This window comes from Ensifer sp. Root954, from assembly GCF_001429005.1.
In the GTDB taxonomy this organism is placed as follows: Bacteria; Pseudomonadota; Alphaproteobacteria; order Rhizobiales; family Rhizobiaceae; genus Ensifer; species Ensifer adhaerens.
The window spans coordinates 56,464-171,404 of the sequence record NZ_LMJM01000050.1 but is presented as its reverse complement, the minus strand read 5'-3'; the positions used below and the strand labels follow the sequence as shown (position 1 = coordinate 171,404).

At 61.8% G+C, this 114,941-nt stretch carries 104 protein-coding genes and 1 pseudogene (2 of these 105 only partly in view); 42 read left to right on the top strand and 63 right to left on the bottom strand.

The window, feature by feature from the left end; all coding sequences use genetic code 11:
- Window positions 1-279: the 3' end of a magnesium and cobalt transport protein CorA gene (locus ASE71_RS29315; protein ID WP_029742789.1), read on the top strand. It extends 687 nt beyond the left edge of the window; only the last 279 of its 966 coding nucleotides appear in the window; the start codon falls outside the window, past its left edge; it ends in the stop codon at window positions 277-279.
- Window positions 280-526: 247 nt separating this feature from the next.
- Window positions 527-607: pseudogene (locus ASE71_RS35365) on the top strand (transcriptional regulator); the annotation flags it as partial.
- 28 nt (window positions 608-635) lie between these two features.
- On the opposite strand, the gene ASE71_RS29310 reads toward ASE71_RS35365, so the two are convergent.
- The 8 genes from ASE71_RS29310 to ASE71_RS29275 form a co-directional block, all read right to left on the bottom strand.
- Window positions 636-1,256 (bottom strand): pentapeptide repeat-containing protein, encoded by a 621-nt coding sequence (locus tag ASE71_RS29310; RefSeq protein WP_034796525.1) that lies wholly within the window; start codon window positions 1,254-1,256, stop codon window positions 636-638.
- Between the two features lie 151 nt (window positions 1,257-1,407).
- Entirely contained in the window at window positions 1,408-2,685 is a 1,278-nt protein-coding gene (locus ASE71_RS29305) for a pilus assembly protein TadG-related protein (protein ID WP_060517891.1), read from the bottom strand.
- An 858-nt stretch (window positions 2,686-3,543) separates the two neighbouring features.
- A complete protein-coding gene (locus tag ASE71_RS29300; RefSeq protein ID WP_060518086.1) occupies window positions 3,544-4,176 on the bottom strand; it encodes a dual specificity protein phosphatase family protein in 633 nt (210 codons plus the stop codon).
- A 17-nt stretch (window positions 4,177-4,193) separates the two neighbouring features.
- A complete protein-coding gene (locus tag ASE71_RS29295; RefSeq protein WP_371813690.1) occupies window positions 4,194-5,036 on the bottom strand; it encodes an inositol monophosphatase family protein in 843 nt (280 codons plus the stop codon).
- Window positions 5,037-5,155: 119 nt separating this feature from the next.
- Window positions 5,156-6,259, bottom strand: a complete 1,104-nt coding sequence (locus ASE71_RS29290) for an ABC transporter substrate-binding protein (protein ID WP_060517892.1) — start codon at window positions 6,257-6,259, stop codon at window positions 5,156-5,158.
- Between the two features lie 65 nt (window positions 6,260-6,324).
- The gene (locus ASE71_RS29285; protein ID WP_029742783.1) at window positions 6,325-7,461 is read right to left on the bottom strand and encodes an ABC transporter substrate-binding protein; all 1,137 of its coding nucleotides are present in this window, start codon (window positions 7,459-7,461) and stop codon (window positions 6,325-6,327) included.
- Window positions 7,462-7,515: 54 nt separating this feature from the next.
- Window positions 7,516-8,649: an ABC transporter ATP-binding protein gene (locus ASE71_RS29280; RefSeq protein ID WP_060517895.1), complete on the bottom strand. Its 1,134-nt coding sequence runs from the start codon at window positions 8,647-8,649 to the stop codon at window positions 7,516-7,518.
- Window positions 8,649-10,499, bottom strand: coding sequence for an ABC transporter permease (locus tag ASE71_RS29275; protein ID WP_029742781.1), 1,851 nt, complete (start codon window positions 10,497-10,499; stop codon window positions 8,649-8,651). Before ASE71_RS29275 ends, ASE71_RS29280 begins: the two co-directional genes overlap by 1 nt.
- A gap of 585 nt (window positions 10,500-11,084) precedes the next feature.
- On the opposite strand from ASE71_RS29275, the gene ASE71_RS29270 reads away from it, so the two are divergent.
- On the top strand, window positions 11,085-12,074 hold the full coding sequence (locus ASE71_RS29270; protein WP_060517897.1) for a LacI family DNA-binding transcriptional regulator: 990 nt from the start codon (window positions 11,085-11,087) through the stop codon (window positions 12,072-12,074).
- Window positions 12,075-12,084: 10 nt separating this feature from the next.
- Here ASE71_RS29270 and ASE71_RS29265 read toward each other — a convergent pair whose 3' ends face one another.
- The 5 genes from ASE71_RS29265 to ASE71_RS29245 are packed head-to-tail and all read right to left on the bottom strand — an operon-like array spanning window position 12,085 to window position 17,254.
- Window positions 12,085-13,731: a Na/Pi cotransporter family protein gene (locus ASE71_RS29265; RefSeq protein WP_060517900.1), complete on the bottom strand. Its 1,647-nt coding sequence runs from the start codon at window positions 13,729-13,731 to the stop codon at window positions 12,085-12,087.
- 20 nt (window positions 13,732-13,751) lie between these two features.
- A complete protein-coding gene (locus tag ASE71_RS29260) occupies window positions 13,752-14,042 on the bottom strand; it encodes a MurR/RpiR family transcriptional regulator (protein WP_049810991.1) in 291 nt (96 codons plus the stop codon).
- A gap of 2 nt (window positions 14,043-14,044) precedes the next feature.
- Window positions 14,045-15,745: a metallophosphoesterase family protein gene (locus tag ASE71_RS29255; protein WP_060517902.1), complete on the bottom strand. Its 1,701-nt coding sequence runs from the start codon at window positions 15,743-15,745 to the stop codon at window positions 14,045-14,047.
- Window positions 15,738-16,358, bottom strand: a complete 621-nt coding sequence (locus tag ASE71_RS29250; RefSeq protein WP_029742776.1) for a dual specificity protein phosphatase family protein — start codon at window positions 16,356-16,358, stop codon at window positions 15,738-15,740. The genes ASE71_RS29255 and ASE71_RS29250 overlap by 8 nt, the downstream gene beginning before the upstream one ends.
- 56 nt (window positions 16,359-16,414) lie before the next feature.
- Window positions 16,415-17,254, bottom strand: coding sequence for an inositol monophosphatase family protein (locus tag ASE71_RS29245; RefSeq protein ID WP_060517904.1), 840 nt, complete (start codon window positions 17,252-17,254; stop codon window positions 16,415-16,417).
- Between the two features lie 202 nt (window positions 17,255-17,456).
- Here ASE71_RS29245 and ASE71_RS29240 point away from each other — a divergent pair, with 202 nt between their 5' ends.
- The 3 genes from ASE71_RS29240 (at window position 17,457) to ASE71_RS29230 (ending at window position 21,575) form a co-directional block, all read left to right on the top strand.
- Window positions 17,457-18,770 carry an MFS transporter gene (locus ASE71_RS29240; RefSeq protein WP_060517906.1) on the top strand — a complete coding sequence of 438 codons (1,314 nt, stop codon included), beginning with the start codon at window positions 17,457-17,459 and terminating at the stop codon, window positions 18,768-18,770.
- Window positions 18,771-19,436: 666 nt separating this feature from the next.
- Window positions 19,437-20,975 (top strand): Na+/H+ antiporter, encoded by a 1,539-nt coding sequence (locus ASE71_RS29235; RefSeq protein ID WP_060517908.1) that lies wholly within the window; start codon window positions 19,437-19,439, stop codon window positions 20,973-20,975.
- 93 nt (window positions 20,976-21,068) lie between these two features.
- Window positions 21,069-21,575 carry an NUDIX hydrolase gene (locus ASE71_RS29230; RefSeq protein ID WP_060517910.1) on the top strand — a complete coding sequence of 169 codons (507 nt, stop codon included), beginning with the start codon at window positions 21,069-21,071 and terminating at the stop codon, window positions 21,573-21,575.
- Window positions 21,576-21,594: 19 nt separating this feature from the next.
- Here ASE71_RS29230 and ASE71_RS29225 read toward each other — a convergent pair whose 3' ends face one another.
- The 15 genes from ASE71_RS29225 to ASE71_RS29155 all read right to left on the bottom strand — a co-directional run bounded on the left by ASE71_RS29225 (window position 21,595) and on the right by ASE71_RS29155 (window position 35,322).
- Window positions 21,595-21,843 carry a WGR domain-containing protein gene (locus ASE71_RS29225; RefSeq protein ID WP_034796529.1) on the bottom strand — a complete coding sequence of 83 codons (249 nt, stop codon included), beginning with the start codon at window positions 21,841-21,843 and terminating at the stop codon, window positions 21,595-21,597.
- Between the two features lie 165 nt (window positions 21,844-22,008).
- Window positions 22,009-23,322 carry a TRAP transporter large permease gene (locus ASE71_RS29220; RefSeq protein WP_060517912.1) on the bottom strand — a complete coding sequence of 438 codons (1,314 nt, stop codon included), beginning with the start codon at window positions 23,320-23,322 and terminating at the stop codon, window positions 22,009-22,011.
- Entirely contained in the window at window positions 23,319-23,831 is a 513-nt protein-coding gene (locus ASE71_RS29215) for a TRAP transporter small permease (RefSeq protein ID WP_060518088.1), read from the bottom strand. The genes ASE71_RS29220 and ASE71_RS29215 overlap by 4 nt, the downstream gene beginning before the upstream one ends.
- Window positions 23,832-23,968: 137 nt before the next feature.
- Window positions 23,969-24,946, bottom strand: a complete 978-nt coding sequence (locus ASE71_RS29210) for a C4-dicarboxylate TRAP transporter substrate-binding protein (RefSeq protein WP_060517914.1) — start codon at window positions 24,944-24,946, stop codon at window positions 23,969-23,971.
- Window positions 24,947-25,141: 195 nt separating this feature from the next.
- On the bottom strand, window positions 25,142-26,419 hold the full coding sequence (locus ASE71_RS29205; RefSeq protein ID WP_060517916.1) for an L-fuconate dehydratase: 1,278 nt from the start codon (window positions 26,417-26,419) through the stop codon (window positions 25,142-25,144).
- Window positions 26,420-26,438: 19 nt separating this feature from the next.
- Window positions 26,439-27,284, bottom strand: coding sequence for a fumarylacetoacetate hydrolase family protein (locus ASE71_RS29200; RefSeq protein WP_034796416.1), 846 nt, complete (start codon window positions 27,282-27,284; stop codon window positions 26,439-26,441).
- 25 nt (window positions 27,285-27,309) lie between these two features.
- Window positions 27,310-28,044, bottom strand: a complete 735-nt coding sequence (locus ASE71_RS29195; protein ID WP_060517918.1) for an SDR family oxidoreductase — start codon at window positions 28,042-28,044, stop codon at window positions 27,310-27,312.
- A gap of 10 nt (window positions 28,045-28,054) precedes the next feature.
- Window positions 28,055-28,501, bottom strand: coding sequence for a MaoC/PaaZ C-terminal domain-containing protein (locus ASE71_RS29190; RefSeq protein ID WP_060517920.1), 447 nt, complete (start codon window positions 28,499-28,501; stop codon window positions 28,055-28,057).
- Window position 28,502: 1 nt separating this feature from the next.
- Window positions 28,503-29,582 carry a Gfo/Idh/MocA family protein gene (locus ASE71_RS29185; RefSeq protein ID WP_060517922.1) on the bottom strand — a complete coding sequence of 360 codons (1,080 nt, stop codon included), beginning with the start codon at window positions 29,580-29,582 and terminating at the stop codon, window positions 28,503-28,505.
- A complete protein-coding gene (locus tag ASE71_RS29180; protein WP_060517924.1) occupies window positions 29,575-29,925 on the bottom strand; it encodes an L-rhamnose mutarotase in 351 nt (116 codons plus the stop codon). The genes ASE71_RS29185 and ASE71_RS29180 overlap by 8 nt, the downstream gene beginning before the upstream one ends.
- 15 nt (window positions 29,926-29,940) lie before the next feature.
- The gene (locus ASE71_RS29175; RefSeq protein ID WP_060517926.1) at window positions 29,941-31,053 is read right to left on the bottom strand and encodes a mandelate racemase/muconate lactonizing enzyme family protein; all 1,113 of its coding nucleotides are present in this window, start codon (window positions 31,051-31,053) and stop codon (window positions 29,941-29,943) included.
- A gap of 1 nt (window position 31,054) precedes the next feature.
- Complete coding sequence (locus ASE71_RS29170; protein WP_060517928.1) at window positions 31,055-32,152, bottom strand: ABC transporter ATP-binding protein; 1,098 nt, start codon at window positions 32,150-32,152, stop codon at window positions 31,055-31,057.
- 6 nt (window positions 32,153-32,158) lie between these two features.
- A complete protein-coding gene (locus tag ASE71_RS29165) occupies window positions 32,159-33,025 on the bottom strand; it encodes a carbohydrate ABC transporter permease (RefSeq protein WP_034796430.1) in 867 nt (288 codons plus the stop codon).
- Window positions 33,025-33,921, bottom strand: coding sequence for a carbohydrate ABC transporter permease (locus tag ASE71_RS29160; protein WP_034796432.1), 897 nt, complete (start codon window positions 33,919-33,921; stop codon window positions 33,025-33,027). The genes ASE71_RS29165 and ASE71_RS29160 overlap by 1 nt, the downstream gene beginning before the upstream one ends.
- An 81-nt stretch (window positions 33,922-34,002) precedes the next feature.
- Window positions 34,003-35,322, bottom strand: coding sequence for an extracellular solute-binding protein (locus tag ASE71_RS29155; RefSeq protein WP_034796434.1), 1,320 nt, complete (start codon window positions 35,320-35,322; stop codon window positions 34,003-34,005).
- Between the two features lie 164 nt (window positions 35,323-35,486).
- On the opposite strand from ASE71_RS29155, the gene ASE71_RS29150 reads away from it, so the two are divergent.
- Window positions 35,487-36,275 (top strand): IclR family transcriptional regulator, encoded by a 789-nt coding sequence (locus tag ASE71_RS29150; RefSeq protein WP_034796531.1) that lies wholly within the window; start codon window positions 35,487-35,489, stop codon window positions 36,273-36,275.
- A 76-nt stretch (window positions 36,276-36,351) separates the two neighbouring features.
- Window positions 36,352-37,188 carry an amidohydrolase family protein gene (locus tag ASE71_RS29145; RefSeq protein WP_060517930.1) on the top strand — a complete coding sequence of 279 codons (837 nt, stop codon included), beginning with the start codon at window positions 36,352-36,354 and terminating at the stop codon, window positions 37,186-37,188.
- Window positions 37,189-37,242: 54 nt separating this feature from the next.
- Here the strand turns inward: ASE71_RS29145 and ASE71_RS29140 are convergent, their stop codons facing one another.
- Genes ASE71_RS29140 through ASE71_RS29130 form a run of 3 tightly spaced genes read right to left on the bottom strand, consistent with a single transcriptional unit; the run spans window position 37,243 to window position 40,095 of the window.
- A complete protein-coding gene (locus tag ASE71_RS29140) occupies window positions 37,243-38,379 on the bottom strand; it encodes an extracellular solute-binding protein (RefSeq protein ID WP_113080539.1) in 1,137 nt (378 codons plus the stop codon).
- Entirely contained in the window at window positions 38,376-39,536 is a 1,161-nt protein-coding gene (locus ASE71_RS29135; RefSeq protein WP_060517933.1) for a CaiB/BaiF CoA transferase family protein, read from the bottom strand. Before ASE71_RS29135 ends, ASE71_RS29140 begins: the two co-directional genes overlap by 4 nt.
- A gap of 7 nt (window positions 39,537-39,543) precedes the next feature.
- Window positions 39,544-40,095: a MaoC family dehydratase gene (locus tag ASE71_RS29130; protein ID WP_060517935.1), complete on the bottom strand. Its 552-nt coding sequence runs from the start codon at window positions 40,093-40,095 to the stop codon at window positions 39,544-39,546.
- A gap of 298 nt (window positions 40,096-40,393) precedes the next feature.
- Here ASE71_RS29130 and ASE71_RS29125 point away from each other — a divergent pair, with 298 nt between their 5' ends.
- The 3 genes from ASE71_RS29125 to ASE71_RS29115 all read left to right on the top strand — a co-directional run bounded on the left by ASE71_RS29125 (window position 40,394) and on the right by ASE71_RS29115 (window position 43,781).
- Window positions 40,394-41,374, top strand: a complete 981-nt coding sequence (locus tag ASE71_RS29125; RefSeq protein WP_034796445.1) for a sugar-binding transcriptional regulator — start codon at window positions 40,394-40,396, stop codon at window positions 41,372-41,374.
- Window positions 41,375-41,431: 57 nt separating this feature from the next.
- Window positions 41,432-43,486 carry a bifunctional aldolase/short-chain dehydrogenase gene (locus tag ASE71_RS29120; protein ID WP_060517937.1) on the top strand — a complete coding sequence of 685 codons (2,055 nt, stop codon included), beginning with the start codon at window positions 41,432-41,434 and terminating at the stop codon, window positions 43,484-43,486.
- A gap of 70 nt (window positions 43,487-43,556) precedes the next feature.
- Window positions 43,557-43,781: a hypothetical protein gene (locus ASE71_RS29115; protein WP_034796449.1), complete on the top strand. Its 225-nt coding sequence runs from the start codon at window positions 43,557-43,559 to the stop codon at window positions 43,779-43,781.
- Window positions 43,782-43,838: 57 nt separating this feature from the next.
- Here ASE71_RS29115 and ASE71_RS29110 read toward each other — a convergent pair whose 3' ends face one another.
- Genes ASE71_RS29110 through ASE71_RS29100 form a run of 3 tightly spaced genes read right to left on the bottom strand, consistent with a single transcriptional unit; the run spans window position 43,839 to window position 47,497 of the window.
- The gene (locus tag ASE71_RS29110; RefSeq protein ID WP_060517939.1) at window positions 43,839-44,882 is read right to left on the bottom strand and encodes a substrate-binding domain-containing protein; all 1,044 of its coding nucleotides are present in this window, start codon (window positions 44,880-44,882) and stop codon (window positions 43,839-43,841) included.
- A gap of 51 nt (window positions 44,883-44,933) precedes the next feature.
- Window positions 44,934-45,983, bottom strand: a complete 1,050-nt coding sequence (locus ASE71_RS29105; protein WP_060517941.1) for an ABC transporter permease — start codon at window positions 45,981-45,983, stop codon at window positions 44,934-44,936.
- On the bottom strand, window positions 45,980-47,497 hold the full coding sequence (locus ASE71_RS29100; protein WP_060517943.1) for a sugar ABC transporter ATP-binding protein: 1,518 nt from the start codon (window positions 47,495-47,497) through the stop codon (window positions 45,980-45,982). Before ASE71_RS29100 ends, ASE71_RS29105 begins: the two co-directional genes overlap by 4 nt.
- Before the next feature lie 147 nt (window positions 47,498-47,644).
- On the opposite strand from ASE71_RS29100, the gene mtnK reads away from it, so the two are divergent.
- From mtnK to ASE71_RS29075, 5 genes are read left to right on the top strand one after another with little or no spacing between them, the layout of a single operon-like run.
- Window positions 47,645-48,916 carry an S-methyl-5-thioribose kinase gene (mtnK, locus tag ASE71_RS29095; RefSeq protein ID WP_060517945.1) on the top strand — a complete coding sequence of 424 codons (1,272 nt, stop codon included), beginning with the start codon at window positions 47,645-47,647 and terminating at the stop codon, window positions 48,914-48,916.
- A complete protein-coding gene (mtnA, locus tag ASE71_RS29090; protein ID WP_034796457.1) occupies window positions 48,913-50,007 on the top strand; it encodes an S-methyl-5-thioribose-1-phosphate isomerase in 1,095 nt (364 codons plus the stop codon). Before mtnK ends, mtnA begins: the two co-directional genes overlap by 4 nt.
- A 4-nt stretch (window positions 50,008-50,011) precedes the next feature.
- Window positions 50,012-50,947 carry a transketolase gene (locus ASE71_RS29085; protein WP_060517947.1) on the top strand — a complete coding sequence of 312 codons (936 nt, stop codon included), beginning with the start codon at window positions 50,012-50,014 and terminating at the stop codon, window positions 50,945-50,947.
- 2 nt (window positions 50,948-50,949) lie between these two features.
- On the top strand, window positions 50,950-51,951 hold the full coding sequence (locus ASE71_RS29080) for a transketolase family protein (RefSeq protein ID WP_060517949.1): 1,002 nt from the start codon (window positions 50,950-50,952) through the stop codon (window positions 51,949-51,951).
- Window positions 51,951-53,069, top strand: coding sequence for a RuBisCO large subunit C-terminal-like domain-containing protein (locus ASE71_RS29075; protein WP_060517957.1), 1,119 nt, complete (start codon window positions 51,951-51,953; stop codon window positions 53,067-53,069). The genes ASE71_RS29080 and ASE71_RS29075 overlap by 1 nt, the downstream gene beginning before the upstream one ends.
- 353 nt (window positions 53,070-53,422) lie before the next feature.
- Here ASE71_RS29075 and ASE71_RS29070 read toward each other — a convergent pair whose 3' ends face one another.
- From ASE71_RS29070 to ASE71_RS29050, 6 genes are all read right to left on the bottom strand, one after another.
- Window positions 53,423-53,725 carry an alkylphosphonate utilization protein gene (locus tag ASE71_RS29070; RefSeq protein WP_034796466.1) on the bottom strand — a complete coding sequence of 101 codons (303 nt, stop codon included), beginning with the start codon at window positions 53,723-53,725 and terminating at the stop codon, window positions 53,423-53,425.
- Window positions 53,726-54,122: 397 nt separating this feature from the next.
- Window positions 54,123-55,817 (bottom strand): diguanylate cyclase, encoded by a 1,695-nt coding sequence (locus ASE71_RS29065; RefSeq protein WP_244496841.1) that lies wholly within the window; start codon window positions 55,815-55,817, stop codon window positions 54,123-54,125.
- A 312-nt stretch (window positions 55,818-56,129) separates the two neighbouring features.
- Window positions 56,130-56,306 (bottom strand): hypothetical protein, encoded by a 177-nt coding sequence (locus tag ASE71_RS36580; protein ID WP_164475047.1) that lies wholly within the window; start codon window positions 56,304-56,306, stop codon window positions 56,130-56,132.
- A gap of 770 nt (window positions 56,307-57,076) precedes the next feature.
- A complete protein-coding gene (locus ASE71_RS29060; protein WP_060517961.1) occupies window positions 57,077-57,883 on the bottom strand; it encodes an aspartate dehydrogenase in 807 nt (268 codons plus the stop codon).
- Window positions 57,884-57,912: 29 nt separating this feature from the next.
- A complete protein-coding gene (locus ASE71_RS29055; RefSeq protein ID WP_060517963.1) occupies window positions 57,913-58,455 on the bottom strand; it encodes a 3-hydroxyanthranilate 3,4-dioxygenase in 543 nt (180 codons plus the stop codon).
- A gap of 21 nt (window positions 58,456-58,476) precedes the next feature.
- Entirely contained in the window at window positions 58,477-59,433 is a 957-nt protein-coding gene (locus tag ASE71_RS29050) for a dihydrodipicolinate synthase family protein (RefSeq protein ID WP_034796473.1), read from the bottom strand.
- Between the two features lie 141 nt (window positions 59,434-59,574).
- On the opposite strand from ASE71_RS29050, the gene ASE71_RS29045 reads away from it, so the two are divergent.
- Window positions 59,575-60,480: a LysR family transcriptional regulator gene (locus ASE71_RS29045; RefSeq protein WP_113544739.1), complete on the top strand. Its 906-nt coding sequence runs from the start codon at window positions 59,575-59,577 to the stop codon at window positions 60,478-60,480.
- A 76-nt stretch (window positions 60,481-60,556) separates the two neighbouring features.
- On the opposite strand, the gene ASE71_RS29040 is transcribed toward ASE71_RS29045, so the two are convergent.
- From ASE71_RS29040 to ASE71_RS29020, 5 genes are all read right to left on the bottom strand, one after another.
- Window positions 60,557-61,987: an NAD-dependent succinate-semialdehyde dehydrogenase gene (locus ASE71_RS29040; RefSeq protein ID WP_034796477.1), complete on the bottom strand. Its 1,431-nt coding sequence runs from the start codon at window positions 61,985-61,987 to the stop codon at window positions 60,557-60,559.
- A 200-nt stretch (window positions 61,988-62,187) separates the two neighbouring features.
- Window positions 62,188-63,429, bottom strand: coding sequence for a kynureninase (kynU, locus tag ASE71_RS29035; RefSeq protein WP_060517966.1), 1,242 nt, complete (start codon window positions 63,427-63,429; stop codon window positions 62,188-62,190).
- A gap of 12 nt (window positions 63,430-63,441) precedes the next feature.
- Window positions 63,442-64,365, bottom strand: a complete 924-nt coding sequence (locus tag ASE71_RS29030) for an ABC transporter permease (RefSeq protein ID WP_060517968.1) — start codon at window positions 64,363-64,365, stop codon at window positions 63,442-63,444.
- A 7-nt stretch (window positions 64,366-64,372) separates the two neighbouring features.
- A complete protein-coding gene (locus ASE71_RS29025; RefSeq protein WP_060517970.1) occupies window positions 64,373-65,152 on the bottom strand; it encodes an ABC transporter ATP-binding protein in 780 nt (259 codons plus the stop codon).
- A gap of 139 nt (window positions 65,153-65,291) precedes the next feature.
- A complete protein-coding gene (locus ASE71_RS29020; protein ID WP_060517972.1) occupies window positions 65,292-66,278 on the bottom strand; it encodes an ABC transporter substrate-binding protein in 987 nt (328 codons plus the stop codon).
- A 165-nt stretch (window positions 66,279-66,443) separates the two neighbouring features.
- Between ASE71_RS29020 and ASE71_RS29015 the strand changes: the two genes are divergently transcribed.
- The 3 genes from ASE71_RS29015 (at window position 66,444) to ASE71_RS29005 (ending at window position 70,424) form a co-directional block, all read left to right on the top strand.
- On the top strand, window positions 66,444-67,229 hold the full coding sequence (locus ASE71_RS29015) for a GntR family transcriptional regulator (RefSeq protein WP_060517974.1): 786 nt from the start codon (window positions 66,444-66,446) through the stop codon (window positions 67,227-67,229).
- Window positions 67,230-67,464: 235 nt separating this feature from the next.
- Entirely contained in the window at window positions 67,465-69,201 is a 1,737-nt protein-coding gene (locus tag ASE71_RS29010) for a hypothetical protein (RefSeq protein WP_060518092.1), read from the top strand.
- 149 nt (window positions 69,202-69,350) lie between these two features.
- Window positions 69,351-70,424: a porin gene (locus tag ASE71_RS29005; protein ID WP_029742955.1), complete on the top strand. Its 1,074-nt coding sequence runs from the start codon at window positions 69,351-69,353 to the stop codon at window positions 70,422-70,424.
- 332 nt (window positions 70,425-70,756) lie between these two features.
- On the opposite strand, the gene ASE71_RS29000 is transcribed toward ASE71_RS29005, so the two are convergent.
- The 5 genes from ASE71_RS29000 to ASE71_RS28980 form a co-directional block, all read right to left on the bottom strand.
- On the bottom strand, window positions 70,757-72,646 hold the full coding sequence (locus ASE71_RS29000; protein ID WP_060517976.1) for a bifunctional sugar phosphate isomerase/epimerase/4-hydroxyphenylpyruvate dioxygenase family protein: 1,890 nt from the start codon (window positions 72,644-72,646) through the stop codon (window positions 70,757-70,759).
- A 29-nt stretch (window positions 72,647-72,675) separates the two neighbouring features.
- Window positions 72,676-73,536 (bottom strand): shikimate dehydrogenase, encoded by an 861-nt coding sequence (locus ASE71_RS28995; protein WP_060518094.1) that lies wholly within the window; start codon window positions 73,534-73,536, stop codon window positions 72,676-72,678.
- A 91-nt stretch (window positions 73,537-73,627) separates the two neighbouring features.
- The gene (locus ASE71_RS28990) at window positions 73,628-74,644 is read right to left on the bottom strand and encodes a TRAP transporter substrate-binding protein (protein WP_060517977.1); all 1,017 of its coding nucleotides are present in this window, start codon (window positions 74,642-74,644) and stop codon (window positions 73,628-73,630) included.
- Window positions 74,645-74,707: 63 nt separating this feature from the next.
- Window positions 74,708-75,988 carry a TRAP transporter large permease subunit gene (locus ASE71_RS28985; protein WP_060517979.1) on the bottom strand — a complete coding sequence of 427 codons (1,281 nt, stop codon included), beginning with the start codon at window positions 75,986-75,988 and terminating at the stop codon, window positions 74,708-74,710.
- Between the two features lie 10 nt (window positions 75,989-75,998).
- Window positions 75,999-76,562, bottom strand: a complete 564-nt coding sequence (locus ASE71_RS28980; protein WP_034796497.1) for a TRAP transporter small permease — start codon at window positions 76,560-76,562, stop codon at window positions 75,999-76,001.
- Window positions 76,563-76,840: 278 nt separating this feature from the next.
- Between ASE71_RS28980 and ASE71_RS28975 the strand changes: the two genes are divergently transcribed.
- The 7 genes from ASE71_RS28975 to ASE71_RS28945 all read left to right on the top strand — a co-directional run bounded on the left by ASE71_RS28975 (window position 76,841) and on the right by ASE71_RS28945 (window position 85,154).
- Complete coding sequence (locus tag ASE71_RS28975) at window positions 76,841-77,506, top strand: TetR/AcrR family transcriptional regulator (protein WP_029742882.1); 666 nt, start codon at window positions 76,841-76,843, stop codon at window positions 77,504-77,506.
- Between the two features lie 193 nt (window positions 77,507-77,699).
- Window positions 77,700-79,571 (top strand): sigma-54-dependent Fis family transcriptional regulator, encoded by a 1,872-nt coding sequence (locus tag ASE71_RS28970; protein ID WP_060517981.1) that lies wholly within the window; start codon window positions 77,700-77,702, stop codon window positions 79,569-79,571.
- Window positions 79,572-79,734: 163 nt separating this feature from the next.
- Window positions 79,735-80,808 carry a 2,3-butanediol dehydrogenase gene (locus tag ASE71_RS28965; protein ID WP_029742884.1) on the top strand — a complete coding sequence of 358 codons (1,074 nt, stop codon included), beginning with the start codon at window positions 79,735-79,737 and terminating at the stop codon, window positions 80,806-80,808.
- A 67-nt stretch (window positions 80,809-80,875) separates the two neighbouring features.
- Window positions 80,876-82,675, top strand: coding sequence for an NAD(P)/FAD-dependent oxidoreductase (locus ASE71_RS28960; protein ID WP_034796504.1), 1,800 nt, complete (start codon window positions 80,876-80,878; stop codon window positions 82,673-82,675).
- 397 nt (window positions 82,676-83,072) lie between these two features.
- Complete coding sequence (locus ASE71_RS28955; protein WP_029742886.1) at window positions 83,073-84,119, top strand: glutathione synthetase; 1,047 nt, start codon at window positions 83,073-83,075, stop codon at window positions 84,117-84,119.
- A 129-nt stretch (window positions 84,120-84,248) separates the two neighbouring features.
- Window positions 84,249-84,497, top strand: coding sequence for a hypothetical protein (locus ASE71_RS28950; protein ID WP_034796515.1), 249 nt, complete (start codon window positions 84,249-84,251; stop codon window positions 84,495-84,497).
- 159 nt (window positions 84,498-84,656) lie between these two features.
- Window positions 84,657-85,154 carry a hypothetical protein gene (locus ASE71_RS28945; RefSeq protein WP_034796517.1) on the top strand — a complete coding sequence of 166 codons (498 nt, stop codon included), beginning with the start codon at window positions 84,657-84,659 and terminating at the stop codon, window positions 85,152-85,154.
- An 82-nt stretch (window positions 85,155-85,236) separates the two neighbouring features.
- On the opposite strand, the gene ASE71_RS28940 is transcribed toward ASE71_RS28945, so the two are convergent.
- On the bottom strand, window positions 85,237-86,529 hold the full coding sequence (locus ASE71_RS28940; protein ID WP_060517983.1) for a DUF763 domain-containing protein: 1,293 nt from the start codon (window positions 86,527-86,529) through the stop codon (window positions 85,237-85,239).
- A gap of 163 nt (window positions 86,530-86,692) precedes the next feature.
- Between ASE71_RS28940 and ASE71_RS28935 the strand changes: the two genes are divergently transcribed.
- Window positions 86,693-88,027 (top strand): PQQ-dependent sugar dehydrogenase, encoded by a 1,335-nt coding sequence (locus ASE71_RS28935; protein WP_060517985.1) that lies wholly within the window; start codon window positions 86,693-86,695, stop codon window positions 88,025-88,027.
- Between the two features lie 23 nt (window positions 88,028-88,050).
- On the opposite strand, the gene ASE71_RS35360 is transcribed toward ASE71_RS28935, so the two are convergent.
- From ASE71_RS35360 to ASE71_RS28920, 4 genes are all read right to left on the bottom strand, one after another.
- A complete protein-coding gene (locus tag ASE71_RS35360) occupies window positions 88,051-88,881 on the bottom strand; it encodes a hypothetical protein (protein ID WP_244496842.1) in 831 nt (276 codons plus the stop codon).
- A 278-nt stretch (window positions 88,882-89,159) separates the two neighbouring features.
- Window positions 89,160-89,984: a phosphotransferase family protein gene (locus ASE71_RS28930; protein ID WP_060517987.1), complete on the bottom strand. Its 825-nt coding sequence runs from the start codon at window positions 89,982-89,984 to the stop codon at window positions 89,160-89,162.
- A gap of 480 nt (window positions 89,985-90,464) precedes the next feature.
- On the bottom strand, window positions 90,465-91,712 hold the full coding sequence (locus ASE71_RS28925) for an MFS transporter (protein WP_060517989.1): 1,248 nt from the start codon (window positions 91,710-91,712) through the stop codon (window positions 90,465-90,467).
- Window positions 91,713-91,727: 15 nt separating this feature from the next.
- Complete coding sequence (locus ASE71_RS28920) at window positions 91,728-93,137, bottom strand: amidase (RefSeq protein ID WP_060517991.1); 1,410 nt, start codon at window positions 93,135-93,137, stop codon at window positions 91,728-91,730.
- 172 nt (window positions 93,138-93,309) lie between these two features.
- Between ASE71_RS28920 and gcvA the strand changes: the two genes are divergently transcribed.
- On the top strand, window positions 93,310-94,242 hold the full coding sequence (gene gcvA / locus ASE71_RS28915) for a transcriptional regulator GcvA (RefSeq protein ID WP_060517993.1): 933 nt from the start codon (window positions 93,310-93,312) through the stop codon (window positions 94,240-94,242).
- Window positions 94,243-94,603: 361 nt separating this feature from the next.
- Here the strand turns inward: gcvA and ASE71_RS28910 are convergent, their stop codons facing one another.
- Window positions 94,604-95,029, bottom strand: coding sequence for a DUF4168 domain-containing protein (locus ASE71_RS28910; RefSeq protein WP_060517995.1), 426 nt, complete (start codon window positions 95,027-95,029; stop codon window positions 94,604-94,606).
- Between the two features lie 478 nt (window positions 95,030-95,507).
- Here ASE71_RS28910 and ASE71_RS37685 point away from each other — a divergent pair, with 478 nt between their 5' ends.
- Window positions 95,508-95,672, top strand: a complete 165-nt coding sequence (locus ASE71_RS37685; RefSeq protein ID WP_110819259.1) for a hypothetical protein — start codon at window positions 95,508-95,510, stop codon at window positions 95,670-95,672.
- Between the two features lie 56 nt (window positions 95,673-95,728).
- Here ASE71_RS37685 and ASE71_RS28905 read toward each other — a convergent pair whose 3' ends face one another.
- Window positions 95,729-96,181 carry a DUF2721 domain-containing protein gene (locus ASE71_RS28905; protein WP_034796355.1) on the bottom strand — a complete coding sequence of 151 codons (453 nt, stop codon included), beginning with the start codon at window positions 96,179-96,181 and terminating at the stop codon, window positions 95,729-95,731.
- Between the two features lie 159 nt (window positions 96,182-96,340).
- Window positions 96,341-97,174 carry an alpha/beta hydrolase gene (locus tag ASE71_RS28900; protein WP_060517997.1) on the bottom strand — a complete coding sequence of 278 codons (834 nt, stop codon included), beginning with the start codon at window positions 97,172-97,174 and terminating at the stop codon, window positions 96,341-96,343.
- A 328-nt stretch (window positions 97,175-97,502) separates the two neighbouring features.
- On the opposite strand from ASE71_RS28900, the gene ASE71_RS28895 reads away from it, so the two are divergent.
- The 7 genes from ASE71_RS28895 to ASE71_RS28865 all read left to right on the top strand — a co-directional run bounded on the left by ASE71_RS28895 (window position 97,503) and on the right by ASE71_RS28865 (window position 104,564).
- A complete protein-coding gene (locus ASE71_RS28895) occupies window positions 97,503-99,122 on the top strand; it encodes a benzoate-CoA ligase family protein (protein WP_034796293.1) in 1,620 nt (539 codons plus the stop codon).
- Between the two features lie 4 nt (window positions 99,123-99,126).
- On the top strand, window positions 99,127-99,963 hold the full coding sequence (kynA, locus tag ASE71_RS28890; protein WP_060518000.1) for a tryptophan 2,3-dioxygenase: 837 nt from the start codon (window positions 99,127-99,129) through the stop codon (window positions 99,961-99,963).
- Window positions 99,964-100,005: 42 nt separating this feature from the next.
- A complete protein-coding gene (locus tag ASE71_RS28885) occupies window positions 100,006-101,145 on the top strand; it encodes an ABC transporter substrate-binding protein (protein WP_060518003.1) in 1,140 nt (379 codons plus the stop codon).
- Between the two features lie 94 nt (window positions 101,146-101,239).
- Window positions 101,240-102,160 (top strand): branched-chain amino acid ABC transporter permease, encoded by a 921-nt coding sequence (locus ASE71_RS28880; protein WP_034796285.1) that lies wholly within the window; start codon window positions 101,240-101,242, stop codon window positions 102,158-102,160.
- A 7-nt stretch (window positions 102,161-102,167) separates the two neighbouring features.
- Window positions 102,168-103,139: a branched-chain amino acid ABC transporter permease gene (locus tag ASE71_RS28875; RefSeq protein WP_060518005.1), complete on the top strand. Its 972-nt coding sequence runs from the start codon at window positions 102,168-102,170 to the stop codon at window positions 103,137-103,139.
- Window positions 103,132-103,881, top strand: a complete 750-nt coding sequence (locus ASE71_RS28870; RefSeq protein WP_060518007.1) for an ABC transporter ATP-binding protein — start codon at window positions 103,132-103,134, stop codon at window positions 103,879-103,881. The genes ASE71_RS28875 and ASE71_RS28870 overlap by 8 nt, the downstream gene beginning before the upstream one ends.
- Window positions 103,878-104,564 (top strand): ABC transporter ATP-binding protein, encoded by a 687-nt coding sequence (locus ASE71_RS28865; protein WP_060518009.1) that lies wholly within the window; start codon window positions 103,878-103,880, stop codon window positions 104,562-104,564. Before ASE71_RS28870 ends, ASE71_RS28865 begins: the two co-directional genes overlap by 4 nt.
- An 8-nt stretch (window positions 104,565-104,572) precedes the next feature.
- Here ASE71_RS28865 and ASE71_RS28860 read toward each other — a convergent pair whose 3' ends face one another.
- The 5 genes from ASE71_RS28860 to ASE71_RS28840 all read right to left on the bottom strand — a co-directional run bounded on the left by ASE71_RS28860 (window position 104,573) and on the right by ASE71_RS28840 (window position 109,710).
- On the bottom strand, window positions 104,573-105,541 hold the full coding sequence (locus tag ASE71_RS28860) for a threonine/serine dehydratase (protein WP_060518011.1): 969 nt from the start codon (window positions 105,539-105,541) through the stop codon (window positions 104,573-104,575).
- Window positions 105,542-105,682: 141 nt separating this feature from the next.
- A complete protein-coding gene (gene kynU, locus ASE71_RS28855; RefSeq protein ID WP_060518013.1) occupies window positions 105,683-106,930 on the bottom strand; it encodes a kynureninase in 1,248 nt (415 codons plus the stop codon).
- 15 nt (window positions 106,931-106,945) lie between these two features.
- Window positions 106,946-107,869 (bottom strand): ABC transporter permease, encoded by a 924-nt coding sequence (locus tag ASE71_RS28850; protein WP_034796270.1) that lies wholly within the window; start codon window positions 107,867-107,869, stop codon window positions 106,946-106,948.
- Window positions 107,870-107,874: 5 nt separating this feature from the next.
- Window positions 107,875-108,654 (bottom strand): ABC transporter ATP-binding protein, encoded by a 780-nt coding sequence (locus ASE71_RS28845; protein ID WP_034796269.1) that lies wholly within the window; start codon window positions 108,652-108,654, stop codon window positions 107,875-107,877.
- Between the two features lie 66 nt (window positions 108,655-108,720).
- Window positions 108,721-109,710 carry an ABC transporter substrate-binding protein gene (locus ASE71_RS28840; protein WP_034796266.1) on the bottom strand — a complete coding sequence of 330 codons (990 nt, stop codon included), beginning with the start codon at window positions 109,708-109,710 and terminating at the stop codon, window positions 108,721-108,723.
- A gap of 161 nt (window positions 109,711-109,871) precedes the next feature.
- Here ASE71_RS28840 and ASE71_RS28835 point away from each other — a divergent pair, with 161 nt between their 5' ends.
- From ASE71_RS28835 to ASE71_RS28815, 5 genes are all read left to right on the top strand, one after another.
- Window positions 109,872-110,645: a GntR family transcriptional regulator gene (locus tag ASE71_RS28835; RefSeq protein WP_060518015.1), complete on the top strand. Its 774-nt coding sequence runs from the start codon at window positions 109,872-109,874 to the stop codon at window positions 110,643-110,645.
- 100 nt (window positions 110,646-110,745) lie between these two features.
- Window positions 110,746-111,270: a MarR family winged helix-turn-helix transcriptional regulator gene (locus tag ASE71_RS28830; protein WP_226020898.1), complete on the top strand. Its 525-nt coding sequence runs from the start codon at window positions 110,746-110,748 to the stop codon at window positions 111,268-111,270.
- 233 nt (window positions 111,271-111,503) lie between these two features.
- On the top strand, window positions 111,504-113,825 hold the full coding sequence (locus tag ASE71_RS28825; RefSeq protein WP_060518017.1) for a bifunctional salicylyl-CoA 5-hydroxylase/oxidoreductase: 2,322 nt from the start codon (window positions 111,504-111,506) through the stop codon (window positions 113,823-113,825).
- Window positions 113,822-114,595, top strand: a complete 774-nt coding sequence (locus ASE71_RS28820) for an SDR family NAD(P)-dependent oxidoreductase (protein WP_034796262.1) — start codon at window positions 113,822-113,824, stop codon at window positions 114,593-114,595. Before ASE71_RS28825 ends, ASE71_RS28820 begins: the two co-directional genes overlap by 4 nt.
- 2 nt (window positions 114,596-114,597) lie before the next feature.
- Window positions 114,598-114,941 carry the start of an enoyl-CoA hydratase family protein gene (locus tag ASE71_RS28815; protein WP_060518019.1) on the top strand. 499 nt of this gene lie beyond the right edge of the window, so only the first 344 of its 843 coding nucleotides appear in the window; it begins with the start codon at window positions 114,598-114,600; the stop codon falls past the right edge of the window.

Sequence of the window (114,941 nt, the reverse complement as noted above, 5' to 3'; positions counted from 1 at the left end):
CGTGTGGAAGGCCTGGTAGGCGGCCTTCGCGAGATAATGACGTCCGTGTTCGAGGCCTCCAATCTCCTGGAGCAGCAACGACAGGGCACCATCACACGGCAGCTTGCAGCCTGGGCCGCAATTCTTGCCGTACCGACAGCCATTGCCGGAATCTACGGGATGAACTTCGAACACATGCCTGAACTGGCAACCCGTTACGGCTACTTTGCCGTCCTCGGTGTCATTGCGACGCTCTGCTCTATTCTCTACTGGCGGTTCAAAAGGTCCGGATGGCTGTAGCCAGCGGAAATATCTTTCCGTGGGTTTCGTTTGGTGTCGACACCGCGGCATTGCAGCATGCTATCGGGTAAAAGCTCTGTGTGATGGTATCTCTTGGTGCTCTCGGGCAATCCGGCCTTACCTCCGGCCCGCCTCCCCCATCTTCCGGCAAGTGACCTCCCGGCCTTCCGGAAGTTCGCCGAACTCTATCGGCGCAGGCCGAGCTTGACGCGGAAATCGGGACCGGTGCCCCTCTAGGAGATTTGCAATGGCGACCAAGCGCAAGTTCAGGAGCGATGCCTTTGAGGCGATCCATAGCGCCGTCGAAGACATGTCCGCGGCAGGCACCCGTTGGGTCCTATACGTCGCCGGCAGCGTCACTTTCGCCTGACGTCGAGACCCAGAGCCTCGGCGATGATGATCGACTGGTCGATCGTGATGATCGCGTCCTTGAGGCGAAGGTTCTCCGGATCGAAGGCGGTGAGGTCGCTGCCCCTGAGGTCGCAGGTGGTAAAATCTGCCCCATGCAGCCAGGCACCGGAAAGATCGACGTCCCTGAGCGAGCCGCCTTTGCAGGAGGCGCCGGTCAGATCCGCTTCCCGCATTCGCGTTTCCTTGAAGGATGCGCGGCCGAGAGCCGCGCCTGGCAATCCGGTAAAGGACCAGTCGCCGCCCGTCACTTGCATCTGGTCGAACTCGCAAGCGTCGAACATGCTTCCGACGAACTTGCACTCCTTGAAGCGGCTATCGAAGAACTTACAGGAGACGAACGTGCAGTTGACGAAGGCGCTCGCCTGATGTGACGATGCATTGAACCGGGCTCGCCGGAAGGTGCATTCGTGAAAGACCACGCCGACGGTCTGCGCCTCGGTCAGGTCGAGATCGACGAACAGCGTGTTGTCGTATCGCTCGCGCTCGATCTGGCGACCGTACCAGTCGGCGCTTGCAATCGTGCTGTCGGTCTTGGGCGGCGCTTCGCCGTATCGTCGTTCAGCCATATCCATCCATCTGCGGCCCCGCACCAAGCGCAATGCCTTTTGTTGCTTCGCCGCTGAGCATTTCCATCTTCGCGATGATTGGCAATGCCGAAAAATCGAGCGCACGAGCGAAGCCACCGGGGCACGCAATTACGACGGGCTGGTTTCGACGCTATTCCACCAGCCGCACGCCGCCTCCCCTGCCGAAGCCGTTGGGCACGAAATCTTTGCCCTCTTCCCCCGGCTTCTTGAAGAAGGCCGTTCCGGACACGTAGAGGTTCAAAACCCTGGTAATCAGTGCGGTAAACTTCGATTCCGAATTGAGGCTTCCGCTGACGTTCCAGTCGACCACCGCATAGGGCAAATAGATCGCCCCATTGTAGAAGCTTCCAGCAGACGTGTTGATGCGGAACTGGACGCTGCTGTCCTTCGCCTGCCGGCCCTGGAACATCAGGATGCCGGCATGCGCGCCGCTGGTTGGCGCCGATACCTGCAGGATTGCCGCACCGTTCAAAAACAGCGGCGATTGCGCGTCCTCGAAATAGAAAAGCACGCCCTTGCCTATGACCTTGGCCGATGTGTTCAAGGTCAACGCGCCGCGGCGGAACGCGTAGATTCCGGGCTTCAGCGTTAACTCGTCCGTGGCATTCACGGTCAGCCCGCCGCAATAGATCCCGGGCTCGAGCGACGACTTGCCCTGGCTGTTGATCGTCTTCAGGCTTTGGGAGGTACAGGCGTCGTTCGGCGACACCGGTTCGGGCATGCCGGCCATGGGGTCGGGCACGACAGGAGATCCGTCGACCGGCGGCGGCGAAATCAGGCGGCCGGAAAGCTTCGACTGGCCGGTGACGGCGATCAGCGGTGCTGCGAACTTCCCCTGGTTTTCGGCGTAGAACGCACGTTGCGAATGGGACGAGTTCACCTTGAAGCCGCATTCGCTGGTGACCGAGTTCGAATTGATGATCTTCAGCGCATCGGCCCTGCCCGGATCAAGGATCAGGATGCAGGCCGAGCTGCCGGACCCTCGGGCGGCTTTCGCGATGACTGAGATCGGAACCGTCCGGAAGCCGAACATATGCATGATGGCGGTTTCGTAGTCCTCATTGACGGCCACCGCTACCGTATCCCGCTCGACCGTGACCTGATGGTTCCAGCTGGGGGGCTCTTTCAGATCTTGCGTGTCGTTGCTGCCAAGATGGGCGCCGAGAAAACCCACGGCGATCTTCTGCTCCGAACCGACACCTGCTGCAGCTCCCGCCAGTGCCGCAGCATCGGCCGCGCTTTGCATAGCGGCCTTTCGGTTGACCGCGGCTGCGAAATCGATCGCAACGCCAAGAGCGGCAATGAGGGGGATCGCGACAAGCGCTGCCAAGAGGCCGAAGTTCCCGGACCGGCATTTCAGCAGGGCCAAGGCGCAATGCCTGATCAGTGGCAGGTTCAGTATATTCATGGCAGTTTCTTTGCAACCAGATGGAGAGTAGTCGCCTCTTCGTGCAGGGAGCCTTGCCAATCCTTTAATTTCGGGCCGAGTTAACGGTATGCACTCTCTCAGACGCTCTTCAGAGCTCTGACACAGGCGCGAAACGAGGTTATTTGAAGATATTTTGCGCTAAACGCGCGTCACTTCGGCACAACCGGCCAGCTGCCACGTTTGCCGGTTGGAAGCGATTTTGGCGTGCCCGAGAGGCGGATTCTGGGTCTACTTCACTCAGAGGTTGCTGGACTGCTGAGGTAGTGCGGCGACTAACCCCTTTTGCTCATTGCCTAATCCTTGACTGCGCCGTGCGCTGTGCGACGCTTTCGACTTCATGGTTGTACTGCGTAAGGGGCGGACGATGAAATTCACAAAGGCAAAGAGGAAACATCCCGGTAAGGCATTCAAAATAGGTGGGGCCGATAGAAGCGCATATGACGGCTTCGTCGGGACGGCGCGCGCAGCACCCGGCTTTTCCTATCGGGGACGATGGACCAGCGAAGGGTGCCCCGGCACCTTCGAAACATGGCTCGTAAACAAGGGCATATTGCCCAAACAATAGGGCCTTTCATTCTACTCAATCACGATCCTGCCGGCGTCAAGGGTGGCGCCGGCCGCGCGCGTCAAGGCGCTCCGCCTAATAAAGCGATTTCGATTCCGCTTGGGCGTTCGAACGCGTTGGCATGCGCGAAAGAACCGGCTTGTCGCGACCGGAGGGGCGGCCGAGAATGCGTCGACGGCTGGCTGACGTCGAGACGTCGGCATCCCTGGCGGTACTGAGAGCAGGTTTCCGTTGGCCCATGCTGCAGACGGTATCTGAACTGCGTTCTCGGGTCAGGCCTTCCCGCTCTCAATCGCACGTGCCCATCCCGCGGCTCGCTCGGCCGAGGCCGCCAGAACCGGTTTGGGCGCCTTGTACCACTCGTCCTTTGGGATCTCGCGCTTCTCGCGGACGAAGTCGATGGCGCGCTCCAATGTTTCGAATTGATCAGGCAGCGTCAAATGCAGGAACAGCGACACGACGACGACTGAGCGCGATCGGCCACCGCGGCAGTTGACGAGCACACCGCCACGTTCGCGCCTGGGATAGGACGGCTTTTCGGGTAGGACCTGCTCCAGGGCCGCTCGCAGGATGTAGTGCGCGGCCAGCATTTGCGTGTCCGGGTTCCCATCCCCGTCGATAAGCCCGATCTTGTAGTAGCGGATTTCGCCCGGTCCATGGATGCTGTTGCGGTGATCCGAGACGAACTTCGGCTGGTCGACGAAATTGAAGTCCAGATTGACCGCGCAATTGACGACCGTCGTGATCCCGCTCTTGCGCAGGAGTTCGAGGTCGCTCGCACCTTCCTTGCCGGAAATGAAGATGTCGACGCCATAGGTCGGATGCTTCGGATAGACGAGACTGAGCCTTGGCAATTCGCTGCTGGTCTTTTCCGTGGTTGAGGCATCGCTAAGATTGTCGAGCATGGTTTCCTCATGGGCTTTCATGGCGACGGCGCCTTCGCGCTGCGCCCGGCAGAGATTGCGGCGGCGACACGGTTCAGGGTTGGATAGTCGCCACCCCGGCCATAGGCGAGATACCCCGGGCAAAGGTAGTCGGCGGATCCTTCCGGCACTTTGCCAAGCGACAACGGCGCATAACGGCCGCCTGCGTTCTTCAGGATCAGCGTCGCTGCGGCCACATCCCAGGCGTTGACGCCAAAGCCCGCGGCCGCATCGACAAAACCCGCCGCCACATGGGCGATGCTCAAAGCTGCACTTCCAGGGCGACGCACGGTCGAGAAGGTTTCGACCAGATCACCGAGGCGGGCAAGTGCCTCGTTGCGGCCATCCAGGCGAAAGTCGCGCGAGACCGGGTAGCCGGTGATCAGCGTTGCCCGGCTTTCGTCACCGATGGCTTTGGAGGCAATGACCTTTCCATTGAGATAGGCACGCTCGACGTCGCTCGAAAACAGGAGATCGGCCACCGGGTCATAGACGACCCCGGCCACAACCGATCCGCCTTCAACCGCCGCAATCGATATGCACCAGAAGGCAAGTCCTCGTGCGAAGTTCGCGGTCCCGTCGATCGGATCGACATACCATTGGATGTCGCCCTCACCGACCTGCCCGCCCTCTTCGCCAAGCATCGCCGAATTCGGCTCGTGCGCGAAGATGTAGTCGCGGATGGATGCCTCGGCTTGCCTGTCGTAGACCGTCACGACGTCGTGGAGATCGCGCTTGTAGTCGACGACCATTTCCGAGCGAAACGCAGCAAGCAAGGGGCCGGCGGCCGAGCGGGCCGCACCTTCGGCGATCGTCATCAGTCGCCGCGAGTAGTCGCGCATGGCGTCTCTATCGGATTGGTTACGGCTCGTGGCGAGATTGGCGTCGGTCATGCTCTCTTCCTGTTCATACTGGAACGGCCGGCGCGACCTGTCCTCGTGAGGCCGCGCCGGCCGGGATTTTACTTGCTGTAGTTCATGCGCCAGAAATCCTGCCACTCCTCGCGCCGGTCGAAATCGTCAAGCCCAGTGGCCGCGTCATAGGGAAAGAGGCGGTCCGCTACCTCCATGATCCCCGACGGTTCGTCCTCAGGCATCTTGATGTCGACATTGGTCGGCAGCTTGCCGTCCTTCATCTGGGGCGCGATGCCCTCTTCCGTCAGCACGTAGTGGATGAAGAGCTTCGCGGCATTCGGGCTCGCGGATTTCGAGGCGATCAGGCCGAGCTTGGTGTAGGTCCAACCGACCCAGGGGGTCAGCTCCGTGCAGAGCCCGAGTTTGTAGCCTTTGCCTTCGTTATCACGGAACTTGGCGGAGCTCAGGAGCCCGAAAAAGGGCTCCTTCTGGCCGGCGGCGCCGACGGCTTCGGCAACCGGATCGTCGCCGTCCGTTACCAGCGGGCCGTTTTGTGCCAGGGCCTTGATCCAGGCGGCCGCTGCACTTTTTTCAGCGGTTTCGAGATCCTTGCCGAAGTGGACCTTGTAGGCCTCCTTCACGGCGTTGTCGGCATGCTTTTCCAACTGGTTGAACCAGTCGGTATAGGTGCTCTTGGTCAGGGGATCGACCAGCGCGATCTTGCCTTTCCATTTTGCCTCGGTCAGCTCCCAGATATTGCCGACCGGGCATTTGTCATAGGCCTCGGTGTTATAGGCCCAGACATTGGCATTGGTCGAAATCGCCAGCGGGTTCTGGAAGGCCGCCGGTATCTTCTCCTTCATGTCGCCGGGCAGATAGCTTTCGACGAAGCCCTGCGGCAGAAGCTGGGCGAGCGCTGCCGGCGCGTCGGTGATCAGGGCGACATCGCCCTGGACGTTGCCGGCCTGGGCTTCGCGGATGATCATCTCCAGCTGGCTGTTGGCCGAGACCTTGACGCCGGTCGCCTTCACCCCGTATTTGGCGGTGAAGGCCTCGGCCATCTCGACGATCTTGCCGGTGCTGTCATAGACATTGATCGGCTTTTCTTTCTTCGCCGCCTCCACCAGCGCATTGAGATCAAACGCCTCCTCGGCGTTTGCCTCGACGGCCAATGCGGCCGCAAGGGCGGCAAATGCCGCCCCCATGATCATAACCCTGTTCTTACCTTTGCTCATGGTTTCCCCTCCCAAGGAGACCGTTTCACATGTTCAGGCGATTACTTCTGGTAGCTGAGCCGCCACAGGTCCTGCCAGGTCTCGCGCGCGTCCCAGTCGTCGAGGCTCGTTGCCATCTGGTAGGGCATGACCTGATCAAGAACGGCGCCGATGCCCGACGGCTCGTCTGCGGGCAGCGAAACGTCCTTGTTGGTCGACATTTTTCCGTCTTCTGCCTGCGGCGCGATGCCTTCGGCGGTCATCACGTAGTGGATGAAGAGCTTTGAGGCGTTCGGGCTGTTGGTGCCCTTGGTGATCAGCCCGACGCCCGGATACATCCAGCCGAGCCAGGGTTTCAGGTCCTTGCAAAGGCCGAGCTTCATGCCCTTTTCGGCATTGTCTCGGAACTTTGCCGAGCTCATCAGCCCCATGAAGGGTTGCGACTGACCCGGCGCGCCGACGGCATCAGCAGCGGCCGCATCGGCGTCCGTCAGCAAGGGAGCGTTGGCAGCGAGCGCCTTGACCCAGGCGGCCGTCGCACTGCCGTCGTCGGTTTCGAGATCCTTCCCGTAAAGCTCTTTATAGGCGGCCGCCACTTTGTCGTCGCCGTGCTTGGCCATCTGGTTGAACCAGTCGACATAGGATGGCTTGCCGAGCGGATCCTGCATGGCGACCTTGCCTTTCCACTCAGGTCCCGTCAGCTGCCAGATGTTGCTGACCGGGCACTTGTCGAAGAGCTCGGTGTTGTAGGCCCAGACATTGGCGCTGGTAACGACGGTCAGCGGGTCCTGATACTCAGTGGGGATGTTGGCTGCGAGATCCGGCGGCAGCCAGCTTTCGGCAAAGCCCTGCGGGATGAGTTGCGCCATCGCGGCCGGTGCGTCGCTGATGATCGAGACATCGCCCTGGATGTTGTTGGCACGGGCCTCGCGAATGATCATCTCAAGCTGGGCCGTCGCCTTGACCTTGGAGCCCTCGGCGCCGACGCCATATTTCTGGGCAAAGGCCTTGGCCATTTCGACGATTTTGCCGGTGCTGTCATAAACCGTAATCGGCGGCTCCTTGCGCGCGGCCTCGATCAGCGCGTTCAGGTCGAACGGCTCTTGTGCCAGCGCCGGTCCGGCGAAGGCGACGATGGTCGTTGCCAGCAGCGCGCGCCTGATTGCACGGTGCGTCCTTTCAGTCCTTAGAAATTGCATCGTCTGTTCCTCCCTCAGATTATGTTTCGATTTGTCGTTCGGCACTGAAGCGCCTTAGTTCAGCGTGGACTTGCGCAGCAGCGCGTCCGCTTCGGCGATCCGCTGGCCGTCCTTGTTAAAAACGTGCAGCGCCTCAGGCGGCGCAAAGAACGAAACCCTCGTTCCGGTCTCGACGCGCGGCAGGGCATTGGTCGTCAAGAACAGCGTGTCGCAGCCGTTCCTGAGCTCCAGGATCCAGCTGCCGCCGGTCGGCAGGACGCCTGTCACCGTCATTTCGCCGGAGAAGCTGCCGGCCGGCACATCGTTGGTTTTGACCGAATAGCCGATCGCTTCCGGTCGGATGCCGATCGAGCCAATGCCGCGCAACGACGGGTGGCGCGTGCCAAGATAGGCCTCGGCTGCGCGCGACAGCTCAGATGCGGCGGCCGATCCGAAGTTCAGGATGTTGATCGGCGGGCTACCGACGAATTCCGCGACGAAGCGATTGGCCGGGCGATCATAGATATCGTTGGGCGTGCCCATCTGCTGCAGCGTGCCCTCGTTCATGACGGCGATCGTCGTTGCCAGCGTCATTGCCTCCCACTGGTCGTGAGTGACGAAGACGATGGTCGTCTTGAACTCCTTGTGGATGCGTTTGAGCTCGGCGCGCATCTCGAGCCGGAGCCGGGCGTCGAGGTTCGACAGCGGCTCGTCGAGCAACAGAACGCCCGGATTGACCGCCAGCATGCGGGCGAGCGCCACGCGCTGCTGCTGGCCGCCCGAGAGTTGCGACGGGTAGCGGTCGCGGTACTTGGCGATGTCGAGCGCCTGCATCACTTTCTCGACGCGCATTTCACGCTCTTCCTTCGGCAGTTTGCGAAGCCGGAGACCGAAGTCGGTGTTGCGTTCGATTGTCAGGTGCGGCCAGAGCGCGTAACTCTGGAATACCAACCCCATCTCACGCTTTTCCGGCGGGATGAACACGCCTGCCCTGACCGAGTCGACCACCCGCTCTCCGATGCGGATCTCGCCGTCCGAGAGGTTTTCGAGGCCGGCGATCATGCGCAGCGTCGTGGTCTTGCCGCAGCCAGAGGGTCCAAGAAGGCACATGAACTCGCCGTCGCGGATTTCGAGATCGAGGTTCGAGACGGCATTGGCGGAATTGACGCCGTAGTTCTTCTGGGCGCCGCTGAGATTGATGGTGGGCATCAGCTTCCGAGTCCTTCTGCGAGATTGGTCTTGGTCAGCTTCTGGGCTGCCAGGGTTCCGAGATAGGCGATCGCCGCGATGATCAGCACGACGGCATTGGCGGCTTGCGTGTAGTGGTAGTCGACGAGCCGGAGCGAATAGGTGGTCAGAACATCGGTGCTCGGCACGGCGAGGATGACGAAGAGGCTCAGGCCCTTGATGCCCGAGATGAAGGGCAGCAGCACGCCTGTTACCAGCGAGCCCTTCTGGATTGGAATGACGATCAACATCATCCGCCGGAACCAGCCGGCGCCGGAAATCTGGGCTGCCTCTTCCGGATCCTTGCCAAGCTGGGTCATGGCCGAGATACCGGCGCGCGAGGCGTAAGGCATCTGGTCGGCGATCAGCGCCAGGACCAGGATGGTGACGGTACCATAGAGGGCCGGCATCGGTCCGCGTGGCACGGCGAAGAGCGACAGATAGGCGGCGGCAAAGGCGATACCCGGCACCAGATAGGGCAAGAAGGTGACCTGCCGAAGATAGACCGACAGGACCTTCACCGGCGTGCGGATGACCACATAGCCAACAAGAAGTCCGAGAATGCCCGAGGTCAAGGACGCAAGGCCGACGATGACAAGCGTGTTTTTTGCAGCCGCCCATAGATCGGGGCTTAAGAGGACCCCGGTCTGCAGTGCCACCGTGTGGAGATCACGGCCGATCCAGTAGTCGAGCGTGAAATTGTCGAGCGTGAACTGCGCCGGCAGCTTCATAATGGTGGAGAGGAACAGGGTCAGAAGCGGCAGTCCGACGCTCAAGAGAAAGATAAGTGCGGCAAAACCGGTCGCCGGCAGGCGGTACTTGCCGAGCCGGCTCTGGCGGTTCATCGAACCCTTCGAGCCAACAGTAACGAAGCGCCGGGCTTCACGAACAAGACGCGCATCGATCATCAGGGTGACGATGCCGATCAGCATGATCGAGGCCGCGACGACACCGGCAACGCCGGTCTGGCGCGACGCGATGCTGCGAAAGAGCGAGGTGGAAAGCACTTCGAACTTGACCGGCAGGCCGAGCACATAGGGCACGCCAAACTCGCCGAGGCACTTGGCGAAGATCAGCACCATCGAGGACAAAAGTGCGGGACGCATCAGCGGCAGGATGATCTGCATCGCCACCTGGTAGCGCTTGGCTCCAAGGATACGGGCGGAATCTTCGAGCTGGGAATCAAAGCGACGAAGGGCAGAGCCAAACAGCAGGATGACGAAAGGCGTATAATGTAGCGCCAGGATCACGATGATCGGGAAGCGCCCATAGGCGACCCAGTCGGGCGGCGTTAGCCCCATGGCCTCGAACCAGCCCGGCTGGCCGCCGACGGTGCGGTTCTTGAAGAGCGTTGTCCAGGCAAGCGCAAAGGTCCAGGCCGGCAGCATGTAGGGCACGATCAGCGCTGTTGCGAACCAGCGCCGTCCGAACATGTCTGTCCGGCTGATCAACCAGGCGAGCACTGTACCGATCAACAAAGACAGGCTGATCGCTCCGAGCGCAACCGATAGCGTGTTGAAGAGCGGCCGCCAGAAAAGATCGACCGAGACCGGCGACAGGAAGGCTCGATCAAGGTAGTAGAGCGTAAGCTCACCAAAGTCCTTGCCGAGCCGCCGCTCGTGGCCGAATTGGACGCGCACGGAATCGAGCACGATCGAGATGATCGGCACGACGATGAGATAGGTAAAGAGAAGTGCCGTCAGGACGCCGATCAGCGTCGTCGGCTCCCGCGACGCGACCTTCATCCGATAGCGCCAGCGCTGCCATGCCGTCGGCGCCATTGCGCTGCCGGGCAATGTTGCCGCTTTGGCTGTCTCACTCAATAAGGCCATGCTCTTCCCCTTGGAATTCAACATGCGCTGCCTGCCCCGGCGATCGATGCCGGGCGGAACTTTCAAAGTGCCAACGGGGAATAGAAATCAGCCGCCAGGGCGTGGCGCTGACCTACGCAAGAAGCCGCTCAATGACGCAAAAGGCGCGGCTGTCGGTTACTCAATCCTCCCCGTTCGCAGGGCAGGCGCAAGCGCTTGCCAGATGTCGGCGCAAGCTCCTCAACCGCGCCGCCATCACCACGAACATAGACAGAACAAAAATTCCAATCCAGCTCTGTCTATGGAACGCATGATCCAATGGCGAGGCGCCGTTGTCAACAAAAAAATGCACACGTGCGCAATGATATAAGCTATTGTTTTTGATGACTCTTTTGTGACACTGTTGTATTGTTTTTGGAACACGTGATCATTGAGGTTGGGCGAATGACTTCAGCGGGGAGAAACAGCCGATATAGATGGAGCGATGGTGACCGTTCACCGGCATCATTGGCTGGTTCACCGAGCGGGTAGGCTCGAACTTTTTCGTTGGAATGGGCCTGCTTTTGTGGCCCTGATGAAAAGCATCTGATTCTGCAGGAGAAAGGCATGGCGAGGGGCTTTGTGACGGCCGAAGAGGTTGCAAAACGCGCGGGCGTCTCACGCTCGGCGGTCTCGCGAACCTTTACGCCCGGAGCCAGCGTATCCCAGGCTGTGCGGCGCAAGGTTCTCAAAGCCGCCCGGGAGCTCGGTTACCGGGTCAACCGGCTGGCGCAAGGACTGAACAACGACCGCTCCAATCTCATCGGGGTCGTCGGTGCCAATCTCAGCGCACCCTTCCATGCAAAACAGCTCGATCTCTTGAGCATCGGCCTGTTGCGTCGCGGTCTGCAATGCCTGTTGCTCAATGCCGCGGATGCGCGAAAGGATATCGCGCCGCTGATCGAGCTACTGTTCGAGTTCCGGGCGCAAGCGATCATCGTTCTTTCCGGAGAGCCGCCGGAATCGATCGTCGACCAGTGCATTGCCAACGGCGTGCGCCTGATCCTGATCAACCAGAAAATCGATCGCACCGATACCAGCATGGTGCTGAGCGACGATTCCCGCGGTGCGGACCTTGCAGCACTGCGCCTGATCGAGGCGCGCTGCAAGAAGGTTGCGGTGATCTCGAGTGGCAGCCAAACCCCTGCTCAGGTGCGCCGCACCACTGCGTTCAAAAAGAAAATGGCGACCGCCGGGGTCGAGGTGGTCGCCTGGTCGGGCGGTACCACGAGTTATGAAAGCGGTTACCAGGCTGGCTGCGAGGTGCTCGTCGACGAGGCGATCGACGGCGCATTTTGCGTTACCGATCTCTTGGCTCTCGGCTTTCTCGACGCTGCCCGCACCGAAATGCACCGCCGCGTGCCGGCCGATCTTTCCGTCGTCGGCTTCGACGATATTCCGCAGGCAGGGTGGAAGAGCTACGAACTCACCACCGTTGCGCAGTCCTTCTCCGCTCTGACGGAGCATGTTCTCGAAGCGCTGGAAGCCGACGAGATGGAAACGCGACTTCAGGTCGTTCCCGTCACGATGGTCGAGCGCAAGACCGCCCGACGCTAGACCGGAATGCTCAAGTGGCCGCCGGCCGGATACGGCTGTCGATCAACAACCCGCTCTGATCAAGGATGGGGTGCGCGACAGTTGCGATGTGTGCATTGATGCGTTTGAGATCGCGCAGCATGTCGAGATGGAGCGAGCTGGTTTCGATGCTTTCGGCGCGACCATCGCGCAGGCGCTGCAGATGCCGCTCAGCCGACTGCCGCTCCAGCCTGCGGACATCTTCCTTGGCTTCTACCAGGCGCCGCGCCATCGCGTTGTCACGCGTGGCAAACACGGCCTGGGCCATGCGCAGATTGTCGATCGTGATGGCGAAGAGACGCGACAGTTCCTCGTGGCCATCGGAGGAGAAAGCCAGGCCGCGGGCGATCTTCTTTGCAAGTTCGGCAAGGAGCCCCTTCTCGATGATGTCGCCGATATGCTCGAGGTTGATGGCATAGTCGACGATATCCATGGCGTGGCGGCGCTGTTCCTCGGCGATTTCGCACTGGCCGACGCGCGAGACGTAAACCTTGATCTCGTGTTGCACGCGATCCACGCGCCCTTCAAGCGTGCTGATCGCGGCAAGCCTGGAAGGGTCCGTCTGCTGCAGGGCGTCGTTTGCTTCGACCAGCATGCGCTCGACCAGGTCGCCGACGCCGAGCACTTCCCGACTTGCGCCGGCAAGCGCTGCGACCGGCGTGCCGAGATCGTTCTGTTCAAGGAAAAGCGGGCCGTCCGTCGCCGTTGGCTCGTCCGGCAACAGGCGCATGGTCAGGCGGGATAGAGGCCGAGCGAGGGGAGCCGCCAGAAGCGCCAGTGCGAGATTGAAGGCGAGATGCACATCAACCGGCAGATTGCCGCGTGAGACAGGCGGCCAGTCGATATGCGGGGCGATGTACCCGGCGAGCGCCAGAGCGGCCAGGCAGCCGACGGCACGCACGATCAGGTTGCCAAGGGCAACCCGCCTGGCGCTCGCCGCAGCCTTGAATGTGGCTAGAACCGGGGGCACAGCACCGCCGAGATTGGCTCCCAGAACGAGGGCGATGAGCGGGCCGGTCGAAAGGCTGGCGGACGTTGCAAGAGACAGGATCAGCACAACGACTGCCAGGCTCGATGACGCGAGCGCTGCGAATCCTGCCGAGATGACGAGCGCCACCGGCCAGGCATTGTCGAGCATCCCGAAGAAAGCCGAAAGGGCGGCAGAGGTCCGCAGCGGTTCGGTCGCACCGCCAATCAGATGCAGCGACAGCAACATCAGCCCGATGCCGACGAGCGCTGCGCCTGATCCCTTGCGCGTGCTCGAGCTGCCGCGCCCGACAACGAAACCGCAAAGCAGCAAGAGCGGTGAGAGCCAGCCGAGCCCCAAAGCCACGATCCAGGCCGTCATCGCCGTGCCGACGTTGGCGCCGAGCAGCACGATCTGCGCCATGCGCGGCACGATGAGATCACGCTCGACGAAGGACGCGACCATGAGAGCGGTGGCGGTGGAGCTCTGAAGGGCGATGGTTGCGACGAGGCCACTGAAAAACGAACGAAGACCGTCACGCGTACCGGCCGCCAGTCCGGCTTTCAGACGGGCACCAAAAGCGCGTTGCATGCCGTCGCGAACCTGACCAAGGCCGAACAGGAGGAGCGCCACCGCGCCGAAGAGGTTGATGCTGACGATCGCAGTGCTCATGGCCCCCTCCCCAATGCTGTTTATTGCCGGCCGCGCAGCAACTCCGCTCGAAAGAGTTGCTGAAAGGATGCATAGGTCTCAAAGCCGAGGTCGCTGACGAGCCGCATGACTGTCGTCGTCGAGACACCGCTGCGCACGGCCACTTCCCGTGCGCTCGCAAAGGCGACGTCGTACGGATGGGCAAGCACGAACTTGGCCACTTCCAGGCGCCCACCCTTCAGATGACGTCGGCCCAGACGGCAAGATTCCCGCAACTCGATGAAAGTCGCCGGCGGCGCGGAGGAAGAGGCCGTGGAGAGCAACTGGTCCATGGTCAGGCAGCCTCTTCCGTGTCGGAGGTGCTCTCGAGGCGGATGTGCAGGCTTCCCGCTTCGGCACGATCGAGGAAGGCGTCGAAGGCCCCGAAGAAGATCGCCAGGAAGCCTGATGTCGATCCGTCCCAGCCGGTCCCGGGCGGACGGCCGAAGTGTTTGGCGAGCAGGCGATAAAGCGCGCGGCGCCGCTCAGGTATCTTGTCAAGCGCAAGGACGCCGGCCTGGCGCAGGCAATACCAATCGGCGATCACCTCGATCATATCGAGGCTGGCGGCGTCCTCAGAGATGGCGATCGCTCCTTGCCCGGAAGCGCTCGTCATGGCGCCGGCGTCGGGCATCAACTTGCAGACCGCAGCGATCGAAAGCCCGGATATTTCGTTGACGACATCTCCGGGCCATTCCTTCGGAAAATAGCGATGCTGGACCAGGGCACGCTTGTGTGCCTTCAGGAAGGAACCGTAATCCGCTGCGGCAAAGGCTGGGTCCGGATATTCGCCGGCTCGCACCGCTTCGCGACGATAGGCGCGCAGCACGCGTGGATCGACGGCCATCGCGGACAATTCGACGAATTCGATGGACGACGCCGATTGAGACGGTTCGACGATCTTGAAGGCCGGCGGAAAGGCCACGAGCGACGGCACGGCGACATTGATCAGCGAGCGGCAGCCGCGCGCGCGGCGCGTAACGCCTTCGACATGCAGGTGCCCGCTAAAATGCAGCGTCATGCCGGCGGTCATCAGTGCATCTGCGACCGCCTGCTGTGGTGTCCTGCGGGCAATATTGGTCTCGCCGAAGAGAACGCTTTCGGCTCCCGTTGCGCCATCGAAGGGATCGAGCACCGGATAATGCGAGAATGCGAGCAGCGTTTTTCCGAGTTTCGTTGCGCGCGCGGACACGTCGGCAATCCAGTCGACGATGAACGGTTTCAGCCTGATAAGCGCGTTCCAGCCCGCGCCGGTGCTGTCGACGAAAGCGGCTTCATCGCCCTCCTCAAACAGGCCGTCGCGTGGTTCGAAGACGTTGGCGTCGATCATCAGCAGCCAGAGACCCGGTTCGGGCTCGACCAGATAGGAGGCATCCATCAGCCGGTAGCAATTCCGGCCGTCCGGAGACGAGACCGGGTAGAGCCGATCCTCGACGCGGTCAGACGCCCCGAACGGGGTTTCCCAATGAAGATAGTCCGGCCGTCGGAAGTACCCATGGGTAGCCACGGGGGCAAGGCCCGTCGGATATCCCTCGCAATACATGCGCGGCGTTGTGTGGCTGCCGGGGGCTGCCTTTCCTACGTCGCTCGTGACGAGGACCCTCACGTCGTTCCGATCAAGAAATTGTTTGGTGTGGTGTCGCCCCTTGGGCCCGAAGATGTCGTGGTTGCCCGGAAGCGCATAAAAGCGCGTGCCATGGGTGCTCTCGTGCCCATCAAGAATGGTGCGCAGGCGCGCCGTTGTCTGTCTTTGCCCGTCGTCCGTGTAGTCGCCCAAAAGGACGACGTGACGGATGCCGCGGCGCGCGACCTCCGCCAAGGCCTCGTCCAGCGCCTTGGCACTTTCGTTGAAGACGCGGGTGGATTCGCGCGTGTCGGTCCAGCTTCTGACGGCCAGTTTTTCGCCGTCGATCTCTATCCGTGGGAACTCGAAATCGCCTTCAAGATCATGGAAATGGGCGTCGGCGATGATGGCGATCCGAGGCAAATCAGACATCGGCCTTCACCTCCAGACGGGAGGCCTCGACGAGGTCGATCCAGGCCGAAGCGCGGCGCGCTGCCTCATAGAGCATGGGCTTCGGCGTCTCGAACCATTCATCCGGCCGCAGTTCGCGATGCTCGCGGATGTGGGCGACGGCCGCGTCGAGTGTGGGAAACAGATGCGGCTGCTGCTTGTGCAGGAACAGCGCCACCAGCGACACCGAGCGGCTGCGTCCGCCGCGGCAATTGACGAGGATGTTGCCGCCATCGGCGAAGGGGTAGGTTGCGCGCTTCGGCATCGTCTGGCGTAGCGCACCGTCGAGAATGTAGTAGGCACCGAGCATCATCGTGTCGGGGCTGCCATCACCGTCGATCATGCCGAGCTTGTAATAGCGGACGGCCGCATAGCCGCTTGCACAAAGGTCATCATTGATGCTGACTTCTTCTTCGCGCACGAGGTTGATGTCCAGGTTGATCGCGCAATTGACGACAATGGAGATCCCGTGACGCTTGAGCAGGTCCAGGTCACGCGCGCCGTCACTGCCGCCGATATAGAGATCGGCGCTGTGGGGCCCGAGTTCTCTGGCGATCAGACTGATAGCGGGCCGGGTGTAGACCGGTGCGTCCATTGGATTTCCCCTTGTGTATGCGAACGGGTGGCATGCGTGTTCAGGCTACCGCGGTTTCAGGCCAGCTGGAGCCTGGCGGCTTGCTCCCTTTTTTGGACCGGGATGCCTGAAGCCACACTTACGCCGCCGGCAATCGCCGGCGTCGATGCGAGCACCGGCCCGCCGTCGAGCAGGCTGCCTATTTCCATGAAGGGACACACGGCGCCGCCCGCCTCGGCAACGAGTAACAGTCCGGCAAGGCAATCCCACGAGTTCATGTGCAGCTCGACATAGGCGTCCGAGCGCCCATCGGCGACATAAGCGAGCGCAAGTGCTCCCGAAGCGCCGCGCCGCACATTGGCGCCCTTCTCCAGCATCTGCCGCATCGTCTCCAGATAGGTCTCGTCCGGCACCCGCCGCGACCAGCCCATTTCGACCGACGCGGCATCGAAGGTCGCCGTCGACGAGACCGTGATGACCTTGCCGTTGAGCGTTGCACCTTCTCCCCGGCGGCAGAAATAAAGTTCGTCGTGGGCCGGATTGTAGATTGCGCCGATCTCTGCGCGTCCGTGTTCGACATAGGTTATGGAGATGCAGAAGTGCGGGATTCCGCGCGCGAAGTTTGCCGTGCCGTCGACGGGATCGACGACCCAGACGCGATCGGCAACGGTCCCGCCGCCCTCCTCGCCCAGGAACGCATCGGCCGGAAAATGGGTGGCAATTGCGTCGCGAATATGGGCCTCGGAGGCCGCATCGGTTTCCGTCAGAAAATCCTGCGGGCCCTTTAGGGAAAAGCCACGCTCGGCACTTGCCTTGAAGCCGTCGAGCACCAGAGCGCCGGCAGAGCGAATGACATCCCGACACAACAGGGCCCGCCCCGAAAGGTCGTTCGAATAGCGCGGCTTGTGATCGTTCATCGGCGAAACTCCATTGCACACGCGTGCATATTTGCACGCGTGTGCATGTCGCGCAAGTCGAAATTGCCGGTCCGTGCCAGGTGTCTGGAAGATTGGTCGATCGTCGCGGCCGCACTCAGCCGGACATCTGCGGCATTTCTGCAATATTCAAGCAGGCGCGGTCGACGTAGTGTCCACATGTCGAATCTCAAGGCAGGGTCGAATGACGACGATCACGATACAGGAAGCGCTCGACCGGGCGGGCACGGGCCCCTATCAGCGGCGCCTCATGGGCATATTCGGCCTGGTTTGGACGGCCGATGCCATGCAGGTGCTCGCCGTCGGCTTCACCGCCGCCTCCATTGCCGCAACATTCGGGCTGACGGTTCCCCAAGCGTTGCAGACGGGCACGTTGTTTTTTCTGGGTATGCTGATCGGCGCCGTCGGCTTCGGCAGGCTTGCCGATCGGATCGGCCGGCGCCGGGTCCTGCTCGTAACCGTTGCCTGCGACGCGGTCTTCGGCATTCTGTCGATCTTCGCTCCGAATTTCGTGGTCCTGCTTGTCCTGCGCTTCCTCACCGGCGCTGCGGTCGGCGGCACACTTCCCGTCGATTATGCGATGATGTCGGAATTCCTGCCGGCGCGCAGCCGCGGTCGATGGCTGGTCATGCTCGAAGGCTTCTGGGCCGTGGGCACGCTGATCGTGGCACTGGCGGCATGGCTCATCGCTCTTGCCGGCCTTACGGACGGATGGCGCTACATCTTTGCCGTCACGGCCATTCCGGCAGTCATTGGCGTCGGACTACGCTTTCTCGTGCCGGAATCGCCGCTTTACCTGTTGCGCGCGGGCAAGGCGGAGGCGGCCAAGGCGATCGTCGATCGAATGCTGGCAGCCAACGCTCGACCGCAACTCGAGCCGACCGTATCGATCGCCCTGCCTGTACCGACCGCCGATATCAGTATCTTTTCGAAGGACTTGCGTCGCCGCAGCCTTCTGATCCTTTCGGTCTGGTTCCTCGTCTCGGTCTCCTACTATGGCGTCTTTACCTGGATGCCGCCGCGGCTTGCGGGAGAAGGCTTCGGCTTCGTGCGTGGCTATGGGTTCCTCGTTCTCATCGCTCTGGCGCAGATCCCGGGCTATGCGCTTGCCGCCTACGGCGTCGAGAAGTGGGGACGGCGCCCGACGCTGGTCGGTTTCTGCCTGCTCTCCGCCCTCAGTTGCCTGTTGTTCGTCGTGGCGGATGCGGCCTTGGTCGTTGCTGCTGCGCTCCTGATCATGAGCTTTGCACTGCTCGGCACATGGGGCGCACTCTATGCCTATACGCCGGAACTCTATCCGACCGCCTCGCGCGCGACCGGCATGGGGGCGGCCGGCGGCATGGCTCGGCTCGGTGGCCTGCTTGCGCCTTCGCTCATCGGATTGCTGGTGGCGAAGGGCTTCGGCCTAGCGATCGGCACCTTTGCAGGCTTGCTGCTTGTGGCGGCGATCGCCGCTGCGATGATCGATGCGGAAACCCGTAAGGTATCGCTGACCTGATACGGTGCATTCTTTTCAGGGGCAGTAGCTCACAGTTTGGAAAACTGAACTGCGCTTCAACGCGTTAGCGCCTCCTTTCCCTGTGAACAACCTGTGGACCGGCTGCGGACAAGGCCGGAAGTCGGGTCGCCGGCTGTTCGATCGTAAAAGCGGTCGTAAAATGGCTGTGCGGTCAAGCTCACGACCGTTAGTGTAGCAACTATCTCATCGGGGCCGGCACGTGTGCCGGTCCCGATTGTCTGCCGGGGCGACTGTCCTTGGCGACGTCCCCCTCCTCCCGACGAACGCTCATTTTGGCACCGTTTGGCAGTTCCGGCCGACGACCGCGGTGCACGTCTTGCGTTTATGCATAGCTGCATTGCACAATAAATGTTTTCCAGCTGATCAAAAATCAGGCATAAAGCACACAGCTGATGCACATGGCGGGTCTCCTCCCAGTCCGCCGCAGCAGCTGTTCCCCTCTGGAGGTTTTTGACCTTCACACCTTTATGGGCCGCGGTCTTCCGCTGGCCCTTTTTTCTTTTCTGCGATCCTTCACCTTCGGCAAGGCTCCACGCCACTGTTGCTGCACGCGCAATTGCGTTTCGAAAAAACGTGTTCTGTAATGGGCCGCGTCGTTGAGCGATGGAGGCGGAGACCGGTGGAGCCGATACATCTGTTCGAACTATGTTTGTCGCGATCATCGCGCTGCACTACGTCGCGCATCGGCTCGGCCTGCCGCCGTCGGTGGCGCTTCTTAGCGGTGGCGCGATGCTCGCCTTCATGCCGGGGCTGCCGGCCATCGCGGTCGACCCGGAGCTGGTGCTCGTCATCTTCTTGCCGCCGCTGCTCCTCGACGGCGCCTGGACGATCGCGGTCGGCCGCCTGCGCCGTCACCTGATCGGCATCGCCTCGCTTGCGATCGGCGCAGTGTTTTTTACCGCGGCCGTCGTTGCCGTCGTGACGCACTTCATCTTCCCGTCCCTGCCTTGGGCCGCATGCGCCGCACTCGGGGCGATCGTCTCGCCGCCCGACGCCGTCTCGGCACGGGCCGTGCTGCAGCGCGTGCAGTTGCCGCGACGGCTGCAGATCCTGCTCGAAGGCGAAAGCCTGCTCAACGACGCAAGCGGACTGGTATTGTTCCGCTTCGCGATCGCCGCCGGCGTCACCGGGGCTTTTAGCGCCGGCGAGGCAGTCGGCAACTTCTTCCTGCTGGCGATCGGCGGTGCCCTTGTCGGCCTCGCCATCGGTACGGCGTGGGTGCTGCTTGCCCGCCGCCTCGGAGATGAGTACCTGATCATCGCCGCGACGGCCCTTTTGTCCTGGACGTCCTACCTGCTCGGCGAGTTCCTGCATGTTTCCGGCGTGATCGCGACAGTTACCACCGGCCTCGTCGCCAGTTGGCACCAGCACACCGTGCTCTCGGCCGCCACCCGTATGCGCGGCTCGGCCTTCTGGACCGTCATCGTCTTCCTGATGGAGGCCGCGGTTTTCATCCTGATCGGCCTGTCGCTTCGCGGCGTGGTCGAGCGCGGCGGCGGGTTCGAGACCGTTGCAGCGACCTTGGGATGGCCGATCCTCATGGTACTCTTCGCGCTCACCGTCGCCCGCTTCTTCTGGGTGTTCGGTTCCGACTTCGCAATCTGGCTTGGCAACAGGCTGGGGCTCAAGCGCTACACGCCGGTCGGCGCGCGCGGTGCGACCGTGCTTTCCTGGGCCGGCGTTCGCGGCGTGGTAACGCTCGCGCTTGCGCTGAGCGTGCCCGAAGGCTTCCCCGGCCGGGACTTCATCCTGGTAACCTCCTTTGCCGTGATCCTTGGAACGGTGCTGATGCAGGGAACGACGCTCGGGCGGGTGATCGCCTGGGCGAGGCTCGTCGAGCCTTCCTCTGAAAAGGCACCCCTCACCCTAAGCCAGGCCGAGGCGGCGATGGCCCAGGCGCAGCTCATCACCATTCAAAGCCGCGCCTATGACGCGGCGGGCAATCTCATCCATCCGCAATTGCTGGACCGCTATCAGCGCCGAGCGGTTTCGATCGTCGACTATGCCGCGCGCACGGAGCATTACACGCCGATCCTCCACGCCCATTTCGACGTCGTGCTCGAAGCGGGGCGGCGCGAACTCATCCGGCTTCATCGCGCCGGCGAAATCGACGATGAAACGCTGCATGAACTGGAGCGCGATCTCGACCTTGAGGAATTGAGCGCAATATCTGCCAAGGCGTGAGCCTCTTGCCGGAACGTTTCTTTCCATTTTCTCCTTTGACATGAGGGGCGGATGTCCTAGATGTCCGCAAATTGGCGCCAAGTATCGAGGAGCTTGAGAGCGATCAAGAAGTCAAAGGCGCCGAAACCACCAAAACCGAAGACGCTGTTGCAGAAGCTGGCTGCCTCGCCCGAGAAACTGTTTTCGGGTTCGTTTCGCCAGCAATGTGCAGCACTTTGCTATCGTTACGTGCCTGACGGCGCGATCGAGATCCTTGTGGTGACGTCGCGCGACAGCGGCCGCTGGCTCATTCCAAAAGGCTGGCCGATGAAACAGAAGGAACCGCACGAGGCCGCGGCGATCGAAGCCTTGCAGGAGGCCGGTGTTCGCGGGAAAGTTCGCAAGAAGCCGATTGGCAGCTACACCTACTTAAAGGTGCTCGATGACGGCGACGTGGTGCCCTGTATCGTTGACATCTTCCAGATCGAAGTCACCAAGCTGGCGGAAAAATACAAGGAGAAAGGCGAGCGTTTGGTCGCCTGGGTCAGCCCCGATGAAGCGGCGCGGCGCGTCCGCGAAATCGAGCTCAAATCGCTTCTGGTCGACTTCAAGCCGCGGTGAAGTCGCGCACCTTTCCGGATCACATCCTCGGACGATAGCCGCGCTGACGTTTGCTACGCGTTAGCTCGAGGAAGAGTTTGACCGCCTCCTCCTCCCGCGCGAAGTGGTGCACCATCATCTGGCCGTGACTTCCGATCCGTCCCCAGCGCCGCGTCAGGCACGCCTCGCCCAATAGGGACATGGAGATCTGCATGGAGTAGTAGCGCGCCATGTTTCTGGCCGCGTCCCTTCGCTCGACATAGATCTGGTAGGGCTGAACGATCGTCATGCGCGAAGATTCGGCGATCGGCGCGCATAGGTCCAACGAGAGTTTTGAATCGATCCGGGGTGATCGATTCATTTTCGTGATCTGTCGCAACGGTGGGTCGGAGCGACGTGCCAGGGCTTAGTCCGGCGCCCAAGTCAAAGGCCGCCGGAGCCGCTCTGGATCGCGCTACTGAACCGCCGCGGTTCCGTAGACGAGGTTCGGCAGCCACAGCGAGAGCTGCGGAAACATGCTGAGCATCACCAGCAGCACCATCATCATTGCGAGATAAGGCAGGACCTCCCGCGCATAGGCCATCATCGGTACCTTCAACACCATCGACGAGATGTACATCAGGCCGCCGACCGGCGGCGTGATGCCGGCGATCGTCAGGTTGGTGATGAAGACGACGCCGAAATGCACCCGGTCGATACCGACGCCGTCGATGATCGGGATCAGCATCGGGGTGAGGATGATGAGCGCCGCCGAGCCTTCGATCGCCGTGCCGATGACGATGAGGAGAACGTTGATCAGGAGCAGCATGAGGAGCGGGTTGTCTGTCGCGCCACCTAGCCAGCCGGACATGGCCTGCGGCACCTGTTCCCAGGCGAGATAAAAGCCGAAGGAGGCGGCCGCGCAGATCATGATCATCACCACGGCGGAATCGCGCACCGCTTCTGCCAGGACCTCCGGGATTTGCCGGAAGGTGAACTCGCGGTATCCGAAGATGGCGACGAAGAGCACGTAGACGACGACAACCGCCCCGGCCTCGGTGGTGGTGAAGATGCCGTAGCGCGTGCCGGCGAAGATGACGACCGGGATCGACAGCGCCCAAAGGCCGTCGATCAGCGCCCGGCTCGCCTCCGCCCTGCTGGCGCGTTCCTTGCGGAGCGGCTTGTAGCCACGCTTGCGGGCGATGAAATAAGTGGTGACCATCAGACCTGCCGCAAGCACGAGGCCGGGAACGACGCCTGCAGCAAACAGTCGGCCGATCGAGGTTTCGGCGAGGAAGCCGTAGACGATGAGACCGATCGAAGGCGGGATCAGGCTGGTAATGATCGCCGCCGACGAGGTGATGACCGCGGCGAAGGCACGGCTATAGCCCCGTTCCGACATCTCGACGCCGAGCGTCTTTGCGAGCATCGCAGCGTCGGCGTTGGCAGACGCTGTCAGGCCGCCGAGAAGCGTGCCGAGCACCGTACACATCTGCGCCAGTGCGCCGGTCATGTGGCCGACCAGCACGTCGGCGAGCGTCAGCAGGCGCCGGGTGATGCCCGATGCATTCATGATGCAGCCGGCAAGCACGAAGAGCGGCAATGCCAGCAGTGACACGGACTGGCTGCCCTCGGCCATCTCCTGTGCGAAGTTGGCAAGCGGGATCATGTCCATGTTGATGAAGAAGAAGGCAAGCGCCCCGATCGCCATCGCCCAGGTGATCGGCGTCGACAGGAGGAAGAGGACGACGACCAGCAGCGAGGGGCCGGCAAGATGAAAAAGGGTCATATCAGCGATTCCACATTGCGGTGCAGGCGAACGGTCCATGGCCTTTCGACGATCAGGTGCTGGACGAACATGCCGGCCGAAGCCAGCGCCAGCGGCCCGTAGGAAAGGCTGCGAGACAGATCCATCGCGATCGTGTGCACGTGCCGCGAAGTCCAGGCCTGCCAGCCGAAGAGAACGGTCATGACGATGAAGAATAGCGCCAGCAGCAGGTAGTTGAACCAGGCGATCGCCTGCTGCCAGCCGTTGGGTAGCGCCGCGACGAGGACATCGATCGCCGCATGCGTGCCGAGACGAACACCGGCGACGGCGCCGAAGAACACGAGGTAGGCAAAAGCCATGATCGCCAGCTCGTAGGTCCAGGCAGCCGGCTGCGGGAAGATGTAGCGGCTGACGACACCCCAGAGGATCGAAAAGACGATGACGAGAAGGGCGGCAACGCCGACCGCTTCATCGGCGCGCCGCAGGCTGAAGAGAGGAGCGGTCTCTTCCGGCGAAGGTGAGGTTTCCATGATGGCCCCAATCATTTTGAAAGGCGGAACAGGGCCGGCGCTTGGGCCGGCCTGATGGTTTTCTGTCGCGGCATCCTGAACGCGCCCGACGCCAGCACGACGCGGCGTCTCTATCGCCGCGTCGTGCAATTGCCTGCTTACTGCGCCATCGCCCTTTGCACCTGGTCGTACACGCCAGGCGTGATGTTTGGCACTTTCTCGTAGGCAGCGCGCGAGGCTTCGATAAAGGCCGGGATGTCGATGTCGGTGACGATCTCGACGCCGGAAGCCGCAAGCTGCTTGGCGTAGGCGTCATCCGTTTCGAGCGTCATTTCGGTCAGCTCCTTGGCGATCGTCTGGCCTTCCTCGAGCAGGATTTTCTGCAGGTCTTCCGGCAGGCCGTTGAAGAATTGGCTCGATGCCACCCAGGCGGTGAACATGATCTGGTGGCCGGTTTTGGAGATGACCTTGCGGGTTTCGTTCAGCTTGGCGCCGGCGATCGAACCGAAGGGGCCTTCGGCCGCATCGACGACGCCGGTCTGAAGCGCGTTGTAGACGTCGCCCCAGGGCAGTTCGGTCGGCCGTGCGCCATAATTGCCGAAGGTCGCCATCATGATCGGCGACGAAGGCACGCGGATGGTGACGCCGGCGAGATCGGCCGGCGAGCGAACCGGCTTGTTGGCGATGATGTGGCGATAACCGAAGAGGCCGTTCGGCATGATGATTTTGATGCCCTGCGCCTCAAGCTTGCCCGAGAGCTCCTTGTAGAGGTCCGAGGCGAAGAGACGGTCGGTCGCCGCCAGATCGGGGTAGACATAGGGGCCGGCCAGAATGGAGAGATCCGGGACGAACTGGCCGAGCTGGCCATAGTCGGTGGCGCTGAGCAGACTTGCGCCGCTCATGACCATCTCGTTGACCTTCTTCTGCGCGCCGAGCTGGTCGCCGGTCATGACCGTGATGGCGATGCGGCCACCCGAACGTTCGCCGACACGCTCGGCATAGGTTTTCATGGCTTTGACGATCGGCTCGTTCGGATTCACCTGCGAGGTCGAGAACCTCAGGCTGTATTCCTGCGCGTTGGCGACGGCGCAAAAGGACAGCGCAGCCACGGCTGCAGCCAGAACAAAGGTCTTCATCAATTTCCTCCTCTTCCCGGACTCCCCTCCGGAATTCACAATGAATGAATAGATCATTCATAAATGAACGCATCACGTCAAGGGCTGGGCGCCGAAATTGACCGATGATCGGACGAAACAACAAAGCCGGAGCGGCTCTATATCGCTCCGGCTTTTGAATCTTGAAGACGTTATTCTTATATAAAACCTTCTGCGTTAACCGCCGAACCTGTAGTCGGCGATCGACTGCGGCTTCATCTCGATCGAGAACCCGGGCCGCTGTGGCGGCATATAGGCGGCGTTCGCGATCACGCAGGGGTCGAGGAAGTGTTCGTGCAGATGGTCGACATATTCGATGACGCGACCATCCTTCGTTCCGGATACGGCAATATAATCGATCATCGACAGGTGTTGGACATATTCGCAAAGGCCGACGCCGCCGGCATGCGGCCAGACCGGCAGTCCGTATTTGGCGGCAACGAGCAGCACCGCCAGCACCTCGTTGAGGCCGCCCATGCGGCAACTGTCGATCTGGACGATATCGATCGCGCCTTCGGCGATGAACTGCTTGAACACGATGCGGTTCTGGCACATCTCCCCGGTCGCGACCTTCACCGGACCGATCGCCTCGCGGATCTTGCGATGGCCGGCAACATCGTCGGGGCTCGTCGGCTCTTCGATGAAGAACGGCTTGGCAAAGGCAAGCTGCTTGACCCAGTCGATCGCCTCGCCAACCTCCCAGACCTGGTTGGCGTCGATCATCAAGTAGCGGTCCGGGCCGATCACCTCGCGCGCGATTGTCAGTCGCCTGATGTCGTCGGCAAGGTCGCGGCCGACCTTCATCTTGATGTGGTTGAAACCTTCGTCGATCGCCTCCTGGGCGAGACGCCGGAGCTTATCGTCGTCATAACCGAGCCAGCCGGCCGATGTCGTGTAGCAGGCATAACCTTCATTCTCGAGCGTCGCGATGCGCTGAGCCTTGCCGGGTTCGGCCTTCTTGAGGATTGCGACCGCCTCGTCACGCGTCAGCACGTCCGTCATGTAGCGGTAGTCGACGATGTCGGCGATTTCTTCCGGCGACATGTCGGCGACCAGCCGCCAGACGGGCTTGCCCGCCTCCTTGGCAAGCAGGTCCCAGACGGCGTTGACGACGGCGCCGGTCGCCAGATGCATCGCACCTTTCTCCGGACCGATCCAGCGCAGCTGGCTGTCGCTGGTCAGGTGCCGCCAGAACCGGCCGGGATGGGCGAGAATGTCTGATGTCTCCTGGCCGACGATCAGATGCCGCATGGCCTTGATCGCCATGCAGCAAATGTCGTTGCCGCGGCCGATGGTGAAGGTGAGACCATGGCCCGCAAGTCCCTCCCGATCGGTGTCGAGGATGACATAGGCCGCGGAATAGTCCGGGTCCGGGTTCATCGCGTCGGAACCGTCGAGGCTCTGCGAGGTCGGAAAGCGCAGGTCGAAGACGCGCAGATCAGTGATGCGGGTCATGGTCACTCCAGTCTTATGATCAATCGTCCGCGCGCACGGACTGCTTCTGGCTGCCGAGGCCCTCGATGCCGAGTTCGACGACGTCGCCGGCCTTAAGGTAACGCGGCGGCTTCATGCCCATGCCGACGCCGGGCGGCGTGCCGGTCGAGATGATGTCGCCCGGCTGCAGCGACATGAACTGCGACAGGTAGGAGACGAGGTAGGCAACGCCATAGACCATGGTCTTCGACGAGCCGTTCTGCATGGTTTCGCCGTTGACCTTCAGCCACATCGGCAGGTTCTGCGGGTCCGCCACTTCGTCCTTGGTCACCAGCCACGGGCCTGTCGGACCAAAGGTGTCGCAGGACTTGCCCTTGGTCCACTGTCCCTGGCGCTCGATCTGGAAGGCGCGTTCGGAGACGTCGTGCACGGTGCAGTAGCCGGCGACATAGTCGAGTGCTTCCGCCTCGGTGACGTACTTGGCCTTGCGGCCGATGACGACGCCGAGTTCCACTTCCCAGTCGGTCTTCTCCGAGCCGCGCGGAATGATCAGGTCGTCATTCGGGCCAACGATCGCCGACGTCGCCTTCATGAAGATGATCGGTTCGGAGGGAACCGTGGCGCCCGTCTCGGCGGCATGGTCGGAGTAGTTGAGGCCGATGCAGATGAACTTGCCGGTACCGGCCACGCAAGGGCCGAGCCGCTGGTTGCCGTCGACAGCCGGAAGGCCGGCGAGATCGAGTGCCTCGAGTTCGGCGAGTTTGTCCGGGTCGAGCGCCGCACCTGAGAAATCGGCGACGTGGCCGGAAAGATCACGCAAGGTGCCGTTCGCATCGAGGATGCCCGGCTTTTCCTGGCCCGGGAGGCCGTAACGAAGAAGTTTCATATCTCTGCTTCCTGCTTGTCTGTTGTCAGATGGTCCAGCCGCCATCGATGGCATAGGCCTGGCCGGTCGTATAGGTGGCGCCCGCGAGATGGACGGCAAGGTCGGCGATCTCTTCCGGGGTGCCGAGCCGTCCCATTGGCTGGCGGGCGATAAAGGCGGCACGCGCAGTTTCATAGTCTCCCTGGGCGCGCATGCGGTCCTGCAGCGACGGGCTTTCGACGGTGCCCGGGCAAATGGCGTTGCAGCGAACGCCCTCAGACACGTAATCGGCTGCGACGGCCTTTGTGAGACCGATGACGGCGGCCTTGGTGACGCCGTAGGCAAACCGGTTGGGTACGCCCTTGATGCTGGAAGCGACCGAAGCCATGTTGATGATCGCGCCGTCCTTGCGGACAAGCATGCCCGGAAGGACCGCACGAATGGTGCGGATCATCGCCTTGACGTTGAGGTCGAGCGCGAACTCCAGATCGCTATCCTTCATCTCCAGGATCGAACCGGCATGCACGAAACCGGCGCAGTTGAAGAGGACGTCGACGGCGCCGATCTCTGCCACGAGCGCTTCGACCGCTTGCGTGTCGAGAACGTCGAGCCGGTGCGTTTCGACGTCGGCTTCCTTTGCAAGTGCCGCAAGCGCATCGGTATTGATATCGGTCGCGTGCACCTTTGCGCCGGCCTTCACAAAGGCCAAAGCCGAAGCGCGGCCGATGCCTTGAGCCGCAGCCGTAATCAGGACGACCTTGCCTTTAAGATCCGCTGTCATTCTCGATCCCTCATGCTTTGCGTTCAACGACCAGGATATGGTCGGCGGCGAGAACGACCTCGCCACGCTGGTTGATGACTTCTAACCGTTCGACGATGCGTCCCGCCTTCGGCCGCTTCGGATCGTCCTCTTTGGCGGCGATCGTCACGCGGGTACGGATCGTATCGCCGATATGAACCGGGCGCACGAAGCGCAGACGATCATAGCCGTAGGAAAAGGCAACCGGATTGATCAGCGATGCCGTAAGGCCGACGCCGATCGAGAAGATCATGGTGCCGTGGGCGATGCGCTGGCCGCCCGGCAGGGTCTTGGCGAACTCCGCATCCATGTGGTGCGGAAAGAAATCGCCGGTGTGGCCGGCATGGACGACGAAATCGGTCTCGGTGATCGTCCGGCCCGTCGTCAGGCGCTCATGCCCCAACTGGTAGTCTTCGAAATGGATGATCTGTTCCGACATCTCAGCGTCCCGGAAGTGGCGCGATCGCCGTTGCCGGCGACGCACTCGATTGATAGGCGGCCTCGACGAGAGCCATTGTCTGCCAGGCGTCTTCCACCGAGCCGATCAGCTCCGGGTCTTCGCCGGAGGCGAAACGCTGCAGATTGGCCATTCGGTTGGCGAAGGCGTCGGGGAACCAGGCGCCTTCAAGCGGAACCGACACCCACTCGACAGCCCCGGTTGGCCGGATCCAGAGCTCGTCGGGCTCGCCCTTGGGATAGTCGAGGTTGACACCGAGTTTCACATAAGCAGCACCCGACGTGCCCGAGATGCGGAACTCGCAGGCCTGGAACTTACGGCCGAAATCATGGTCGTGATTGATCGAGAGCACGCAGCGCACTCGATCACCATAGTCGAGGATCGCAGCCGTCCGTGTCTGGGCAACCTCATGGTTCGGATGGCCGATCGTCTTCGCATGGACGCCCAAGGGGTTGCCGAGCAGGCCGCGCACGAGATCCAGATAATGGATCGAGTGCATGGCGATCTCGATGCGCGGCAAGCCTTTCAAGAACGGCCAAAAGCCCCAGGGGGTGGAGAGTGCAAGCCAGGCGTCGAAATCGACGACCTCGCCGAGGTATCCCTTCGCGATCGCGTCTTTCAGCGCCAGCATGATCGGCGCGAAGCGGAGCTGGAAATTGACCGCCGCCTTCAGTTTGCGCGTCCGGCAGAGCTCGAGAATGGCGGTCGCGGCTTCAAGGTCCGAGCCCATCGGCTTCTGGATGAGGGCAGCGGCGCCGATCGGAAGCTTCGCCAGGATGGCGGCATGGGCCGCCGGCGGGGTCGCCAGATCAAAGATTGCACCAGCGACCGCAAGCGCATCCTCTTCCCGTTCGAAGGCGGGAATGCGCCAGGCGCCGGCAAGCTTCGCGGCCTTCTCCCGGTCTGGATCATAAAGGCCCGCGACTGGGAAGCCGGCCTGGCGATAAGCCGGCAGATGTGCGTCGCCGACGATGCTGCCGGCGCCGAAGATCACGATCGGCCGGGGCTTTGCCGGTTTCGGCCACCACTGCCTGAGCGCGCCCGGATCGAAATTTTCAGCCATTGTGGGAGACCTTGCCGTCGTGATGGAAGACCTCTTCCATCATCGCCCACCACTCACCTTCCTGGCGCGTCTCAAGCGGCTTCTGGCAGGGCATACAGACCGACCACCATTCCTGGTTCTTCGGATGTGCGGCCATCTTGGCCATGTCCGCCTCAAAATCAGAGCCGACATACTCCCAGTAGCCGAAGACCAGGTTTTCCGGCTCCTTGAGGAAGATCGAGTAGTTGGTGACGTTGCACTGCGAAATCAGCGCGAGGATCTCCGGCCAGACGGCGGCGTGCAACGCCTTGTATTCGGCGACCTTGGACGCCTCCAGACCGATCACCATTCCCATTCGCTGCATGATGACCTCCCTATCCTAGCCCCGAAACTCGCGGGTAAACTCGTCGATCGAGCGGGCGCGCACGGCATCCCAATCCCAGGAAATCCCGATGCCTGGCTCGGACGGCGCCAATGCGCGACCGTTCCGGATCTCCATGCCCTTGGTCGTGAGATCATCGAGCTGCGGAATGTACTCAACATATTTGCCGTTCGGCACGGCGCAGACGAGGCTGACATGCAGCTCCATCAGGAAGTGCGGGCAGACCGGAATGTCGAAGGCTTCCGCCGCATGCGCGACTTTCAACCACGGCGTGATGCCGCCGATACGGGCAACGTCGACCTGGACGATCGAGCAGGCGCCCTTCTGCATGTATTCGCGGAAATGACGGATCGAGTACATGGATTCACCAACCGCAATCGGTGTGGGCGTCGAGCGCGTCAGCCGGGTATGACCGTCGAGATCGTCGGCCGGCAGCGGCTCCTCGATCCAGGCAAGGTCGAGCTCCTTCAGCCTGGACGCGCGGCGGATCGCCTCGTCGACGGTGAAACCCTGGTTGCAGTCGGTCATGATCTCGAAGCCGTCGCCGAGCGCCTTGCGCATTGCCGACAGGCGATCGTAATCCTCCGAGCCGTGCGGCTTGCCGATCTTCACCTTCGAACCTGAAAAGCCCTTGGCCTTGGCGGCAAGCGCGTCCTCGATCAGCGCTTCCTTTTCGATGTGCAGCCAGCCGCCCTCGGTGGTATAGAGGGGGCAGCTTTCCTTGGCGCCGCCGGCAAGCTTCCAGAGCGGCAGCTTCTGCTTTTTGGCGCGCAGGTCCCAAAGTGCTGTGTCAACTGCCGCCAGCGCCAGCGCCGTTATCGGGCCGATCGTCGTCGCGTGGGTCGCAAATTCTAGTCTGTGCCAGATCGCCTCGATGCAATCGGCATCCTCGCCGATCAGGATCGGCACCAGGTGGTCGGAGAGAAGCCGCATCACCGACGAACCGCCGGTACCGATCGTGTAGCTGTAGCCCGTGCCCGTCGCACCATCGCTGTCGGTGATGGTGACGATCGGGGTTTCCTGGCTGACGAAGCTCTGGATCGCATCGGTCCGCTTCACCTTCGGCGGCAGGTCGACCATGCGCAGTTCAATTTTCTCGATTTTTGCCATGTCAGCCTTCCAGAGCCTTGCCGGTATCGATGTCGAAGAGATGGGCGCGCGAGAGGTCGAAGCTCATGCGCACCTTCTCGCCCGGGCCAAGCGGGCGCGGATTGAGCATGCGCGAAACCCAGTCTCGACCGTTGAACTGGATGAAGACCAGCGTTTCATTACCCAGCGGTTCGGTGATCGACACCGGTAGCTCGACCTCGTGCACGGCGGCCGGGTCGCCGGCATGCAGACCATGGCCGCTCGGATAGATGTCGTCAGGCCTCAGACCGAAGGTGACCTTCTGTCCCGGACGGAGCGCGTTCACAAACCGCGGCGGGATAGGCAGCCGCATGCCGCTTACAAAGACGAGCGTACCGTTGTCGACGATCGCCTCGTCCATGTTCATCGGCGGCGAGCCGATGAAGCCGGCCACGAACTTTGTGGCCGGGCGCTGGAACACTTCTTCCGGCGTGCCCACTTGTTCGATATAGCCGTCACGCATGATGACGATGCGGTCTGACAAGGTCATCGCCTCGACCTGGTCGTGGGTGACGTAGATCATCGTCGCCTGCATGCGGGCATGCAGCTTCTTGATCTCGGTTCGCACCTGGGTGCGCAGCTTCGCATCCAGGTTCGACAGAGGTTCGTCGAACAGGAAGACATCCGGCTGGCGCACGATCGCGCGGCCCATGGCGACGCGCTGGCGCTGGCCGCCGGAAAGCTGCGACGGGCGACGCTCCAGAAGATGGCTAAGATCGAGGATGGCAGCGGCTTCATCGACCCGCGTCTTGATCTCGTCTGCCGAGCGTCCGGCGATCTTCAGCGAAAAACCCATGTTTTCGGCGACCGTCATATGCGGATAGAGCGCATAGGACTGGAAGACCATGGAGATATTGCGCGCCCGAGGTGGCAGGTCGTTGACCTTCTTTCCGCCGATTTCGATCGCGCCATCGCTGACGTCTTCGAGGCCTGCGATCATGCGCAGCGTTGTCGACTTGCCGCAGCCCGACGGGCCGACGAGCGCGATGAACTCGCGGTCCTTCACTTCGAGGTCGATGCCGTGGACGACCTCGAGCGCGCCGTAGCGCTTGACCAGTTTCCTGAGGGTGACAGGAGCCATGAACGATTATCCTTTCACCGCGCCGAAGGTGAGGCCCGAAACGAGGTGCTTCTGAATGATGAAGGTAAGGGTCAGCGCCGGGATGATCATCACGACGGCGAGCGCACACATGCCGCGCCAGTCGATGGTGAATTCGGCGGTGTAGTCGAGAAGCCCGACCGGCAAGGTCTTGGAATTGACCGAGCGGGTGATCTGCGAGGCAAGCGCATACTCGTTCCAGGACGTCAGGAACGCAAAGATGCCGGCGGATGCGATGCCGGGACCGGCAAGCGGAAACTCCACCTGCCAGAAGGCCTGCCACGGCGTGCAACCGTCTATCTGGGCGGCCTCGGCGAGATCCTTCGGCACCTGGCGGAAGAAGCCGTCGATCAGCCAGATGGTGAAGGGCACGTTGAGCGCGACATAGGTCAGGATCAGCGAAAAATGCGTGTCGATGATACCGGTGCGGGCGTAGAGCATGAAGAGCGGCAGCGAGAGCGCGATGCCAGGCACGGCGCGCGTCAGCATGAAGCCGAGGAAGATCGCCGACTTCGCCTTGAAACGATAGCGGGCAAAGGCGTAGCCGCCGGCCATGCCGATCGCCAGTGCAATCACCGTCGAGGTCACCGAGATGATCAGCGAATTGCGAAAATAGTCCCAGACGGGAACGCCACCCTGCCCGGCGCCCGCAAACATGGCGCGATAGGCATCGAGCGAAATGCTCTCGGGGATCCAAACCGGTGGTTTCGCCATGATTTCGACGGTCGGGCGCAGCGACGACAGCACGATCCAGAGGCCGGGAAGGCAGATCACGGCCATTGCGAGAAACAGGCCGATCAGGTGCACCGTCTTCAACAGGCGGCGGCGCAGGCGGTGCGAAGCGTTGATATCCATTACCACTCGGCTCCGATCTGCTGGCGCGCCGCAGCGAGCTTGCGGAAGAAATAGACGGTGAAGACGATCGACAGGAGGATCGCGACATAGGCCATGGCGTTGGCGAGCCCCATGCGGGCATCGGCATAGGCCGTGCGGCCGACGAGCGTCCAGAGTAGCTCCGTGCGCTTGGCCGGGCCGCCATCGGTCATGATCTTGACGATGTCATAGGCGCGCGCGACGTCGAGAGAGCGGATCGTCATGGCGATGAAGGCGAACGGCATCAGATAGGGCCAGGTGACATAGCGGAAGGTCTGCCAGGGTGTGCAGCCGTCGACATGGGCAGCCTCGACCGGATCCTTCGGCATGGCGAGCAGGCCGGCCAGAATCAGGATCGCAAAGACTGCGGTCGAGGACCAGACTTCGGCGATGATGATCGAGAGCAGTGCGAGATTGCCGTCGATCAACCAGGGAATTGCTTGATCCGTCAGTCCCAGCGACTGCAGCGCATTGTTGACGAAGCCGATATTGTCGTTGAAGAGAAACTTGAACTGGAAGCCGACGAGCACCGGCGAAAACATCATCGGAAACATCATCATGGTGCGCAGCAGGCGCTGGCCGTGGGTCGCCTTGTTGACAAGCAAAGCCAGGCCGAGACCGAGCAGCATCTCGGCGTTCAGAGCCACAGTCAGCAACAGCACGGTGCGGCCAAACGCGACCCAGAATTCGGCGTTGCCAAGTACGGTCGCGTAGTTGCGCAGGCCGACAAAGACCCACAGCGTCTCCGGTTTGGTCAAGCGGAACGGCGTGAAGCTCGAATAGAAGGAAAAAAGGAGCGGCAACACGATCACCGCCGCGAGCACGACAAAGGCCGGAAGCAGAAGCAGGGCCGGTGCTGACAATTTCTTGAGCTTCATCGGGCAGTCCTGAGGATTGCATGAAATGGCTGAGGCGGCGCCGGCGCCTTCAAGGCATCGGCGCCGCCTCATGGGTAACGATCAGAGCTTGCCCGCGTCTTCGAGAATGCCGGTCGCTTTCTGAGCGGCGGCATCAAGCGCTTCCTTCGACGTCTTGTCGCCGAGGATGGCGGCCTGGAGTTCCGGATAGACGGCGTTGGAGATTTCGATCCACTCGGCCGTCTTCGGAACCGGGAAGGCATGCTTTGCGGCTTCCTGGAAAGCCTGCAGCACTTCCGTCTTGTAGGCGTCGCCCTCGGCTTGCTTGATGTTGTATTCCCAGACGGCAGTCCGGGTCGGCAACGGGCCGGCAGCCGATTCCAGCTTCTGGCTGTCCTCGTTGGTCAGCCACCAGACGAGCGAAGCGGCCGCTTCCTTGTTGGCGCAATCTTCGGTGACCGAGAAGCCATGATGGCCCGACCAGCCGGTGCGCTTGCCGGAAGAACCGGCCGGCTGCACCTTCACGCCGACATTGCCGGCGACCTTGGAGGACTTCGGGTCGTTGAAGAAGCTCGCCCAGCCAGGCCAGTCGAGATTGAGGGCGATCGAGCCCGAGGCAAAACCCTGGCCGAGGTCGTCCCAAAGATAGTTGGTCGTGCCCGGCGGTACGGCCTTGTCCTTGTAGAGCTTGACGAACCAGTCAAGCGCATGGACACCGGCTTCCGAGTTGAAGGCGGGGCGCCCGTCCTTGTCGAGATATTCGCCACCTTCGGCGACCAGCATTTCATAGAAGCGACCGTTGATTGCCTCTTCCTTACCGGCAAACTGCGTGCCGTAGAAATTCGGCGGGGCGGCGAAGAACTCGGCCTGATCGCTGACCTGGGCCCAGGTGTCCGGCGGCGCGAGGTCGTAACCGTATTTCGCCTTGAAGGCGGTCTTCTTGGCTTCGTCCTGGTAGAGGCTCTTCTGGTAGTAGAGCGCCGACACGTCGAACTGGGCGCGCGGCAACATCACCAGCTTGCCGTCGAGCGTCGAAGCGTCGATCAGCGCCGGCACGAATTTGGCGATCTCCTCCGGCGGCAGGAGCGCCAGGAGATCAGTGTAGATGTCGGGGTATTGCGGCGCGAAGGAGGAATGGTTCGAGCCGACGCACCAGCTGACGCCGCCAGTCGCGATGTCCGACTTGATCTCCTTGTCGAGTTCGAAGTGGTTCTTCTTCGACAGGATGTTGACCTTGGCGCCGGTCGCCTTCTCCCATTCGCCGATCCGCTCGTAGAGCTTTTCGTATTGCTGTCCGCCGATCAGCTTGGCGTCGATCGTGACGCCCTCGAACTTGCCGGGCAGTTCTGCGGCATTCGCCGCTCCCCCTGCACAGGCAAGCATAACGACGCCGGCGGAGACGCCGGCAAGCAGCCTTTTCATATCCACTCCTCCCATGTGCACGCCCTCTTCCTGACGCGACGTTCTCATTTGTGAGAAACTAATTCATATACAAACAACATTTTTATGAGGCGTCAAGGGAGAACTTTCCTTTGTGGGCGCCTTCGTCTGCGTATATGGATATGAATATTCACCAAGGAGGCTTCATGGACACCGAAGAGTCAGATCGCTACCGCGCACCGGCCCTTGATAAGGGGCTCGACATTCTCGAGCTGCTCGCCAGCGTCGACGGCGGACTGACGCAGGCCGAGATTTCCAAGCGCCTGAACCGGAGTCCGAACGAGTTCTACCGCATGCTCGATCGGCTGGTGCGGCGCGGCTATGTCACGCGCATCGACGGAGATCGCTATTCGCTGACATTGAAGCTCTTCGGGTTGTCGCAACTGCATGCGCCGGTCCGCAGGCTTGCCTCCTACGCCACGCCCTTGATGCGGGATCTGGCCCAGCGCTCGAAGCAGGCAAACCACCTCGCCGTCTTCGATCGCGGCTCCGCCGTCGTCATCGCCCAGCAGGAAGCGCCTGATTATTGGGGCATTTCGATCCGGGTCGGGTCGCATATCAGCCTCTTCGACACGGGTTCCGGCCATATCCTGCTTGCCTTCCGCTCGGCCGAAGAGCGCGAAATGATGATCGCGGAACATGCCAGGAGCAAAGACGAGGTCCCGCGCGGGCCTGAGTTCTACGCGCGCCTCGATCAGATCCGCGAGCGCGGCTATGAAATGATGGCGAGCGCGCAGACAGCCGGCGTCTATAACCTCTCGGCGCCGATCCTGGGGCCTGATGGCCGCGGCATCGCGGCGCTGACCGTTCCCTATATCGCGCTCGTCAACGCGCCCTCGGCGCCAGACATCACTGAAAGCATCGCCCTTTTGCTGAAAACCGCCGAGCAACTGTCGACGTTGGCCGGTTCGGACGTGGCCTCCACAACAGATTGACGGCACTTGGGAACGGTCGTACTTCTTATCTGAATAGATCATTCTTATGTGAGAAGCCGTTCGGAGGAGGCGCGCCTTGATCATCGACACCCATCTTCACCTCATCGACAGGTCGAGGCTCGCCTATCCCTGGCTCGCCGGTGTGCCTGCCCTCAACCAGGACTTTCTCTACGCCACCTACGAGCGCGAAGCGCGGCGGCTCGGCATTACGGCCAGCCTGCACATGGAGGTCGATGTCGATCCTTTAGAGATGGAGAAGGAGACATCCGAGGTCGCGCGGCTCGCAGGCCAGGCGGATAGCCTGCTGAAGGGCGCTATTGCCGCCTGCCGACCTGAAGAGGATGGCTTTTCGGCCTATCTGGAACGCCAGGAAGCAAACGGCCTCGTCAAGGGCTTCCGCCGCGTGCTGCATGTGATGCCGGATGATCTCTCCGAAGGAGCGACTTTTCGCGACAATATCCGCCGGCTCGGCGGCCGTCGCTTCACCTTCGACCTCTGCGTCCTGCCGCACCAGATCGAAAAGGCGATTGCGCTTGCCGATCTGGCGCCCGACGTTCCGTTTATTCTCGACCATTGCGGCGTGCCCGACATTCGCGCCGGCGCCGACCATCCCTGGCGCGAGCACATGAGCGAGATCGCCCAGCGTGCGAACGTCACGGCAAAAATCTCCGGCGTCGTCGCCTATGCAGACGAGGCCTGGCAGGTCGAGACGCTGCGCCCCTATGTCGAGCACACGATCGACGTCTTTGGTTGGGATCGGGTGGTCTGGGGAAGCGATTGGCCGGTCTGCACGCTCGGCGGCAATCTTTCGACCTGGGTCGGCGCCACCCACGCGCTTCTGGAAGGCTGCAGCGCGGAGGAAAAGCGCAAGCTGCTTGCCGACAACGCGCGCCGGATCTGGAATCTCGCCTAGCAAGCCCTGCCCTAAATCCGTTCCGGGACGCCTGGGCATCCCGGAACTCAGAAATCAGGCTGTAGCAAAACTCTCTGCAAACAGCCGATTGAGATCGTCGACGACCTTTCGCGCCGCCTCTTTGCCCGTGAGGCCGTCGTTGATGCGATCGGATGCCGCCTGCTGGAACGCCATGTAGCCATCGTGCCGTGGGCGAACCCAGGCGCTCTCCAGCGTCTTGCGCGTCGCACGATAGAAATCGGATGTCGCGGCATTGACGGCGTCGTCATCCCAGGCGGCCGCGTGGCCGGGCTGCCCGCCTCCTGAGGCATAAGGACCGCGCTGGACGGCGCCGCTCGCAACGAAATAGGCGAAATCGATCGCCGCTTCCCGCGCCTGTGAGAAAGCCGAGACCGCAATCCCCGTTCCGCCGAGGGCCGAGCCTGCCGGACCATTGGTTCCGGCAACCGGAACATCGCCGAACGTCACGAGCGACGGCCGGAAGCCCGGCATCGCGTAGCTGACATAGCCGTAGATCAGAGGTGCACAGACAACTTTCGACGCCGGATCGCTCATTGCCTCCAGCACGGCGATCGGGTCCATGGAAAAGCAGGAGGGATCGATCAGGTCTGTCAGTTCACGCAGGCGCTCGAAGGCGTTGATGCCCGCATCCGGATCGATCAGCGGCCCGGTAGCGTCACTGCGGCAGGGGGAACCGAGATTGCCGGCGAGCGTGTAGAAGCTCATCAGGGAATGCGGTGGGCGCATCGGCAGCGCCACCCTTGCCTGTCGCGCGAGCGCCAGCATGTCGGTCCAGCTTTCCATGCGGTCCGTCAGGTCCGGGCGCCACGCCTGGACCTGGGTCGCCGCATCGATCGGAAAGGCCCATTGCCGGCCCTGCCAGGTATAGCTCGGATAGGAGCGCCCGACGCTCGCATCCTCAAGCGCCTTCCTCTCGGCTTGGCGGCCTTCCACATCGAGCGGCGCCAGGCACTTCTCCTTGGTGATTTGGCCGACATGCGGATGATCGATGACGATAAGATCATAGGCCCGCGCCAATTCCTCGACCGGATAGGTCTCAAAATCCTGTAGCGAGCGCTTGTCCCATTCTACCGTTATGCCGGTGCGTTCCTGCCAAAGCCGCGAACAGGCGATCATCGGATCGTAGCCGCGCGGGTGGCTCCAGGTCATGCCCTTCAATGTGACGCTCACAGGCCGAACTCCTCTCGGATCGAGGTGCTATGCTCGCCGATGCGTGGTGCTGCGCGGTCCACCTGCGCACGCTTACCGTTGACCCTGAGCGGCGAACGCGTCGTCAGGATCGAAACGTCGTCTTCGCGCACCACCGTCTGCAGCATGTCGAGCACGCGGAAGCCTTCGCTTTCGAGCAGTTCGTTCCAGTTTAGAACCCGGGCGCACCAGATGTCCGCAGGCTCAAGCACGCCAAGCCAATGGTCGATGGTGTTTTCGGCGATCCGCTTGGCGATCAGCGCCTTGATTTCGTCCCGTTCGGAGAACCAGGAAGCCGGATCGTCGCGATAGGCGTCGAGTTGTGGCATTTGCAAGAGATCGGCAAGCTTCGGGATGGGCGTCATGGCGATGGCGAGATAGCCGTCCTTGGCCGGATAGACCCCATAGGGCGCCGACAGATAGGCATGGGCGCTGCGAAAACCCGACCGGGTCGGCAGCCGGCGGCCGTCATTCAAGTGCGTCGTCAGGACTTCGAACTGGAAGTCGACGAGGGCCTCGAGCAGGCTCGTCTCGATCAGGCTGCCCTTGCCGGAAATGCCGCGACGGACGAGGGCTGCAAGGATACCTTGCGCTGCTGCGGCGCCCGCAAGCATGTCGCCGATCGCCAGACCAAAGGGCACCGGCCCTTGGCCCTCATCGCCGTTCAGCCACATGACGCCGGAGCGCGATTGCGCGAGCAGATCCTGCCCCGGCCGCTTCACCCAGGGGCCTTCCTCGCCATAGCCGCTGATCGAGGCATAAACGATCTTCGGGTTGATCGCCTTGACCGCCTCGTAGTCGAGCCCGAGCCGCTGGATGACGCCGGGACGGAAATTCTGGATCAGCACGTCGGCCTTGGCGAGCAACGTCTGCAAGGCTTTAAGATCCGCCTCGTTCTTGAGGTCGATCGCGAGGCTTTCCTTGGCGCGGTTGATGGCATGAAAGATCGTCGAATCGCCGCCGATCTCGGTGTCGCTCAGATAAAGCCGGCGCGACAGGTCGCCACCGTCGGGGCGCTCGATCTTGATGACGCGCGCCCCGAGATCCATGAGGCGCAAGGAGCAGTAGGGGCCTGAGAGAAACTGGCTCATGTCGACGACGACAAGGCCAGAGAGCGGCAGTTCGTTGGTTTCGGTCATCGGTATCTTACTTCTCGGTCTTGCCGACGAAGTCGGCGGGGTTTTTGTATTTCACGGTCTGCAGGTGCTCACAGTAGAGCACCAGCTCCCCCTCGCCCTTGAAGACCTGGTAGCTGGCCCGGATAAGCCCGAGCTCCCTGTAGCGGGGCGTTTTGTCCATGTTGGTACGGATCGTGTAGATCGTTTCGCCAATGAAGACCGGCTTGATGAAGCGCAGCTTGTCATAACCGTAGGAAAAGGCGTTGACGCAGTTGGTGGCGACCAGCCCGAGGCCTGCGGAAAAGACGAAGGCGCCGGCAACGAGACGCCTGCCGAAGATGCCCTCGCGCTCGGCAAACATCTGATCCTGCACGTAAGGATGGATGTCGACGACGAGCGTATTGAAGAGGTGGCTGTCGCTCTCGGCGATCGTGCGACGCAATGACCTTATACGCTGGCCGACTGGCCAGTCCTCATAGAACCAGTTTTCCGCGTTCCACACGGGAAGCGCGGCGTGCTCCTCCGGCATGTCCCCGGGATGGGTCGAGGACACCCCGACAGTGGGCATGAAATCATCCATTGGTCAGTCCCTGATGCAATAGGTCGGCAACTGCGGGTCCGTTCGACGGTTCCCGAGGGCAATGCCGCTCGATCTCCATTCGGATCCTTATATGAATAGTATGTTCACATATGGATTCCGTTTGCAACCGGCTGTGGGCTGCAAGCGCGTTCGCGGCGAGAAGCGACGCCGTAAAGACCATCACTCAAATAGAGGTTCAGCTTCTGCAGTGCGCGCGAGGTGGCGACATTCGTCAACGACGTTGACTTTTGTCAGTATAGATGAAATATGTCAGATCCATCTTGCGAAGGTTCCGCCAATGCCCATCCGAGCCACAGACCAGATCATTCACAAGGCCGCCTGGCTCTATTATACGCACGGCCTGCGCCAGGACGAAGTGGCGCAGCGGCTGGAGATATCCCGCGCCTCGATCGCCATGTATCTGCGCAAGGCCCGCGAGATGGGCATCGTCACGATCACCACGTCGACAGAACTGTTTTCGCAGGACGTGCTTGCCCGCGAGCTCGAAGACGCCACCGGGCTTACGACTGCATGGCTCGTGCCGGAAGATCGGCAGGCGATGGACCCGGCCGCCGAAATGCCCGTCGTTGCGGCCTCCGTTTTTCTCGAACTGATCAACAAGGGCGACCGGATCGGTGTTGCCTGGGGCCGCACCGTCTATCATATCGCCGACGTCATGCCCTTTGCGGACCTGCGCGGCGTCACGGTCGTGCAACTTTGCGGCAACCTCGGCGCGCCCTATTCCTACCGCCCGGATCAATGCACGACGGAAATCGCCCGCCGCCTCAATGCCGAAGGGATTAATTTTTATGCGCCGCTCGTGCTTTCCTCCGAGCGGCTCGCCGAAGAACTGCGCGGCGAACCCGTCATCAAGGAGCAGCTCGCGACCATCTCCGACTGCGGTCTGGCGCTCTATTCGGTCGGCGGCATCGAGGATGACAGCCACCTCGTCAAATGCGGCGCGCTCTCGGCTGCAGACATGCATGCGATGGGCGAAAAGGGCGCGGCCGGCGTCATTGCCGGACAGCTCATCGATCGCGACGGCCAATGGATGGATTGCGAGCACAATCGCCGCTGCATTTCGGCCGATCTCGGCTCCATCCGCACGATCAAGAAGCGCATGCTGGTCGTGCAGGAGGACAGCAAGTTCGAACCGCTGATGGCGGCCTTGAAGGGCGGCTTCGCCTCGCATCTCGTCATCACCGAGTCGATGGCACGCAAAGTCCTCGATCGCTGGAACCGCGAAGGGCTTGGCAGAAGCGGCTCAGGCGCCCCCTGAGCCTCGAATTTGGGTCCGCCGATACCGGCCGGGCCGGTTTATCGGGAGGCTGAACTTATGGATAATCTCTGGCGCGACGACGAGGCGGAGAAGGTCGTTGCGGGCTATCAGGCCAAGGGCACTGGCCGCGATCTGGCGCTGCGGACCTATACGACGCGACTGCTTGGCGGCGAGCCGCGGCTCGTGCTGCATGGCGGCGGCAACACCTCGGTGAAAACCGAAATCACAGACCTCGTCGGGGACACGCATGCCGTGCTCTGCGTCAAGGGCAGTGGCTGGGACATGGGCACGATCGAGCCCGCTGGCCTGCCAGCCGTCAAGATCGCCCCCCTGCTCAAGAGCCGCAAGCTCGAAAGGCTTTCGGACGAGGACATGGTGACGCTGTTGCGCGCCAACCTCATCGACCCGGCCTCGCCGAACCCGTCCGTGGAGGCGCTGCTGCACGCCTTCCTGCCACACAAGTTCGTCGACCACACCCATTCGACCGCCATTCTTGCCATCGCCGATCAGGCCAAGAGCCGGGAGATGTGCGCCGAGCTTTTCGGCAGGAAGATGGGCTTCGTGCCCTACATCATGCCGGGCTTCGCGCTGGCGAAGGCTGCGGCGGACGTGTTCGATCAGGATCCGACAGTCGAGGGGCTGATCCTCGACAAGCACGGAATCTTCACCTTCGCCGACACGGCGAAGGAAGCCTATGATCGGATGATCCACTATGTCACGCTTGCCGAAGAGCATGTGAAAGCGAAGGGGCACAATCCGTTTACGCCCGCCGCCCTGCCCGCAGTGCTTGCAAGCCCTGCCGATATCGCGCCAATGCTGCGCGGCGCCGTTGCCGTCGACAAGGGCGAAGGCCGTTTTGACCGCATGGTCAGTGTGTTCCGCACCTCGCCCGATATCCTCGACTTCGTCAATGCGCAGCAGGTTGAGGAGATGGCAGCCAGGGGCGTTTCGACGCCCGATCTTTCCATCCGCATCAAGACCGGCCCGATGGTGCTTCCGGCGCCGGCTAAAGATGATCTCTTGGGCTACCGGGCCGTGATCGACGCGCGGGTCACCGCCTTTGCCGCCGACTACACCGGGTATTTCCACAGCAACGACGCACGAGACGACGTCAAGCGCATCATGCTCGATCCCATGCCGCGCCTGACGCTGGTGCCCGGGCTCGGCATGTTCGGCCATGGCCGCACCTACAAGGACGCGATGATCGCCGTCGACGTCGGCGAGATGTGGATCGAGGCTGCGCGCGACGCAGAATCCGTTGGCCGCTTCGAGCCGGTCAGCCGGCCGGATCTCTTCGATCTCGAATACTGGTCGCTGGAACAGGCGAAACTCGCAGGCGCCAAGCCGAAGCCGTTTACCGGCCAGGTCGCGCTCGTCACCGGCGGCGCCGGCGCCATCGGCGCTGCCATCGTCAAGGCTTTCGTCGCCGAGGGCGCGCATGCCGTCGTGCTCGATCTCGACGGCGACAAGGCTGCGGTCGTGGCAAAGGCGGCCGGCAACAACTCGATTGGCATCGCCTGCGACATCACGGATCCCGCTTCGGTGCGCGCCGCCTTCGACCGGGTGGTCGCGACCTTCGGCGGCGTCGATGTCGTCGTCTCCAATGCGGGCGCCGCCTGGGAAAGCCCGATTGCGACGATGGACGACGCCCTGCTGCGCCGTAGCTTCGAGCTGAATTTCTTCGCGCATCAGACGGTCGCGCAGAATGCCGTGCGCATCATGAAGGAACAAAAGACCGGCGGCGTGCTGCTCTTCAACGCCTCCAAGCAGGCAGTCAACCCGGGCGCGAAGTTCGGCGCCTACGGATTGCCGAAAGCGGCGACGCTGTTTCTGTCGCGGCAATATGCGCTTGAGCATGGTGCCGACCATATCCGCGTCAATGCCGTCAACGCCGATCGCATCCGCTCGGGCCTGCTCAATGACGAGATGATCGCCAATCGTGCAGCCGCCCGCGGCCTTTCGGTCAAGGACTACATGGGCGGAAACCTGCTCGGTCTCGAAGTGACGGCCGAGGACGTAGCGCGCGCCTTCGTGCACCACGCGCTCGCAGAACGAACCACCGCGGATGTGACGACTGTGGATGGCGGCAATATCGCAGCGGCGATGCGCTGAGCGCTTCCGTCTAAGCGTAAAAACGTGCCACACTGCAGTCTCCCGCCAGAGTTGTTCGGATGGAGACGAAATGGTCGATCGATGGCCCGCAGATGCCGCGTTTCAAATGGGTGACTATGCCGCCAAGAAAGGCCGCGCCTCATGGCGCGGCAAGATCGTCGGCTGGTATCGCACAGACCTGACCAGCCTCGGCTACGCGATCGAAAGCCATTTCGAGCCGGGCTCCGTGCAGATCTATCCCGAGACGGCGATCGAAGCCTGGGTGCCGCCAAAGGCGGAAAGCGAATTAGAGTAACCAGGACAAAAAAAGGGGCGGTCTGATCGACCGCCCCTTTCGTTTCGCCTTGGGAGATTAAGGCTTCGGCATCCATGCGGGCATGGCAACATCTGCATGGGCGAACTGCGGCAGCTTCACGCCGAGCTCTTCCATGTTCTTGATGTCCTGATCGTTCAGGTCCTTCTGGGTGATCAGCGTCGGCGGTACGACCACCTGGCGGCCCGGGTCTTCGCCGGCAAGCAGCATGGCGAGCGAGCGGACCGAGACCTGGCCGACGACGGCGGGGTTGGTGGCGGCCGTCGCCGTCCAGGCCGAGCCCGTTTCGCGCATGGCGGCGATGTCGGACGTCGAAATGTCGGCCGAGTAGATCTTGACGCTGGAAGACAGGCCCGCTTCGTCGACGGCGATCTTCACGCCCTTGGCGAACTCGTCATAGGGCGCGAACATCACGGTGATGTCGGGCTTGGCCGAAATCACCGCGCGGGCCTGGTTGGCTACCGAGTTGGCGATCGGGTTGTCCATCGTTCCGAATTGTGCGGCTTCCTCGATGCCGGAATACTTCGCCTTGAATTCCTTCCAGGTCTCGTCGCGGCGGTCGAGCGGCGCGATGCCGGCGACATAGACGTAGCCTGCCTTGAAGCTTTCGCCATTGTCCTTGACGGCCTGCTCGAGCGCGAGGCGGGCGAGGTCGCGATCGGACTGCTCGATCTGCGGGATCTTCTCGTTCTCGACGTTTACGTCGAAGGCGACGACCTTGATGCCGGCGTCAACCGCGCGCTGGGCAGCTTCCTTCATCGATTCGGTCAGGCCGTGCTGGATGATGATGCCCTGCACGCCAAGCGCGATCGCCTGGTCGACCATGTCGGCCTGGAGCGCTGCATCCTGGCGGCTGTCGAAGACCTGAAGCTGCACGCCGAGCGCCTTGGACTGCGCCTCGACGCCTGCGAGATAGGACTGGAAGAAGTCGCCGGTCGAAAGGTAGCGCACAAGCGCGATCTTGACATCGCCGGCCTTATCGAACGGCTTTGGCATGTCGGCTGCAAAGGACGGCACGCCGAAGGCGGCTGCCCCCATCAACCCAAGCGTCAAGCGGCCCAGGCTTCTGCGAGTCATGTTCATGTCAGTCTCCTCCACTGGTGAACTTTTTGTTTTCCGCTGAAGGGCACCCCTTCAGCGTTTGCCTCTTTTCGAGAGCGCAAAGGTGAAGATCAGGGCAGCGACGAGCACCGCGCCCTTGATGAAATCCTGGGTGTAATAGGGCGCGTTCATCATCGTCAGGCCCTGCAGCAGGATGCCGACGAAGAGCGCGCCGATCGCCGTGCCGAAAGCATTCGGCTTGGCGGCGCCGAGCACGGCAAAACCGATGAGCGCTGCGGCAACCGCATCGAGCAGCAGGTTGTTGCCCGACGCGATGTCTCCGCGACCAAGACGGGCGGCAAGCAGGATGCCGCCGATCGAGGCGAAGACGCCGGAAATGATATAGGCCGAAATCTTGTAGGCATTGACCGGCGCACCGGCGAGGCCGGCTGCCCGCTCGTTGGAGCCGACGGCATACATCATGCGGCCGAAGCGGGTGTATTCGAGGAAGAACCAGATGACGATCGCCAGCACGATCAGCACCACGACCGAAACCGGCACGAGGTTGGGCAGGACGAAATCGAAGCGGTGGCGGCCGAGTGCCAGGAAGGCCGGGCTGAAAGTGCCGCCGGCGACCGAGCCGTCGGGAAGCGTCATGCCTGTGGCAATCGACCGACCCTCCGTCGGGATGCGCTGGAGGCCGAGCAAGAGGAACATCATGCCGAGTGTCGCCAGCAGATCAGGCACGCGCATGTAGACGATAATGACGCCGTTGACGAAACCGACCAGGACGCCGATGGCAAGGCACACGAGCGTCGCCGTCAGTGCGTCGCCGCCCATCACCACCATCACATAGGACGAGGCCATCATCGCCGTCGTCGCGACCGAGCCGATCGAAAGATCGAAGCCGCCGACGACAAGCGTGGCCGTCACGCCCAGCGCCAGGATGCCGGTAATCGACACCGACTGCAGGATGAAGACCGCACTCTGCGGTGAGGCGAAGCCGCCGGTCACGAGCGAGAAATAGAGGACCATCCCGGCGAGAAGCAGGAGGAAGCCGTATTTGATGGCCGCCTCGCGAATTCCCGATGCGCTCGAAGGGACCGCAACCGGTGCTGCGGAATTGCTCTGTTCACTGCTCATGACGCATGGACCTGTTGATAGAATTGACCGGCGATTTCCGACAGGAGCCGCTCGACATCGATGTCGGCATTGCGGTGCTCGCCGACGATGGTCTGTTCCGACATCACGAGGATGCGGTCGGCGACTTCGAAGGCTTCGTCGAGTTCGGTCACGAAGAGGATCGTGGCGCGGCCCGCGGCCGAGGCGCGCAGCTTCTCGCCGATGTCGCGGCGTGCGGCGATGTCGACGCCCTGGAACGGTTCGTCGAGGATGAGCAGGCGCGACGGCTCGGAAAGCCAGCGCCCGACCATCACCTTCTGCTGGTTCCCGCCCGAAAGCGTCTGCAACTCGTCGCGCTCGCTGCGGCAGACGACACCGAGGGCGGCGATCTGCTGGCGTGCCTTGGTCTTTTCCGCCCGCCGGCTCGATATGCCGAAGCGCGAGAGCCGGCTCAGGAACGGCAGGCTGATATTTTCGTAGATGTTGAAGTCGGGCACGATGCCGCTTTCGGCGCGGTCCTTGGCGACGAGGAAGACGCCGCGGGCGATAGCCCTTCCGGTGCTTGCCGGCGCGTAACGCGCGCCGTCGAGCGTCATCTCACCGGCAAACGGAGCGCGCGCGCCAAACAGAGTTTCGGCAAGCGCGGTCTTGCCGACGCCGACGAGCCCGGTGACGGCGACGATTTCCCCGTCACGGAGCGTAAAATCGAAGGGGCGCGCCTGTTCCGACAACTTCAGGCCGCTGACCGCAAAGACCGGAGCGCCGCCGTCGCGCAGATCAACGGCGCCAGCCAAGACCTTGCGACCGAGCATGGCGTTGACCGCACCCTCATAGTCCAGTTCCGGCCCTTCGAAGCGGCCACTGATGCGGCCATCACGCAGCGCCACGATGCTGTCGGCCAGCCGCCGGATGTCCGACATGCGGTGGGAGATATAGAGAATGGCGACGCCGCGCGCCTTCAGCCGGTCGACGAGATCGAAAAGCCGGTCGGCCTCCGCGCTCGACAGCGACGATGTCGGCTCGTCGAGGATCAGCACCTTCGGCTCATGCGCCATGGCACGGGCGATCGCCACCATCTGCCGGTCGGCAAGCGTCAGGTCGTTGATATTGGCGGCAAGATCGATCGCAAGCCCCATGCGCGAGGCGACCGCGGCGGCCTCTCGGCGCACCCGACGCGGGTTGAAGAACAGCCGCGCACCGCGCCCGTTCAAGCGGTCGAGCGTTAGATTGGTGGCGACGTCGAGATCGGCGACCACCCCGTCATTGATGTTCTGATGCACGGTGACAACGCCGGCGCGGATCGCCTCGGCCGGGGCCGTCGGCTCGAAGGGCATGCCGGCGAGCGTGATCGTGCCGGCGTCGCGCGTGTAAACGCCGCTCAGGATCCGCACGAGCGTGGATTTGCCGGCGCCATTGGCGCCCATCAGAACGGTAACCGCCCCAGCCTTGAGATCGAGATCCACCCCTCGAAGAACCGGTACCGGCCCGAAAGATTTGCGCACGCCCTCAATGCGAAACACTGCCTGTTCGCTCATTCTCTCCTCCCGATGAAGGCAGGTTAGGATAGGCTTCCGTCAAATGTCAAGGCCATTGACATTTGCTAGAATGCCGCCTTAGTTGTGACCACACACGGCATGGCTGCGAGCGGTGGAGGCCCGCGCCATGCGTTGGAGGAAAACGATATGGACAAGCAGGTCTTCGAGGCGCTGAGCGCTGCGACGTTGCCGGAAAAACTCGGCGGAAACACCGTCCTGAAAGAAAAAATCGGGCCGGACTTTTCGCGCTGGAGCGTTAAGGAAGTCGGCGACGGCAACCTCAATCTGGTCTTCATCGTCTCTGGCGACAGGGGCGCTGCCATCGTCAAGCAGGCGCTGCCCTATGTGCGCCTTGTCGGCGAAAGCTGGCCGCTGCCGCTGAAGCGCTCCTATTTCGAATATCATGCCCTGAAGCGCCAGGCAGCGCGTGACCCCGGTCTCGTGCCGGAGATCTATTTCTTCGACGAATCCCAGGCGCTCATCGTCATGGAGTTCCTGACGCCGCACGTCATTTTGAGGCGCGCGCTGATCGACGGGCGGCAACTGCCGAAAATCGGGCGTGACCTCGGCCTCTTCGTCGCCCGCACGCTCTTTCGCGGCTCCGACCTCTCCATGGCCACGCGCGAGAAGAAGACAGACCTTGCGCTTTTCGCCGACAATATCGAGCTTTGCGACATCACCGAAAACCTGGTGTTTTCCGATCCCTATTTCGAGGCCGATCTCAATCGTCACACCACGCCCCAGCTCGATCCGATCGTGGCCGAGCTTCGCGCCGACCGCGACCTCAAGGTCGAAGCACAGCGGCTGAAACATCTGTTCTCGGCAAAAGCCGAAACGCTCTGCCATGGCGATCTGCATACCGGTTCTGTTATGGTGACCGACGACGAGACCCGCGTCATCGACCCGGAGTTCGCGTTCTACGGACCGATCAGCTTCGACGTCGGCATGCTGCTTGCCAATTTCTGGATGAGCTATTTTTCGCAGAGCGGACACGAAAACGCGCCCAGTGCCCGAGATGGCATGCGCACCTATCTGCTCGATACGGTCGAAGTCATCTGGGAAACCTTCCGCACCGAATTCGCCCATCTCTGGCGCACGGAGCGTAACGGCATTCTCTACCAGGCAAGCCTCTTTGAGGCGCGCAACGATCCGTTCGGTGCCGAACAGGCGCTCGATATCGTCATCGACGAGATCTGGCGCGAGATGTTGGGCTTTGCCGGCGTCGAGATGCACCGCCGCATCCTGGGGCTCGCCCACAACGCCGACTTCGAAACCATTGTCGACCCCGATCGCCGTGCTGCCTGCGAAACCAGGGCGCTGAAGCTCGGGCGTCACCTCGCCGTCAACCGGCATCATATCCACAGCCTCAAGGACATCCGCGCACTCGCGGAGCGCCTTCAGAAGGAGACATCAGCGTGAAAGTCGGAGAACGCCACTACCATACGATCTGGCTCAACGAGGACGGACGCTCCGTCGATATCATCGACCAACGCTGGTTGCCGCACGAGTTCCGCGTCGTGACGCTGAAAACGGTCGCCGATGTCGCCGTCGCCATCCGCGACATGTGGGTGCGCGGCGCACCGCTGATCGGCGTCACGGCCGCCTACGGTGTTGCGATTGCGATGGCCAAGGACCCGTCGAACGCCCATCTCGACGCCGTCTGGGAGGAACTCAACGAAACACGCCCGACCGCCATCAATCTGCGCTGGGCGCTGAACGCCATGCGCGACCATCTGCGCCCCTTGCCGGAAGGCGGGCGTGCCAAGGCGGCCTATGATCGTGCCGCCGAGATCGCGGCCGAAGATGTCGAACTCAATCGCGCCATTGGCGCAAACGGCCTGAAGGTCATCCGCGAGATTGCTGCGAAGAAGGCGCCGGGTGAACCCGTGCGCATCCTCACCCATTGCAACGCCGGCTGGCTTGCGACCGTCGACTATGGCACTGCGACTGCACCCATCTACATGGCTGTCGAGGAAGGCATTCCGGTGCATGTCTATGTCGACGAAACACGCCCGCGCAATCAGGGCGCCTATCTCACCGCCTGGGAAATGAACGGCCACGGTGTGCCGCACACGCTGATCGTCGACAATGCCGGCGGGCACCTGATGCAGCACGGCGATGTGGATATGGTCATTGTCGGCACGGACCGGACGACGGCCAATGGCGATGTCTGCAACAAGATCGGCACCTATCTGAAGGCGCTAGCTGCGCGCGACAATGGCGTCCCCTTCTATGTCGCCCTTCCCTCGCCGACGATCGACTGGACGGTCCGCGACGGGATCAAGGAAATCCCGATCGAGGAGCGAACCGCCGACGAGGTGAGCTTCGTCCAGGGGCGCGCCAGCGACGGCTCGATTGCCAGCGTGCGCATTTCGCCGGAGGGCAGCCCTGCCGCCAATCCGGCCTTCGACGTCACGCCCGCCCGACTCATCACCGGCCTGATCACCGAGCGCGGCATCGCAACACCATCGCCCGAAGGCCTCAAGGCGCTTTTCCCAGAACGGAGCTGAGACGATGACACTCACGAACCGGGTTTCAACGGAAGAGATCGCGCTCGGCATCCGCCGGCGGGTGTTCTTCCACACCATGAAGAACAATGGCGGTTACCTCAGCCAGGCCTGCTCGGCTGCCGAAAGCCTTGCTCTGCTCTATAACGAGCTTCTGACGCTCGGCGAGCCGACGTTGCCGAAGGTGCCGCTGCCGTTTCGCGGTGTTCCTTCGGCGCACAATCCGGACGCCTTTACCGGCGCCGGCTATCACGGACCGGTTGGGCCGGCGTTCGACCGTTTCTTCATCTCGCCCGCCCACTATGCGCTCGTCATCTATTCGGCGCTGATCGAGATGGGGCGCATGGACGAGCACGCGCTCGATCACTTCAACAAGGACGGCGGTTCGGTCGAGATGATCGGCGCCGAGCACAGCCCCGGCATGGAAGTGACCACGGGCTCGCTGGCGCAGGGTCTCTCCATGGCCTCGGGCGTCGCCTGGGCGCGGCTGCAGAAGAAGGAGCCGGGCAAGGTCTGGGTCTACATGTCGGACGGCGAGTTCCAGGAAGGCCAGACCTGGGAATGCCTTTCCGCGATGAGCTACCACGGCATCGACAACATCCGCGTCGTCGTCGACGTGAACCGCCAGCAATGCGACGGCGCCATGTCGTCGGTGCTCGACCTTGGCAATCTCGCCGCCCGGGTAAGCGCCTTCGGCGTCACCTGCCGGTCGGTCGACGGCCACGACCTGGAAGCGCTCAGGGCCGCGGCCGGAAGCGCCGAGCCCGGCAAGCCGCTGGTCATCCTCGCCAACACCTCGCCCTACCAGGGCATGGAGTTCCTCAAAAAGCGTTTCCCGCGACTTCATTACGTTCGCTTCAAGAGCGCGGAAGAACGGCTTGAAATGCAGGCCGCACTTGCGGCCGAACTCGGCGTCGACGTCGAAGCTATGAAAGGGGCCTGAACATGGTCGAGATCGTCAATCGTCCCTACGCCAAGGCATTCGAGACCTTCGCGACCGCGCGACCCGAAGTCCTCTGCCTTTCCGCCGACCTGACCTCGTCCTGCGAGGTCGACGGCTTCCGCGACCGGCATCCGCAGCAGTTCCTCTCGCTCGGCATGGCCGAGCAGAATATGTTGTCCTTTGCCGGCGGGCTGGCGATGGAAGGCTACCGGCCGTTCATTCACACCTTCTCGGTCTTCCTCTATCGCCGCCCCTATGATCAGTTGATCAACTCCATCGCCTATTCCAATCGCAAGGTGCGACTGATGGGCTTCCTGCCCGGTATCACCACGCCCGGCGGCATCACCCACCAGGCGATCGAGGACATTGCCGTTCTGCGCGCTGTACCGAACATGACGATCCTCGAGACCGGTGATGCGACCGAGGTGGAGACCGTGCTTGAAGTGGCCGACAGCATCGATGGCCCTGTCTATGTACGTGTGCTTCGCGGCGAGGTCCCGCGTCTCTTCTCCACGCCTTTCGCGTTCAACAAGCTGCGGGTTCTGTCCGAGGGCGACGACATTCTCGTCGTTTCCTCAGGCATCTGCACCGAGGAAGCACTGCGCGCCACCCAACCGCTTCAGGCACGCGGCATCGGCATCACCCATCTGCACGCCTCGACCCTGAAACCCTTCGATCGCGAAGGCCTTTTGAAGGCCGCGCGGGGCAAGAAGGGGATCGTCACGCTGGAAAACCACACCATCGTCGGTGGCCTCGGCTCGCTCGTTGCGGAAATTCTGGCCGAAGAAGGTCTTGGCATCCGCCTGAAGCGGCTGGGCCTCAATGACACCTTCGCCCATGGTGCGTCGAAGCCCTACCTCATGAAAAAGTATGGCCTCGACGCCGGCGCGCTCGTTGGCGCCATCAGCGAGTTGGTCGGCAAGCCGCTGGAGATCGGCGAGGACGAATTGATGGAGGTCCGCATCGACCACGTGCATTCGGCTCAGAAGGCGGAGGCGCTCTAGTGGCTCCGCGTTTCACCGTCACCTACTACGTGCAGGCCGCTGACGCCGACGAGGCTAAGGCGCGCGCACTCGATATCGCTCTGGAGCAGACCGTCGAAATTCCGCGCAGCGCCGTTCCCAAGGGCTACGTCGAGGATGAAATCCTCGGCAAGCTGGAAGACCTGAAGCCGGATCCGGTCGGCCGGCCGGGTTTTCTCGCCTCGATCTCCTATTCCGACGACGATGTCGGCGGCGACTTTCTGCAGCTCTTGAACGTCATCTTCGGCAACAGCTCCATCAAGCCCGGCCTGAAGGTCGAGGATATCGGTCTTTCGCCGGGTATCCTTGGGCTTTGCACAGGACCCCGCCACGGCATTGCCGGGCTTCGCGCCCGCGCCGGCGTGGGCGAAGGCCCTCTGTTGATGTCGGCGATCAAGCCCGTCGGGCTTTCGACATCCGAACTTGCGAGCCGCGCCCATGATTTCGCGCTTGGCGGCATGCACTTCGTCAAGGACGACCATGGTCTCGTCGATCAGGTGACGTCGCCTTTTAGTGAACGCTTGAAGGCCTGCATCGAGGCCGTCGGCGAGGCCAATGCCAAAACCGGCAGCAGGACAAGCTTCGTGCCGAATGTCACCGGGCCGGCTTCGGCCGTGCTTGACCGGGCGAAGGAAGCGCAGGCCGCCGGTGCGGGCGCCGTGATGCTGGCCCCGGCATTGACCGGCTATGATGTCGTGCGCACACTTGCGGCCGATCCCCACTTCAGCTTGCCGATCGTTTCGCACCCGGCCTTCTCCGGCGCAAATGTGGTTTCTGCCGATTGCGGCTTCTCGCACCGTTCGTTCTTCGGCACGCTGCATCGCCTGATGGGCGCGGATGCGGTGATCTACCCGAACTTCGGAGGCCGCTTCGGTTTCACGCGAGAGGAATGCCTGTCGATTGCTCGGGCCTGCGCGGCCGACATGAGGGGGCCGAAGGCGATCGTCGCTGCACCCGGTGGCGGCATGACCTTCGAGCGCGTTCCCGAGATGCGTGAGGCCTACGGCAACGACGTCATGTATCTGATCGGCGGCGCCCTGCTTCAGCAACCGAACCTCGTGGAGGCCTGCCGCCGCCTGGTCGCCGCGGTCCATAGCTAGACGCACTCGCCATGGGTCGAGCCGGAAGGGTCGAGCCGTGATGGTGCAGCCCTCGTATTCCCGTAGGCGAAAGGGCGGCCCTCCCGTTGCGCGGCAAGAGAAGCAGCTAGCGGATGGCCGCAGCCTGGGACCAGGCTGCCATCCAGCGCGACTGCGAGCTCATGGGCCGCAATCCGCTTAGTCGCGCTCCGTTGTCGCTATGCGTTGGAAGTGCGGGTCGGCATTACAACGGCCGAGAACGCCGACCAAACCGCTGGGCTAAGCGGCGACAACTCCTCGGCCCTCAAGCTGAGCGCTTCCGAAGACGTCGGCGCCGCTTCAGGACTGCCGATCACCTGTTACGCTTCGAACGTCTAGCGTTTGCGAACAAACTCAGTGCGTAGAACAAGACCTTTGATCGCCTCATGGCGGCAATCGATTTCTTCAGGATTATCAGTTAGCCGGATCGACTTGATCACCGTTCCCTGCTTCAGCGTTTGCCCGGCACCCTTTACCTTGAGATCCTTGATCAAAACGACTGAGTCGCCATCTGCAAGGACGGTCCCTGACGCATCGCGAACCTCGGCGGCTCTTGCTTTCTCGGCAGCAAGTTCGGAGGCTGGCCGCCACTCACCCGTTACATCGTCGTACACGTAGTCGTCGTTCTGGTCGCTCATGGTCTGCCTTGCATGGTTTTTCGGATCTTGCAGTGGTCGCGGCCGCGATCGCTGCAATAGGGGTGCACCCCTACCTTCTCTGCGGTGCTGACGCAAATGTCACGGCTCGTCCTTCGGTTTTGCTGCGATCTAAAACGTCGGTCGTCCGCTATAAGGCCGCATTTGCGCCGCGTGGCGGCCGGCATCCGTCGCCGCGCGGAGCGGACCCGCTTGCCTTTCGCAGGGCACTGCCTCGTATGCCCGTAGATCGTCTCCGCTTGTCCGGCCGAGCGCGAACATTGAAGCGGCCGTCTTCCGCCGGTTCGGCACTGGGCCGGAACCACTTCGGCCCGAAAGAAAGAGACATGGCCAAGCCCGCAACCAACCTCGGCCCCGTTCATTCAGCACTGTGAGTGCTCTAGTTGGCGAAGGCCTGTTCTTTCACAAAGATTTCCAGATCCGTCTCTGCCTTGATGGTGCTCCGAGTTCGATTTCGGCCCGCACTCTTTGCTTCGTAGAGGAGCTTGTCGGCCCGTTCATAGAGTTTCTCAAAACCTTCATCGCCGAAGGTATCCGCCACTCCCATGCTGGCGGTTACAGGTCGCTCGAGACCCGGAACGGTACTGGCGACAATTCCCGGAATTGCCTGTCGCCGGCGTTCGGCCAGGGTGGCGGCATCATTGCCGCGCAAGAGAAGTACAAATTCTTCACCGCCAAGACGGTATGCCCGCACGTCCGGCCCTGTCTGGAAAGCATTGGCTACAGCTTTGAGCACGGCATCTCCAACGGCATGTCCGTTTACGTCATTGATTGACTTGAAATGATCAAGGTCAATGACCGCCAGTGTTGCAAAGCCATCAGCTCGAAGCTGCGCGAACTGTCCCTCAATAGCTCGACGATTGAGCAATCCCGTCAATGGGTCCGTTTCGGAAAGCCGTTCAAGCAGATCGGCTTCGATGCGTGCGCGATCTCGCTCCCGCTTCATGGTCACGAAGCGATCAGCTACGCCGAGCGTGGTGAAGAGGGCTTCGAATAGACAGCCAGCATAAAACGCGAGCGTGGCGTCGATGCTGTCGAACCAGGGTACGACGCCCGTCACCAGACGGATCAAGCCGACCGCGATCATTGGCGTGTATCCGACTGCCTGAAATTTTGCCGCACGACTCCCGCGGCGCAATGCGTCGATCATCGACAGTATGAAAATGATGAGGATCGGTGCAAACGCAGCCGTGTACGCGGTCGATTGTATTGGCCGCGCAACGAACGGGAATGCCGCGTGAAACGCACTCAGGAACAATGCCGATGCCGCACAATAGGGTAGCAGACGCCGTAGTGCAGGATGCATCAGTCCAGGTTCGATGAAGCTGTACGTAAACATCGCTCCTGATGCGACCGTCATCCCGAAGAGCAAGGTGGTCATCCAGCTCAAAGTCATGGCCGGCGGGTCGAAAAATACGACTGACAAACTTGATGAGGTCATAATGGTCATCAGCAACGACAGCGTCAAAGCCGAGTGCCAGAGAACAAAAGGTTCGCGCAGGATCCGATAGAACGCCGCATTGAAGATCAGAAGCATGGCGAGCATGCCAGCTAGGCCTGCGACGAACGTCAGGAGTTGCATATCGTCGATGCTATCGACTGCGACATCCACTGGTGCAAGATATGCTCGCTCCAGTGTCATCCGATGGCTGGGCAAATCGATTGCGACGACGACTTGCCGCGTCGCATCTGTCACTACAGGCAGGGGAGCCTTGAAATACCCACCGGCCATTGAGCTGGGCAACGCTGCTGCAGAAACGGAGGCTTGCCGCACCGCGCCGTCCTGGTCGATTGCAAGGAGATGCACCGCCTCAAGTGCGCTCCGCCTGGAGAGAAAGTATCGAGGAGGGCTCTCGCCCGGCCTGAGATCGAAGCGAAGCAGTACTCGCTCGGAATCAATCGAGAATTTCCGGTCATCACAGGACCACCGCTCGGCTGCCAAAGCTATGGTGATCACGTTCTCTGAGATGCGGCCGGATGCCCAGCAGGAATTGCGAATGTTGCTGGAATCACCAGCGTGGGTCGATCCAACGCCCAGGTGCGTCAGCATCAACAAAAGCAGAAATACTGCCAAAGCACGACTTCGAAACCCACCCCCAAGCATAGGGCTTCGATACAGCCAGAAGCTTTCGATACCATTAAGCGCCGCAAAAACGCGCCTGTTATCGGCTCGGCGGAAGGCGCCGACCTTGCTATAGCGCCCGAACGCGAACCGTGGCCGCTCACACTTCCTGTCTTCAATTCTGGCGTAAGGCGCTGGACGACGACAAGCGGGCAATCATCCATGCGGCCGCTCCAGAAGAGCGCGCGACCGCCTCTCTTCATGAACTGCAACCGGACACGACGGAATTGAGATGGCTCTTTGAGGGTTTGCGCCGATCGCGCGCTAGAGCCGGTCGCCGCTTTCGATGGCGGCCGGTGCCTCTACTGGGTTCTCGGATGCCACGTGCTCCTCGGCAACACTCAAATCCAGTTTCCCCCAGATCGATAGTTTTTCGCCGTTGGGTTTAAGCTTTCGGGACTGCTTGATCTCAACGATATACGGCTTTGTCTGCTGACGCATCTTTCCTCCAGGCGACGAATCGCAGAGCAACTCTATCGCAACGCATTCGTCTCGCAAGCGGACCTTGCCCGAAGATCGTGCGAGAAACGGGCGTGTTTTCACTGTGGGTGTGGCAATGTGCTGCAGCGCGCTGCGTCCATTCGGGTAGGGGCGCGATTGCGCTGATGCCACTGTCAGATCTGTTGCTCCATGTGCGGGCTCGATGACGCAGGTCTGACCGTAGAACGGCTGCGCCTCGCTCTTGTTCCCGGAACGGGCTTCACAAAGACAGGCATCGAGCCACTCGCAGGCTTACGTCGCTCGCCGGCCATCGCTACTTCCTCTGCGGCATCAACCCGCGTTCTAGACGTTTTGCCGGGGTTCGAACTTCGCGGTGACCATCTCGCTCTCCTTCGAGACGAGCCTGGCGGGCAAGAAGTTGATCCAGCCTTCGTTCGGCAGCAGGCACATTGGCGCGCATCACTGTATCGCGTAGCTTTCGCGCAATGCGATTCTGTCCCGCTTATCCCCCGTTGACAGCAGGAAAAACCACCTCCTACCTCTCCTGGATCGGCCGACGGCTTGCTAGGAAGAGCGTGAAAACCCGCGTCGGAGCGACTGCCCCCGCAACGTCTGGGCGTTCAAGCACCACCGCACGCGTGATGCCTTTCACCGACGATGCCAAAGGTGGTTTCGATAGAGCCAACGGATAAAGCGGCGCATGCGGTTGCCGGCGGGACAAAGATCTGCCCGGAACGGCAATGGCCGAGCAGTCGAGCGGCAGCTACCGACTAAAGGACAAGCGCGCTTGTCCTGTTCTCGATCAGGCGAACGAGGTTCAGTGCCGTCATCTCCGAGGATTTCGGATTGGTTGCGAGCGGGCGGTTCTGAAGGCGGATTTCGAGTGTGCCGAAGGCGCCGCGGGCGATAATGCTGTGCGTGTTTTCCACTGCTTTGGGATCGGCGACGAGCTGCACACGCGTATGTTCCATACCGATGCCGGCAAGGGAGATGGTCGCCGCCACATTGGCATTTTGCGGAAAGGCCGTCGCCGCCTCAGCGGCCGATCCTGCAAAGAAAGCTTCCGCTTCCTGAAGTTCGCCTAGGCGACAGCACTCTTCGGCGGGCGTCCCAAACCAGGCCCTCGCGGGCTTGGTGATGATGTGCTCCACGCTGTCCAGACCCAACCGTGAGGCCGCCGAGAGCGCATCGATGCCGCCGAGCGCGCCCGGCGGTATGATAAGCTTGCAACCGTTCCGCCGCGCAAGTTCCACGAGTTCGTCGAGCACGGTGGCATCCACCAGGGCCGAGGTCGAGGACACCGCGAAATCCATGCCCGCCGCCAATGCCGCCCGGGCGAAGGGCTGGACGCTTTCGCGGCTCGCCGCCTCGACGACCAACGTCGCGCCGGTCGCCGTCAGCGCTTCTGGACCGGCAACATGAACCGCCCCTTCCGGCATGGTCGCTTCGATTTCCCTGGGATCGCGCACGGCGATCCCGACAATCCGGGCGTTCGCGGCCCGCGCCTTAAGAAGTGCTGCCACCCGCTGTCCGATGGCGCCCCAGCCCACGAGGCAGATGGCTTCGACTTTCGACATGACGATCCTTTGCTGGTTGGCTGCCGGGTTCAGAGCGTCACCCAGCCCTCGGGCGGGGTCTTGCCGGGGTGCACGGTTCCGCATTTCGGGCACGTGCGCAGCTTTTCGTCCGCGTAGAAGGCCTGATAGATCGGCGGCAGATCGTCGACGATGGATTCGAGGTCTACCTCCGCGCGGCGCACAAGCTCCGTGCATTCGAAGCAGTACCATTCGACAGCGTCGAGCAGGCCCTCAGGCCGCGTGGGTTCGATCACAAGGCCGATCGATCCCTCCATCGGCCGCTGCGGCGAGTGGCGCACATGCGGCGGCAGCAGGAAGATGTCGCCCTCCCGGATCGGCACGTCGTAGAATTCCTTGCCGTCATAGAGCTTCAGCACCATGTCGCCCTTTAGCTGGTAGAAGAACTCCTCGACGGGATCGTCGTGATAGTCGGTGCGCTTGTTGGGGCCACCGACTATCGTCACCATGAGGTCGGCGTCTTTCCAGATCTGTTGGTTGCCGACCGGCGGCTTCAGCAGATGCTTGTGCTCGTCGATCCACTTTTGCAGATTGAACGCCTTGAGCTTCGTCATCGATATTCCTCCCTGTCCCGTTCAGCGCAGTTTCAGGCCGCATTCCTCGAAGGCGGCTCTGGTCAGTCTCTTTTCCGCATCCGTCAGCTCCAGCAGTGGCTGGCGGACGGCTCCCCCCACTTGGCCAAGCAGTTCCTGCCAGTACTTCTGGTGCGCATGGGGCTTTTCCGCGGGCTTGGACTTGCGGAAGGCGTCACGCACCCCTTGCAGGCTCGCGCTGACGGCGCGGCTCTCCTCGGCCTTTCCGGCAAAGGCGAGTGCTGTGTACTCGGCCATGCGCCGGTCGGCCTTGGTCTGGAGCGTGTAGGGTGGCGACGAGCAGAGATAAAGCTGCCAACCGAGTTCCAAGACGTTATCCAGCCATTCCTCTTCCGAAGCGGTCGAGACGAGGATGCGGTCGCCGGCGAGCGCCGTCAGCGCCTTGTACATGGCGCGCGGCACCGAATACTTGATCGCTACCACCGTCTCGATGTCGGCAAGCCGGTTGCACAGTTCCGGGCTCATCAGATAGCCGCTGTCGGGATGCGACCACAGCGCCATGCCGATATCCACCTTTGAGGCGATGGCCTCATAGTAGCGCAGCAGCGTTTCGTCCTGCTGCTTGAAGAAATGCAGGATCGGCGCATGCACGACGATGTAGTCGGCGCCGCAGGCCTGCGCATGACGGGCAAGATCGATCACCACATCCATGTTCTGGTCGGAGCAGGACATGATCGTCTGCGCCCGTCCTCCGGCCGCTTCCACCGATAGATCGAACATCCGCTTGCGCTCGTCGACCGACATGGAAAAGAACTCACCCTGCTTGCCGGCAATGAAGAGGCCGTCGATACCGAGATCGGAAATCCAATGCTCGACATTGCGGCGGTAGCCCTCTTCGTCGATGGCGCCATCGGCCGTAAACGGCGTGTTCGCCGCCGCCCAGATGCCGCGCATCGTGGCACGGGAATGGGCCTTTGCATCTTTACGCTGGTATTTCATGACGCTCCCTGTCGCATGTCCGTCCGGTGGCGCGTGAAGCAACCGCTCCGGTCTCTCTCGGCGCATTTAGCGCAGGATTTTTTTATTCATTAAGACACATAGTCTGTATATATTCATGCCGAAATCAGTATGGATCCCGCGATGCTCAATCTCCGTCAGATCAAGTGTTTTCAGGCCGTGGTCGAACTCGGCAACTTCTCCCGCGCCGCCGAACGCTTGCGCACCAGCCAGGCCGGCATCTCGCATGCGATCCGCGACCTCGAGGCGCTGCTCGGCGCGCGGCTCTTCGACCGCACGACCCGACGCGTCGAACTGACCGAGGCCGGTCGGGTCTTTGCGGCGGCCGCGCTGCCCGGCCTTGCGGAAATCGAGCGCGCCGTCGATGCGGTGCACGATCTCGGGCAACTGAGAACGGGCCTGGTGCGCATCGCCGCCCCGCCCTTCCTTGGCGCAACCGTGCTGCCGCGCCTGCTGCAGGAAGTCGCTCAAAGCCATCCGAACCTCAAACTCAGGATCGAGGACGTCGTGACGGACATGATCGCGCCCCGGGTGCGCAGTGGCCTCTGCGACCTCGGCGTCGGCACCTTTGCCAGCGACGAGGACGGCCTTGAGATCCAACGCGTGCTGCGCGACCAGCTGATGGTTTTTGCGCCCGAGGGCCACGCCATCTGCACGAAGGCCGAAGTGGCCTGGTCCGCGCTTTCCGACCAGCCGATCATCACGCTGACGCGCGAAAGCAATATCCGTCTTCTGACCGAGGTCGGCTTCGAAAGCGCCGGCGTGCCACTGCGCTCTTCTCTCGAAGTGCACCAGATCAACACCGCCCTTTCGCTCGTCGAGCGGGAGGCGGGGGTTGCCATCCTGCCGACCTATGCCTTTACCGGCCTCAACGGTCGGAAGATCTCAGCCCGCCCGTTGGTCGAGCCGTCGATTGCCCGCGATGTCTCTGTCATCACGGCGCGCGAACGCACGCCCTCCCCCGCGACGCTCGCGGTGCGCACACTGCTGCGCAAGGTGCTGCGCGACATGGTCCCGGTTGTCGGCTGATGGAACGCAAGAAGGCCGAAACCACCCAGACAGCGGTTTCGGCCTGATCATCCATTCATTGCGGCGCGCGATGCCGTCAGGCGGTGCGCAGCGAGACGTTCTTGACGACGGTGTAGTGATGCAGGCCCTCCGCGCCACCCTCGCGGCCAAGGCCGCTTTCCTTGACGCCACCGAACGGCGTTTCGGCGACGGAGGCCTCGAGCGTGTTGATCGAAAGATTGCCGGCCTCGATGCCCTGCATCAGGCGGTCGATGTTGGCGGCCGAGTTGGTGAAGCCATAGGCGGCAAGACCAAACGGAAGCGCATTCGCTTTCGTAAGCGCTTCGTCGATCGAGGCAACCGGATTGATCAGCGCGAGCGGGCCGAAGGGCTCTTCGCTGAGCGCGCGGGCATCATCCGGCAGATCGGCAATCGCGGTCGGCGCGAAGAAGTAGCCCTTGCCGTCCAGACGTCCGCCGCCGCACAGGATGCGGGCGCCCTTTGCGCGCGCATCGTCGACAAGCTCCTGGAGGGCAGCGATGCGGCGATCGTTGGCCACCGGGCCCATCTGCGTCCCTGCGTCGAGGCCGTCACCGACCTTGATCGAACGCGCCTTCTCCACGAAGGCGTCGGTGAAGCGCCTGTAGAGCGTTTCGTGCACGAAGAAGCGCGTCGGCGAGGTGCAGACCTGGCCGGAATTGCGATACTTGCGGGTGGCGCAGGCAATGCCGGCCGCAACCGGATCGGCATCCTCGCAGACGATGACGGGCGCGTGGCCGCCAAGTTCCATCAGCGCCGGTTTCATCACTTGCGAAGCGAGCGTCGTCAGGTGCTTTCCGATGACGGTCGAGCCGGTGAAGGCGACCATGCGGATCCGGTCCTGAGGGATGAGATAGCCTGAGATTTCGGCGGGGTGGCCGAAGACGAGGTTGAGCACACCGGCAGGAAGGCCTGCATCGTGGAACGCCCGCGCTATGTGCACGACGCCGGTTGGCGTCTCCTCGGACGCCTTCATGATGATGGAGCAGCCGGCCGCAAGTGCGCCGCCGATCTTGCGGGCGGGCTGGCTCATCGGGAAGTTCCAGGGCGAGAACGCCGCGACCGGGCCGATCGGTTCCTGCAGCACGATGTAGCGGATGCCCGGCGCGCTCGGGATAACCCGGCCGTAGAGACGCACGCATTCGCCGGCGTCCCATTCGAAGAATTCGCAACCGCGAATGACCTCGGACCGCGCCTCGGAAAGCGGCTTGCCGTTTTCGAGCGTGATCGAACGCGCGATCTCCTCTGAGCGCTCGCGCATAAGCTGGGCCGCCTTCAGGATGATCGCCGCGCGGGCAGCCGGCGATGTCCGGCTCCAGGCCTGAAAGCCCTGCCAGGCAGCGTCCGTTGCGTCGGCGAGATCCGTCTCGCGGGCGACCGCCACCTTGCCGATGACATCCTCATTGGCGGGGTTGATGACGGCGAGCGTCTCAGAGGTCGCCCTCCATTTGCCGCCGATATAGAGCTGAGCATGCGTATCCTGAGCCATGAGATTGCCTTTTCGCCATTCCTTCAGAGGCTGCGCCTTCCTGTTCCGGTAATGGATGCAATCAGCGGTCTAATATAACAATCCACATAGGTTGAATGAATTGATATCGAGATGTGATAAGTCTCGAGCCAGCCCAAACGAAAAAAAAGCGCCTTCCCGGACAGGGAAAGCGCTTTTCCATTTTTCACAAGCGATCGCGATCAGGTCACGGCGCTACGGACAGCAAAGCGGGCGTCGCGCCAAGCGCCAGTCTCCATCACGTCATGCAGCACGTCCACGGCGTTCCACACATCCTTAAAACTCGTATAGAGCGGTGTGAAACCGAAACGGATGGTGGCCGGGGCGCGGAAGTCACCGATGACGCCCCGCTCGATCAGAGCCTGCATGATTTCATAGGCCCCCTCGTGCTCGAAGGAGACCTGGCTGCCGCGCACCGTGCCGTCCCTTGGACCGACCAGCTTCAGGCCATGCGCGCCGCAACGCGCTTCGACGAGCTTTATGAAGAGGTCGGTGAGTGCGATGCTCTTCCGGCGGATGGCCGTCATGTCCACTTCATCCCAAAGATCGAGCGCGGCCGAAAGCGTGCGCAGCGACAAGATTGGCTGCGTGCCGGAGAGGAAGCGCAAGATGCCCGCGCCGCCGTCGTAATTGCGCTCGAAAGCGAATGGACGGGCGTGGCCCCACCAGCCACTGAGCGGTTGGCTGGCCTTTTCCTGATGGCGCCTGGCGACATAGATAAAGGCTGGCGCACCGGGGCCACCATTCAGATACTTGTAGGTGCAACCGACGGCGAAATCGACGTTGCAGCGATCGAGTTCCACCGGCAGCGCACCGGCCGAATGGCAGAGATCCCAGACGACGAGCGCACCCACATCGTGCGCGCGCTTGGTCAGCGCCGCCATATCGCGCAGAGCGCCGGTCTTGTAGTTGACGTGATTGACGAGCACCACGGCGACGCTCTCGTCGATCAGGCCTTCGATCCGCGGGCCATCGACGCCCTCAAGCCGCAGGACGGTACCCGGCCGCGTCGCAATCACGCCCTCAGCCATGTAAAGATCGGTCGGGAAGCTCTCGCTTTCCGCGACAATGACCTTGCGCTCCGCATTGAGGCCGAGTGCGGCGTGCAGCGCCTTGTAGACATTGGCCGAGGTGTGGTCGGTCACGGCCGTCTGGCCGGGTGCTGCGCCAATGAGGCGGCCGACGCGGTCGCCGAGCGTCAGCGGCAGGGCGAACCAGCCAGCCGTGTTCCAGCTGCGAATGAGGTCGCGGCCCCATTCGAGTTTCGCGGCCTTCTCGATTTCGGCATAGGAGGCAAAGAGCGCCGCGCCGAGCGAATTGCCGTCGAGATAGGTGACGCCTTCGGGCAAATCAAAGCGCTTCTTGAAGGCCGCGAGCGGGTCGTCGCGGTCGAGCGCCTCGACAGCATGGATATCGATGTTCATGGGGCAGTCCTTCTATTCACGGACGGTTTCGCGGGCCGGCATCGGGCCGCGGGCGCGCTTGAGGGTTGGGAGCGCCAGCATGGCGAGCACGAAGAGGCCGGTGGCAAGTTTCAGGTCGGTCGGCGGCATGCCGGCGGCAAGGCAGAGCGAGACAAGCTGGTAGTAGACGATGGCTCCGACGAAGGGTGCCGCAAGCTGGCGCCGGATCGTCTGCTTGCCGACAATGGCTTCGCCGATCATCAGCGCCGCAAGACCGTTGATCAGCGTACCGATGCCCATGTTGACGTCCGCAAACCCCTGCGACTGCACCATGAGCGCGCCGCTGGTGGCCGAGAAGGCACCGGCTAGACCGACCCCGCCGATGGTGAAGGCCCAGATGCTGATCCCCTGCGCTTCCGCCATATCCGGGTTGGAGCCGACGGCGCGCATGGCCGTTCCGCGTTCGGTCCGGAAATAGAGGTTCAAAAGGCAATAGACGGCAATGCCGAGCAGTCCTGCAACGACGATCTTCGCGACCGGGAAACCCGGCTCGGCAAAGGGTACGCCATCGAAAATGGTTGGCGTGCCGTACACCGAGAGGTTGGACTTGCCCATCAGCCGCAGATTGATCGAGTAGAGCATCGTCATCATCAGAATGCCGGCAAGCAGCGTGTGGATACGGAAGCGCAGATGCACGAAGGCCGTGCAGCTACCCGCCAGGAAGCCTGCGGCCATCGCAACGAGGATCGCCAGCCAACCGGGTGCGCCACCGGCGAGCGACAGCGCGCAGACGCAGCCGCCGAGCGGGAACGCGCCCTCGCTCGTCAGGTCCGGAAAATTCAGTGTGCGGAACGGCAGCATGATGCCGAGAACGATGAAGGAAAGGATGAGGCTCTGCGCCAGCGTGACCGGGACGAGCGTGATGAAGTTCGAAAATATCGTAGAAACCGTTTCCATGTCCGTCTCAGCTTGCGAGCAGCATCCGGTCGGTCTTCATGCCGAAGTGACCGATGAGTTTCGGGATCGTGACCTCGACCTTTTCCGCGCCGGTGATCTCGAGCCGGATCTGGCCGGCATCGAGCATCACCACGCTATGGCCGAAATCGACAGCGTGCTGCATGTTGTGCGTCACCATCAGGGTGGTGAGATTGAAGGCTTCGACCGCGCGCACCGTCGCCTGCATGACGATGTCAGCCGTGCGGGGATCGAGGGCTGCGGTGTGCTCGTCGAGGAGCAGCAGATCCGGCTGGTCGCAGGTCGCCATGATCAGCGAAAGCGATTGGCGCTGGCCGCCGGAGAGCAGTTCGACGCGCGTGTCCAGCCGATTTTCCAGCCCAAGGTTCAGCGCCGCGAGGCGTTCGCGGTAGCTCGCGAGCCGCCTGGCATTGAGGCCTCGGCTAAGGCCGAGTTTCTTGCCGCGCAATTCGGCGAGCAGCATGTTTTCCGCAACCGTCATCGAGGCGGCGGTGCCTTTCATCGGATCCTGGAAGACCCGGGCCACCCGTGTCGCACGTTTGTGCACGGGCAGTGCCGTCACATCGTCGCCGTTAATGAGGATCTTGCCTGAATCGAGCATGAGCGCGCCGGAAATGGCATTGAGCATGCTGCTCTTGCCGGCGCCGTTCGATCCGATGACGATGGCGAAGTTGCCGGTCGGAAGCGTCAGGCTGAGATCGTTGAGGGCGATCTTCTCGTCGGGCTGCCCCTTGTAGAAGACCTTTCGTGCAGATCGGATTTCGAGCATCCGTTCCTCCTCTGAGCAATTCCGTAGAGGCCGCCTCCGCAGCCTTGCTTCCGGAATTCATGTAAATACGAATGGACAGGGCGCGCGCGGCGCGCTCATGGACGGCGGCGTCGTGGCCGCCGCCGTTGCTGGCGTCGGATTACTCGACGATGCAGTTGCAGTCGGCGAGCGAAGCCGGGATCTCGACGCCGAAGGCCGACATCGCCTTCTTCGAGATCAGCGCCTGGTGATCTTCATAGGCGGGGAAGACCGGAGCGATGGACTTCGGGTCCTTGCCCTTCAACACTTCGGCTGCGATCTTGCCGGCGTTCTTGCCGACCTGTTCGTAGTTGACGGCAAAGCTAGCCGGCACGAAGCCTTCCCGCACGGCCGTATCGACGGCATTTACTACCGGGATGCCCGACTGGCGCGCCGCCGACGCGACGGCTGCGATGGCCGGCTGGATCATGTTGGACGTCGGGCCGTAGATCACGTCCACCTTGCCGGAGAGCGAGGTGATGCGCTGCTGGATGTCGTTGAGGTTGTCGACGCCGACTTCGACGACTTCAAAGCCCTGTTCCGGAGCAATTTTGCGCACCGCTTCAAGCAGCGCAACGTCGTTGGCTTCGCCCGGATTGTAGGGAAGGCCGAGGCGCTTGGCGTTCGGCAGAAGCTTCTTGGTAAACGCGAGCACGGCCGCCATGTCCTGGCTGTCGGTCGCCCCAGTGATGCCGTCGTCGCCGCTTTCCTTGGACGGGACGAGCTTGGCGGCGACCGGATCGGTCACGGCCGTGAAGATCACCGGGATGCCGGAGCCTGCGAGCGCCTTCTTGGCGATCTGCGAAACCGGGGTGGTGACGGTGTAGACGAGCTTTGGCTGTTCGGCCTGCAGCTTGGCGATCATCTGCGGCACCAGCGAGGCGTCGAAATTGGTGTGGCTCTCCGTGTAGACGACGTCCTTGCCCTCGACGAAGCCGTTTTCGGCGAGCGCCGCCTTGAAGCCGGCGATGGCGGCGTTGAGCGGTGGGTGTTCGCCGAAATTGGCGATGCCGATGCGGATCGGATCGGCAGCCGCCGAACCGATGCCGGCAAGCACCAGACCGGCTGCCATCAGGCCCGTGATGAGTTTCGATTTTGTCGTGGCCATGTGTTCCTCCTCCAGCTGTCGCAGTGACAGCACGAGGGATGAGGAAGCGCAGCCCAACGACAAAGTCAACGATATAGTATACAATTATAGCAATTGGCGATTATCATATATTATTCTCGCATATATGATCACCGAACATTTGGGCGGTGAATTTTGGAGGTGCCTTTGGTCGACGAGCAGGAAAACAGCACAAAAACAGAGGCCGCCTACAGGATTTTGCGAACCGAGATCCTCATGGCCCGTCTGCAACCGGGGGCGCCGTTGCGGCCCGACCTTCTGAGCAAAACCTATGATGTCGGGCGGACGCCTCTTCGAGAGGCGCTGTCGCGGCTGGAGGCCGAGCGGCTGGTAGTGGCGATCTCCAACCGCGGCTTCACCGTCGCACCCGTGTCGCGCAAGGGGCTGGAGGATCTGACAAAAGCCCGCGCAGTCGTCGAAATCCCTCTGTTGCTGGAAGCCATGGAGCGCGGCGGCTCGGAATGGGAATCGGCGATCGTCACGGCGCACTACCGTCTGTCTCGTTGCAAGACGATCGTCGAGGATTCTTCCGACCTTGCCGTGGATACCTGGATGGAACGGCACGAGGCATTTCACGCCGCCCTCTTGAGCGCTGCGCAATCGAGTTGGCTGATGCACTTCCGCTCGACCATCTCCGACCAGCTCCAACGCCACTACCGGTTCCTCGCCTTCGCCCCTGTTCTGCGCGCGGCGCACGGAGAGACGACCGGCTACGCGGAGGCCATGGCCGCGCTGCATAAGGCGCAATCCATCGGTCCGCACACCGAGCTGATGGAGGCCGTACTCGACCGCAACGCCGAACGCGCTCGGATCCTGATGGACGAGCATTTCGGCTATCCGCTCGAAGTCTACGCCGTCGAGGAAGGGGAAGTTGCGTCATCTGGATCCCGCAAACCATCAACACGCCCGGGAACTCATAAGAAATCCGCATGAATTAATGCTGATTAAGGCGATTGTTATGGGGAAAGCGACCCTGTTTCATGGCGCCTAAGCAAACGGAAGCGGCGTGATTTGCGCGGGCATGAGGAGGCCTTCGCGATCAACTGACACGACGAAAGAAGAATTCGGAACGCGACACAGGGGTGTGTTCGCCGCCGAGCTGTCGTTTGCTTGCGCCGCTGCCAGCCTTGGACGCGTCCGTTCACCGATATTCCAGGAGGAGACCAACATGCCGAGAAGGCTGATCATCACGTGCTCAATTTTGTGTCTGGCCGCGGGCACTGCGCTTGCCGCGGGTTGGGAAAAGGAAGTACCGACGGAGATCAACATCCAGGATCCCCACCTCAAGCGCTGGTCGGAACTGACCTACGACAAGCAGCCGCCGGCGCTGACGCCGGGCAAGGACTACGGCATGGATCCGGCGACGGGCAAGTTCAACGCGCCGCGCGCCACAGCACTCGGCGCATCGCCGAACTTCCCCGGCCAGCTCACCCATTGGGACGACAAAACCTACAAGAGCAACGTCGAGGAAATCGCCTTCTACCCGCACATCACGTCGCCCTGGCATGCCTGGCCCGACGTCGCGGATTTTGACGGCAAGCGCTACATGTACCTGCATGACCGCGACTACATGCGCGTGCTCGACATCACCGACCCGGCCAAGGCCAAGGTCGTCTATTCCAAGGGCGGCGTCTGGGGACAGGACGGTTCAAGCGAAGACTGGGACGCCAAGACGGTCCAGGACTATTTCGGCGGTATGACGATTGCCTGGAGTGAAAAGCTCCAGAAAAACGTCGTCGTAGCCTCCTACGAGATCGGCCGCTTCGGCATTCTCGACAACAAGCGCACCCAGCCCGACATCGTCGAGACGCTACGCCACTACAATTCGCTCAAGGGCTTCAAGGTCTACGAGATGAACGGGCCGCTGCCGAGTGACTGGACGCTGATCGCCACCCGCACGACCGACATCAACAACCCGGACGCGCCCATCGGCAAGCAGCAGGGCTCCGGTTCGCTCGACGCACCCGCCTGGTTTGGCGGCAAGTACATGTACCTCTCGTCGGCGCCCGACGACAGCTACGCATTGACCGAGTATCCGGACTACCTGCATTCGCCGGGCTACCAGGCTTGGGACATGACGGACCCGGCCAATCCTCTTTTCGTCAGCCAGGTCACCGTTCCCGGACAGGTCGTCGGCGACAAGGCAAGCGAGGACGCCTACCTGATGAACCCGCGCGCCGGCAACCGCACGTCTTGGATGGGCTCGCGCATGCCGCTGTTCCTGCCGAAGCCGGTGGAAAAAGGTGGCAAGATCGGCTTCGGCGCGATGGGCGGCCTCGGCTTCTACACCTTCGATCTCACCAATCCCGGCACGCCGGAAATGATGGGCCATCTGAGCATCCCGCCAAGCTTTGCCGGTACCGAATTCGACAATGCCGATACCAGCCAGTACGAGCGCACCGGCTATGTCTTTGCCAACGGCTACCCGATGAACTCCAACTGCTACGAGCCCTACAAGGACGTGCTGGTCATCGACGCCAAGGATCCGAAGGACCCGAAGGTCGTCGCCACCTTCCCGCGTCCGACACCCCCGGCAGAGGCCGAATTCACCGACTATTGCCAGCGGCGCGGCAGTTTTGGTCCGAAGCGGTCCGGCACGACCCACCAGCCCGGTTACAGCCGGCAGGGCATCCTGCCTTATGCCTTCTACAATGCCGGGCTGCAGATCTTCGACGTCAAGGACCCGAAGGATCCGAAGATCGCCGGCTACTACGTGCCGCGCTTCCCCAAGCCTGAGGAAATGCCCGAATACACCTATGAAAACGCCAGCTTCGCGGTCTTTACCGAGTACGACCGCAACATCATCTGGCTGATCAGCATCGACGGCATCCGCGCCCTGAAGACGCCGCTTCTCGGTGTACCGAAAACCGGCCTTGCCGGCGAAGTCTGGCCGCCGCGCGGGTAACCCCCGACTGGCCGGTATCGCAAACGATACCGGCCCTTTTTTCTCTCATTCCATACAGACCCGCTCAGCACCCGCTTGTCCCGCACGCCACGGACGGAGCCGGCGAAGCTTTGCCAATTTTCAAGAACCGACAAGGGAACGAACTCGATATGTACAAACCAACCAGTGCTACGGCACTTCTCCTCCTGAAAGGTGCCGCAGCGGCGCTCTGCCTGATGGCCGCCACCCAAGCGGCAACGGCTGCAGACGCGGAACCGGTCGAATATGTCCGCGTCTGCGATGCCTATGGCAACGGTTTCTTCTATGTTCCGGGCACCGAAACCTGCCTGAAGATCAGCGGCTACCTGCGCCACGAGGTTGCGGCCGGCGACGATGTCTACTGGGGCGGCTCGCTCGATGGCTTGCCCGGCAAGGCGCGGGCGACACTGCGCTTCGACGCTCGCAATGAAACCGAGTTCGGTACGCTGCGCTCCTATCTGGAGACGCGCTTCGAGCACAAGGCATCTGGCGAGCGCATCTACATTTCGGAAGCGCTTATCGAGCTTGCCGGCTTCTCGGTCGGCATCGCCGATTCGCTCTTTGCCAACTGGACCTGGGGTGCCGGCAACGTCATCTACGACGACGTCATTTACTACTCGGGCGACCGCACGATGCAGGCGAGCTATACCCACGACTTCGGCAACGGCTTTTCCGCCATGGTGGGCGCAGAGGAAGGCAATGGCTCCTGGGAACTGGAGGCGGTCGACGCGTCCGGCGTGGCAAGCCGCGAGTGGTTTGACCTACGGGCCGACAGCATTCCCCACCTCCTCGGCGGGGTGAAATACGAAGCGGACCGGATGACGCTTTTTGGCATGGCGGCCTATGACACGCGCTATGATGCCTGGGCCTTCAAGGCGCGCGTCAACCTCGACGTCACCGACACGCTCTCATTGTTCGTCATGGCTGCCTACCAGTCCGACCCGAGCCGGCCGAACTACTACGGCAGCTGGTACGGCGACTGGGCAATGTGGGGCGGTGCTTCCGTGAAGGTCAGCGAAAAGGCAACCATCAACAGCCAGATCGACTTCGAGGAGGATGGCACCTGGAACGCAGCCCTCAATGTTGCCTATGAGATCGCGCCGGGCTTCAAGATCACGCCGGAGCTCGACTACACCGCTTTTCGCGGGTTTCGCGGACACGAGGACGCCTTCGGTGGTGTCGTGCGCTTCCAAAGAAACTTTTAAGCTTCGCGTTGAGGAACCGGCGGCGACCTTGCTGCCGGTTTTTATCCGGCTGCAGCAACGATGCGGGCTGCCTTTGCCAGAGAAACCTTCGCGCTGTGCAACTCCCTGAACGGCATCGAACCCCGCCACCAGTTGTTTCAAAGCTTACGAGTATCTCACCACTCCAAGATGAGCATTCCAGGCGGCGACTGCTCGCGGCCAGAGTCCGTTCGCACGTGGCTTGACCGGTTGAAGGGTCGTGCGCCAAAGGATTTCAGCATAGGGCATGCCATCGGCCGGGAACCGGGCGCGAACTTTCCCTAGCAACGGAAAGAATTACCATCGCTAGGCTGTCAGCCTTTTGGCAGCCCCTCTGGCCTCAGGTACTTTCGTAGCGCTGCAATGCGAAAAATCGCGTTGGCGGCTCCGTAGCCGCGATAGCCCCGTCTTTCGACGATCTCGAAGAAGAAACCTTCGCCAAAGGTCGGGCTGTAGAGCTGGTAATACTCGCCGTCCTCGTCGCGGTCATAGAGGATGTTTTCGGACTTCAGCCTTTCGACGAGTTGAACGTCGAGACCGAAGCGCGCTTCAACGTCATCGTAGTAGTTCGGCGAAATCGGTAGCGCCTTGAAACCATTGGCGCGCAACGCCTGCGCAGTCGAAAAAATGTCATTGGTGGCAAAGGCCAGATGCTGGACGCCGGAACCGAAGGTTTCGGCGATGAACCGGCCGGCCAGCGTGTTGCGATTTTCCGCGCCGTTCAGTGTCAGGCGCAACGTGCCGGCGTCATTTTCCACGACCTGGCTGCGAACGATGCCTGCTGGATCGACGATGTCGATCATCGGCGTCTTATGAGCATCAAGAAGCGATGTGTAGAAGAGCAGCCAGGTCAGCATTTCCTCATATTTTACGGTCTGAGCGATGTGATCGATGGAGCATAATCCGGCTTCGATGACAGAGCCACCGTCGCGCACTGGCTCAAACTCGACCTCCCAGATCTTGGAGAGCTCGGATTTGTCGTCCAGAAAATAGATGAGCCCTCCGCCCACTCCGTGGATCGCCGGAACCACGAGCTCGCCTGGACCAACCGGCTGCTCGAATGGTTCTGCCCCAAGCACCCGTGCCCTTTCTACAGTCGCCGCAGCATCATCCACCATGAGGCCGAAGGCATAGGCGGACGTGCCGTGGACGAGATAGGAAGCGCTGGCAAAGCCTTCGCGCTCGGTGTTGACCACCAAATTGATGGCGCCTTGGCGATAGACCACCACTTGTTTCGTCCGATGTTGTGCTGTTTTCGTGAATCCGACTGAAACGAGCAACGCTTCGAGTTCGCTTGCTTCCTCTTCCGAGGCACTGAACTCCACGAACGCTACACCTCTAACGTCGACGCGGGGGGGCATTATGGGGACCGGCAAACGAGTATCCGGTTCGGCGCGCTTGACCTGATCCCCGAGATAAATCAGCGAGCGATATCCATCGACAGCGATCGCACTGGGGTTGCCTCCACGAAATTGGTCGTTGAAGATTTCGAGCGATAGATAGCCGTCATATCCAGTTGCCGCCACCGCGCGGGTAAAGTCTGTCACTGGGAGATCGCCCTCGCCCGGCATATTGCGGAAGTGCCGGCTCCAATACAGCAGATCCATGTCGATCAGTGGGGCATCGGCCAACTGGACTATGAAGATCTTCTCCTTCGGGATGGAGCGGATCGAGTTGATCTCGATCTTGCGCGACAGCGTATGAAAGCTGTCAAGGATCAGCCCGATACTCGGGTGATCGACGCGTCGGACGATTTCCCAGGCGTCTCGATGATCGCTGATATGACGTCCCCAGGCGAGCGCTTCGTAACCGACGCGCAAGCCCCGCTTTGCGGCCCTTTCGCCGAGTTCGCTAAAGTCCGCGGCCGCCCTGTCAATGCCACCAACGGCAGCCGGCGAGACATTGGAACAGACAAGGACGAGGTCCGTGCCAAGCTCCTCCATCAAGTCGAACTTGCGCTCGGCACGGTCGAACGTTCGGGCTCTCAACGGCTCCGGCATGCCCTCAAAATCCCGGAACGGCTGGAACAGACTGATCTCCAAACCGAAATCTCGCACCATGCGGCCGACCTGACGCGGGCTCTCGTCAAAGGCGAGGAAATCGTTCTCGAAGATTTCGACACCGGCAAAGCCCGCCTTGGAGATGGCACGCAGCTTGTCCTTGAGGTCGCCACTGAGCGAAACCGTTGCTATCGAGGTCTTCATCACTTGCTCCTCGGTGGAATTTTCGGGAATCAGCCGGTCATTGCCTTGAAATGGGCAAGCATCCGCGTTGTGTCGGGCTCAAGACCTGTAAACAGGCGAAAAGCGCCAACTGCCTGGAATACCGCCATTCCTCCACCGTCGAGCGTGCGGCATCCGCGTCGCCTCGCTTCTGAAAGCAGCGGCGTTTCGAGCGGGAAATAGACGATCTCGGCGACCCAGTGCCGCGGATCGAGAAGTTCGGCGTCAAGCGGCATCCCGGGATAGTTCGCCATGCCGGTCGGCGTGGCGTGAATCAACCCGGATGCCAATCGCATCGCAACAGAAAGGTCCGTACCGGCGGTGATGTCGGCTTCTGGAAACAAGGCGGTCAGCATCGCGGCAAGCAATCGCGCCCGTTCCGGCTCGCGATCGAAAACGATGAGACGCTTCAGGCCAAACGAAAGCGCGGCATAGGCTGTTGCGACGCCCGCACCTCCTGCTCCCAGTTGCACGCCCGAGGAAAGATCTGCATCGGGCAATCCGCGCCTGAAGCCTTCGGCAAAGCCCCACCAATCGGTGTTGTGGCCATATCGTCGCCCTCCCGTGAGCACGACCGTGTTGACGGCACCGAGCCTGTGTGCGTCTGGCGAGAGTTCATCGAGATGGGCAATGACGGCCTGCTTGCACGGATGGGTTATGTTGAGGCCGGCAAACCCCTGCCTCTCAGCGTCGGCAAGCAGCCGCGGCAGATCATTTTCCGTCGCACCAATTTCGGAAAGATCGATAAGCTCATAAGCATAGCGGAGTCCCTGAGCTGCACCTTCGGCCATGTGCATGGCGGGCGTCAACGAGGCCTGGATGCCTGCACCGATCAGGCCCGCCTTCAAGGGTCTTACAAGCGTTTCGGACATTGTTTCCGTTTCCATCTTCTGAGCCCGTTGCAAAGGGCAGCCAGCCTGCGGCCCGCCGCGACTTTGCGGGCGGGCCGAAGTATTCGCGCGGTTACTGGCCCCGCGCGGCACCTATCTCCTTGAACAACAACTGCACGGTGTCAGCGCCGATCTCGGCGCTAAACTTCTCGATCACCGGCTTGACGGCGTCGCGCAGCTTCTGCGTCTCCTCGGGACTGAATTCGCTGACCTCCATGCCTGTCTTGCGGATTTCCTCAAGGGCTGCGGTATCCGCCTCGCGCGAGACCTTGCGCTGATAGTCGCGGGCCTCGGTCGCGGCTGCCTGCAGGACGGTCTTTTCCTCGTCGTTCAGGCCATCCCAGAATTTCCTGCTGACGAGCACGATCTGCGGATTGTACTGGTGACGGGTCAGCGTCATGTATTTCTGCACTTCGTAGAATTTGGCATTCAGGATGTTTGCCGCCGGGTTCTCCTGCCCATCAACCGTCCCAGTCTCAAGCGCGGTGTAGAGTTCCGTATAAGGCAGCGGCACGGCATTCGCGCCGAGCGTGTTGAAGAGTTCGATCGGGATCGGAGATTGGATGGTGCGGATCTTCAGACCTTTGATGTCTTCAAGCTTGGTCACTGCATGGCGATTGTTCGTGAGATTGCGGAAGCCGAGTTCCCAGTATCCAAGTCCGACTAGGCCGGTATCGGGCAAAAGCTTGCTGAGGCTCTCGCCAAAGGGGCCATCCATCACCTTGTCCGCCTCCTCGCCACTATTGAAGAGGAAAGGAAGGTCGACGGCACCGAATTGCTTGACGTTGTTGGCAAGAATACCGGCGTTCAACACGGTCATCTCGATAACGCCGCCCTGGAGAGCGGAGACGGTCTGCACGTCACCACCAAGCGTGCCGCCGGGGAACAGCTTCACCTCGATCTTGCCGCCACTCTTTTCATTCACGAGCTCGGCGAACTTCTCCATGCCCGTCACTTGGGGGTGACCCTTGTTGTTGGCTGACGCGAACTTGATGGTCTGGTCGCGTATCTCTGCAAGCGTTGGCGCTGCTGCAAACAAAACGATCGGCAGGGCGACGCCCAGTGCCATTTTTGTCAATCGGTTCAACATGTTATCCTCCCAGATTGAGCCGGTAATCCCGCCGGCCTGTTGAAGCGCAATAAAAAGTTGCCGTCAGTGCCCGAACCAGGAGACCGGTACGGTCACCAGTTCTGGGAACAGGACGAGCAGGAAAAGGACGATCAGTTCGGCAATGAGGAAGGGCCACACGCCCTTCATCAGGTCCTCCATCGTCAGTTTCGAGACGCCGCAGATAACATTCAGAACGGTGCCCACTGGCGGGGTGATCAGGCCGATCGAATTGTTGATGATAAACAGCACGCCGAAATAGACCGGGTCGATCCCCGCTTGCTTGATGATCGGCATCAGAACCGGCGTCATGACGAGGATCGTCGGTGTCATGTCCATCGCTGTCCCGACGACAACGATCAGGACCATGATTGCGATGAGCAGAAGGGTCTGGTTGTCCATAAGCGGTTCGACCAGCGCGGCAAGCGCACCGGGGACGTCTGCAACCGTAATCAGCCAGGCGGAAACGGCAGCGCAGGCAACCAGGAACATCACCACGGATGTAATTTTCGCGGCCGCTACGAAGACATGGAAAAGCTGGCCTGGCGTCAATTCGCGATAGATGACCATCGAGACGAACAGGGCGTAGACCGCCGCAACAACGCCGGCTTCGGTTGGCGTGAAAACGCCAAACTTCAGACCAACGATGATGATCACCGGCAATAGGAGCGCCCAGACACTGTCGAGCAGCGCTCCAAGCCGCACGCGGGCGCTTTGTCTTGGCGGGAGTTCGAACTGCTCCTTGCGAGCGACGATAAGCCAAGTGATGCAAAGGGCCGCGGCGATCATCAAACCCGGGAAAATGCCCGCGAGGAAGAGCTTGGTGATTGAGACGCCGCCAACCACACCATAGAGGATGAAGCCGATCGACGGTGGAATGATAGGCCCGATGATCGATGCAGAGGCAAGCAGCCCTCCGGCGCGCGCCGGATCATGACCGCTCTTCAGCATCATCGGCAGAAGCAGCGCGCCGAGGGCCGCCGCGTCGGCGACAGCTGAACCAGAGAGGCTGGAAAGAATGCAGGCGGCAAAGATCGCCACGAAGCCGAGGCCGCCGCGGATGTGACCGACCATGGCCATCGCCAGGGCGACGATGCGGCGGGAAAGCCCGCCGGTGTTCATGACCTCGCCTGCAAGCAGGAAGAAGGGCACGGCCATCAACGGAAAGCTGTCGGCGCCGTTCAAGACATTTTGGGCGACGATCTGTGCATCGAAGAGCCCGAGAAAGAGCATCAGGGCGACGCCGCTGATGATCAGCGCAAATGCAATCGGCACGCCGAGCGCCATGGGGCCGAGAAGTGCGCCAAGGAAGATGGTGACCGTCATCGGCTCGTCCTCAGCGTTTGACGGGCAGCGGCCCGAGCGTGGCCGTGGGGTGTGGGTCAAGCGCCACTTCGTCTTCGCTGTCGCGCACCAGTTCCGCCGTCGTCACGTCGATGCGTCCGGTCGCGATGGCGAAAGCGTCGGCAAGCAGGATGAGGAATGCGGGTACCCCAAAGGCGAGACCGGCCCCGTAGAAGAAGCCCATGGAAAGCCCAGTCGCAGGCGCGCCGACATGCAGGTTGATGAGCGTCTGCGTCCAGCTGCCGCTGATCATCAGCCAGGTAGCGTAGAGCATCAACACATGGCCAAGAAGCACCGCGACCTTCGCGGCGGCCGGCGGCAGTCGTTTGATGAGCGTATCAACGCCGAGATGCCCGTGTTCGCGCAAGGCAACCACGGCGCCAAGAAACGTGAGCCAGACGAAGAAGATGCGTGATAGCTCCTCAGAGACCGTGATGCCCTGATTGAACGCATAGCGCAAAACGACGTTGCCGAAGACGAGGACGACCATGCCGGCAAGCAGCAAGGCAATCGCCACCTTCAGCGCGAAGAAATAGAAATCGATAATGCGGATCATGCGCTCCTCCCAAAGCGGAGTGCCGTCTTGGCGCCCGCGCATCACATTGGCGTCACGGGGCGGCGTTAGGGCACCGGTGCGAACACATCCTCCTCAAGTCGTCTTCGCCACTACAAAATGTACGAACTAGTACGTATGTCAAGCAGACTCTCTTGAAAGACCCCCGTAACCTCAATATGAATCTCACGGGAGGCGGTGTGGCGAGCCTCTGCGCTCGCCCGTTTCGATTTGGTTTCATTGGAAAATTTCGGCGAGTGCCGGGGGAGTGATCAAAAAGAATGGCGGGGCGGGTTGAGGCAAGTCGGAAGAACGATCCGGAACGCACCAAGGAAGACATCCTTGTCGTCGCCACGGAAGAGTTCTCCACACACGGCCTTGCGGGCGGACGCGTTGACGCGATCGCAGAACGGACCCGAACCTCCAAGCGCATGATCTATTACTATTTCGGGGGCAAGGAGGGACTTTACCTGTCCGTGCTTGAGCGCGCCTATCGCAAGATCCGCACGCTCGAGGAGGACCTGAAGCTTTCAAGCCTTGCCCCGGAAGAGGCGTTGCGTACGCTAATTTCCAGCACATTCGACCACGACGAGGCCAATCCCGACTTTGTGCGATTGGTCAGCATCGAAAACATCCACCACGCAGCGCATATGCTGCGGTCGGAAGCGATCCGTGATCTGAATGTCTCGGTCATCGAAACGATCGCGGGCATTCTGGAACGCGGTATCGCTGAGGGTGCATTCAAGCGAAAGGCCGACCCGATAGATGTGCATATGCTGATCAGTGCCTTCTGCTTCTTCCGGGTTTCGAACCGATATACATTCGGAACTATCTTTCGCAGGGATCTTTCCGAATCGGCCACGATCGGCCGCCATCGCCGAATGATCGCCGACGCCGTGATCAGCTACCTCCAGACGGAGGAAGGGGCAGCGAACCCCATATCCTAGGGCTATCGCGCATGGGATGGGAAGCACTCAGGCAATGGGGTGTTAATGCCAGCACGCTGCCGATCTCAACGACGTGCAGCCCAGACCTCGATAGGCCTCGTCGGCAAGCGCTTGGCTGACGCACGTCACCGTCCACCGTTGGCTTGACGTTGTCGATGAGAGTGTGTCAGCTTTCCCGTCAGGAGGGCGCTCGATGTCGACGTCGCTGTCGCATATTCGTGAGATAGAACGAGTCGCCTCCGGGGCCCCGAGCCCACGCGACGAGCCCGTCGTCCAATCCTGGCTTCGCTGCCTCAATGATTACAAGCTGGATCCGACGATCGCGCAGGAAGCCTATATCGTTCCGGGATCGAAGCTGCGCGAGCATCGCGAACAGGCGGAAGAACTGATCCGCATCGGGCGTTCCGGGCTTGAAGGGCTGTTCAACCAAGTCGCCGAACAGAACTATGTCCTGTTGCTGTCCGATGCCCGCGGCGTCACCGTCGATTTCATGGGGGATCCGACCTTCGACAATCAGCTGCGTAAGGCGGGCCTCTATCTCGGCTCGGAGTGGTCTGAGAGCCGGGCGGGCACCTGTGCCGTCGGGGCGTGCATCGTCTCCGGCCAGCCGGTCATCATCCATCAGGACGATCATTTCGACGCGAGCCATATCGGTCTGACCTGTACGGCGGCGCCGGTCTTCGACACGCTTGGCGACCTGACCGCCGTGCTCGACATCTCCCAGCTCCGGTCGCCCACTGCCAAAGCAAGCCAGCAGCTGGCGCTGCATCTGGTATCCGCCACTGCGCGGCGGATCGAGCTTGCCAACCTCATGACCCGCACCCGCAACGACTGGGTCCTGCGGCTTGCCCGCTCCCCGGAATTCCTGGATGTCGACCCGGACGCCGCCATCGCCCTCGACGGCAGCGGCCGCATCACCGGTATGACCCATGGTGGCTTCGGCGCACTCGCCCGCTCGATGAACATCCGCGGCCTCCAGACACGCAATTTCCTCGGCCTTCCGCTCTCGGAGGTGTTCGATATCGACGTGGACGATTTGCCAAACTTCATGCGCGGACGTCCGAACGGCGAACGCTTGCTGAGAGCCAAGAGCGGCCTAGTCCTATTCGCCAGCGCCATCGCGCCCGTCGTCAGCCTGCGCACGCCCGCCGCGCCCGAAGCGCGCCTCCCCCGGGCCCTGCGCGATCTCAGCCAGGGCGACGCGACAATGGAACGGGTGCAGACCCGCGCGGCAAAATTGGCCACACGCCGCATCCCAATTCTCATTCAAGGGGAGACGGGCAGCGGCAAGGAGTATCTTGCTCGCGCGATCCATGACAGCTGCGGCGACAATGGCAATTTCGTCGCCGTAAATTGCGCAGCCATTCCCGAACATCTCATCGAATCCGAACTGTTCGGCTACGCACCCGGTGCCTTCACGGGCGCCAGCCAGAAAGGTAAGCGCGGCCTGATCGAGGATGCGGACGGTGGCACCCTGTTCCTCGACGAGATCGGCGACATGCCGTTCACGCTGCAAAGCCGGCTGTTGCGCGTGCTCTCGGAAAATGAGATCCAGCCGATTGGGGCGCTGAAGGCCCGGCCAATCCGCCTGCGCGTCGTCTCCGCCTCCCACCGCGATCTGGCGGAACTGGTTAAGCAGGGCCGTTTCCGGGAAGACCTCTATTACCGCCTGAACGCCGCCACGCTCTCGCTCCCCGCCTTGCGAGAGCGTCAGGATCTTAGCTGGCTGATCGATCAATTACGCGCTCGTGTCGAGAAGGAGAACCACGAGTCCTACCGCATCGACAAGACGGCTCGGGCGGCCTTGCTCGCGCATGAATGGCCCGGAAATCTGCGTGAGCTTTCCAATGTTCTGCGCGTGGCCGCGGCCCTTTCCGAAAATGGTCTCATCGATAGCGAGTGCCTGCCGGAACATCTCTTCTCCGAAGCCATCCACTCGTTGCCCGGCGAGGATGATGCGTTACGCCAGGCACTCAAGGACTGCGGCGACAACGTTTCGGCGCTTGCGAGAAAGCTCGGCGTCAACCGTTCCACGATCCACCGCCGTCTGAAGCGGCTCAACTGACGCAACGCCTGCAACACCTGTTGCACCCGGACTGTTGCATTTTCGGTGACTTTCGCTCCCGTCACGTTTCAAGCCTTTGATATCACAAACAAAATAGACGCAGTTGCGATCTGGCATGCTGCTTGCTGCCTCTCCTGTGCAAGAACAAACAGGAGGAAACACAATGAAAGCTCTGCGCTTTCACGCCGCCAAGGACCTACGCATTGACGATGTCGACGCTCCGCCTGCCCCTGGCCCCGGTGAGGTACTGGTGGAAAATCGTTTCTGCGGCATCTGCGGGACCGATCTGCACGAATACGCCTATGGCCCGATCTTCATCCCGAAGGAACCGCATCCCTTCACGGGTGCTCATGGACCGCAGATCCTCGGCCATGAATTCGGCGGCGTCGTGAAGGCGATCGGCGAAGGGGTTAGCCATGTGAAGCCGGGCGACAGGGTCTCCGTCCAGCCGCTGATCATGCCGCGCCGCGGAGACTATTATGCCGATCGTGGTCTGTTTCACCTGAGCGCCAACCTGGCACTGGCCGGCCTATCCTGGCACTCCGGCGGAATGGCGGAAGCGGCGCTGCTCAACGACTACAATGTCCAGCCCATTCCCGATGCGCTATCCGACGAAGAAGCCGCGCTGATAGAGCCGACCGCAGTCGCCGTATATGCGTGCGATCGCGGCAGCGTCACCGCCGGCAACAGCGTGCTGGTCACGGGCGCAGGACCGATCGGCATTCTCGTTGCCATGGCAGCGCGGGCAGCCGGCGCGTCGAAGATTTTTCTCTCCGATCTCAACGAGACGCGGCTTTCACTGGCGAAGGAAGCACTCCGCGAGGTCCGCACCATCAATCCCAAGATCGAAAAGGTCAGCGATGTTGTCCAGGCCGAAACCGAGGGCGGCGTTGGCTGCGATGTCGCCATCGAATGCGTCGGCAACGAACATGCGCTCAAGAACTGCGCGAGCGCAGTGCGCAAGCAGGGCGTCGTCGTGCAGACCGGCCTTCATCCAGGCGAGAACCCGCTGAACTGGTTTGACGTGACCTTCAAGGACATCGATATCCGCGGTTCCTGGGCCTATCCGACCCACTACTGGCCGCGCGTGGCGCGCCTGATCGCGAGCGGCCAAATACCGGCTCGCCGCATCGTCACCAAACATGTCTCACTGAGCGAAGCTGTTTCGGCAGGGTTCGACCAGTTGCTCGATCCCGCCGGTACGCACCTGAAAATACTGATCGACCTCAAGCGTTAGGCCGGTCCCCATTGCGGGACGGTTGAGGAGCCGTTCCGTTTGTCATCACAGAGCAGGAGGATAAAGGATGCTCGAGAAGACCCCCACCACCCGCGTTCAGGCACAGCTTGATGCCCTTGGCGCTGCACTCGAAACCGGCCGTATCGACGATGCGGTCAACCTCTTTGCAGAGGAATGCTACTGGCGCGACCTCGTCGCCTTCACCTGGAACCTCAAGACTGTCGAAGGCCGGGACGAGGTGCGCGACATGCTTCAGGCACAGCTTGCCTCTGCAAAACCCTCCAACTGGCGCGTCGCCGCCGGCGAAGAAGCAACCGAGGCGGATGGCGTGCTTGAAAGCTGGATCTCGTTCGAGACTGCGACGGGACGCGGCTACGGCCTCGTGCGCATCAAGAACGGCCTGATCTGGACGCTGCTGACGGCACTGGCCGAACTCAAGGGCCACGAGGAGAAATCCGGCTTTACCCGGCCGCTTGGCGCCAAGCACGGCCAGAATGTCGGCGCGAAAACCTGGAAGGAGGAGCGCGAGCACGAGGAGCGCACGCTCGGCTATGAGACGCAACCCTATGTCGTGATCATCGGCGGCGGACAGGGCGGCATTGCGCTCGGGGCCCGGCTTCGCCAACTTGGCGTGCCCACCATCATCCTCGAAAAGAACGACCGGCCAGGCGACAGCTGGCGCAAGCGCTACAAGTCGCTCTGCCTGCATGACCCCGTCTGGTACGACCACCTGCCCTACATCGATTTCCCGAAGAACTGGCCGGTCTTCGCACCGAAGGACAAGATTGGCGACTGGCTGGAATTCTATACCAAGGTGATGGAGCTGAACTACTGGACACGCTCCACCGCCAAATCGGCAAAATGGGACGAAGCCGCGAAGGAATGGACCATCGTCGTTGACCGCGACGGTGAGGAAGTGGTGTTGCGGCCAAAGCAGCTCGTCTTTGCGACCGGCATGTCTGGCAAGGCCAACATTCCGAATTTCAACGGCCGTGAGCGCTTTGTTGGTGACCAGCATCATTCCTCGCAGCACCCGGGGCCGGATGGCTACAAGGGCAAGAAGGTCGTTGTGATCGGTTCCAACAATTCGGCCCACGACATCTGTGCCGCGCTGTACGAGGCGGGCGTCGACGTCACGATGATCCAGCGCTCGACGACCCATATCGTCAAGTCCGACACGCTGATGGATATCGGCCTCGGTGGGCTTTATTCGGAACAGGCGCTGGCCAACGGCGTAACGACGGGCAAGGCGGATCTCATCTTCGCGTCGCTTCCCTACCGGATCATGCACGAGTTCCAGATCCCGCTTTACGACAAGATGCGCGAGCGCGACGCCGATTTCTACGCGGCACTGGAAAAGGCGGGCTTCCAACTCGATTGGGGCGCGGATGGCTCAGGTCTCTTCATGAAGTACCTGCGCCGCGGGTCCGGATACTACATCGATATCGGCGCGTCGCAGCTGATCATCGACGGCAAGGTGAAGCTTGCCGCAGGACAGGTGGAAGAGATCACCGAAACCTCGATAAAACTGGCTGACGGCAAGGAGATCCCGGCCGACGTCATCGTCTATGCGACGGGCTACGGCTCGATGAATGGCTGGGTCGCCGATCTCATCGACCAGGAGACAGCCGACAGGGTCGGCAAGGTCTGGGGACTTGGCTCCGATACGCCGAAGGACCCCGGCCCCTGGGAGGGCGAGCAGCGCAACATGTGGAAGCCCACGCAACAGGATGCCCTGTGGTTCCATGGTGGTAACTTGCACCAATCGCGCCATTATTCGCAGTACCTGTCACTGCAACTGAAGGCCCGATTGGAGGGTATTCAGACGCCGGTTTACGGTCTGCAAAGCGTCCATCACAAGCGCTGAACCATTTAAGAGGCAGAGGGAGCTTGAGCGCCCTCTGCCTGTCGGTGTGTCCGCGTGCAGGCACCCCAGTGCGGCTGTGTGCCATGCGGACATAGCCAGGAGATTGACGCTGAGCCCGCACTTAATCCTCGTCCGAGACTTGCCAGACCCTCCGGTCCGAACATTAGAGACATCACCTAGCTGGAACCCTGGCCATCGGGTTAGGGCGCGTCTGCGGAGACAATCAAGACTGACAGGAACCAGTAGCAGCGAGGAGCGTTAATGCAACGGATCCTTCATGTCGTCTTCAGGTTGGGTCCAACGCGAGCCCCACACGCTTCGGGCCCCTAAAGTCGCCTTCGGGGCGATTGTACCGGATGTGGGGCGGTTGCACCCTTGTCTTAAGCCAGGAGCCCCCATGCGTATCGCCTTCCTTGTCAACGCGATCGAAACCGAAAGGCCATCCTATACGACAACATCCTTGGCGCTTGCTGCGCTTGCTCGTGGCCATGAGGTCCTCTACATCACGCCGGGTGACTTCATACTTGGGCCCGACGACGCATTGATGATCCGGGCGGCACATCTTGGCGACGCACGCCCCAAGAAGTCCGAAACACTGCTACGCGCTTTGATCGCGCCCGAACAGCAAAGAGCCCTTGTCAATGTTGAGGAGGTGGACGTTCTGTTCTTGCGGAACGATCCGTCGCTGGATGCCGATACTCGCCCCTGGGCCGCGCATGCGGGTGCAAATTTTGGTCGGCTTGCCGCAGAAAGAGGCACGATCGTCGTCAACGACCCATGTGGTCTGGCCTTGGCGCAAGACAAGCTTTACTTCCAGGATTTCCCGGCCATCGTTCGTCCGACCACTTTGATTTCCAAGGACATCGAGGAGATCAGGGCGTTTATCGACGATCATTCAGACGGCGTAATCATCAAACCGCTACAGGGATCTGGCGGCAAGAACGTTTTTCGGGTCGGAAGCAGCACCGAATCCAACCTCAATCAAATCATCGATGCGGTGGGTGAGGTCGGCTATCTCATTGCGCAATGTTACCTTCCGAAGGCGTCGGAAGGAGATACCAGATTGTTTCTCATGAACGGGCGACCTTTGCAGCGCGGCGACGTCTACGCTGCGTTCAGGCGCGTTCCCGCGAAGGGAGACGTGCGCTCCAATATTCACGCGCGTGGGACGCCAAAACGGGCGCATGTGACAAAGGAAATGCTGGCGATCGCCGAGACCTTACGCCCGAAGCTTGTCGAAGATGGCATGTTCCTGGTCGGCCTCGACATCGTCGGCGACAAGCTGCTTGAGATAAACGTGTTCACGCCCGGTGGTCTCCAGACCATTCGTGAACTCTACGACGTCGACTTCTGCGAGGACATCCTCGAGTCGCTGGAGAACAAAATTGCGACCAGGAAGACGTATCAAGGAGCGTTGAACAACCGGATCTTGTCGACCCACTAGGACTTTGCCGAAGAACTCTGGGCACAAGGTCGCTAGCAAATTGGTGCTTTAAAAAAGATCTTTCCAAGGATTCGGAACCGATGGCGCTGTCCTCGGTTTCTCCTGCATACGCGATAGGAGAAGAAGGCGATGGCCAAAGACGACGATCTAAAAGCCGGCTTTACCGGCACACCCGAAGAACCTCTCGCTGGCGTTCGCAAAGCTGCGCAGACAGCCACCGAAGCAGTGAAGAGAGAGACGAGCGCTGTCGCGACTGCCGCAGCAGATCATCCTCACACCGCGACCACTCTCGGATTGCTGATCGGCGCCCTCGCCTTTACCATCGGCTACGTCGTGGGACGGTCATCGGTCGATACCGGGCGGGGATACTGGCGATAGATCCGCCAGCCGGCGAAGCTGATGTTCGCCGGCGCCTCTCAGATCACGATAACTCCCTCGTTACCATGAATTTAGGCGCCGCTAATATCTATTGACTATAGCGTGCACTATGCAAGGCTGAAAGCTCTTGATTGTGTCGTGACGCTGTAGGGTTTCTTCATGTTCTTGGTCCGCACCGATCTCGATGTCGCCATCACACGATGGCGCGAGATCATCTTGACTTCCTTGCCGTGGGACCAACTTGGCGGCTACGTTGCGTTGCGCAAGCATGATTTGACAATCGAACTTCACAACCTCGATGAGGATAGCGATCTGCTCGTCTTTGCCACCGATGGCGAAGTTCTGGCCAGCCGGTTCCGTTCAGCTTATCCCTTTGTGGTGACATACGGGAGGAATCCCGGCTACCCGCTGGAATACCTGGTCTGGCTTTCATTCCACATGCAAGCGAACTTCGATCGGTTGGGTGTCCTGGAGATGAGCGCGACTTACGAGGACGAAGAGGGCGACATCGAAAGCATGTCTGCCATGGCGATGGGCTTCTCGCGTCAGGCCGACCTTGACGACTTTATAGCGCGGTTCGACGGCAAGGACCTGAGCCAGGATTTGTTGTTCGGCTATGACGCTTATCTATTGGAGGTGGGAGAGAAGATCGGCTAAGGCATCCTTCCCCAAGGAATATCTCGCTCCCGCCCCTCGACTGAAGCTCATCTCGCTGAACCAGCGCCGGCCACTCGATTTTCTAGCGTGCCTGACGGTGAGCGTTCGACGGCGTCGGTTCCAGCGACTTCTGCTCGGCCGATCCGCCAGTCTCCTCCCATCCAAACACACTGCGACCGCCCCATTCGGGCGAGTGGCGAAACTCTCCGGCAACAATTTCCTTGAGGTCCGGGCCGGTGGCGTATCTTTCGAGCTGCCGTGCCTGGTCGTCAAGACGCTTCAGCGCCTCCAGTTCCTCGCCAAGTCCGAGCCGCGCTTTCGTCACGGCCGATCGCATGACCGCGATCGTGTGGTCGTACACCTTGAGGGGCACGGGAAACGGATGGCGGTCCTTGCCACCGTGCGCAAGCGAAAACCGGGCCGGATCGGCGAAACGGCAAGGCGCGCCATGAACGACTTCAGCCACCATCGCGAGCGCGTTGACCGTGCGGGCACCGACGCCCGGAACCATCAAAAGCTGCTCGAAATCTTCCGGCCCGCGATCGGCAGCCGCAGAAAGTGTCGCATGCAGCCGTCGCATGTTGACGTTTTCCTCCCGTACGTCGTGATGTGCCGGCATCACGAGATGTGGGAGCAACGGCTGATCGGCCTCCTTCGGTTTAACCTTCGGATCCATAGCGACGACTTCCCGGACAATTCGGTCAGGCCCAAGCGATGCCAAAAGCTCAAGCTGCCCGTGGCGTGATGCGGCAGCCCGTCTGTCTGCGAGATTGACGATTTCCCCCTGACCTTTTCCCTCGATCGCGGCATGGGGAGAGTCGACGAAGCTGGAAACGCCCTCCGACAACCAATGATAGCGCCGGGCCTGGCGTTTATCGCCGTTCATGCCTTGCTGTACCACCACCCATTTACCATCGTCAGCGACGATGAAACCGTGCAGGTAGAGGTCGAAGCCGTCCTGGACCGCGGCACTATCGACCTTTGCAACAAGCCGGCTGGTGGCCGCAAGGCCGGCACCATCGATGCCGACGCGGTTGCCGATGGCGATCAGTTCGTCTGGCGTCTGCCGCGAATGTCGTCCGCGACCGCCGCAGACGCTTATCCCGAGATCCTGCGAACGAGGAGCGAGACCGCGCTTGAGAGCGCCGATGACGCTGGTGGTGATGCCGGATGAGTGCCAATCCATGCCCATGACGCAGCCGAAGGACTGGAACCAGAAAGGATGGGCCAGACGGCGCAGAAACTCGTCACGGCCGTATTCGATGACGATGGCTTCGGCGATGATCGTCCCGAGCTTCGTCATGCGATCGCCGAGCCACGGGGGAACCCTGCCGCCATGAAGAGGGAGATCTGCACTTCCAGCTCGCTGAACCATTCGTGTCTTATAGGCCGCTTACAGGCATTGTGACAGGGGAAAGTTCTTCAAACGTTCCTACCGCCGGGAACAAGTCGCAACCCTTGCTGTTTTGTGGTTGGAATGTTGCGAGGCGCCGTTGCGTCTCACGATGAGATGGGCCAATCCCTGCGGAGGCCTTCCAATGCAAAACCGTTTCCCGTGTGCGGCAGTCGTCATCCTCCTAACCGCAGCTTTACTGGCGGGTTGCGCCAACGTCTCAGCCAGGCAGACAGCGAGCAACACCGGCAAGGTTGGATACGGTTCGGATCCGGTTCTGCCAAAACCACGCCCAACCGTGATCCCGACGGTCAACATCGCCGATGCGACCGGGTGGCGGGGCGGAGAACATCCACTCGCTGCCAAAGGATTGAAGGTCAACGCCTTTGCGACGAATTTTGACCATCCGCGCTGGCTGCGCGTCCTTCCCAACGGTGACGTTCTGGTGGCCGAAAGCAATGCTCCGGCCAAACACGACGAGGGCTTCAGCCTGAAGAAGGTCTTCATGAGCGCGGCCATGAAGCGCGCTGGCGCCGCCACACCAAGCGCAAACAGGATCACGCTGCTTCGCGACACCGATGGCGACGGGGTGGCCGACCTGCGGACCACGTTCGCCGAAGGTCTCAACTCGCCTTTCGGCATGACGCTGTCGCGGGGCAAGCTCTATGTCGCCAACACCGACGCTCTCGTCGCCTTCCCCTATTCGAACGGACAGACCCGGATCACGGCGCCGCCGCAAAAGATCGCGGATCTACCGGCCGGCGATCTCAATCACCATTGGACCAAGGATGTGATCGCAAGCCCGGACGGCCGCAAGCTCTACGTTACGGTCGGCTCCAACAGCAATGTTGCCGAAAACGGCATGGCCGTCGAACGGCACCGTGCAGCCGTGCTCGAGATCGACAAGGCAAGCGGCCACATGCGCCCCTTCGCCTCGGGCCTGCGTAATCCCAACGGGCTCTCCTGGAACCCTCAGAATGGAAAGCTGTGGGTCGCGGTCAACGAACGCGACGAACTCGGTGACGATCTCGTCCCGGACTACATGACATCCGTGCGCGATGGCGCCTTCTATGGCTGGCCCTACAGCTACTTCGGCCAGAACGTCGACACCCGCGTCAGGCCGCAGCGTCCTGACCTCGTCGCAAGGGCCATCAAGGCCGACTACGCGCTGGGCGCCCACACGGCATCATTGGGACTGGTGTTCTCGAGGGGCTCGTCGCTCGGCCCCACCTATTCGAACGGCGCATTCGTTGGACAGCATGGCTCCTGGAACCGAAGCGTACCCAGCGGCTACAAGGTCATCTTCGTCCCGTTTTTGAATGGCAAGCCCAGCGGCCGGCCAAAAGATGTCCTCACCGGGTTCGTCGGCAAAGGCGGCAGCGCCATGGGGCGCCCGGCCGGCGTGGCAATCGATAAGACGGGTAGTTTGCTGGTTGCCGACGATGTCGGCAATGTCGTGTGGCGTGTCAGCAGAGAATGACCTTTTGCCTGTTTCAAAAGCGATCAATGTGCATTTGGTCGTCCCGCGTCGGCAATCGCCCGATGAGAACGGGATGCCGCGCGCCGGCGCTCTTGAGTTCGGGCCTGTTTCCTGGAAACCCGCAATTCCTCCAGATCTGGAAGCCACCAGCCGCTTCGATGATCGGGACCGGTGCGTGCCGGCCATACAGAGATCAATTCCGGTAGTGTTGCGGGCCGCCAGGAGGCCCAGACAAACTCCATCAGGCTATTGTTCATGAATGGATACGAGCAGGAGAAAGTTCGAGGGACAATCTCCTGTGAAATCCCGATGAATATTATGACGCCGTAGGTTTCAGTGGAGACGGCACGCCCGAGCCGCGGTGGAAAAACCGCAGGAACAGGATATCGCCGTCTTCTCCGTTCGACGCTGCGACTTCTCGCTTCCAATTCCTCGGCGGACCCCCGCGACGCAAGTCGGCGTTGCTTTCGTGCATCCGGTTCATTGCGGCGGGCGGCCGCTTCGATCACAGGCCACCGTTTCCGCAATTCCTCGTAGGAGCGGAACGGAACATGCCACGTCCTGGAATTGTCATCCCAACGCGCCCACGGCACCTGTCGCAATTCCTCAACGATGGTGCGGGAGAAAGGTGTCCGCAGGCAAAGGTCATCGCCTGCCACCAGATACGGACTGCCGATGGGATCGAAGTCGTAAGCGTCCCTGCCCTTTGATTCACCGAACGGATCTCGTTCCGACAATTGGCCGTCCATCCATCTGGTAAACCGGCGGTCGGCAGTCTTGCCCGGAATAAACCAATTGCGCCTATCATCGCTCCATCTGGCCCGGGGAAAAGCCCGTCGAAACTCTGCCAGCATGGTTCGGTCGTAGGGAAACGAAATATACGCACCGGGGCGATTTGATGGCTCACCCGACATTGCTTCGCGAACCCCTCCTCGTTCCGACACATTCTCCCGTCTCACTCAACGAATAGGCTTGGCCCGCTGTTCCCCGATTGCGCAAAAAAACGAGAGCCGAACGGCTTTTTTCGATGCTGTAAACCGAGGCGCGAAGTCCACATCGCGCCCAATGGCGGACATCGAACCGCGTTCGGATGAGGTGGGCCGAAGCAAATCCCGGTGAGAGGATGAGCGGACTACGCCGCAAAGGCGTGCACGCCCGCGCGGACTGTCTCCGGGTCGCGGTTTTCGACGCCGTACAGAATGTCGAGAAGCGGAAAGGTCATTCGATAAAAACCCATACGATCCCTTGCCGCCGTGTCTGGGGAAAAGTGCGCGAGCACCAGGTCGACGAACGGGTCACCAAGCCCTGCCGCGAGGCTCGCAAAATCGTAAGCTGGGTCGCCGGGGCCGCAGCCGGAGAAATCGATGACGCCTGAAAGTCTGCCGCGATCGACGAGAATGTTTCCGGTCCCAAAATCCCCGTGAATAAGGCACTGCGGAAGCGCGTCGCAGGTCGCTAAAAAGTCGGAAAAGCGCTTCCGCAGACCGGTAACGACATCAGGCGAAAGCAGAGGAAAGGCCACTGCTTCGCATTGCGCCAAAAGGCCATTCCACTCGGATGAAGACGCCTCGGCAGGCTCGGCCTCCACGCTGTCGATGGGGAGCGAATGCAGAGCCTTTAGAAAGGCGGCAAGATCCGCGGCCAAAACCCTCTGTGCGCCTATCCTCAGGCCGGTCAGGTCCGAAAGCGATTCCCCCAAGATCTTGGCGTGCAGCGAGACGAATTGGCCGTCGATGCGGCGCACCTCAAGATCAGGTACCGGCACCGGGAGAAGCGGCCGCACCGCGCGAAGCGCCGCGGCTTCGCGCACCAGGTCGCGTTCAGCGCCGCAATGACGCGGCAATCGAAGGATCCTGCCGTCAAGCTCGTAGGCCACCGAGTTCTGCCCCGAGCCGATCAGGACAGCCGGAGGCTCGGATGGCAAGCCAAGTTCCGCAACGATCCTCTGAAGGGGCATCGCATCGGTACCGCCACGAGTGGCGTCGACTTCCCTCTCAACGGAGGCGGTCGCGATTGGCTCTAGGGATAGATCCTTCACTGCGTTCGTCCTTTGCAATCCCACCCGGCAGGCCCTGGCCGCACGTCTGAATTCTGTAGCCGCTATTCTTCGCGATGACGGCCGGAGACCGACACCGAGACGAAGTCCGTGGCCGACGGGCTGGCTGAAATACTACGCCCGCTAAAGGGGGGTGTTGGGCTCGTGCTCCTGGCACCTGCGCAACCGCCCCCTCACAAAGTATCGAGGCCCATTCTTCGGCCGGCTTCGATTGGGGCCATGCGTGACGGCAAGCGAAACGCGCAAGGGATGGAACGGCATTCGTTCCCTCACCCTCGACCATATCTCATTGGTTGTATCGTTAGCAATTTATCGCAAGCAATGCGAACGCATGGCAGCGATATCCAATTGCGAAACGGACGAAAAAACTGCACCGCCAGTTCAAAGCCCTTCCGCAGCCGTTCTTGATTTGAGACCGATGGTCACGATCGCCACAAGCGCGGCCACCGCGTTGGCGCCTCCGCTGATCGCAATGGCCGGGAAGTAACTGTGGCTGGCGTCGTAGATAAAGCCGGCGAGGCTCGGGCCGATCAGCGTGCCGATTGCGACGCTCGTGTAAAGAAGCCCGATGATCCCGCCCACATTGCGGCGGCCGAAATGATCGGCAACCACGGCCGGCAGCACCGCGACCCAGCCACCGTAGAACAATCCGAACAACAGAGCGAAGGCAACAAGGGCCAAAAGCCCGGTCGCAGAGGCCCAAACCGCAAGCGACACGGCGATGCCCGCGTACATTGCCGCCAGGAAAGTGTCGCGACCCAAACGATCGGCAAGCCCCCCAAGGCAGAAGCGCCCCGCAGTGCTCCCAACGCCGATCGCGCTCAGGAGGAGGACGGCGACCGTCGGAGCGATCTGGTGATCGACTGCAAACGGGACGAGATGAACAAAGGGAACGAACACGCCGACTGCACTCAACAGGCATGCGACATACATGCCGACAAATTGCCGAGTCCGTATCGCATCCTTGACCGAAACGCCCTCCTTTGCCGCCGAATTCACGACGCCCGGTTCGACGAAGACTCCGTCCGGCCGAAGACCACGTCGCCCCGGATCGTTTTCGAGCAGCAATGCGGCGCCTATGCCGAAGGCCGCGGCCGCTCCACCGAGCACCAGATAGGCCTCTCTCCAGCCCAAAGCGGCGATCAACCAAGTCGCCAGCGGCGGCATGACAAGCGTGCCCAAGCCGATACCGCTGACCGCAAGACCCGATGCCAGGCCACGTCGCGCGACGAACCAGCGCTGAACGGCCCCAAGGGCCGGCACATAGGCACATCCCACGCCCAGACCTATTCCGAGCCCATAGGCGGCATAGACCTCGGCGATGGTGCGCGCCTGGCCCGCCAAGCCAAGGCCGAAGCCGACAAGCACCATGCCGACAAGGCAAAGCGATCTTGCTCCGAACCGATCCGCAAGGGGACCGGAAATCACGCCCAGGGCGAAGTACAAAAACCCTGCCAAAGAAAAAACAAGCGAAACGGAGCCACGCGATGCCCCGAGATCCTGCTGCAATACCTCGATGAAGGCGCTGAAGGTGTAGGCGCTACCAAAACCTACGAATGTCAGCGTAAACGTCGCGGCGACGACGACCCATCCGTAGAAGATGCCTTGGCGCTGGCGGTGAGCGTTCATGATCGTTCGTCTCCGTCACCCTTTTCCCGGGTGTCTCTGGTGCCAAGCCGTATGCCCCTGGAATGCCGCTCCGGCGCGCACAAGGGTCAGTTCCTGGAACTGACCAGCCAGCAATTGAAGGCCGATCGGCATCTCGTCCTTTGCGACACCTGCAGGGAAAGTCAGTGCCGGATGGCCGCTCATATCGAGGGGGCAGCTATAGCGCTGCAGCCTAGCGATCAGATCCGGCTGCTCACCAAGTGTCGCGATGGCAGCGAGTGTCAGGGGAGCGAACGGCTGAACCGGGGTCAAAATCAGGTCGACGGATGCAAACAAGGCTTCGACGTCACGGCGGAAAATCGCGCGTCGGAGAAGGATCTGCTGATACTCCGCCTCCGAGACGGCTTTGCCCTTTTCAATGACGCCGGCAAGGATAGGCCCGTACAAGTCTTTGTTCGCAGCAAAGTCTCGCGCGTGAACGGCTGCCGCCTCCACGGCGCAGTTCGGCACCCAATCGGCAACGGCCTGGCTCACGTCCGGGAACCTGATCTCGACCATGTGCGCGCCAAGATCGGAAAAAACGTCCGAGGCAGCGGCGAGTGCGGCCTGTGTCTGAGTCTCCACGTCCTCGCTGTTCCAACGTGGATCAAAGCCTATCCGCAGACCGCCGACCCCGCTTCGCGAAGCGGAAGCGAAATCCGGCACCGGTTGCGCTGCCGCCGTCGGGTCCTTCGGATCACTTCCCGCGATGGCGGCAAGAATGATCCCCGCATCCATGGCGTTTCGCGCAATCGTACCGATGTGGTCAAGGGAGGGAGCGAGATCGAAAACGCCGTGCCGGCTGACGCGCCCCCATGTCGGTTTGAGGCCCGTGACACCATTTGCGGCCGCCGGCCAGCGGATCGAGCCGCCGGTGTCGGACGCGATCGCACCGAAACAAAGGCCCGCTGCCGCCGCGACAGCTGAACCGCTCGAGGAAATCCCGGTCCAGTAGTCCGCGCTCCACGGATTGACAGACGGGGTTATTGCCGGATGGTAGTCCGAATACGCTCCCTCGGTCATTTGCGTCTTGCCGATAATGATCGCGCCTGCTTGCCTGAGGCGTCTGACGACAGTGGCGTCTTCGTCCGGAACAAAATTGCCATGGACGAGTGTGCCAGCCCTGGTTGGCACGCCTTCGATCCAGCACAGGTCTTTGACGGCGATCGGAACGCCGTGCAGCGGGCCGCGATGGCGTCCAGCGGCGATTTCCTCATCCGCCACCTTCGCCTGTTCCAGCGCGCTTGTGTCCATCACCTGCGCATAGGCGTGGAGGTCCGGTTCCAGTCGCGCGATGCGCCGAAGCTGCGCCTCGGTGATCGCCAGCGAGGAAATGCTCCCTCTTTTGATTCTGTCTCCGATCTCCGTGAGGCTGAGCAAAGTGAAATCATCCGAAACTATCGTCATTCAATTTTTCCCGACTGCGGTGAGCGAAATACATTAGCAAATCTATCTACCTTCAATCGCGCCTCCTGTTCCTCGTGAGGAGCGAGACAAGCACAGTTTAATGTGATAAAGCACATCATACTCGGCCGACAAACCAGATTTAATCATCCTTATAACTTAGAAAATCTAAATCATGAGCCGCCACCTTCCCCCGCTCAATGCCCTGAAGGCTTTCGAGGCCGCCGCCCGCCATCTCTCGGTCAAGATGGCGGCCGACGAGCTTTGCGTCACTCCGGGCGCTGTCAGCCAGATGCTGAAATCGCTCGAGACACATCTTGGGGTGAAGCTGTTCGAACGAGTGACACGCGGCATCTATTTGACCGATGCGGGCCAGGACTATCTGCCAGCGGTCCGCAATGCCTTTCGCCAGATTGCCGAAGCCTCGCGACGCGTCATGGCCTCCAACGACAGCGGCATGCTGACAGTCAGCGTCACGCCATTCTTCGCATCGGCATGGCTCCTGCCGCGCATGCATTCCTTCCAGGAGATCAGCCCCGAAATCGATCTTCAAATCGTCGCAAGCAGCACCCTTGCCGATTTCTCCCGCGGCAGCGTCGATGTCGCGGTGCGTCATGGTGCCGGCCGCTATCCGGGCTTGCGCAGCGACCGCGTCGTAACTGTCGAGATGGTTGCCGTGGCAGCCCCTGATCTCGTCGATCGCCTCGGCGCCCCTCGATGCGCGGACGATCTCATCCGCTGGCCGCATGTCCATGATGCCGACCGCAAGGGATGGAGCCTTTGGTTCCAGGCAAATGGCGTGGAAGAGTTCCGTTCTCCCCGCGGTCCGTCGTTTGACGATAGCAGCCTTATTTTGAAGGCGATCCTGTCTGGCCATGGCGCAGGGTTGCTGCCCGCTGCAATGATTGCAGCGGAACTCGCCAGCGGTGAGTTGGTACAGCTCCTGGACGCAGCTTTGATAGACGAGTTTGCCTATTACCTGGTGTGTCCCGAGCATGCCCAGAACAATCCAAAGATTGCGACCTTCCGGGATTGGATACTCAATGCGGAGAAGACGCAGCTGGCCGAAACGTCCGGCAAGGCTCAGAAAAGCCTCCATCCTGGCTGATGCGCTGCGGATCCCGACCGTGACAGACTCAGCATCCTGATCGATGGCGATGTCTCTGAGCCTCGAAGGACGATGCATCGGAATTACGCCAGAAGTGCTCGAGCGCGAGACTACAGCACTCGCCGGAATTCTTGCCAGGCGCCCGAACTGGCGCGCTCATTGCCGGTTTCAGCGAGATAGATCGCGAACTGGTCGTAGTGATAGTCAAAGGACAACAGGGAAGCGGAGGAGGATAATCAGGCGATCTTGAAGCGCTGGACCTTGGTCAGGCAGATCGGCGAAGATCCATTTCGTAGCGGGTAGCCCGCACCTGGTGCGGGCTACCCATTTGTCTCTGTCAAACTGGTTGCGTCCAAGCCGGTTATTGCTGTGTCGGAGCGGTGTCTTGGAGTTTTGCCTGAACCTTCTTGGCGACTGCCGGATCACTCTGTGCAGCTGTAAGGATTGCCGAATACTCTTCGATCGAAATGGTCGGTGAGGCTTGTACCGCCTCGACCATTTTCTTGCTGGCTTCGGACTCCAGGTCCTTCTTCGCCGTTGCATCCGACGTTGCTTCTATCTTGGCGGAATATTCCTGCCTGACCTTGTCGACCTGAAGATAGGCAACCGCGAAGGCTTCGATTTTCTGGTCGCTGATCGCAGCGTCCGGGCCCTTGTTGCCAGCCTGGCCCTGCGTCGGCTGGGTCGTTTCAGCCTGAGCGATCTCAAGGGCGGATGCGGGACTGACGACCATGAAGCTAAAGACTGCCGCCGCGAGCGACGCGACGGGTTTGTAACCGGTGATCATATTCATTCCTCTCTGATGCGCATGACGTGATCAGGAGCGACACTGACTTTCAATCGCCCCTAAGGTCGGCCGGATACCGAATGCGCCGCGACGATGGAACGTTGGAATGGGCTCGATGCGGCCGTATCGGGGCCATTTGCTGACCATTCCACGGCAGCTTTACGGCTCACCCGACGGCTCCGGTCCCACACTTTCTCCCGGTCCCGGACCGACTACTTCTTCCCCACCCGTTCGCGCCGGACCCGGCGCGTCAGATTGAACGCGTCATGGCCGGCACCGGAAACGATGTCGCGATGGGAGAGTTGACGCTCTCTCGCGCTTGCTCTAACGGCCGCGATCAAATCGCGATCGAAAGCGATCCCCGGCGAGTGCCAGGTTAGACGCCCCTGAAGATCGATCGCGCCATGGCAACGCCGCCGACATCGAGGTCGCCTGCGATATCGCGGCCACGCGGTTTCGATAGGATGTCTGGTCGCGCATTCCGCTTCGGCGGCGGACAGACGTCCTCATCCGTTTTTCCGAATTGATCGCCGAGAGCCGTGACATCCTGGCGGTGCTCGATACGATGGAGATGGGCAAGCCGATCGCCAAAATGTGTGCGAAGAACCGGGACCGATGCCGGTCGCCAAGATCGAGTACGTAGTCAACGAGGCGCAGGCGACGGTTGAATTCGCCTGAAAGCTGACGGCGGCACCGGCATCAGTCGCCGCCCGACGCTGCCTGATCCATGCGCATCTGGCGCAGCATGTTCCGCCCGGCGATCAGCATCTCGAACAGGAAGGCCAACAGCGACCCGATGAGCGAGACGATCGCGCCGCCGAAAAACCAGAAAAGGTTCTCCTCGCGAAACCCGAAGGCAAGCGCGCCGGCGAGCAGATTGAGAATGGCGCAGCCCGTGCAGATCGCCGCGAAAGTCCCCAGCGCAACGGCGATCTCCAGCGCCAGCGTCCGCCGGCGCAGATAGTCAAGCTGCATCCGCCGCGCGTCGTTCTGCTCGTATTTCTCCCCGATCTCGTTGACGCGATCGGACACCCTGCCAAGCCGGGAGGCATAGACACTGACGAAGCCGGCAGTGCCGGCGAGAAGAAAGACGGGCGCCAGCGAGGTTTGGACGATCGAAGCGAGATCGATGACGGTCGACGGCGTCTCCATGCTTGCCTTCATTTTGCGTCGCTCGCTTCCGGCGAGACCGGGAGGAGCACTCTAGCCAGTTTTGACGGATATAGTAGCGATACAAACACCGAGATATGGCGCAGATAGATGCGCTTCATACCCTTATCAAGGGAATACGGGAGCGACCCAGCCCGACGTTCAAACGCCCAACAGCAACGTCCGCACCAGGGGATGCTTGACGTCGGCAAGGCCGTCGACGACGTTGAAGTGGTGCCGGTCCGGCTCCGCGACAGCAGCCGTCGTTGCACCCAATCCGGTCCAGATATTGGCAAGAAGCGCGTTCTGACGCAGGAACTCCGCACGCTCGCCGCCTCCGACCCAGCAGGTGATGCGGGCGTCTGGCATCGGCCGCAGCAGTGCCGGGCTCTGTGAAAGTGCCTCGGCCTCGTCGATCGCGAGCTTCTCGTTCATGGCCGTCGACATGATCGGGCGCAGGTCATGCACGCCGGAGATCGAGACGACGTTGCGGATCCGGCCCTGGACATCAGGCGAAAGCGGCGCGGACGTCGTGATCATTCGGCTGACGAGGTGGCCGCCGGCCGAATGGCCGGTCAGCATCAAGGGACCCTCGACGCGTTTCGATGCCTCGCTGATAGCGGCGGCGACCTCTTCGACGATCCCGGCAATGCGAATCTTTGGGCAGAGGGTGTAGGACGGCATCGCGACGGCATAGCCGCGCTCCACTGCTCCGGCCGCCAGGTGCGACCAGAAGCTCTTGTCGAGCTGTAGCCAGTACCCGCCGTGGACGAAGACCACCAGGCCCTTGGGCGAACCGTCGGGAAGAAAGAGATCCATGCGGTTCCTCGGCCGATCGCCATAGGCAAGGTCGAGTTTGGCGCGTCCGGCGCTCAAGAGGGCGTTGCGGAACGCCTCGGCCGGTTTGACCCAGGCTTCCGGCCAGCGATCGCCGCGCGCGATGTTCGAGCCGTTCGCATAGGCGTCGTCCCAGTCGGAAATGCGGTGTTCCAGCATCGATTTCATCCTCCCTTTGATGTCTCCTCACAGATAGCAATCGCCTGCCCCACCGGGAAAGGCAATGCCGGCAATCGAAAAAACTTTAGGCTTGAAATAATTTTGGACTGGTGCGATGCTGCCCCATGTTCAGCCGAGAAGTGGAGGTCTCGCTGTGCCTATCGCCATAACTGGAGTCGCGTCGCCGACGGCCCGTGTCACTTTGAATAGTGCCGCGACGCTTGCCGCTTGTCCGCAGACCAGGGCTTTGAACCACCGCAAGACTTTCCGCCGGCTTTGAACAATGCCTGGGCAACAGGCACGAACGAAATTAGGGAACAGCCGCCACATGCTTGGACCGACTTCGCACGTCGATACGTTCACCCGCGACCATCTTCCGCCACAGGAAGAATGGCCGGAGTTTCTTCTCGAAGGTTTTGACTACCCGGATCACCTCAACGCTGCCGTCGAATTGACGGACGCCATGGTTGCCAAGGGTTTCGGCGATCATACCGCGTTGATCGGCAATGGCCGCCGCCGGACTTACAAGGAACTGTCCGATTGGACCAACCGTCTCGCCCACGCGCTGGTTGAAAATTACGGTGTGAAGCCCGGGCACCGCGTGCTCATCCGCTCCGCCAACAATCCGGCCATGGTCGCCTGCTGGCTGGCGGCCACCAAGGCCGGCGCCGTCGTCGTCAACACCATGCCGATGCTCCGGGCCGGGGAACTCGCCAAGATCGTCGACAAGGCCGAAGTCAGCCTGGCACTTTGCGACACGCGACTGATGGAAGAAATGATCGTCTGCGCCAAGGACAGCCGCTTCCTGAAGCAGGTCGTGAGTTTCGACGGGACCGCGAACCACGACGCCGAACTCGACCGCATTGCGCTCGATAAATCAGTGGTCTTCGAGGCGGTGCATACCGGTCGCGACGATGTGGCGTTGCTCGGTTTCACCTCTGGCACGACGGGGATTCCGAAGGCCACCATGCACTTTCACCGCGATCTCCTGGCGATCGCCGACGGCTATGCCCGCGAAGTGCTCGGGGTCACGCCCGACGATATCTTCGTCGGCTCGCCGCCGCTCGCATTCACCTTTGGCCTTGGCGGCCTTGCGATCTTCCCCTTGCGCTTTGGAGCCGCAGCGACACTGCTCGAGCATGCGACGCCGGCCAACATGGTGGAGATCATCGAGAAGTACAAAGCGACGATCTCGTTTACCGCGCCCACCGCCTATCGGGCGATGATGAAGGCGATGGATAACGGCGCCGATCTTTCATCACTGCGCGTCGCGATCTCGGCGGGCGAGACCCTGCCCGGTCCGGTCTTCGAGGAGTGGACGGCCAAGACCGGCAAGCCGATCCTCGACGGGATCGGCGCGACCGAGATGCTGCATATCTTCATTTCCAACCGCTTCGAGGACCGCAAGCCCGCCTCGACCGGAAAGCCGGTCGGCGGCTACGAAGCGCGGATCGTCAATGACGACATGCAGGAAGTCCCCCGCGGCACGATCGGGAGGCTTGCGGTGCGTGGCCCGACCGGCTGCCGCTACATGGCCGACAGCCGACAGCGCGACTATGTGCGCGACGGCTGGAACCTGACCGGCGACGCCTTCTATCAGGACGAGGACGGCTTCTTCCATTTCGCCGCCCGTTCGGACGACATGATCATCACCGCCGGCTACAACATCGCCGGCCCCGAGGTCGAAGCCGCCCTGATTTCCCACCCGGAGGTCGCAGAATGCGCCGTCGTCGGTGCGCCCGATCAGGAACGCGGCCAGATTGTCGAAGCCTATGTCGTTCTGATATCTGGCGTGTCGGCAGACGACGCAACGATCAAGCGTCTGCAGGATCATGTGAAGGCGACGATCGCGCCTTACAAATATCCGCGATCGGTAAAGTTCCTGGACAACCTGCCGAAGACAGCCACGGGCAAGATCCAGCGGTTCCGATTGCGGTCGGAGAACTGAAAACATGAGCAAATCATACGACCCTTCGAAAGAAGGCGCCCAGATGTCGTTCGAGGGACGCATGTCCTATAGCGACTACCTGATGCTGGAAAAGGTACTGGATGCGCAGGAGCCGCTTTCCAAAGCCCATGACGAGATGCTGTTCATAATCCAGCATCAGACGTCCGAGCTCTGGATGAAGCTCGCGCTGCACGAGATCAACGCGGCGGTCCGCTCGATCCGCGACGACCGGCTGGAGCCCGCATTCAAGATGCTGACGCGCGTCGCCCGCATCTTCGAGCAGCTGAACAGTGCCTGGGATGTGCTGCGAACGATGACCCCCAGCGAATACACCACGTTCCGTGAATCGCTCGGCCAATCCTCCGGCTTCCAGTCCTGGCAGTACCGGGCGATCGAGTTCCTCGCCGGCAACCGCAATGTCGCGATGCTCGGGCCGCATGCGCACCGCCCCGACATCATGGAAAAGCTGGAAGCGATCCTGGCAGCGCCGTCGCTCTACGACGAGGCGATCCGGCTTCTTTCGCGCAACGGTTTCGATGTCGGCGCGGAAGCGGACAAGAGCGATTGGCGCGAGACGCGCACGGAAAGCGAAAAGGTCTTCGCCGCCTGGCAGATCGTCTACCGCGATCCCGAGCGCTATTGGATGCTCTACGAGCTCGCCGAGAAACTGGTCGATTTCGAGGACTACTTCCGTCGCTGGCGCTTCAACCACGTCACGACCGTCGAGCGCATCATCGGCATGAAACGCGGAACCGGGGGCACATCCGGCGCGTCCTATCTGAAAAAGATGCTCGAAGTGGAACTTTTCCCTGAGCTCTGGCACGTGCGCACGGGTCTCTGATAGAACACAACCCAAAAGGGAACCAACAAAGAGGAGAACAGCATGAACCGCATTCTGGCAGCAGGCCTTCTTGGCCTTTCACTTGCAACGTCAAGCCTCGCCCATGCCGAGCCGGTGAAGATCGGCGTCATCACCACGCTGTCGGGCGGCGGCGCCGGCCTCGGCATCGATATGCGCGACGCCTTCACGCTGGCGATCAAGCAGTCGGGCAACAAGGACGTGGAACTGGTGATCGAGGACGATGCCCAGAAGCCGGAACTTGCGGTGCAGATCGCCGAGAAGATGATCCAGGGCGACAAGGTCGACCTGATGACGGGCATCATCTGGTCGAACCTTGCGATGGCCGTCGTGCCGAACACGGTGGCACAGGACGTGATCTATCTGTCGCCGAACGCCGGTCCCTCGGCACTTGCCGGTGCGAACTGCAATGCGAACTATTTCAACGTCGCCTACCAGAACGACAATTTCCATGAGGCGATGGGCCAATACGCCAACAAGGATTACAAGAACGCCTTCATCCTCGCCCCCAACTACCCGGCCGGCAAGGACGCGCTGACCGGCTTCAAGCGCTATTACAAGGGCGCGCTTGCCGGCGAGATCTACACGCAGGTCGGGCAGACGGACTACGCTGCCGAAATCGCCCAGATCCGCGCCTCGGGTGCCGACACCGTCTACTTCTTCCTGCCCGGCGGCATGGGCATCGCCTTCATGAAGCAATATGCCCAGTCGGGCGTGAACATCCCCGTCATGGGCCCGGGCTTCTCCTTTAGCCAGGACGTCCTGCCGGCGATCGGCGACGCGGCGCTTGGCGTCAAGAACTCGGCGACCTGGTCGAAGGACCTCGACAACGAGGCCAACAAGAAGTTCGTCGAAGCCTTCAAGGCCGAGTACAAGCGCCTGCCCTCGATCTACGCGGCGCAGAGCTGGGATACCGCAAACCTGATCCTCGCCGCGCTGTCCAAGGCAAGCGTCAAAGACAAGGACGCCTTCCGCGCAGCACTTAAGGCAGCAGACTTCCAGTCGGTGCGCGGCAAATTCGTCTTCAACAACAACAACCACCCGATCCAGAACATCTACGTCCGCGAGGTGGTGAAGGAAGCCGACGGCGTGCTCACCAACAAGATTATCGCCACCGCCTTCGAAGACCACAAGGACGCCTACGCCGAGAAGTGCAGCATGTAGTGCCCTGCACCTGTCGTTGCCCGGGTGCGCGGCCTTGATGCCGGCATCCGGTCGATGATCCATGTCCTCCTGACATCAAGCTTGGACCGATCTCTTGTTCACCGCACTTCTGATCGAACAACTGCTCAACGGGCTCCAGCTCGGTGTGATGCTGTTTCTGATGGCCGCCGGCCTGACCCTGATTTTCGGGGTCATGGGCCTCATCAACCTGGCGCACGGCTCACTGTATATGATCGGCGCGTTTGCCTGCGCCACGGTCGCAGCCGCCACCGGCTCCTTCTGGATCGGCCTCATCGCCAGCCTTGCAGCTGCAGCTGGTGTCGGCGCGATCATCGAGGTCGCCGTCATCCGCAGGCTCTACGACCGCGATCATCTCGATCAGGTCCTTGCGACCTTCGCGCTGATCCTGATCCTGTCGGAAGGCGCCCGCTGGCTCTTCGGCTCCTTCCCGCTCTATCTCGACATTCCCCCCTTGCTCCAGGGTGCCGTACCGCTGCCGGGCGGCGGCCAGTACCAGCTCTACCGCCTGGCGATCATCGGCGTCGGCATTGCCGTTGCGATCGGCCTCTATCTGTTGATCTCCAGAACCCGGCTCGGCATGCGCATCCGGGCGGGCGAGTCCGATCGAGAGATGATCGGAGCGCTCGGTGTCGACATCGGCACGCTCTATACGGTCGTCTTCGCACTCGGTGCAGCGCTTGCCGGGCTTGCCGGCGCGTTGGTGGGCGCATTGCAATCGGTGCAGGTCGGCATGGGCGAACCGGTCCTCATCCTCGCCTTCGTCGTCATCGTCATTGGCGGTATCGGCTCGATCAAGGGGGCACTGGTCGGCGCTGTCATCGTCGGTGTCGTCGACACGATGGGCCGTTTTTTGCTCCCATCGCTTCTGGCACTCACCATGCCCGCATCACAGGCGACCACGATCGGGGCGGCGCTCGCCTCGATGCTGATCTACGTCGTCATGGCCCTTATCCTCGCCTTCAGGCCGAGTGGCCTGTTTTCGGCACAGTCGTGAGGCCAAGATGACCCGCGAAACCACAATCAACGTGCTGCTCGCCCTGCTGCTTCTCGGTGCGCCGATACTGGCTGCAAGCTTGGGCGAACCCTTCTATGTGACGCTCGCAACCCGCATCGTCGTGCTGGCGCTTGCCGCCGTCGGCCTCAATATGGCGCTCGGGCTTGGTGGGCTGCTCTCTTTCGGGCATGCGGCCTTTTTCGGCCTCGGCGGTTATGTCGCCGGCATCCTCGCCACGCACGCCTTCAATGCCGAGCCGCTCTTTGCCGGCATTCCGGCGACGACATCCATGCCGCTGATCTGGGTCGTCGCCGTCGCGGTCGCCGGGCTCATCGCGTTGCCGATCGGTGCGATCAGCCTGCGCACCTCAGGCGTCTATTTCATCATGATCACGCTCGCCTTCGCGCAGATGATCTACTACTTCGCGATCTCCTGGCCGGCCTATGGCGGCGAGGACGGCCTGTCGCTGTCGATGCGCAACGCCTTTCCCGGCGTCAACACGGCCAAGCCCCTGCCCTATTTCCTGATCTGCTACGCGGCACTGATGGCGGCGCTGCTTCTGTTTCGCGTGGTCGAGGGTTCACGCTTCGGCAGCGCCCTGCAGGCGGCGAGACAGAACGGTACCCGCCTTGCCGCAGTCGGCATCGCACCTTTCAACATCCGCCTCGTCGCCTTCGCCGTCTCGGCGATGATCACCGGGTTTGCCGGCGCGCTCTATGCCGACCTCAATCGCTTCGTCGGTCCCTCTATGCTCTCCTGGCACATGTCGGGTGAACTGATCGTGCTGATCATCCTCGGCGGCAAAGGCCGACTGTTCGGCCCGGTTGCCGGCGCGATGATCTTCGTCTTCTTCGAATATGTGCTCGGCGGCATCACCGAGCGCTGGCAGTTCTTCCTCGGCCTCATCCTGCTCGGCATCGTGCTGTTTGCCCGCGGCGGTCTGCTGGGTCTCCTCTCCGGAAAGCCGCGCCATGTCTGAGCCCGTTCTCGAAATCCGCGACCTCAGAAAATCCTTCGGCGCCCTTAAAGCGACTGATGGCGTCAGCCTCGAGCTTCACCCGGGGCAGATCCATGCGCTGATCGGCCCGAACGGCGCCGGCAAGAGCACGCTGATCCACCAGATTGCCGGATCGCTCAGGGCCGACAGCGGCACGATCCGTTTTCTCGGCCAGGATATCGGCGGCCTCGATATGGCCGCCCGCGCAAGGCTCGGCCTTGCCCGTAGCTTCCAGATCTCCTCGCTGGCGCAGGAATTCTCGGCTCTTCGCAACGTCATGCTGGCGGTGCAGGCGCGCCACGGCAGCAGCTTCCACTTCTTTCGCCAGGTCAGCAACGACAAGGAACTGACCGAACCGGCGATGGCGATGCTGGAGCGCGTCGATCTTGCTGCGCGTGCCCACGTGCCGGCGGCCGAACTCTCGCACGGCGAACGCCGGCAACTCGAAATCGCCATCGCGCTGGCGCTGTCGCCGAAAGTCTTTGTGTTCGACGAGCCCATGGCCGGCATGGGACCGGAGGGCTCCAAGCGGCTGACTTCGTTCCTTGATGGGCTGCGTCACGAAGCGCCGATGCTCTTGGTGGAGCACGACATGGATGCGGTCTTTGCGCTGGCGGATCGCATCTCCGTGCTGGTCTACGGCCGCATCATCGCGTCAGGCACGGTCGATGAAATCCGCAGCGATCCGGATGTGCGCCGGGCCTATCTGGGAGAAGCCGCGTGAGCCTGCTCGAACTCAAAGGTCTCGAAACCTTCTACGGCGCATCCCAAGCGCTCTTCGGCGTCAACCTCGATGTGCGCGAGGGCGAGGTCGTCGCGCTCATGGGCCGCAACGGCATGGGCAAGACGACGACGATCAACTCGATCCTCGGGCTCGTGCGCCCGCGTTCAGGCGCCATCTCCTTTGCCGGCAAGACCATCTCCGGCCTGCGCCCGCACAGGATTGCAAGGCTCGGTCTCGGTCTCGTTCCTGAAGGACGGCGCTGCTTTCCCAATCTCACCGTCATGGAGAACCTCGTCGCCACGGCTCGCGGCAACGAATGGACCTTCGAGAAAGTGACCGCGCTCTTCCCTCGCCTCGGCGAGCGGCGCGATCAGTATGCCAACACGCTTTCGGGCGGGGAGCAGCAGATGCTTGCGATCGGCCGGGCCTTGATGACCAATCCCAGCCTGCTCATTCTCGACGAGGCAACGGAAGGGCTGGCGCCGGTCATTCGCCAGGATATCTGGTCGGCGATCCGCACTCTGAAGGCGGCAGGGCAGTCGATCCTCGTCGTCGACAAGACGCTTTCGGAACTCCTGCCCGTTGCCGACCGCTGCTTCGTCCTGGAAAAGGGCGCGACCGTGTTCGAGGGAGCGCCGCTTGCGCTGACGCCAGAACTCCAGGATCGCTATCTCGGCGTTTGATCGGTCGCTCAGGCCGAGGGAATGCCACCGCCGAGCACTGTGGAATAGGCAGCCGCGTCGATGTTTCCGCCCGAGACCACGCAGACGATGTTTCCCTTGAGATCCGGTCGCGCGATTGCGGCGGCAAGCGAGGCAGCACCCGCGCCTTCGGCAACGATCTTCGCCTTCTTGAAGAGAATCCGCATCGCTTCGGTCACCTGCCCCGGGCTGACCGCAATCGCCCCATCGATCAGGTCACCGACCACCGGCCAGATCTGTGGCACCAGCGACGGTGCGCCGATGCTCTTGATAAAGGAGGGGCGGGTTTCGATCGTCACGATTTGGCCAGCGGCCAGGGCCGCCGAAACAGGGGCGGCGCTGTCATCTTCAACCGCAAAGACACGGCAGCGGTCGGAAGCGGCCTTGATAGCGCTGGCCACCCCGGTGGTCATGCTGCCGCCGCCATACGGGGTAAGCACGACGTCGACATCGGGCAGATCCTCGATGATCTCCACACCGATGGAGCCGTTCCCGGCCAGCACCGCCTGATCGGTCACCGGATTGATCAGCAGTTCCGGCGCATCCGGATGATCGGCGCCAGTGATGTAGTCCCACCAGGTCTCGGCACTGACGAACCGTACTTCTCCGCCGAGCGCACGCACACCGTCGATCTTGGTCTGGGGTGCGCCGCGATACATGTAGGCAACCATCGGCACACCGATGAGGCGTGCCGCCCAGGCCATGCCATAGGCCATATTGCCGGAACTGGTGACTGCGACGCCGCTTTCGAGTTCGGCCGGATCGCGCGACAACACAGCGTTCAAGGCGGGACGGAGCTTGAACGCGCCAATTGGCGACAGCGTCTCCAGTTTCAGGAATATCTGACGGTCCGGAAACCCAAGATCGAGCCTGACGAGCGGTGTGCGCGCGAAATGCGGCGCGATGCGTTTACGAGCATCGGCGATTTCCTCCGGGGTCGGGCGGTGTGGCGCGATCATTGCTTAAGTCCCCCGTTAGCCGTCCTCTCGCCTCCAGGCACAATGGCTCTGAACGAATCCGCTGCGGGGCGGCAGCCTCGGTATGTGTCTGAACAAGAGGCAACGGGCGAAATACCGCCCGCTGCTCTTTGGTGCCATCAATCAGGTTACGGCCGCACGGACCGCGAAGCGCGCATCCTGCCATGCACCGGTCTTGAGGATGTCCTCCAGGATTTCGACCGCCTGCCAGACGTCGGCGTAGCTCACATAGAGCGGCGTGAAGCCGAAGCGCATCGTCGTCGGCGCGCGGAAATCACCGATAACGCCACGGGCAATCAGCGCCTGCATGATTTCGTAAGCGTGCGGGTGTTTGAACGACACCTGGCTTCCGCGCTTGGTTCCGTCGCGCGGGCTTTCGAGCGCCAGACCGTGGGCACTGCATTTCGCCTCAACGAGCGCGATGAAGAGATCCGTGAGCTGGATGCTCTTTTCGCGCAGCGCTTTCATGTCGACCTCGTCCCAGACGTCGAGCGCGCCCTTTAGCGCCCGCAGCGACAGGATCGGCTGTGTTCCGCAAAGGAAACGGCGGATGCCCTCACCGGCAGCATAGTGCTTCTCGAAGGCGAAGGGACGGGCGTGTCCCCACCAGCCGGTGAGCGGCTGGCGGATAGCGCCGTGGTGACGGGTGGCTGCATAGATGAAGGCGGGGGCTCCGGGGCCACCGTTCAGGTACTTGTAGGTGCAGCCGACCGCGAAATCGACATTGGCGCCGTCAAGATCGACTGGCAACGCGCCGGCCGTATGGCAGAGGTCCCAGATGACCAGTGCGCCATGTTCGTGCGCCTTGCGGGTCAGCGCCGCCATATCGCGCAGCTCGCCGGACTTGTAGTTGACGTGGTTGACCAGAACGGCGGCGACGCTGCCATCGATCAGATCCTCGATCTCGGGCGCATCGACCCCTTCGAGCCTGAGCGAGGCGCCCGGACGCGTCGAGACCACGCCTTCGGCCATGTAGAGATCGGTCGGAAAACTGCCGCCTTCGCTGACGATCACCGACCGATCGGGCCGCAAGGCCATGGCCGCATGGAGGGCCTTGTAGATGTTGATCGACGTGGTGTCGCAGACGACGGTCTGGCCGGCGGCCGCCCCGATCAGCCGCCCGACCCGGTCGCCGAGCGTCAGCGGCATCTCGAACCAGCCGGCCGTATTCCAGCTGCGGATGAGGTCCTGCCCCCATTCCTCGGTGGCGGCCTTGCGAAGCTCGTCGAAGGCGGCGGTCGAGGCAACGCCGAGCGAGTTGCCGTCGAGATAGATGAGACCCGGCGGCAGGATGAAACGCTCGCGCATCGGGCTGAGCACATCGGCCACATCCATGGCCTTTATCGCGGCAAGATCAGGAACTGCATTCATGAAGGTGGTCCTCATTTATTCGCGAACGGTTTCGCGGGCGGGCGCAGGGCCGCGGCTTCGCTTGAGGCTCGGAAGAGCCAGCATGGCCAGAACGAAGAGGCCGGTCGCAAGTTTCAGGTCCGGCGGTGGCATGCCGGCGGCCAGGCAGAAGGAGACGAGCTGGTAGTAGACGATCGCACCTACGAACGGCGCAGCGAGCTGGCGCGCCACGCTCTGCTTGCCAACGATCGCCTCGCCGATCATCAGCGCCGCAAGGCCGTTGATCAGGATGCCGAGGCCCATGTTGACGTCAGCAAAGCCCTGTGACTGCACCATCAGCGCGCCGCCTGCCGCCGAAAACGCACCCGCAAGCCCGACGCCACCGATCGTCGCCATCCAGACATTGATCCCTTGAGCTTCAGCCATATCGGGATTGGCGCCGACGGCGCGAACGGCCGTGCCTTTTTCCGTGCGGAAGAAGTGGTAGAGCAGGACGAAGACGATGAGTGCGATCAGGCCCGCGACGACGATCTTGCTTGCGGGGAAGCCCGGCTGCAGCCCCGGCGCCCAGTCGAACACCGTTGGCGCACCGAAGACCGAGAGGTTCGAGCGCCCCATGATCCTGAGGTTGATCGAATAAAGCATCGTCATCATCAGGATGCCGGCGAGCAGCGTGTGGATCCGGAACCGCAGATGGATGAAGGCCGTGCAGCAGCCGGCAACGAATCCGGCGAGAAGTGCGATGGCGATCGCGGCGAGCGGCGACATGCCCGCCGCCATCAGCACGCCGCAGACGCAGCCGCCGAGCGGAAACGCACCCTCGCTGGTCAGATCCGGGAAGCTCAACATGCGGAACGGGATCATGATCCCGAGCACGACGAAGGCGAGGATCAGGCTCTGCGCGAGCGTGACGGGAACGAGCGAGACGAAGCTCGCGAAGGTATTTTGAAGAATATCCATGATCGTCAGCTCGCCAGGAACATGCGGTCGGTTTTGACGGAGAAGTGGCCGATCAGATCCGGCACGGTCGTCTGCGCCTTTTCCTTGCCGTCGATTTCGAGACGGACGCGCCCGGCGTCGAGCATGATGACCTTGTGACCGAAATCCACCGCGTGCTGCATGTTGTGCGTCACCATCAGCGTTGTCAGCTTCAGGGCTTCGACCGCGCGGATCGTCGCCTGCATGACGATATCGGCGGTGCGCGGATCAAGCGCTGCGGTGTGTTCGTCGAGCAGCAGCAGTTCCGGCTCGCCGCCGACCGCCATGATCAAGGACAGCGATTGCCGCTGGCCGCCGGAAAGCAGCTCCACCCGTGTGTCGAGGCGGTTTTCAAGGCCGAGCCCGAGCAGCGACAGGCGTTCCCTGTAGGTGGCGAGCCGCGTCGCGTTCAGGCCGCGCCGCAGGGTGCGTTTGTTGCTGCGCAATTCGGCAAGCAGCATGTTTTCGGCCACCGTCATAGAGGCAGCGGTGCCGCGCATCGGGTCCTGGAACACGCGGGCAAGCCGCATCGCGCGCTTGTGTACGGGCGTTGCGGTCACGTCGTCGCCATTGATGACGATCTGGCCGCTATCGAGCACCAATGCACCCGAAATGGCGTTGAGCATGCTGCTCTTGCCGGCGCCGTTGGAACCGATGACGACGCCAAATTCGCCCGTGGCAAGGCTGAGATTGAGGCCGTCGAGCGCGACTTTTTCGTCCGCCTGCCCCTTGTAGAAAACTTTGCGGGCCGATCTGATTTCCAGCATTGGCTCCCCCTTAACTTATGAGATGACGGCGCTCGGGGCGCCGTCACTGAAGAGACAAGACGGAGATCAATCGACCACGCAGTTGCATTCGGTCGCGAGCGCTGCCGGCACTTCGATGCCGAAGGCAGCGGCAGCCTTCTTCGAGATCAGCGGCGCGTGATCCTCATAGGCCGGGCGCGACGGCGCGATCGTCTTCGGGTCTGCACCTTTGAGGATCTGAGCAGCGATCTTGCCGGCATTGACGCCGACCTGCTCATAGTTGACCGCAAAGCTTGCCGGTACGACGCCGTCACGCACTGCACCGTCGTCGGAGTTTACGATCGGGATCTGCGCCTGGCGCGCGGCTGCCGACACAGCACCGATCGCCGGCTGCAACAGGTTCGATGCGGGCGTATAGATCACGTCGGCCTTGCCGGCGAAGGAGGCGATGCGCTGCTGGATGTCGTTGACATTGTCGACGCCGACCTCCACGACCTCGAAGCCTGCGTCAGGCGCTGCTTCCTTGATCTTGTCGAGCAGGGCCTGGTCGTTCGCCTCACCCGGATTATAGGGCACGCCAAAGCGCTTCGCGTTCGGCAGCAGCTTGTGGGTGAAGGCCATGACAGCGGCCACGTCCTGAAGGTCGGTCGCACCGGTCATGCCGTCGTCACCGGCCTCCCAAGACGGAACGAGCTTGGCGGCCACCGGATCGGTAACGGCGGAGAAGACGACCGGAATGCCGGAGCCGGCGAGCGCCTTCTTGGCGATCTGCGAGACGGGCGTGGTGATCGTGTAGACCAGTTTCGGCTGTTCGGCCTGCAGCTTGGCGATCATCTGCGGCACCAGCGAGGCGTCGAAATTGGTGTGGCTCTCGGTGTAGACGACGTCCTTGCCTTCGACGAAGCCGTTTTCGGCCAGCGCCTTCTTGAAGCCGGCGATCGATGCGTTCAATTGCGGATGCTCGCCAAAATTGGCGATGCCGATGCGGATCGGATCAGCGGCCGCTGCTCCCAGTCCCCATGCCATTGCACCGGCGACAACCAATCCCGAAAGCCACGTGCTCTTAAGCCTGCTCATACATCCCTCCCAGAATTTGACGAGCGTTACCGCCCTCCTCGGCGGCTTGCGCGGATCATGGAACCGCTCCGGCCTCTTGTCAAATTAATATATATATTTTCACATGAGGCGCAGAACTATATATATTTGTATCGACCCGGTGTGGGCGCTAAGGGAACCTGATGCAAGACCACGAACAGTCGACGAAAACGGAATCGGCATACCGGTTGCTGCGCCGCGACATTCTCGCGACGCGGCTGAAGCCGGGCGCGCCGATGAAGCTGAGCACGCTGCGCGAAAGCTACGGGATCGGCTGGACGCCGCTACGCGAGGCTCTGTCGCGGCTGGAGGCGGAAGGGCTGGTGACCGCCATCAGTAATCGCGGCTTTGCTGTTGCTCCGGTGTCACGCGAGGAACTCGACGACCTCACCCGCGCCCGCCTTGCCGTCGAAATGCCGCTGCTCATCGAGTCGATCGAGAACGGCGACAGCGCCTGGGAATCCGCCGTCGTCACGGCACACTACCGGCTGTCGCGCTGCAAGGTTTCCGTCGAGCGTTTCTCCGAGAGCGAAGTCGACGAGTGGGACGAGAAGCATGCCGGGTTTCATACGGCCTTGATCAGCGCTGCGAGGTCGCGCTGGCTCACGCGCTTTCAGGCGACGATCTCCGACCAGCTTCGCCGTCACCACCGCTTCCTAAGTCTGGCGCCGACGATTAGGGCCGCCGCCGGTATGAGCGCAGGCTACGAGGAAGCCGTTTCGGCGCTTGAGGACGCGATGGCGATCGAGCACCATACCGAGCTGATGGAGGCAGCACTCGATCGCGATATCGAGCGTGCCCGCACCCTGATGGCCGAGCACATCGGCTTTACCGTCAACGTCTATGTCCAGTCCGAGGATGGCGGTCGCGCGTCGCCGCTGCTCGCCCAGTCGGTACCTGGGCTTGCGTCCAAATGACGGCCCGTGACAACCTGTCCAAGACCTGCTTACCTCTCTAAAAGCAGAAAAACGAAAGAGCCGCTGATTTGCGGCCAAGGGTTGGAAGCGGACGTTGGGAATGATGGGTGAAGACAAGTTCGACACCTCGCCGGAATGGGTCGATGGCGAGACCAAGGCGCTCGAGGCTCCGGGCGATCACCGTGCAGAGCTCAGGCTATGGCTGCGTCTCTTGACCTGTTCGACACTTGTCGAAAGCGAAATCCGTCGGCGGTTGCGGGAAGAATTCGATTCGACCTTGCCGCGTTTCGACCTGATGGCCCAGCTCGAGCGTGCGCCTGACGGCATGGTGCTTGGCGAAGTCTCCAAGCGCATGATGGTCTCTCCCGGCAACATCACGGTGTTGGTGGAACGGCTGACCGAGAGCGGCCACATCAGCCGCACGACGCTTCCGACCGATCGGCGTGTCCAGATCATCGCGCTTACCCCCTTCGGCCGCGCCGAATTTGAGAAGATGGCAGCAAGCCATGCCGACTGGATCTCGGATCTGTTTGCCGGCCTTCCGGCCAAGGAAGGCGGCGTGCTGATGGATGAGCTTGCCACACTCAAGCGGTCGATCATCGCCTCGCTCGCGCGAAATTCCTGAGTTCACGGCGCTTCTGCCTACAACTGACTTACTTTCTGCCGCACCGGCCTCGAAGCAATGCGACGCCGCTCGGCGGCGCTGCGAGCGCCCGGCGTCGGCTTCCTATCTGCCCAAAACAATTTTAAGCTTGAAATTTCTCCTGAACGAGTCCACCCTGCTTGCAACAGTCCAGCATGGCCACTTGTGCCAGCTCGACGGTGACGCGCAGCCGGAACTCGGGAGGAGAGAACGACATGCGGATCGTCTGTATCGGTGGCGGGCCTGCCGGCCTTTATTTTGCGCTGCTGATGAAGCGGCAGCATCCGGAGCATCACGTCACCGTCGTCGAACGGAACCGCCCCTTTGACACATTCGGCTGGGGCGTCGTCTTTTCGGACGCGACCATGCAGTCGATGCGGCAATGGGACCCGGAGACCGCCGAGGCGATCGAGGTTTCCTTCAACCATTGGGACGACATCGAGCTGGTCTTCAAGGGCCGCAAGATCCGCACGACCGGCCACGGCTTCGTTGGCATCGGCCGCAAGAAGATGCTCAACATCCTCCAGGAACGCTGCCTCGAACTCGGCGTCGAACTGCTGTTTGAGCAGGACGTGGAAAGCGACGAGCAGTTCGCCGACGCCGATCTGATCATCGCCTCCGACGGCGTCAACTCAAGGATCCGCAACAAATACGCCGACATCTTCAAGCCGGACATGGTGATCCGGCCGAACCGCTATGTCTGGCTCGGCACGGACAAGAAGTTCGACGCCTTCACCTTCGACTTCCAGCGCACCGAGCATGGCTGGTTCCAGGCGCATATCTACCGCTTCGACGAGAACACCTCGACCTTCATCGTTGAGACCACCGACGACGTCTTCCGCGCCCATGGCCTCGACCAGATGGACCAGGACCAGTCGATCGCGTTCTGCGAAAAGCTCTTTGAAGGCACGCTCGACGGCCACAAGCTGATGACCAATGCGCGGCACTTGCGCGGCTCCGCCTGGCTGAACTTCGGCCGGCTGATCTGCGAAAAGTGGAGCCATTTCAACGGCCACAGCCATGTCGTGTTGATGGGCGACAGCGCCCACACGGCCCATTTCGCCATCGGCTCGGGCACCAAGCTTGCGATCGATGACGCGATCGAGCTCACCCGCCAGTTCGATATTCTGGGCCACGACAAGGCAAACATTCCCGCCGTGCTGTCGGCTTACGAAGAGGTGCGCCGCGTCGATGTCGCCCGCATCCAGAATGCGGCCCGCAATGCGATGGAATGGTTCGAAGTGGTCGGCACGCGCTATGCCGACACGCTGGAGCCCGAACAGTTCATGTATTCGATGCTGACCCGCTCGCAGCGCATCAGCCACGAGAACCTTCGCCTGCGCGACAAGGACTGGCTCGAAGGCTTCGAGCGCTGGTTTGCCGAACGCGCCGGTGTGGCGCCGGCGGCGAACGGGGCGGTTCCGCCGCCGATGTTTACGCCGTTCAAGCTCCGCGGCCTGACGCTGAAGAACCGCATCGTGGTTTCGCCGATGGCGATGTATTCGGCAGCCGACGGCGTGCCGAACGATTTTCATCTCGTTCATCTCGGCGCGCGCGCGATGGGCGGTGCGGCGCTCGTCTTCCCGGAAATGACCTGTGTGTCGGCCGATGCCCGCATCACGCCCGGATGTCTGGGGCTCTGGAGCGACGAGCAGGCCCAGGCCTTCAAGCGCATCGTCGATTTCGTACACCAGCAGACCCCCGCCAAGATCGGCATCCAGCTCGGCCATGCCGGTCGCAAGGGCGCGACAAAGGTCGCCTGGGAGGGGATCGATCAGCCCTTGGCCGAAGGCGGCTGGCCACTCATTTCCGCGTCCGCCCTGCCCTACCTCAAGCATTCGGACATGCCGCGCGAAATGACGCGGGAGGATATGGACCGGGTCGTCACCGATTTCGTGCGGGCCACCGAACGGGCCCGTGACCTCGGTTTCGATATCCTCGAACTGCACGTCGCGCACGGCTACCTGCTGTCGAGCTTCCTGTCGCCGCTTACCAATCTGCGCACCGACGACTATGGCGGCGATCACGCCGCCCGCGCCCGCTTCCCGCTCGAAGTGTTCCACGCAGTGCGTAAAGTCTGGCCCGAGGACCGGCCGATGTCGGTTCGCCTCTCGACCCATGACTGGCATGAGGGCGGCAACACGCCCGAGGACGCGGCAATTTTCGCCCGCCTGTTCAAGGAGGCGGGCGCCGACATGATCGACTGCTCGTCCGGCCAGGTGGTGAAAGAAGAAAAACCGGTCTATGGTCGCCTGTTCCAGACGCCATTTTCCGATAAGATCCGCAACGAGATCCAGGTTCCGACCATTGCGGTCGGGGCGATTTCCGAGGCCGACCACGCCAATTCGATCATCGCAGCCGGTCGAGCCGATCTCTGCGCGATTGCCCGCCCGCATCTGGCCGATCCGTCCTTCGTGATGCACGAGGCGGCAAAGATTGGCTATGACGGCGAGCCCTGGCCGAAACAGTACCATTCGGCTCGGGCCCAGTACGTGAACAACCTGGCGCGCGCCGCAACGACGGCAGGCAAGCCATGACAAGGCACGCCCTCGTCACAGGCGCCGGCAGCGGTATCGGCAAGGCGATTGCCCTTAGGCTCGCCGCCGACGGCCACATCGTCAGCCTCGCCGGTCGGCGCGCAGCACCGCTTGAAGCGGTACGGGGCGACATCCTTGCTGCCGGCGGACAGGCCTTTGTCCGTGACGGCTTCGATGTGACCAACCCGCAGGCCGTCGAGCAAGGTATCACGGCTGCGATCGCTGAAGCCGGAGAGATTGCCGTTCTCGTCAACTGCGCCGGCGAAGCGCCCTCGGCGCCGTTCGAAAAGACCGACTTCGCGCTTTGGCAGCGGGTGCTTTCCATCAACCTCACCGGCGTCTATCTGGTGACGCAGGCAGCGCTTGCCTCCGTGCGGCGGGCCGGCAACGGCCGGATCGTCAACGTAGCGAGCACCGCGGGCCTGACCGGCTATGCTTATGTTTCGGCCTATTGCGCGTCGAAGCACGGCGTCATCGGCTTGACGAGGGCACTGGCGCTTGAGCTTGCGCGCACCGACGTCACCGTCAATGCCGTCTGCCCCGGCTTCACCGACACGCCGCTGATCGACGGCGCGCTCGATACGATCAGCGAAAAGACCGGCCGTTCGCGCGAGGAAGCGCGCGCCAGCCTTGCTCGCTCCAACCCGCAGGGACGCCTGGTGACGCCGGAAGAAGTCGCCCACACGGTCTCGTGGCTCGTCTCGGAAAAGGCGACGGCAATCACTGGTCAGGCGATCGCTGTCGCCGGCGGCGAAGTTCTTGGAGGATAGAGATGACAAACCCGATGCAGGCCAAGAAGCGCGCCTTCAAAGACCACAAGGCCAAGCACTTCCTGTTCGAAACGGATGCTGACGGACGCGTCGCCACGATCACCCTCAACCGTCCGGAAAAGAAGAACCCGCTGACCTTCGAAAGCTACGAGGAACTTTGCGATCTTTTCCGCTCGCTTGCCCGCGCCAGCGACGTGCGCGCGGTCGTGCTGGCCGGCGCCGGTGACAACTTTTCATCCGGTGGCGACGTGTTCGAGATCATCGAGCCGCTGACGCGTATGGCGATGCCCGATCTGCTGGATTTTACCCGCATGACCGGCGAACTGGTCCGCCAGATCCGCGCCTG

Coding starts and splice junctions, on each gene's coding strand:
- ASE71_RS28835 (WP_060518015.1), top strand. CDS start 109,872: ATGCAAGACCACGAACAGTCGACGAAAACGGAATCGGCATACCGGTTG.
- ASE71_RS29005 (WP_029742955.1), top strand. CDS start 69,351: ATGTACAAACCAACCAGTGCTACGGCACTTCTCCTCCTGAAAGGTGCC.
- ASE71_RS28845 (WP_034796269.1), bottom strand. CDS start 108,654: ATGCTGGAAATCAGATCGGCCCGCAAAGTTTTCTACAAGGGGCAGGCG.
- ASE71_RS28920 (WP_060517991.1), bottom strand. CDS start 93,137: ATGACGATAGTTTCGGATGATTTCACTTTGCTCAGCCTCACGGAGATC.
- ASE71_RS29195 (WP_060517918.1), bottom strand. CDS start 28,044: ATGACAGCGGATCTTAAAGGCAAGGTCGTCCTGATTACGGCTGCGGCT.
- ASE71_RS29300 (WP_060518086.1), bottom strand. CDS start 4,176: ATGCTCGACAATCTTAGCGATGCCTCAACCACGGAAAAGACCAGCAGC.
- ASE71_RS28930 (WP_060517987.1), bottom strand. CDS start 89,984: ATGCCCCTTCAGAGGATCGTTGCGGAACTTGGCTTGCCATCCGAGCCT.
- ASE71_RS29125 (WP_034796445.1), top strand. CDS start 40,394: ATGCCCATCCGAGCCACAGACCAGATCATTCACAAGGCCGCCTGGCTC.
- ASE71_RS29100 (WP_060517943.1), bottom strand. CDS start 47,497: ATGAGCGAACAGGCAGTGTTTCGCATTGAGGGCGTGCGCAAATCTTTC.
- ASE71_RS29185 (WP_060517922.1), bottom strand. CDS start 29,582: ATGGCTGAAAATTTCGATCCGGGCGCGCTCAGGCAGTGGTGGCCGAAA.
- ASE71_RS29270 (WP_060517897.1), top strand. CDS start 11,085: ATGGCGAGGGGCTTTGTGACGGCCGAAGAGGTTGCAAAACGCGCGGGC.
- ASE71_RS28910 (WP_060517995.1), bottom strand. CDS start 95,029: ATGATCACCGGTTACAAACCCGTCGCGTCGCTCGCGGCGGCAGTCTTT.
- ASE71_RS28975 (WP_029742882.1), top strand. CDS start 76,841: ATGGCGGGGCGGGTTGAGGCAAGTCGGAAGAACGATCCGGAACGCACC.
- ASE71_RS29070 (WP_034796466.1), bottom strand. CDS start 53,725: ATGAGCGACCAGAACGACGACTACGTGTACGACGATGTAACGGGTGAG.
- ASE71_RS29290 (WP_060517892.1), bottom strand. CDS start 6,259: ATGATCATGGGGGCGGCATTTGCCGCCCTTGCGGCCGCATTGGCCGTC.
- ASE71_RS29275 (WP_029742781.1), bottom strand. CDS start 10,499: ATGGCCTTATTGAGTGAGACAGCCAAAGCGGCAACATTGCCCGGCAGC.
- ASE71_RS29170 (WP_060517928.1), bottom strand. CDS start 32,152: ATGGCTCCTGTCACCCTCAGGAAACTGGTCAAGCGCTACGGCGCGCTC.
- ASE71_RS29155 (WP_034796434.1), bottom strand. CDS start 35,322: ATGAAAAGGCTGCTTGCCGGCGTCTCCGCCGGCGTCGTTATGCTTGCC.
- kynU (WP_060517966.1), bottom strand. CDS start 63,429: ATGAACATCGATATCCATGCTGTCGAGGCGCTCGACCGCGACGACCCG.
- ASE71_RS29135 (WP_060517933.1), bottom strand. CDS start 39,536: ATGACCGAAACCAACGAACTGCCGCTCTCTGGCCTTGTCGTCGTCGAC.
- ASE71_RS28840 (WP_034796266.1), bottom strand. CDS start 109,710: ATGAGCAGGCTTAAGAGCACGTGGCTTTCGGGATTGGTTGTCGCCGGT.
- ASE71_RS28900 (WP_060517997.1), bottom strand. CDS start 97,174: ATGCTGGAACACCGCATTTCCGACTGGGACGACGCCTATGCGAACGGC.
- ASE71_RS29190 (WP_060517920.1), bottom strand. CDS start 28,501: ATGTCGGAACAGATCATCCATTTCGAAGACTACCAGTTGGGGCATGAG.
- ASE71_RS29305 (WP_060517891.1), bottom strand. CDS start 2,685: ATGAATATACTGAACCTGCCACTGATCAGGCATTGCGCCTTGGCCCTG.
- ASE71_RS28970 (WP_060517981.1), top strand. CDS start 77,700: ATGTCGACGTCGCTGTCGCATATTCGTGAGATAGAACGAGTCGCCTCC.
- ASE71_RS29105 (WP_060517941.1), bottom strand. CDS start 45,983: ATGAGCAGTGAACAGAGCAATTCCGCAGCACCGGTTGCGGTCCCTTCG.
- ASE71_RS28935 (WP_060517985.1), top strand. CDS start 86,693: ATGCAAAACCGTTTCCCGTGTGCGGCAGTCGTCATCCTCCTAACCGCA.
- ASE71_RS29220 (WP_060517912.1), bottom strand. CDS start 23,322: ATGACCCTTTTTCATCTTGCCGGCCCCTCGCTGCTGGTCGTCGTCCTC.
- ASE71_RS29025 (WP_060517970.1), bottom strand. CDS start 65,152: ATGCTCGAAATCCGATCTGCACGAAAGGTCTTCTACAAGGGGCAGCCC.
- ASE71_RS29085 (WP_060517947.1), top strand. CDS start 50,012: ATGACACTCACGAACCGGGTTTCAACGGAAGAGATCGCGCTCGGCATC.
- ASE71_RS29080 (WP_060517949.1), top strand. CDS start 50,950: ATGGTCGAGATCGTCAATCGTCCCTACGCCAAGGCATTCGAGACCTTC.
- ASE71_RS28985 (WP_060517979.1), bottom strand. CDS start 75,988: ATGACGGTCACCATCTTCCTTGGCGCACTTCTCGGCCCCATGGCGCTC.
- ASE71_RS28945 (WP_034796517.1), top strand. CDS start 84,657: ATGTTCTTGGTCCGCACCGATCTCGATGTCGCCATCACACGATGGCGC.
- ASE71_RS29260 (WP_049810991.1), bottom strand. CDS start 14,042: ATGGACCAGTTGCTCTCCACGGCCTCTTCCTCCGCGCCGCCGGCGACT.
- ASE71_RS29130 (WP_060517935.1), bottom strand. CDS start 40,095: ATGGATGATTTCATGCCCACTGTCGGGGTGTCCTCGACCCATCCCGGG.
- ASE71_RS28895 (WP_034796293.1), top strand. CDS start 97,503: ATGCTTGGACCGACTTCGCACGTCGATACGTTCACCCGCGACCATCTT.
- ASE71_RS29215 (WP_060518088.1), bottom strand. CDS start 23,831: ATGGAAACCTCACCTTCGCCGGAAGAGACCGCTCCTCTCTTCAGCCTG.
- ASE71_RS29055 (WP_060517963.1), bottom strand. CDS start 58,455: ATGACGAAGCTCAAGGCGTTCAATCTGCAAAAGTGGATCGACGAGCAC.
- ASE71_RS29210 (WP_060517914.1), bottom strand. CDS start 24,946: ATGAAGACCTTTGTTCTGGCTGCAGCCGTGGCTGCGCTGTCCTTTTGC.
- ASE71_RS36580 (WP_164475047.1), bottom strand. CDS start 56,306: ATGCGTCAGCAGACAAAGCCGTATATCGTTGAGATCAAGCAGTCCCGA.
- gcvA (WP_060517993.1), top strand. CDS start 93,310: ATGAGCCGCCACCTTCCCCCGCTCAATGCCCTGAAGGCTTTCGAGGCC.
- ASE71_RS29165 (WP_034796430.1), bottom strand. CDS start 33,025: ATGGATATCAACGCTTCGCACCGCCTGCGCCGCCGCCTGTTGAAGACG.
- ASE71_RS29010 (WP_060518092.1), top strand. CDS start 67,465: ATGCCGAGAAGGCTGATCATCACGTGCTCAATTTTGTGTCTGGCCGCG.
- ASE71_RS28885 (WP_060518003.1), top strand. CDS start 100,006: ATGAACCGCATTCTGGCAGCAGGCCTTCTTGGCCTTTCACTTGCAACG.
- ASE71_RS28980 (WP_034796497.1), bottom strand. CDS start 76,562: ATGATCCGCATTATCGATTTCTATTTCTTCGCGCTGAAGGTGGCGATT.
- ASE71_RS29285 (WP_029742783.1), bottom strand. CDS start 7,461: ATGCAATTTCTAAGGACTGAAAGGACGCACCGTGCAATCAGGCGCGCG.
- ASE71_RS29265 (WP_060517900.1), bottom strand. CDS start 13,731: ATGAGCACTGCGATCGTCAGCATCAACCTCTTCGGCGCGGTGGCGCTC.
- ASE71_RS29255 (WP_060517902.1), bottom strand. CDS start 15,745: ATGTCTGATTTGCCTCGGATCGCCATCATCGCCGACGCCCATTTCCAT.
- ASE71_RS28820 (WP_034796262.1), top strand. CDS start 113,822: ATGACAAGGCACGCCCTCGTCACAGGCGCCGGCAGCGGTATCGGCAAG.
- ASE71_RS28990 (WP_060517977.1), bottom strand. CDS start 74,644: ATGTTGAACCGATTGACAAAAATGGCACTGGGCGTCGCCCTGCCGATC.
- mtnK (WP_060517945.1), top strand. CDS start 47,645: ATGGACAAGCAGGTCTTCGAGGCGCTGAGCGCTGCGACGTTGCCGGAA.
- ASE71_RS28965 (WP_029742884.1), top strand. CDS start 79,735: ATGAAAGCTCTGCGCTTTCACGCCGCCAAGGACCTACGCATTGACGAT.
- ASE71_RS29160 (WP_034796432.1), bottom strand. CDS start 33,921: ATGAAGCTCAAGAAATTGTCAGCACCGGCCCTGCTTCTGCTTCCGGCC.
- ASE71_RS28950 (WP_034796515.1), top strand. CDS start 84,249: ATGGCCAAAGACGACGATCTAAAAGCCGGCTTTACCGGCACACCCGAA.
- ASE71_RS29180 (WP_060517924.1), bottom strand. CDS start 29,925: ATGCAGCGAATGGGAATGGTGATCGGTCTGGAGGCGTCCAAGGTCGCC.
- ASE71_RS29050 (WP_034796473.1), bottom strand. CDS start 59,433: ATGAAATACCAGCGTAAAGATGCAAAGGCCCATTCCCGTGCCACGATG.
- kynU (WP_060518013.1), bottom strand. CDS start 106,930: ATGAATGCAGTTCCTGATCTTGCCGCGATAAAGGCCATGGATGTGGCC.
- ASE71_RS29115 (WP_034796449.1), top strand. CDS start 43,557: ATGGTCGATCGATGGCCCGCAGATGCCGCGTTTCAAATGGGTGACTAT.
- ASE71_RS28870 (WP_060518007.1), top strand. CDS start 103,132: ATGTCTGAGCCCGTTCTCGAAATCCGCGACCTCAGAAAATCCTTCGGC.
- ASE71_RS28905 (WP_034796355.1), bottom strand. CDS start 96,181: ATGGAGACGCCGTCGACCGTCATCGATCTCGCTTCGATCGTCCAAACC.
- ASE71_RS28940 (WP_060517983.1), bottom strand. CDS start 86,529: ATGGTTCAGCGAGCTGGAAGTGCAGATCTCCCTCTTCATGGCGGCAGG.
- ASE71_RS29120 (WP_060517937.1), top strand. CDS start 41,432: ATGGATAATCTCTGGCGCGACGACGAGGCGGAGAAGGTCGTTGCGGGC.
- ASE71_RS29000 (WP_060517976.1), bottom strand. CDS start 72,646: ATGAAGACCTCGATAGCAACGGTTTCGCTCAGTGGCGACCTCAAGGAC.
- kynA (WP_060518000.1), top strand. CDS start 99,127: ATGAGCAAATCATACGACCCTTCGAAAGAAGGCGCCCAGATGTCGTTC.
- ASE71_RS29310 (WP_034796525.1), bottom strand. CDS start 1,256: ATGGCTGAACGACGATACGGCGAAGCGCCGCCCAAGACCGACAGCACG.
- ASE71_RS29040 (WP_034796477.1), bottom strand. CDS start 61,987: ATGGCTCAGGATACGCATGCTCAGCTCTATATCGGCGGCAAATGGAGG.
- ASE71_RS29280 (WP_060517895.1), bottom strand. CDS start 8,649: ATGCCCACCATCAATCTCAGCGGCGCCCAGAAGAACTACGGCGTCAAT.
- ASE71_RS29030 (WP_060517968.1), bottom strand. CDS start 64,365: ATGGAAACGGTTTCTACGATATTTTCGAACTTCATCACGCTCGTCCCG.
- ASE71_RS29235 (WP_060517908.1), top strand. CDS start 19,437: ATGTTTGTCGCGATCATCGCGCTGCACTACGTCGCGCATCGGCTCGGC.
- ASE71_RS29245 (WP_060517904.1), bottom strand. CDS start 17,254: ATGAACGATCACAAGCCGCGCTATTCGAACGACCTTTCGGGGCGGGCC.
- ASE71_RS29295 (WP_371813690.1), bottom strand. CDS start 5,036: ATGCGCGACTACTCGCGGCGACTGATGACGATCGCCGAAGGTGCGGCC.
- ASE71_RS29150 (WP_034796531.1), top strand. CDS start 35,487: ATGGACACCGAAGAGTCAGATCGCTACCGCGCACCGGCCCTTGATAAG.
- ASE71_RS28875 (WP_060518005.1), top strand. CDS start 102,168: ATGACCCGCGAAACCACAATCAACGTGCTGCTCGCCCTGCTGCTTCTC.
- ASE71_RS29240 (WP_060517906.1), top strand. CDS start 17,457: ATGACGACGATCACGATACAGGAAGCGCTCGACCGGGCGGGCACGGGC.
- ASE71_RS29020 (WP_060517972.1), bottom strand. CDS start 66,278: ATGGCCACGACAAAATCGAAACTCATCACGGGCCTGATGGCAGCCGGT.
- ASE71_RS28995 (WP_060518094.1), bottom strand. CDS start 73,536: ATGTCCGAAACGCTTGTAAGACCCTTGAAGGCGGGCCTGATCGGTGCA.
- ASE71_RS29205 (WP_060517916.1), bottom strand. CDS start 26,419: ATGACCCGCATCACTGATCTGCGCGTCTTCGACCTGCGCTTTCCGACC.
- ASE71_RS28955 (WP_029742886.1), top strand. CDS start 83,073: ATGCGTATCGCCTTCCTTGTCAACGCGATCGAAACCGAAAGGCCATCC.
- ASE71_RS28825 (WP_060518017.1), top strand. CDS start 111,504: ATGCGGATCGTCTGTATCGGTGGCGGGCCTGCCGGCCTTTATTTTGCG.
- ASE71_RS28960 (WP_034796504.1), top strand. CDS start 80,876: ATGCTCGAGAAGACCCCCACCACCCGCGTTCAGGCACAGCTTGATGCC.
- ASE71_RS28925 (WP_060517989.1), bottom strand. CDS start 91,712: ATGAACGCTCACCGCCAGCGCCAAGGCATCTTCTACGGATGGGTCGTC.
- ASE71_RS28830 (WP_226020898.1), top strand. CDS start 110,746: ATGATGGGTGAAGACAAGTTCGACACCTCGCCGGAATGGGTCGATGGC.
- ASE71_RS29250 (WP_029742776.1), bottom strand. CDS start 16,358: ATGGACGCACCGGTCTACACCCGGCCCGCTATCAGTCTGATCGCCAGA.
- ASE71_RS29110 (WP_060517939.1), bottom strand. CDS start 44,882: ATGAACATGACTCGCAGAAGCCTGGGCCGCTTGACGCTTGGGTTGATG.
- ASE71_RS29060 (WP_060517961.1), bottom strand. CDS start 57,883: ATGTCGAAAGTCGAAGCCATCTGCCTCGTGGGCTGGGGCGCCATCGGA.
- ASE71_RS35360 (WP_244496842.1), bottom strand. CDS start 88,881: ATGCTGGCAGAGTTTCGACGGGCTTTTCCCCGGGCCAGATGGAGCGAT.
- ASE71_RS29200 (WP_034796416.1), bottom strand. CDS start 27,284: ATGAAACTTCTTCGTTACGGCCTCCCGGGCCAGGAAAAGCCGGGCATC.
- ASE71_RS29175 (WP_060517926.1), bottom strand. CDS start 31,053: ATGGCAAAAATCGAGAAAATTGAACTGCGCATGGTCGACCTGCCGCCG.
- ASE71_RS29225 (WP_034796529.1), bottom strand. CDS start 21,843: ATGACGATCGTTCAGCCCTACCAGATCTATGTCGAGCGAAGGGACGCG.
- ASE71_RS28850 (WP_034796270.1), bottom strand. CDS start 107,869: ATGGATATTCTTCAAAATACCTTCGCGAGCTTCGTCTCGCTCGTTCCC.
- ASE71_RS28860 (WP_060518011.1), bottom strand. CDS start 105,541: ATGATCGCGCCACACCGCCCGACCCCGGAGGAAATCGCCGATGCTCGT.
- ASE71_RS29045 (WP_113544739.1), top strand. CDS start 59,575: ATGCTCAATCTCCGTCAGATCAAGTGTTTTCAGGCCGTGGTCGAACTC.